We start from the raw sequence: 115,343 nt of genomic DNA, 5'->3' as shown, positions 1-115,343 counted from the left end.
ATGTCGCGCTCCTCGCCCGGCCGCTACGCGATCCACGAATTCGCCAAGAACGTCTATTCGCTCGCCGCCAAGGATGGCCGCGGTCGCGCGCTCGCGATGACGCGGACCGACCCCTATGGCTGGACGATTCCCGGGCACGACGGGACGGTAAGCGTCACCTACACGCTGTTCGGTGATCACTGAGACGGCACATATGCGCAGATCGACGCAACCCACGCGCATCTCAATATGCCCGCGACCTTTTTGTGGGCGGTCGGGCAGGACGCGCGCCCGATCAGCGTCCGGTTCGTCCCCTTCGACGCCAAGTGGAAGGTCGCGACCCAGCTCCAGCCGACGGGCGACCCCTACACCTTCGCCGCGCCCAACTTCCAATATTTCATGGACAGCCCCACCGAGCTGTCCAATTTCGATCTGCGCGAATGGCAGGTCGGAGAGGGACCGACGCGCGCCACGATCCGGCTCGCGGTCCATCACGACGGCTCGCCCGCCGACCTCGATCGCTTCGCCGCCAGCGCCAAAAAGGTCGTCGCGCAGCACATCGCGATGTGGGGCGGACACCCCGCCTACGACTTCGGCACCTACACCTTCATCGCCGACTATGTGCCGCAGATCAGCGGCGACGGCATGGAGCATCGCAACTCGACGATCATATCGCAGCCGCGTTCGTTCACCGCGGCGAATTTTGCGCAGATCGACACACTCAGCCATGAATTCTTCCACAGCTGGAACGTCGAGCGCATCCGCGCTGCCGAGCTCGAACCGTTCGACTTCACCCGCGCCAACCCGACCCCGTCGCTCTGGCTTGCGGAAGGGTTCACCCAATATTACGGGCCGCTGATGATCCGCCGAGCGGGCGAATCCGCGATCGACGCGTATCTGCGCGGGGTCGGCTCTACCGTCAACGCGCTAACCACTGGCACCGCACGCCGTTACGGCGGTCCGCAGGAAATGAGCCTGCGGGCGCCGTTCGTTGATGCGGCAAAGTCGATCGACGCGACGAACCCCAACATCTTCGTGTCTTATTACACCTATGGCGCCGGCCTCGCGCTCGCCCTCGACCTGACATTGCGCCAGCGTTACCCGGGCATCACGCTCGACACGTTTATGCGCCACCTATGGCAGACCTTCGGCAAGCCTGAGCGCCCCTATACCCGCGCCGACCTGTCGCGCGCGTTAGGCGAGGTGACCAAGGATCCCGCCTTCGCGGACGCCTTCTTCAGGACCTCGGTCGATGCCGAGGCGCTTCCCGACTATGCTCCCCTTCTCGACCAGGCGGGTCTGAAGCTCCGTCCCGCCAACCCGACCGCCGCGTGGCTCGGCAACGTCCGCCTCAAGACTACCGGCACCGACGTTCGCATCGACGGCGCGCCCGCCCCCGATACTCCGCTCTACCGCGCCGGCCTCGACAACGGCGACCAGATCGTCAGCCTAGGCGGGACGGTGATCACCAGCGATGCTGACGCGGCTGCGGCGCTTGGCCGTTACAAACCCGGCCAGACCGCCGACATCACCTACCGCCAACGCGGCCTCGACCGCCGCGCCACGCTGACCTTCCTCGCCGACCCCACCGTCGAGGTGGTCCGCTACGAAACCGCAGGGGTTAAACCAACCGCCCAACAACTCGCGTTTCGCGCCGCGTGGCTCGGGCCGGATGCAGTGGCCAACTAGGCAGGTTTGACCTTCAGGGTTTCAAATACTCTTAAGGCTGGCCCATGGATGTCCATGGGGATCGGCAGCGCATGCCGACGGAGGAGAAAACTGTTGGGCTACTTAGAGGCCGCGACGACCCGTTGCGGACGCTCGCGGGCTCGTTTCGGCTTCTCAACTTCGGCCGCTCGTTCATGTCGCAAAAGCGCCGATCCGAGCGGCTTGGTTTGGGACGAAGCCGCCATTCGCGGTGATAACCCGAACGACAGCTCTAGGCAGAAGCCGACGTTCAGGCGCAGTCTTTGTTGGAAACGATGCCACTGATCAAATCATCAAGGCGGTTCAGCCGCTCGTTCCATTCCTGACGGTGATAGTCGATCCAATCCTGCAACGGCGCGAGCCCGGCAGGATCGAATTGACAGGTGCGCACCCGTCCGAGCTTGGTCGAGCGGGCGAGCTTGGCTTCCTCAAGCACGGCGAGGTGCTGGCCTATTGCCGTCTTGCTGATCGCCAGTACCGCAGCGAGTTCCGAAACGCTCGCGGGCCGCTCCGCAAGATGACTCACCATCCGACGGCGATTGGCGTCACTGAGCGCATGAAACAGAAGGTCGACCCTCGGCGAGCGGACAGACTCTTCGGCAGGCTGCATCATGCGGGCTGCAGTTCCGAAGCCATCGTGTCGAGCAGGAAGTCCCACCCCATCCGGCGCATTGCCGGGCCGTCGGCGCCTTCGAAATAGACCGCCTGGTGCGTCAGCAAGACCTCGCTCTTGTCGCCGAGCGGCGCAATTTCCACGGTGACCACGGCAGCAGATACGCGGGCCTGATCGACGTCGAGCGTTTGGAAGAACACGATCCGAGCGTTATCGACGATCTCAGCATAGGTTGAGGTCCAGCACAGCTGCTTTCCCGCGATAGGAGTGCCTGGCAGCATCCTGGCGGTGAGCTTCTCCTCACCGCCCGGACGAAAGTCGAAGCTGTAGGAGAGCGGCTCGTGTCCGGGACTGGCGGCGTACCACCTGCTCTTGCGGTCCTGAAAAGCGAAGGCGCCAAAAATCGCGGGCGGAGCGGCATCGCAGATTTTGCGGATTTTGAAGGTATCGTGTGTGATGGTCATCGACTCGCCCCTCAGTGAATCTTTGACTTCACTAATTTTCAGAAGCCTTTTGGTCAAGTCTGTACTTCACTATTGCGCCCGCGTTTGTTGGATCGGCGATGGCCACGGGAGGACCGAGGCGTCACCGGCACGGATGGTTGTCGCGCACCGTTCAGGCGGGCAGGCCTTTTTCGCGATCACGGTAGCTGTCGATGCGCGGTTATAGCGGTCGAGCCACCCAGCGGCGCGCGATCAACTCAGGTCGTGAAGGTCCTTGCCCAACGGGGCTGTGATGCTCAGGTCCGAGAAATGCACGTCCAGTCCGGCACGTTCCGGCGTGCAGGCCATCGGTCCAACCTGATAGGCGGGGGCGATCGGAAAGGGTGCCAGTCTGACCAAAGGCCACGTCTTGCCGTCCGCTGAGACCTGCAACCGCAGAACGCCCTTGGCGACCGTCGCGCGCATCCAGAAATCCTGCGCGTCATGCTCATAGGGGCCGGTTGCCCAGTCGGACTTTCCGTCGGTCAGCACGCTGCTCAGCATGGCGCGCCCGTCGGACAACTCGATCCCCGCCTTGACCCAGCGTCCTTCGTCGACCCGCACCATGATGCCGGCCTGATCGTAGAGTTTCTGATACTGGCCGCGAATGCGCAGTTGGGCGGTGAACGCGGCAGGCGCGGTGAAGCCGAGGAAATGACCGCTGCCCCGGATAAAGCCGTAATGCGTCTCGCGCCAGAAATCGCTGCCCTTGTCGGTGACGAGCGTAAGGTCTCCGCCGGGTGCGGCCTTCCAGGCCTTGGGCGCATTCAGCCAGCGACCGTCACGGCGCCCAAGCGCCGAGATTGCCGAGCCCTGCGCGGTCGCGACGCCGGCATTTCCCGCGATCGCAAGCGCTGCGGCACCACCGATTACCGTCCGCCTGCTCACCTGGTCCTCCATCATAGCCGCTACCTTCCAATAACCCTCGATATTATGTACATATGTACACATGCCGAGATCGAGGTAAAGAGGCGATGACCCAACAGTCCCGGCGCAACGATCCGACACGGCGGCAGCGCATCGTCGATGCGACGCTAGGAGTCATTGCCGAGCTTGGAACCGCGGCAACGACTCATCGCCGCATCGCCGAGGCGGCGCAGGTGCCGCTGGGATCGGTCACCTATTATTTTGCGACCCTGGAGGACCTGCTCACGGCTGCCTTCCTGCAACTGGCGGCGGAATCCTCTGCGGCGTTCCGCGAGCGCCTGGAGTCCGCGACGGACCGCGCAGAGGCGTGTACGGCAGTCATCGACATCATAGCCAACCAGGTCTGGGCGGAACCGCGCACGTTGTTGTTGAGCTACGAACTCTACGCCTTCGCGGCCCGGCACCCACCGGTCAGCGCGGTCATGCAACATTGGATGGACAGCAGTCGAGGCGCCCTGGGCCGCTTCTTCGACCCGCTCACGGCGCGCGCGCTTGACGCGCTGATCGAAGGTATCGGCATCCACAATTCGATCGACCGCGCCCCCCTAGAGCGCGATGCGATCAAGACCATCGTCCAGCGGATTGCCGGGTGTTAGCCGGTCCGATCCATCCGGGTACCCCAGCGCAAATGGCGCGACGGTCAGGGTCAAGCCGATGCATGAGGTATCACTGCCGCATGACCGCATTCGGTGCCCCTTTTATGCGCGCGCCACTCCGGGCTAATGCGCGGTCCGTAGGAGAATATCCATGAAAACAGCGCCGGTCGCCCTTCTCTACCAAGCGCTTCCACCACCGCTGATCGACGGGCTGCGAAAGGACGCGAAGCCGGGCGGATATTCTGATGGCGGCGCCGACATTGCTTTCGCCTTGCGGAGTGCAGGCGTGAACGTTGTCACACCCGCCTCCGCGCCAGACCCTTCCAAGGCACTCGACTGGGTATTCCCGGACACGGCCGAGGGCATCCGAAGCGCAGGCGCTGCCGGCGCATCGGTCCTGTGGGCGAACACGGTCCTGTTCGAAGGACATCCGCTCGAGACGGCGATGGTCGACTTCGACATCGTCGGGCAGCTTCCCGCGGCGATGCAGGCGTTCGACGACAAGTTCGAGACCAACCACCTTCTTGCCAAGGCTGGCCTGCCGGTAGCACGATCGTTTCTGCTGTCCGGCACGGCGAAGGAGAATGTCTGCGCGCTCGCCGACGTCGAGGACGCGTGCACTACCCGCGGCATGTCCTTTCCGATGATCGTCAAACCGGTGCGTGGCCGTGGTAGCCAGGGCGTGACCCTGGTGGAGAGCCTCGGTGCCCTGCGCGATGCCGCGACTGCGTTGATCGCAGCCGCCACCTTTGGCGACATGCTGATGGTGGAAGAATTTCTCGATGGTGACGAGATGACCGTCACCCTCATGCCGCCCGCGTCCCCGTGCCCGGATGGTTCGCGGGCACCGACGCACTGGGCCTTGCCGCCCGTGTACCGCTTCGATCAGCGCGGCGGAGTAGCACCTTATAATGGCGACGTTCCGGTGACCGCCAACAGCATCGCAATCGCCCCGGAGCGACTACTCGATCCGGCCATCGTGGCGATGATCGAAAGCTGCGTCTCGGCAGCCGCGCTGGTCGACGCGCGCACCGCGATCCGGATCGATTGCCGGGCCGATCGTCATGGTCTGTTCAAATTGTTCGACCTCAACATGAAGCCCAACATGACCGGGCCGGGCCGCCCGGGGCGCGAAGATCAAGATTGCCTCTCGGCCATCGCCGCCCGCGCCATCGACTGGAGCTACGTCGATCTCTTGCAAGCGATGCTTGCTGCCAAATGGAGGCTCGAGCCGCCAGGGGAGCTTAGCTGAGAACATCAGCTACGGGGCGGAAGTACCGGCCCATGCTTCCGGCCAGACCCACAAGCGGTCGTCCAAAGCGCTCGTTCTACCTCCCGACTTCCGACATTCGTTCATCTCAATCCGGCATGATAGGATCGCTCAATCGTCGAACCAGCCCGTATCGCCACCGATCGGCATGCCCGGCGGAATCGTCGGCACGGCGCGGCGCTTGTCGAGTTCGCGCGTCAGCCGGTCCTCGTCGGTCAGGAGCAGCGCGACGTGGCGGCTCCACGCGCCATCCTCGTCGCTGCCGGCCTTGGCCAGTCGCGTCGCGATCCCGCGCAGCCGATCGCCGAGCAGCGCCGCGACGTCGGGCGACGTCGCATCGTCGCGCGCCGTGGCGGCCAGCGTCATGATCGTCCGATAGGCCACCCGGCGACCAACCGCGTCACGCCGTGCCGCGACGGTGGCGGCGATCAGCCTGTCGAGCAGCGTGTCGACGCCGGGCATTCCCGGGTCGCGGCGATGCTGTTCGTACACCCGCGCCAGCCGCGCCGGTGCCAGCAGCGAATCCAGCGTCACCTGCGCGGCGACATCGGCCGCGACCAGCGGGTCGAACGCGGCGGCCCCCGCATTGCGGAACACTTCCTGATCGAACTGCACGTCGCTGCGGCCGTTCATCGGCGACGACAGCGGCATCACCAGCGTCGCAGGCACGGTCAGCGCATCGGTCGAAAGCGTCGCCAGCAAGGCGGCGAGCGCCGCGTCTTGCGTGGCGGCGGCAACCGGCGCGGCGGCCGGATGATTATCGCCCGCGACCGCATAGGCATAGTCGATGCCGCCGACCAGCTTACCCACCGCGTCGATATCGTAGCGATGCAGCAGCCACACAGGCACGAACTTGCGCCGCAGATCGGACAACGCCTCGCCACTGCGCAACACGCCGGGACCGAACTGCGCGATCGCGATGCGGCGGACCGCCATCATGTGGTTGAGCGAGGCGACCGGATCGGGGCCGTCATCCCACATGCTGCCCCAGGGGCTGGGCGTATCCGACGCGCGGCCGTCGATGTCGGTGATGAAGCGGACGCCCTTCGCCTGGATCGCGAGCGCCTTGGCCCGCGCGGCCACGTCCGGATTGGTACCGGGCGCGGCATCGGCATACAGCCAGTCGACGGTGAAGTCGTCCCACACACCCCCGCCCTTCGCATAGGCGTCCGACAGGTCGATGCGGCCATCGGTCAGCTTGATGCGCGGTCCGGGATAATCCATCACCGTCGTCCGGTCCTGCGTGCTGCCCGCGAAATTGTGCATGAAGCCGATCGCATGGCCGACCTCATGCGCGCCGAGTTGGCGGATCCTGTCGAGCGACGCCCTGACCGGATCATTGCCGCTGCCGCTGTTGGTCTGCGCGGCGCCGACCAGCCCCTCGAAGATCGCCATGTCCTGCCGCACGCGCAGCGCGCCGATCACGACATTGCCCTTGATGATCTCGCCGGTCCGCGGATCGACGATGCCGCCGCCATAGGACCAGCCGCGCGTCAGCCGGTTCGACCAGTTGACCATGCTATACCGCACGTCGAGCGGATCGGCACCGGCAGGCAGGATCTCCGCCCGGAACGCGTCGATCAGCCCGGCCTTGTCGAACGCGGTCGCCCAGTAATTGACCCCTTCCAGCAATGCGGTGCGGATCGGCTCGGGCGCGGCGCGGTCGATGTAGAAGATGATCGGCTTCTTGACGCGGGAGCGGGCGGCGGCCGGATCGACCTTTTCCAGCCGGAACCGGTTGGCGAACTGCTGGACGACATCCTCGCCCAGCGGCGTCCCATAGTCGTAATATTGGTTACCCCCCGCTGCCGACCGGATGTCGAACTTGCGCGAGACGAAGCCGGGCGCAGGCAGCCGGACGAAGCTGTGGTGGACGGTGAAACCGATCTGCCGCGGCTCGGCGGCGATGCGTTCCACCTCGCGGCCCGGCGTATCGGTCTGATAGGTCTGCAGCGCGTCGACCTCGATATTGTCGGGGAAGACCTTGACCGAGCCGGCATCCGCGACGCTGAGCGCATCGACGAGGCGGAACCCCTTGCCCGCCGCCGATCCGCCGCCCGCGCCGGCCATCGCCCAGCTCGCGTTCAGCGACTCGGTGATGCCCAGCGTGTCGCGCGTCAGGAACGGGGCGATGTCGACCGTCACGCCGCCATCGGCTTCGGTCGCGACGATGTCGAGCATCGCCATGATGCTCGTCGGAAAGCTGGTACGCCCGCCCGCCGCGACGCCGGCATCACCGGTCGCGCGAAACTGGTGGTTTTCGAACGTCACCGCGACCTTCTTGCCGATCCGCCGGAACGCGACGATGTGTTCGGGCCCCAGCATCCCGCGGTCGAGCCGCAGATTGGCCGAGCCGATACCCGTCCGGAGCGAGGTCGCGTAGAGGAACTGTCCCGACGCTCCGTCCGCATCGGCGGCGGGCAGCGTGACGAGGATACGTCCCTCGGCCGGCAACGCCCTGACCGGCAGCAGCGCCGCCTGCGTCGCCGCCCGCGCGACCTGCTGCGCTGCAACGGGTCCGCCCCCGCTCGCTGCGGCCACCAGCCCGACCGTCGTACCCCAGATGATCCCGCGCATCGCCTCGTCCCCCAATTGCTGCCATGCAGCAAACTAGCATGATCCAGGTTGCGGTATCCGGTGATATTGCGCATTTTCGAAGCTTGGGTGACGTAATTCGGCAATAATCGGGGTAAATGATGCACGAAACCGAAAACAATCTTGTCGATCCTACCGATTACCGGCTTCTGCGCGAACTGATCCGCGATGGCCGCGCATCCGACGTGATGCTGGGCGAGCGCATCCATCTCTCGAGCACCGCGACCGCTCGGCGTCGCAAGATTCTGGAGGAAAACGGCGTCGTCGCGGGCTACACCGCGAAGCTCGACATGGCGAAGCTGGGGTTCAGCATTACCGCGATGGTCTCGATCGAGCTCAGTTCGCAGGCCGAACACGTGCTGAACGAATTCGAATCCGCGGTGATCCTGTGTCCGTCGATGTCGTTCTGCAGCTTCGTGTCGGGCGAGGTCGACTTCATCATGATCGTCCATGTCCGGTCGTTCGAGGATTACGACCGTGTCTATCGCCGCGAACTGTCGATGCTGCCGCATGTCGCCCGGATCCGCAGCAGCTTTCTGATGCGCGAGGTCGCGCAGCGCTCGGTCGCGCCGGCGGCGGTCAACGATCAAAGGTGACGTTCAACGCGCCGAAATCACAACTTAATAATATCCGGCACGCCGCAAAACATCAATGATTGCTCAAAACGTCGCCGATTCCGCAAAAGTAACATAGATTTCATCTCCAGATTGCGAGGAAGCGGCAGGCGGCATCTGCTAGTCTCCGGGTCGGAACAGGACCGGGATACCCGGCCATCGAGTCCAACAGGCAGGAACCAGCGAAAACGATAAACGAGGGGATATCTGGACGGCACCCGATCACCTGAAGGGGGCTCTCCATGACTGTTCTGTATGGCGCCGACGCCGGCGCCTTCTCGATGCGCGCCCGGCCGACCAAGCGTTTGAAATCCGCCAGCCTCGTCAGCGTGGGCGTGCTGGCGCTGTGCCTCGCCACGCAGACGGCGTCCGCCCGGGCGGTCGCAGGCCCGCCCGATACTGGTCTCCAGACCGAACGTGGCCCGGCTAAATCCGCCCCGACGGATCAGGAGACGACGAACGTCCCCGGCGGCAAGCCCGAACTCGCGACTGATCCCGTCACCGGCGACGTCGTGCCCGGGGACGACACCATCGTCGTCACGGGATCGCGGATCGAACGCGACGGCTATAGCGCCCCCACCCCCGTTAGCGTCATCACGGCCAAGGAACTCAAGGCGGAAGCGCCCGCCAACATCTCCGATTTCGTCAACACGCTGCCCGCGGTGCGCGGCAGCGGCACCTCGGCCAGCAGCAACGGCTCGCTCAGCAACGGGGCCGCCGGCATCAACTCGGTCAATCTGCGCAACCTCGGCGCGAACCGCACGCTCGTGCTCTTCGACGGCCAGCGCTCGGTCGCCTCGACCACCACCGGCCAGGTCGACGTCAACACCTTCCCCCAGGCGCTGATCGAGCGGGTCGAGGTCGTGACCGGCGGCGCCTCGTCCGCCTATGGCTCGGACGCGGTGTCGGGTGTCATCAACTTCATCCTCGACCGCGACTATACCGGTTTCAAGATGGAGTATGAGCACGGCGTCACCACCTATGGCGACGCGCCGAACCACAAGGTGACGGCGACCGGCGGCAAGGCGTTCGCGGACGGGCGCGGCCATCTGATCGTGTCGGGCGAACATTTCTCGCAAAAGGGCATCCAGACGATCGACCGCGATTGGAATGACAGCGGCTATTTTCTGGCGAACAACCCTGCCTATTCCGCGGCACGGTGCACCGACGCCGCGTCGCTGAACACGCCCTGCGTCAATGAATTCCTGATCGCATCGGGCATCGGCACGGGCCAGTTCACGCCGGGCGGGCTCGTCAGCACCGGCCCGTTGCGCGGCACCTATTTCGGCTCGGTCGATCCCGCGACCGGCAAGGCGAGCGTCAACCAGCTGAACTTCGGCGCCACCAGCGGCCAGTGGATGGTCGGCGGCGACACCGACATCACCACCGCCGGCCATCGCAGCAGCGCGACGTTGCAGCCCGAGGAAAAGCGCAGCAGCGTCTTCGGCCGGCTGAGCTACGAGGTGTCGCCACTGGTCGAACTCTACGGCCAGTTCTCGTACAGCAACTATCGCGGCCAGAGCTATTATCAGCAGACGCCGACCACCGGCGTGACGATCCAGCGCGACAACGCCTATCTGCCCGATGCGACGCGCGCGGCGATGGCCGCGAACAACCTCAGCTCGATCCAGATCGGCACCAGCAACGTCTTCCTGCCGCCGCAGGGCAGCGACAATGAGCGGCAGGTGTTCCGCTACGTCGCCGGCGCCGACGGGGCCTTCTCGACCGGCACGATCGACTGGAAATGGGGCGGCTATTACCAGCTCGGCAAGACGAAGACGAACGAGCGGCTGACCAACGCCTGGAACGTCTCGCGGATGGCGGCGGCGACCGACGCGGTCGTTGCGGTAGCGGGCAACAGCGGCGGCTACGCTCCCGGCACAATCGTGTGCCGGATCAATGTCGATGCGAATGCGGGCAACAACGACCCGTCCTGCGCGCCGCTCAACCGGCTCGGCACCAACGGCGCCTCGCCCGAGGCGATCGCCTATGTCCTCTACAATGGCCGCCAGCCGCTGCGGAAACAGGCGTTGAAGCAGGAGGTCGCAGCGATCAACTTTTCGACCAACAGCCTAGTCGATCTGTGGGCAGGGCCGATCTCGGTGGCGTTCGGCGCGGAGTCCCGCAAGGAATCGGTCACCGGATCGGTCGACCAGCTCTACCAGCCGATCGTCGCCAACGGCGTCACCACCGGCACCTGGATCTACGGCAACTACCTGCCGACCAAGGGCCGGTACACCGTCAAGGAAGCCTATCTCGAATCGGTCGTCCCGATCTTCAAGGGCATGGATTTCAACGGCGCGTTCCGCTTCACCGACTATTCGACCTCGGGCACCGTCGAGACGTGGAAAACCGGCCTGACCTGGCAGGTCATCCCGGACATCAAGCTGCGCGGCACGATCTCGCGCGATATCCGTGCGCCCAATCTCAGCGAACTGTTCGCGCCCGGCACGGGTCGCACCAACACCGTCAACGTGCCGCAGGTCAACGGCAGCATTGCGGCCAACCAGTTCAACGAATCCACCGTCGGCAATCCCGACCTGCGCCCCGAAATCGCCAAGACCTATGGCGCAGGCGTGGTGCTGACGCCGACCTTCCTGCCGGGCTTCGCCGCCTCGGTGGACTATTACGACATCAAGCTCGACGGGGCGATCGACTCGCTGCTCGCGCAGACGATCGTCGACCAATGCTATCAGCAGGGCATTGCCGATGCATGCTCGTTCATCTCGACGACCGGGGGTCGCGGCGCGACCGCTCTGGGGCTGCCGGTAACGAGCATCGAGGTGAAGCCGACCAACTTCGTCAGCGTGAAAACGCGCGGCTTCGATATCGAGTCGAGCTATCGCCGGCAGGTCGGTCCCGGCACGATGACGCTGCGCGCGCTGGCCAGCTACGCATTCGAGATGACCAGCAACAACGGCGTGACCGCGACCACCGATCTGGCGGGTCAGAACACCGGTGGCCTGCCCGACTGGACCTATCGCTTCACCGCTGGCTACGATCTCGATTCCGGGTTCAGCGTCCAAGGCATCGCCCGCGGCGTCAGCGGCGGGGTGTACAACAACAACTACGTCGTCTGCTCCACCGACTGCCCGCTCTCGACCGCCGATTACCGCACGGTCAACATGAACCGGATCGACGGGCAGTTCTTCTACGACGTGAACGCAAGCTACGCGTTCGAGACCGGCGGGGCGAAGGCACAGGTCTTCCTGTCGATCCGCAACGTACTGAACAGCGATCCGGTGCTCGTCGCCAACGGGCCGACCGGCAACAACACCCCCGCTTATCCACAGACCAATCGCGCGCTCTACGACGTGCTCGGCCGCGTGTTCCGGATGGGCGTGCGGATTGGCCTCTGAGGGCACGCGCCCTCTCCCACCCCTACGACATCACCGTTCAGGAGATAACGACATGGCCGATACCCGCCCGATGATTACCGCGCTGATCGCCGCCGCCCTGTGCAGCACCGCCGCGACCGCCGAACCCGCCCCGATCCAGGCCTCCACCGCCGCAACAGGCATCGATCGCGACGCCTTGAAGAAACAGGCGGTCGCCGATGTCGAGGCGCATGCCAGGCTGATCCAGCAGATGGTCGATTCCCTCTTCAGTTTCGCCGAACCGGGCTTCCAGGAATTCCAGACGATGGAATATCTGACCGGCATCCTGAAGAAGGAGGGCTTCACCATCACCCGGGGCGTCGCGGGCATCCCGACCGCCTGGACCGCGACCTGGGGCACCGGCGGACCGCTGGTCGCGCTCGGCAGCGACGTCGACGGACTGCTCGGCCTGTCGCAATATCCCGGCTCGCCGACGCTGAAACCGATGATCGCGGGCGCACCGGGCCATGGCGAAGGGCATAATTCGGGCATGCCGATGATGATCGCCGCCGCGATCGCGGCAAAGGACGTGATGGTGAAGAACCGGATCCCGGGCCGGCTGATGCTGTGGCCCGGGGTCGCCGAGGAACTGCTCGCGACCAAGGCCTGGTATGTCCGCGAAGGCCTGTTCAAGGGCGTGGACATGTCGATCTTCGCGCATGTCAGCAGCGATTTCAGCACCGGCTGGGGCAATAGCGGCAACAACGCGCTGGTGTCCGCCGAATACACTTTCCACGGCAAGACCGCACATGCGGCGGGGATGCCGTGGGAGGGGCGCAGCGCGCTCGACGGGGTCGAGGTGATGGACGTCGCCTGGAACATGCGCCGCGAGCACCTGCCCGTCACGCAGCGCTCGCACTACGTCATCACCAATGGCGGCGGGCAGCCCAACATCGTCCCCGACCTCGCCAGCGTCTGGTATTATTTCCGCGACCTGGATTTCGGCAGCGTCCGCGATCTCTACACGACCGGCAACGAGATCGCCGATGCGGCCGCCAAGGCGACCGGCACCACCGTCGAACACAAGCTGCTCGGCTATGCCGCGCCCAATTACGGCAACAAGCCGCTGGCGGAGGCCGCCTATGCCAATATCAGCGCGGTCGGCATGCCAAGCTGGAGCGCCGACGACCAGGCCTTCGCCAGGACGGTGCAGCAGACCAACAAGCGAACCGTCAAACCGCTGCCCAGCACGGTCGCCGAACTGTCGACGCCGGCCAACCGCGAACGCTCGCTCGGCGGCGGATCGGACGATATCGGCGACATCATGTGGACCGTGCCGACGATCACGGTGCGCTATCCCTCCAACATCCCCAGCATGATCGGCCACAACGTGCTGTCGGCGATCGCGATGGCCACGCCGATCGCGCACAAGGGCGCGGTGGCGGGCGCGAAGGCGGTGTCGATGACCGTGCTCGACATCATGACGACGCCGCAGCTCGTTACCGACGCCAAGGCGTTCCAGCAGACCGTGCAGTTCAAGGACCAGAAATACGACCCCGTCGTCACCGCCAACGACCCGCCCGCCATTCACTTGAACACGGAGATCATGGAGCGGATGCGCCCGGCGATGAAGAAATTCTACTACGACCCGGCCAAATACCCGACCTATCTCGATCAGCTCGGCATCAAATATCCGGCGCTCGCGGCTGCGGCGCCGACGTCCGACTGACGACCGTCACCAGGCTCGGGGCGATGGTGACGGCGCAAGCTGCTCTGTCACCATCGTCTTCCCAATGAGCAGACACTGCCGGGCGATGTTGGCCGCCACGTATTCTACCAGATCCTCGCCGCGACAAATGCATGCCTTGCCACGTCGATCGCACGCGTGGCCAAGTTGCCGACTACACACCCTGAAAGGACCGAGAGCTGTCGACGGGAATCCTGCCGGACGGACGGGTCCAGACGCCTGCCGAGGGGCGATTTCGTCGTCTTACCTTAGGGGGGCGTTCTCGGCGGCGTGCGCCTCCTCGCGAGATCTTCCAGATGACCCATAACCGGTCATTCAAAGCGCCCTTCCCCATTCCCAATTTTGGCCATTCGTTCATCGCCGCGCCAGAGCTCTGCGGCCCTATTTCATCGTGCCCGCGCCGTCGTCAAGGCGGGTTGACGAACCGCCAGCCGAGCGTCGTGTCCTTCATATTTCAACTGTCAGAATCGAGCTCGGCAATGATCTTGCCCGCTTCGGCGAAGGCGGTATTTGCCGCGGGCACGCCAGCATAGATGGCCGATTGCATCAGCACTTCCTTGAGTTCCTCACGGGTGAAGCCGTCACGCATCAATCCGGTGCGAACGTGAAGCGCGAACTCCTCCCAACGACCGAGTGCCACAGTGATGGCAAGCACGATGAACCTACGGCTGCGGTCATCGAGGCCCGGCCGGCCCCAAATTTCATTCCAGGCGATCCGGGTGATCATCGCCTGGAAATCGGCTGTGAAGTCAGTCCGCCCGGCCAGCGACGCGTCGACCCACGCATCGCCGAGTACCCGGCGCCGATTGAGCAGCCCCGCCTCGAACAATGTGTTTGCGGCATCGTGGGTATCGGCCGGTTTCAGGAAATCGCGAAGCGTTACTGCGAGCACAGCGGGTGTCTCAATTGGTGCGAGATGTGCGGCGTCGAGATGCACCACCCGTGCGCCGGGAACCGCTGCCACGATGCGTTCGCCGTGCCCCGCAAACGGCGTCGAGATGTCGCGATCGCCTGCGACGACGAGCGTCGGCATATCGATCGCCGGCAACCGCTCGATCAGCGCCATATCACGGATCGCTGCACCGCAACCCGCATAGCCGGCATCGGCCATCGCGATCAGCCCCTGCCGCACGCTTTCGGCCGCGCCACCGTGCGTCGCCACGAAACGCGGCGACAGGAACCGGCCCATGGCCATATCGGCGATTGCTGCCGTACCCTCTGCGCGTACGAGCTCGATCCGGTCACGCCATGCGCCAGCGTTCATCGTCGCCGACGTGCAGACGAGCGCGAGCGCGGTAATTCGCGTCGGGTACGCCAGTGCCACTTCCATTGCGATCATTCCGCCGAGCGACACGCCGGCAACGGCTGCGGTCTGTACCCCCGCAGCGTCCATCACTGCGACGACATCGTCGGCCAGCATCGCGAGGCTATAGTCACCATCAGGTGCGTCTGATGCGCCGTGCCCGCGCGTGTCGATCCGCAGGAGCCGGAAGGCGGGCAGCAGATGCGGGACGCTGGTCTCCCACAACGCCATGTCCGTGCCGATCGAATTAAGCAGGACGAGCACGGGCAGGTCGGAGGCTCCGTCGAGCTTCCAGTAAAGGCGCACGTCGTCACGGATTGCGAATGGCATGAAGTTATCCTTCGTCTCTGGCGACAAGCGCGCGGACAATGGCCCCGCTTTCGCCGATATCGATACCGATATCGGCATCACACAGGTTGCGCGCGATCGCGTCTTCGTCGATCTCCAAACCTTCGGCGACGCTAGCCATTGCATCGGCCGCGCCGGCCGCGAGCAGGAACAGGTCCGCGAGTACCGGTCCCTCCGCCTGCCAGCCGCCAAGCCCGCGCTCTTCCTCCTGCGGCAGTCCGACAAGCAGGGTCGCGGCCAAACCCGGTACACGGAGCGCTGCCGACAGCGCGATCTGGCAACCGGTCGGGTTGCGCTTGTGCGCCATGGCCGATGATCCACCGCGACCCGCAACGGCCGGTTCACGCGCCTCCCCAACAGTGTTTTGCGACAACAGCGCTATGTCGCGCGCCATCTTGCCGATTGCGCCAGTCGCTATGGCCAGGCTCGTGCCGATGGCGGCAATGCCGATGCGGCGCGCATGCCATGGCTCGCTGACAGCCAGGCCGAGATCGCTGGCCATGATCGATGCAATGGCCAGACCCGCGCCATCGAGCCCCGCCCGCGCACCCGCGGCGCCTCCAAGCTGAATTCGCGCATGGTCCTCGACGTCGCGCCGCAGCCGCTGAGCAGCATCGGCGACGCTGGCCGCCCAGTGCGCGATCCGCAGACCGAACGCGACGGGTAACGCATCCTGCAACAACGTGCGGCCGACCGCCGGTGTCTCAGCGTGACGCAGGGCCAAACGACCAAGCGCATCGACGATGCGGTCGAGGTCAAGGAGTACCAGGTCGGTCGCTCTCCGCGTCTGCATCATCAATACGGTATCGGCGACATCCTGGCTGGTCGCACCCTTATGGACCGCTTTCCCGGCATCACCATCCAATGCGGCACGTAAGCGCGTGACGAGGGGTATCGCCAACGTGCCAGCCAGCGCCGCTTCCTCGGCCAATTTCGCAGAATTGATCACCACCGTCATGCAGGCGTCGACAATTGCCACCGCTAGCTCGTCCGAGATCACTCCTTCCGCCGCCTGTGCTTTCGCCAAAGCGCCTTCGAATGCGAGTGCGTGAGCGATGGTGGCGTCGTCGTCGAAGACGGCCAGCATCGCAGGGGTCGTTGCAGGCCGCATGCGGAGGCGATCAGTCATCCGCCATCATACCGCAAAGAAAACGGTTTCGGCATCGCCTTGCAACCGGATGTCGAACCACCAACGCCCGCCGTCTCGCCGGTTAGCCATCAGCGTATTGCGACGGTCTGCCGGAACCGCGGTGAGCACCGGATCCTCGTCATTGCCATCGCCATCAGCGAAATACAGCCGCGTCGCGAGCCGTTTGATGATACCCCGCCCGAAGACAGACACAGCGAGATGGGGCGCCTGCAGCGTGTTGCCGGGTCCCGGCACGCGCCCCGGTCGAATGGTGCGAAACCGGTAGACCCCGTCCTGATCAACAGACGCGCGGCCGAAGCCAATGAAATGGGGGTCGATCGGCACCGTCTCCCGTCGATCCTCAACGCTCGCATAGCGGCCCGCGGCATTGGCCTGCCAGATCTCGATCATCGCATCGAGGATCGGCACGCCCTTCGCGTCAAACACCTGCCCCGCGATCTCGATCACCTCCCCCTCGGGCGTGCCGGTCGGCGACGACAGGTTGAGGACATAATGCTCCTCACCGAACAGATCGGTGCGGGCGCCCATGTCCGATTTGCCGACGAGATCGGCACCGCCTTTCCATGGCAGGCCGTAATGGAAGAAGGGCCCGACCGTCTGCCACGGGGTGTGCCCGAAAATCGCCGGATCCTGGTTATCCATCCGCGGTGCGGCCTCCCGGTCCTCGACGGCGATTCCCGGGGCGATCCCCGGGGCGATCTCAATGGTCATGGTCGACATCCTCGAACGGCGTCTCGTCGCGCCCCTTCAGAACGATGTCGAACAGATAGCCGAGCGCCCAGGCGGGCTTCGTGCTCTTGATATCGAAGCGGCCGACCATCCGCTGCCGGGCGGGCATCGGTATGGCGTTGGCGATCGGATCGATCTCGACCAGCGGATCGTCCGGGAAATACATCTGCGTCACGAGCCGCGTCGCAAACGCAGGGCCCAGCAGCGACAGGTGAATGTGCGCCGGCCGCCACGCATTCTTGTGATTGCCCCACGGATAGGCACCGGGCCGTATCGTGACATAGCTGTATCGCCCGTCGGCATCGGTGACGACCCGCCCGGCCCCGGTGAAGTTCGGGTCGAGCGGTGCGTCCCAAGTGTCTGCGGAATGAATATAGCGGCCCGCCGCATTGGCCTGCCAGATCTCGATGACGGTGTTGGCCACCGGGCGTGCGCGATCGTCCAGCACGCGCCCGGAGACGATGATTCGCTGACCTTGCGGTACGCCCGGATGTTGCGCTGTAAGATCAATTCCCGAGGGCCCTACCATCAGGCGGTCCCATGCGCTGGGACCGGTCGTCTCGGTCAGTGTCGGTGGAATCGCGATCAGAGGCTGGCGCGGGCTGCGATCGACGCTCGAGCGATAGTCGGGATGCAGCGAGGGCGACAGCCCCGCCTCGTCAGGCGAATAGGCGATCACGCCGCGCTCTCCTGCGCGAAGGCGCGCGCGTCGAATGCCGCACCCGTCTTCGTCCGCACCTCCGCCAGCGTCACGCCCGGCGCCAGTTCCACCAGCGTCAGGCCGCCCGCCTGCTTGTCGCAGGCGAGCACGCACAGGTCGGTAATGATCAGATCGACCACGCCCTTGCCGGTGAGCGGCAGCGTACACGCCTCCAGGATCTTGGGTTCGCCCGCCTTGTTGGCGTGATCCATCACCACCACGACCTTACGGACACCGGCGACCAGGTCCATCGCGCCCCCCATCCCCTTCACCATCTTCCCGGGGATCGTCCAGTTTGCGATGTCGCCGTTGGCGGCGACCTCCATCGCACCAAGCACCGCCATGTCGATATGCCCGCCGCGGATCATCGCAAAGCTGTCCGCGCTGGAGAAGAAGCTCGACGTCGGCAGCGCCGTGATCGTTTGCTTGCCCGCGTTGATCAGGTCGGGATCGGCCTCACCCTCGAAGGGGAATGGTCCCATGCCCAGCATGCCGTTTTCCGACTGCAGCGTGACGTTCACGCCGTCCGGAATATAGTTCGCGACCAGCGTCGGAATGCCGATGCCAAGATTGACGTAGAAGCCGTCCTGCAATTCATGCGCCGCGCGCGCGGCCATCTGCTCCCTGGTCCAGCCTTTGGTTTGGTCGGCCATCATGTCGTCTCCCGGTGGCGCTCGGTAAGCTTCTCGATGCGCTTCTCGTTGATCGTGGACGGCACGATGCGGTCGACATAGATGCCGGGAACGTGGATGCAGTCGGGATCGAACGCGCCTGCCTCGACGATCTCCTCGACCTCTACCACCGTCACCTTGCCCGCGGTCGCCATGTTCGGGTTGAAGTTGCGCGCGGTCTTGCGGAACATTAGATTGCCGGCCGGGTCGGCACGCCACGCCTTGATGATCGACAGGTCTGCCTTTAGCCACGTCTCCCGCACATAGTCCTCGCCGTCGAAGGTCTCGACCGGCTTACCTTTCGCGACGACCGTGCCGACACCGGTCTTGGTATAGAACGCCGGAATGCCCGCACCGCCCGCGCGGATACGCTCGGCAAGCGTCCCCTGCGGCGTCAGTTCGAGTTCCAGCTCACCGCTGAGATATTGCTGCTCGAACAGCTTGTTCTCACCGACATAGGACGAGATCATCTTTGCAATCTGGCGACTTTCCAGCAGCATCCACAGGCCGAACCCGTCCGCCCCCGCATTGTTGGAAATGACGGTCAGTCCCGTAACGCCTGCTGCGCGAATTTCGGGGATCAGGCTTTCGGGGTTGCCAGACAGCCCGAAGCCGCCCGACATGACGGTCATGCCGTCGAACAGCACGCCTTCGAGCGCGTTCGCAGGGCTGTCGTAGATCTTGCTCTTCATGCTGCCCCCAGGGGAAGTCCGACATAATTCTCCGCGAGCGACCGCTGCGCCGCCTCGGAGCCGCGAATGTAATCGAGTTCGGCGATCTGGATCCGGCGATCGAATCCGTCCATCGCCGGAAACCGGTGCGTGACGGACGTAAACCACCACGAGAACCGCTCGGCCTTCCAGACCCGGGCTAGCGCGCGCGCCGAGTAGCCGTCGATGCCGGCGTCCGATCGATCCTTGTATTTCTCGACCAGTGCCTCGGCGAGCATCGTCACGTCCGATACCGCCAGGTTCATGCCCTTCGCCCCGGTTGGCGGGACGATATGCGCTGCATCGCCTGCAAGGAACAATCTTCCCCACCGCATCGGCTCGCTGACGAACGATCGCAGAGGCGCGATAGCCTTCTCGAACGACGGCCCCCGCGTCACCTTCGCACCGACTTCAGGGCCGAGGCGCAAGCATAGTTCATCCCAGAACCGGTCGTCAGACCAGTTGGCGATGTCATCGTTGAGCGCGCACTGCACATAATAGCGGCTGCGCGTGGTCGAACGCATCGATGCGAGTGCGAAACCGCGTTCATGGTTCGCATAGATAAGTTCGTGATCGACCGGCGGCACGTCGGCGAGAATGCCAAGCCATCCAAAGGGATAGGCCCGCTCGAACGTCTTGATCACGTCCACCGGGATCGCGCCGCGACTTACGCCATGATAGCCGTCGCAGCCGACGATGTAATCGCAGTCGAGCCGCTGCTCACAGCCATGCAGCGACCAGGTTACCGCAGGACGCGCGCCATCCAGATCATGCAGTGCGACATCGCTCGCGTTCCAGACGATCGACAGGCCGCGTGATTCCGCCGCGTCAAACAGGTCGCGCATCACCTCTTGCTGGCCATAGACGGTGACTGTCGAACCACCGGTCAGCGCTGCCATGTCGATATGGAACATCCGGCCATCAAGCGACAAATTCGTGCCACCGTGAACAAGGCCTTCCCGGCCCAGCCTGTCGGCCAGTCCGAGCTGACGCATCAGATCCGTCGTGACCTGTTCGAGCACGCCTGCGCGGACACGCCCTTCCACATACGCGCGGTCCCGCCGTTCGACGACGACGGCGTCGATGCCCTGCAAGCGGAGAAGATGCGCGAGAAACATGCCGGCGGGGCCGGCGCCGATGATGGCAATCTGGGTACGCATGCCTGTCGATCCTGTCGTCGGGCCCCGTCAGGCGGCCAGCGAGATGGTCTTCACGCACCGCGTCGTCGGTACGAACGGCAGGTACGAGATCCGCATCCGTTCCGCGAGTTCCAGCCGATGCTCGCCTGCCGACAGTCCACCGTCCTTCAGCACTGTCACCGTGGCGACCTCGCCGAAATTCCAGCGGTCGCCATGCTCGTTCTCCATCTCGTCGAGCGTCCAGGTGCGGCCGCGGAGCGTCAACCGCACCGCTTCCCGCGGTATCGCTTCGCCGTCCAGCGTCACTGCGACGTCTTCGATCATCGAGAGGCCCAGGCCCCGGTAATAGGGCAGTCTTGCGCCGAACGAGAAGCCGATAGCCGCGCCGTTTTCCGCGACGTTTGCGACTGTGTCTTCGCAGATCATGTGTTGATCGAACATCGTATCTACCTTCAGGCTGCGCGTGCGGAGGAATTGGTCGTCGCGACGGGCTCGTCGATCAGCCGGACAAGCATCGCCTGCTGGCGGCGGACCTGCTCGACGGACTCGACCGAATGAGCGTCTTCGATCCAGCGATTGCCTTCGTATTCGGAGCAGATGTAGCCGGAGTATCCGCCTTGCTTGAGAACCTGGACGATCTCGTCATAGGGGATCGACGGTTCCACAAGGTCCTCGGTCATCTCGTAGAACTTGCCGTGGACGTTGTGGATGCGTCCCATGAAATCGAGCATGCGCTTGGGTTCGTAGGCTGCGTTGTGACGCAGCGTCTCGGCCATCGCCATCGCGGCCCCCTCGCCACCCATCTCGCGCACGTTCATCACGATGTATTCGCTGAGCGTACGGTCCTCATATGCCTTTTCGATGTAATCGGCGATGTGACGCGGCGCGCCGTTACGGATGAAGCGCTCCTTCCAGACGGGCGGGAAGCGATGCAGGAACATGCCCATGTCGGGCAGGAAACCCAGCGCGCCGCTGCCCGATTTCTCGTACGCCTCGGCATGCCGGACGATCCAGGGATGATCGAAGTGCAGAGGCGCGTGCACCTCGAGGAGGATCTTAATGCCCTTCTCCTCGGCATGAGGCGCACTGGCAACAAGCACCTCAGGAGACACCGAGACCAGCGACCTGACGAAGGTCATACCGAGCGCCGCGGCGAAATCGATATCACGATTCATGCTGGCGACCTGCTCGTCAAGCGCCATGACGCGGCCGTTGTAGCGCTTATAGTCGAGCATCGCATCATGCGCGACGGGCACTGTCCCGTACTTCGTCATCAGGGCATGCCAGTCGGTGATCTTGTTCTCCGGAACGGGCTGTTCGGGCCACCCCCAGAATGTCTGTTCGCCGATGACCTCGATTCCGGTCGCGCCCATTTCCGCGCAGGTCCGGATACAGTCCTCTAAGGTCATCTTGCCGAGGAACGTCTCGTTCTGGAAGCTGTAGAGGCTGACGCCTCGCTTTATAGTTCCGGTCATGCTGCATCTCGTTTCAGTCTAAAGGGTCAGGCCGTGGCGGCGGTAAGGGCTGATGGCGTGCGACGGCTGGCGACGAAGGCGATCAGCGCAACGACGATGCCGAGAACCCCCATCGCGAGGAAAGCCGATTGCATCGTGCCGAAGGCGTCGTTGAGCTTGTGAACGAACCAGGGACTGGAGAACTGGCCGAAGAAGAAGCAGGCGGTCCAGATACCCATCCCGCGGCCGCGATGTTCGAAGGTGAGCTTCGAGCTGGCCCAGGCGATCAGAACCGGGACCGCCATGCCGACGCCGGTCTGCTGGATCACCAACCCGGCAATCATCCAGCGATAGTCGACCGCCAAGCCGATACCCGCCAGTCCTACGCCGACCAGCAGGAACAGCGTACCGATCTGCACCGCATTGGAGCGGCCGCTCATCACTCTAAAGATGACCGAGCCGAGCACGACGAAGAGGCTGGGGATCGCGGTCAACTGACCAAGCCGGGCGCCGTCCTGTACGCCCACTTCGCGGAATGCGAGGCCGCCGTTGATGATGAAGACGTAGTAGAGTGCCGAGGCCAGCAGGGTCACGCCGCCGATCAGTGCAATCACAGCCCACGGAAACGGCGTAGAGATATCGGGCGCAGCGACGATCTCCTTGACGGTCGCGCCATCCTTCTTTGGCTCGAACAGAAAGGCGAGCATCGCGAGGAAAATCGGAAAGGCGACCAGGTAGACGAGGAAGATCCCGTTCCACCGCACGCCGCTGGCTGCACCCGACAATAGGATGACGCCCGATGCCATCAGCGGCCCGGCGAGGCCTTGCAACAACAGCCAGTCGCGGCGCCCGCGGTCATCCCAGTAATCGCCGAGCAGCGTGTTGACGATCGTCAGAATCGCCGCCTCCGCAACCCCGAGCAGCAGGCGCGAGGCGAACACGGCGTTCAGGCTGTCGAGAAAGAAAGGCGCGGTGCCGAAGATGCCGTAGAAGAACGTCGCCCAGATCAGCAAAGGCCGCCGCCCGAACTTGTCGATGAAGAACCCTGCAAACGGCGCGATCAGTGCGATGGTCAGGCCAGGCGCCGACACCATCAGCGGCACCTTCCACCGTGCGTCGGGGTCGGCCGAGAAATGGTCGATGATCGACGGAACCGCCGGAAACATCGATACGATGGCGAAGATCGGCAGGAAAGCCGCCGTGACGATGGTGATGCCCTGAGGCACCATCGTTAACCGTCGTATCGAATCCAGTATCGAACGCATTTCGCCTCTCCCGCCATGTTTCGCCACGGCTTTAATAGAACTAGCATTCTAGTTATTGATCGGGCTGTCAAGCCTGTACGACCCGCTGGTCGATCGCACCGAACAGCGGCGCTCCGTCTCTGGCACGTGCCTCCATGCGGACCCGGTCACCGAACGTCATGAAGCCGGTGGTCGCGGTGCCGGTATCGACGATCTCGATACCGCGGCGCTCCGCAATACAGGACGAACCGACGTCCCGGAAATTCACGTTGGAGACGGTGCCCGATCCTATGATCGTCCCCGCCGGCAACTTTCGGGTAGCAGCGGCATGCGCAATCAGCTGAGCGAAACTCCACGCCATCGCCCCGCCTTGCGCGCGTCCGAACGAGCGACCGTTCCAATCGACTTCGAGTATCAGATCCACGCCGCCTTCGGTCCATGCCGTTCCAAGCGCGTCGGGCGTCAGCGCGACCGGCGCCATGCTGCACGCCGGCTTGGCTTGTATCCAGCCGAACCCGGTCTTCATTTCGGGGCCTGCCAGCGCGCGCAACGACCAGTCGTTGATCTGGACGACGAGCCGGATCGCTCTTGCACACTCCTCGACTGGTGTGCCGACCGCGACATTGCCGAGAACGACCCCGAACTCGCCCTCGAAATCGATGCCGTGCGAAAGGTCGGGAAATGCGACATCCTCGTGACCAGACAGGAAATGGTCGGACAGTCCCTGATACATCAGAGGCCGCCCGGTTTTCTCCGGAACGATACCTAGGACCTGATCCATCAGTTCGCCGTGCGACGGGTAGGCGGACCCGTCCAGCCATTGCCAGGCGCGTGGCAGTGGTGCCATCGCGGCAGACGGATCGAAAGCTTCCCCCTGCCCTGCTTCCACTCGCTGCTGAGCCGCACGGCACACGGGGATTAGATAATCCCAATCGTCGAGCAGCACCTGAAGCGTAGCGACGCCTTCCACCAGCAGCGCTCTGGCGTGGTCGATCGAGACGACGGCCAGCCTGCCGTCGCGGCTGCCGTCATTCAGAGTCGCAAACCGCATCTTGATCCTCTCAATCGGTGTCGAATAGGCGCTGGGGAAACCGTCGGCTGAGCACGGCGACGCAGAACAGCAGGAGACATATGCTGATCGCTGTTGGGATGAGCGCGGCACGTGTCTCGGGCGCGGACGTCGCCCCGCCGGCCATGACGAGGAACAGCGTTCCGACCGTTGCGGCACCGCCGGCGTTTCCCAGTTGCTGGACCGTCTTCAGCGCACCGCCTGCAGCGCCGGCATGACGCGTGTCCACCCGCGCGAGCGCGATCGGCGACAGCGGCCCCGCACAGGTTCCCATGCCGAGACCGGCGATCAGGAGTGCAACACCGATCAGCGGCACGCTGCCGCTGGTTGCCACGGTCACCGTCACCCCGGCCACCCCCAGCGCCATTGCCCCGGAACCGACCGCCAGCACCGAACGGCCCAGACGTGGCAGGATACGGCGACCGAGCAGGCTGATCCCCAGCCCCACGCCGACCGCGAATGGAATGTGCAGCAATCCGGCCGACAGCGGGTCAAGGCCGAGCCCGACCTGCAGTACCAGCGTCAACACCAGCAGGAACCCTCCCCCCGCCACAGCGAAGACGAGCGACGTCAGCAGGCCGTTGGAGAAGCTGCGATCCTGGAACATCGCCGGATCCAACAAGGCCGAGCCAGTGCGCACAGTCTGCCGGCGCAGATGCCACCACAGCACCACCCCGAGCGGCACGGTCGTCGCGAACAGTCCGAAGCACCACCATGGCCAGTCGAGCGCGCGCGCCTCGATAAGCGGAAAGACGAGCGCAAACAGCAGGGCGACTACGAGCGCGTTCCCCGCCCAGTCGATGCGCAGAGGGTCAGGCGAGCGTCCGCCGGGCAGGAGATACCAAGCCGCGACAATGCCGCCCGCACCGATCGGAAGGTTGATTAGGAAGATCGCCCGCCAACCGAGGCCCGCGATGTTTGCCTCGATCAATGCGCCGCCGATCACCGGTCCCAATACCGCGGTCAGCCCGCCAAGTACGCCGAAGAACGACAGCGCCGCAACTCTCTCATGCGGAGGATAGAGGAGCTGGACCAAAGCAAGAACTTGCGGCCCCATGCACGCCGCGGTCGCCCCCTGTACCAGACGCGCCACGATCAGCGCGGTCGGCGTGGGTGCAACGCCGCACAACAAGGATGCGAGCGTGAAGCCCAACATGCCGCCGATGAACATCCGGCGATAGCCAAAGACATCTCCCATGCGGCCGCCGCTGATGAGCAGCATTGCGAAGGCCATCGAATATCCGGCCACCATCCATTGCACCGCAACCGGTCCGGCGCCGAGGTCGGCACGGATCGCGGGAATCGCGATATTGACGATCGTGCTGTCGAGCACGTCCATCACGAATGCCACCGTCAGCGTCGCGAAGGCCAGCGTGCGGGCGCGCGGCGCGAGCGATGACGCCTGATCGCGTGCGCTCGCCACGGTCGTCATGGCTAGATCGTGCCTTCTCGAAGCATCGATACCGCGTTGGCACAGGCGCGCGCCGTCAAGGCCATGTAGGTCAACGACGGGTTCTGGCAGGCGGACGAACTCATTGCTGCGCCGTCCGTCACGAACAGGTTTGGTACGTCATGCGCACGGTTCCACTTGTCGAGGACGGACCGGGCCGGGTCGTTCCCCATCCGCGCTCCACCCATCTCGTGGATCGCCGACCCGCCCGCGCCTGGCTGATCGAAGCCGAGGAAGACATGACCGCCTGCAGCCTCGAGCATGACCTTGGCCTGGCCCTTGGCATCGGCAAGCGCGGCATGTTCGTTCGCGCCGTGTTCGAACGCGATGTTCAACACCGGGGCACCGTGCGGATCGGTCTTCACGCGGTCGAGGGTGAGGCGGTTGCTGGCGCGTGGCAGGCTCTCGGCGAAGGTGACGAAGATCATCCGCCAGGGTCCCGGATGCCGCAACGACTCCTTGTAGTCCACGCCGAGCCCTGCCGCCCGTTTACCGGCCGTCCATGTGCTCTGCAGCGCGCCGCCCTGGAAGCTGTAGCCCCGCGTGAAGCCGGCACCGTCCTGTTGGTCCAGATTGCGGAACCGGGGCACCACGATCCCGGTCGGGCGGTTACCGTAGCTGGTATGCGTTTCGAAACCCGGCATGGCCGCGATGCCCGACAGTGTGGTCGCGTGATCCATGATGTGCGTGCCGAGCACGCCCGAGCTGTTGGCGAGCCCATTGGGGAAGCGTTCGGAGGTCGACCGCAGCAGGATATGGTTCGAATTGAATGCACCGGCATTGAGGAACACGAGGCGGGCCGTCGCCGTACCGCGTTTGCCGGTCTTGACGTCAAGATACCGCACGCCCGTTGCGCGTCCCGTTACCGGGTCGTGATCAACGCCCTCGACGACGCTGTCGGTGATGACCGTCAGATTGCCGGTGGCCTTGGCGGCTGGCAACGTCGAACTCTGCGTGGAGAAATAGGCGCCGTAGGAACAGCCACGCGCGCAGATCGAGCGATACTGGCACTTCGACCGCCCTTCCTTCGCTTCGGTCAGATTGGCGGTTCGGCCGACTGTCAGCCGACGATCGGGAAACGTGTTCATGAACACGTCGCGGCAATGCTGCTCGACCGCGTTGAGCGCCATCGGCGGCTGGAAACGTCCGTCCGGCAGAACCGCCAGCCCTTCGGCCGCACCGGATACGCCGATGAAGTCCTCGACCCGGTCATACCAGGGCGCGAGATCGGCATAGCGGATCGGCCAGTCGAGGCCGTGCCCGTCGGCCTTGTTCGCGCCAAAATCATAGTCCGACCAGCGATAGCATTGTCGGCCCCACGTCAGCGACCGTCCGCCCATCTGGTACGACCGCCACCAGTTGAAGTCCTTGCCGGCGGGAACGGCGTAGGGATTCTCGCGGTCGTTGACGAAATGATGTTCGGTGAACTCGGTGAAATGCCGGTTCATCGACTGAACCGGATACTCCGCCCAATAGCGTTCGGCATCGCCCATCCCGCGGAACGGGAGTTCCCAGGGTGCCAGTGTCTCGGTTTTGTACCCGGTGCTGTGCTCGATATCGCGGCCACGCTCGATCATCAGGACCTTCAGCCCCGCCTGCGTCAGTTCCTTGGCCGACCAGCCACCGGTTATTCCTGACCCGACCACGATGGCGTCGAATTCCTGCATCATCCGAACTCCACCGCTGTCCAGTCGCTTGAAAAGGCCCGATCCGACGGCTTCAACGGCACGTCGGGATCCCAGCGTCCAGGAACCAGTTCATACTGGAGCTCCTTCGAACCGCCCGCTTCCGACGTGTAGTATCCCGTCAAGATCAGGTCCTTGATCTTGTGCCAGGGATCCTTGTCGTTGCCCGGCGCGAACGCGCGTGTGTCTATCGCCGTCAGCGCAGCGCGTTGGGCAGCGGGTGTCGCCTGGTTGAAATCGCCCCCCGCCTTGATCCGCAGCATGATCGCGAGATCGTCGAGCAGATATAATCCGCCCCGTGGCGTGGGTGCGGGACCACCACCCTGGATCGCGGCACCGGATGCGGGTTCGCGCGTCCCGTCGAGTCCGTGATTAAGCGCCAAAACGACGAAGTCCCCAACGCCGACGTCGGACGCACCTGGCGTGTCCGTGCGCGGAATGACGAGATCGGAGACGGTGTCGATCATCCGGCGCTGGTCCTCGGTCGCCTCCCCCTTCTCGCCCTGACGGGCTTTGCCCCAGATCCACAGTGGTGTCCCGACGAGGGCGGCGAGCACGAGCCCGCCGCCGATCGCGGACCGCCTATCGAACTCGCCGAGCCCGTTATCCGCCACGTACCTGTGTCCTAGAACTTGATGGTCGCTTGCGCACCGTAGGTCCGCGGGGCACCGAAACTAAAATTGTAGACGTTGATGCCACCCCCGGTGAAGAAGCCGTAGCCGATCGGCCGTTCGTTCTCGAGATTGCGAACGAAGCCCTGGATCGAGAAGCGATCGCCTGGTGCCGAATATTCGAGGCTGAGATCGGTCTGCGTGTATGCCTGCTGGCGCTCGGCTTCCCAGTTGAACGGCGTCAGGAAATACTGCGACTTGAAGCGCGAAAATCCACTTGCGACGAGCTTGCCGTCGCCGATCGGGAAGGTGTGATCGTAGCCGACCGCGATCGTGACCTTTGGTGCCTGAGGTGGCGTGTTGCCGGACAGGTCGATCGGGAACGTCCCATTCAAACCGGACACCGCACCCGGGAAGTCGGTGAACTTCGCATCCAGGTAATTGAAGGTCAGATGCGCGCGATCGCGATCGGACAGGACGAACGTGCTATCGGTCTCGATACCCCAGATCCGCGACTTGCCCGCGTTGAGCGTCCGGGCACCGACCGACGTATCGAGTAGCACCTGAACCTGCTGGTTGGTGTATTTGTAGTAGAAGGCCGAGACGTTGAACTCGACCGTCCGGTCCGCAAAGCGGTTCTTCGATCCGATCTCATACGCCGTCAGCGTCTCCGGTGCATAGTCTCCAACATTGTCGAAGCCACCGCCCTTGTATCCGGTCGAGACCTTTGCATAGAGCAGGTTATCACGGGCTGCCTTGAAGTCGACGCCGGCGTTCCACGTGACCTTGTTCGATTCCTGGCGCGGGAAGGTGGTGACGGCACCGGGCGATCCGTCAGCGGGTGGCGTCGGCCCGGAATTGAACTGGAAACCGTAATTGTCGTAGCGGCCACGCTTCTTGTCGTCCGTGTAGCGAATGCCGCCCGTCAAGCTGAGCGTGTCGGGCAGAACCCAGTAGGTGGCCTGACCGAATGCGGCTTTCGACGTCGAGTCGACATAGGGTCTATAGAAAAAGTTCAGCAAACTACCGTTTGGTCCCGCTTGCGGCAGGAAGAGGCCCCGGGCGATATCCTGCGACTCCTTGTAGTAGAAGCCGCCGGCCTGCCAGATGAATGCGCCTTCCTTGCCGCCCGCGAGACGGATTTCATGGCTCTGCGTGACGGAGTCTATCCGGTTGTTATAGTAGGTGAAGACGGCTGGCACGTACCCGTTCAGGGGCTGGCGCGAGCTGACGTTCACGTCGCGGTAGCCGCCGATATAGCTGAGCGTCGCAAAATCCAGATCCAGGTCCGCGCGACCACGGACCGCATATTGTTTGGTCCGAAAGAAACCGACATCGGCCAGGGGATAGCTGTCGCGGTCGAACGTCGGCTTGAACTGCGACGGCACGATCGCACCGGACGGCAGCGTGACCAGGCCGGGCGAGGTCGCCGAGACCTGAACGCCAAATTGCGACGGCGCGCTCTGGTTCACGTCGACATATTCGCCGGCGAAGTAGAGTTTAAGGCGGTCGAACGGCTCGGCATAGATCGAGGCTCGAAGTGCGTCGGAGTTGCCCGTATCGCCCTTTCCGCCGGGGGCGTTGTTCGTATAGCCGTCATGATCGGAATGGAGGCCCGCAATGCGGACGGCCACCTTGTCACCAAGTGGCAGATTGACGGCAGCTTGCGCCGTCTTTGAATCATAGTTGCCGTAGCCGACCGTCGCGAAGCCGGAAACGTCACCCAGCAACGGCTTGGCGGCAATCACGTTCAGAGCGCCCGCCGTCGAGTTGCGACCGTACAGTGTTCCTTGCGGGCCACGCAGGATTTCAACCCGCTCGAGATCGAACAAGGCGGCATTCAAGGCGACCGGGCGGTTGATGTACTCCCCGTCGATGTTGATCGTCAGTGCGCCGTCTGCGGTTTCCGAGACATCCTGGCTTCCGACACCGCGGATGCTGATGCGCGTGAACAGGGTTTCGGTCGTCAGGTTGAGGTCGGGTGCGAGGCGCGTAAGTCCGTTCAAATCGCCGACGCCGCTCTTGATGAGCTGATCCCCGTCGAACGCACGCATCGCGATCGGCGTATCCTGGATCCCAGTAGCGCGCTTCTGCGCAGTCACGATGATATCGCCTAACTGACCCGCATCGTCCTGCGCTGTGCCTGCCGTTGTCGCTGCGCCTTCCGTCGGTGTCGCTTCGATGGGAGCCGGGGGAGCTTCGGATGGTGGCGTTTGCTGAGCCTGCGCGGTCGCGGTCATCGCCAGCGTTGCGGCTCCGGCCAAAAGAACACGGATTACGGGTGCATTGCGCATTATGATCCTCTCCCTTCTCGATCGGCGGGTTTTTCCCCGCGCTGGTACGAATAAGAACTATGGTTCTAATAGATGCTTTGTTAGGGCTGTCAAGCAGTGGCATCAGGGCCGCAAGAGCCGGCGACATCAGATATTTACGTGGTCGACCAGCGCCATACCCGTAGTCGTGACGGCGAACTGGTTTTGGACGATGCCCGTCGTACGAATGACAAGTTTTTGCACGAGCGCCGGCAGCATCGGCGAACTGCTGCACGCCTTGGGGTCGACATTTTGGTCCGGGCAGTCGCGCCGGCGCTCCGGCGCGATTCTTAGCGTTCCCTGCGATCAGTCGGCTGAGCGAAGATATGCAGACGCCATATGGCCGAGATCCTCTTTCAGGACCTTCCATTCCCCTTCCACCCCATTTCCAGGGGTAGCGCCGAAACCAAGCGCACGTGCAATCGCAGAATAGGCGATGCGATAAGCAGACGCGACGGCGCGTTCGGGATCGGGCCGCTTAATCTCGTCACGATGCGCCAGAAGCGCCGTGCAGACCAGGTTCTCCACCTCCATGTAGCTGCGTTTGCCGGCAGCCAGCACGATGGGATCCGATCCGGCACGCAGCATCATCGGGCGCATCAGATCGGCATGTTCGTGAAGACATTCGGCGATCCCATCGATGATCAAGGGAACGAGTGTCCTGAGATCATCGGCTTGCGACTCGGCACGGTCGACGACTTCGCGTTGCGCCTTGTCGACGGCGAGGAGCACACGGCCCTGCACCGCTCGGATCAAATCGTCCTTGCTGTCGAACCGGTTGTAGATCGAACCGATCGAAACTTTGCCAGCCTTGCTGACCTCGAGAAGCGTGAAATCATCGCTGCCGCGTTCGCGCAGCAGGTCTTCAGCCGCGGCGATCATCCGGTCGTACGACGCTCGGCTACGCCCCTGCTGCGGGACGCGCGAGGGCGTGGCGGCAAGCTCCATTTCTATCGTCATCGCTTTTGCAGGCATCGCGAACGTCCCCGTTGACACGCGGCGCAACAGGCCGCTATCACTCAATTCAGAATGACGGTTCTAGTTCTGAACCGCTACTAGTCAGTTACACTTTGTGACGGACGAAAGGCAAATCGGCAGGGGACAAACCCGCCACTTCGGGAGAGATTTGATGCGATTTTCGGTTTTCTTGAATGCCCGCACCACGGCTGCGGACCAGGACCGTCAATTGATCCTCGATCTCGTCGATCACGCAAAGAAAGCCGAGGACCTTGGCTTCGACGCGGTCTTTCTTCCCGACCATCACTTCACCGGCTACATGCCCGTCGCGAGCGACCCGATGATGTTCGCCGCTTATCTGGCCGGCCAGCTGAAGAAAGTGCATTTCGGCTTCTCAGTCACCTCGGTTCCGCTTCACAGTCCAGTCCGCTTTGCCGAACGCGTCAACATCCTGGATCAGTTGACGGAGGGCAGGCTTCTAGTCGGCGTAGGGTCTGGTACCACGCCCGAGGAGATGATCGGCTTCGGCGTGAACTACAAGGAAGCCTCGGCGATTGCGGAGGCCAACCTTGCCATCGCCGAGAAGCTCTGGGCCAAGCAGATTGACGACGCGCCGATCGAATTCGAGAACGGACCCTATAAGGGCAAGGTGCTGCAGCGCATCGCGCCTGCGATGTACGGCAAACGTCACGCGCGGCTGATGCCCGTTGCCATGAAGGAGGCCAGCGCACGCCGTGCCGCGGAGCATGGCTGGCCGGCGTTCATTCCCGCGTTCACGCCGCCGAACATCGGCGGTACCGAGCCGCTCAAGCACGTCACCAAATACTTCACCGCTTATCGCGCCATGCTCGAGGCGGCCGGTCATGACGAGGCGATCGTCGCGGATGCCCTGTCCTGGACAACCCACACCTATCAATGCGTCCACATCGCCGAAAGCGACGACCAGGCACGCGAGGAACTGGAGATCATCCTGCGCGCCTACCAGGCTGCGGTCGATCGCGAGAAATATTATAACGACGCAGCCGAGCGCGATGCCGCGAACCAGAAGACCGACGACACGCCAATGGCGCTTACCGAGGACTGGATCGCGACCTGGTGCCTGCACGGCAGTCCAAAGACGGTCGCCGACCATCTCGCCCCTTATGCAGAGCTCGGCATCGGCAACGTGCTATGCGGCACGACGACCGGGCCGCTCGATCCGCAGCGGCTCGAATGGGCGAACCGCACGCTCGACCTGCTGGCACGCGACGTCATGCCACAGTTCAAGTCCGCGCAATGATCGCGCCGTACATCGTTGGCATCGGGGGGACCACGCGGCCAGGATCATCCGGCGAACGGATGGTCAGAGCGGTTCTTGCCGCGACTGAGCGGAACGGGGCGACGACGCGCATGTTCGGTGGTGCAGAACTGTCTGCGCTCCCCCATTTCGCCCCTGAAAACGCCGAGCGCAGCGATGCCCAGCGCGAATTCGTCGAAGCCGTCCGCGCCGCCGACGGGATCGTGATCGGCTCGCCGGGCTATCATGGCGGCGTGTCGGGTCTGGTGAAGAACGCCATAGATCTCCTCGAGGATCTACGGGACGACTGCCGGGTCTATTTCGATGGCCGTGCCGTCGGGCTGGTCGTCACCGCAGCAGGCTGGCAGGCCTGCGGCGTCACGCTTCAGGCATTGCGCGGGATCGTGCATGCAATGCGCGGCTGGCCGACCCCGATCGGCATTGCGGTGAATACCGTCGAGCAGCAACCGTTCGCGCAGGACGGATCGCTCGCCGACGACGGCCTGCGACGTCAGGTCGCGATGCAGGCCGACCAGATCCTGTTGCTTGCCGGAGCTACGCGATGATCAACGACACGCTGCTATCGTTCACGGCGGGCCGCGACATGTGGTCGACCGTTGCCGCGAACGACGTCCCATCCGCCAAGATGGCCGACGGTCCCATGGGCATCGCGAGCGGCCGGGTCGACGAGCGCGACGTATCGATCCTGACTCCGAGCGGCATCGCACTGGCGGCAAGCTGGGACCGGGCACTCGCCGGCGTTGTCGGCGCGCTGGTCGGCGGCGAAGCGAAGCGCAAGGGCGTTGACATGGTGCTGGCGCCCAATCTCAATCTCGCTCGCTCGCCGAACGCCGGCCGGGTGTTCGAGATGTTCGGCGAAGATCCCCTGCTTGCCGGAACGCTCGGCGTCGCGTGGAGCAGGGGTTTGCAGAGCCGCCGTGTCGGCAGCATTGCCAAGCATCTGGTCTGCAACGACTCCGAAACGCAGCGCGATCGGTACGACGCGATCGTCGACGAGACGACGTTGCGCGAAATTTATCTGCTTCCGTTTGAAATGGTGGCCCGGGCTGGCTGTGCCGGCATCCTGACGGCCTATAACCGCGTCAACGGCGACTATTGCGCGCAGAACGCGCCCGTCCTGACCGACATCCTGCGCCACGAATGGCGCTACGGTGGTTTCACGGTAAGCGACTGGTTCGGTACGCATGCCGGCGCGGAGTCCCTGAACGCGGGGCTTGATCTCGAAATGCCTGGCCCCGCCCGGTTCATGGGCACGAAGCTGCGCGACGCAGCGGCTGATGGTACAGTTGGTGTCAACCGGATCGAGGAAGCGGTCGACAGGATCCAGATCGCTGCCCGAACCTGGGCCGGCGGCGATGCAGGCGCTGAGCCGGGGGATCGAGATACCATCCTGGCCCAGGCAGCCGCCGCTGGTTTCACGCTGCTGCGCAATGATAGCGACCTGTTGCCGGTTGCGCCGGGCAGCGTTCGCCAGTTGGCGGTCATCGGACCAAATGCGCTCGCCCCCTGCTTTCAGGGTGGCACGTTCGCCAAGATCGCGCTCCGCCCCGATGCGATCCCGCCGGTCGAGGCGCTGCGCGCGCGGTTCGGCGCGGAGACGATCGTCTTCGCTCCCGGCTGCCCCCCCTCGCCGCGGCTGCCGGCAATGCCTGCACTCCCCGCGCGCGATCTCGGCGATGGCTGCGACGTCGGCATGACCGTCGATTACTTCGGTGGCCATGATTTCGCTGCAAGCCTGCTCGGCAGTGAGACGCGGAACACCAATTCGCTGACGTGGTTTCACGGTATGCATGACCTCGGCGCGTTCGACCGCAACGGCGGTATCCGGGCCAGTGGGCGGATAATGCCGACGGTCACGGGCATGCACCGCCTGCACATCGGTGGCACCGGATCGGTACGACTGGTCGTTGATGGCCGGCAGGTGTTCGCTGCGGAACGCGAGATCCCGGCAAGCGACGTCATGGGCGCGCTGAAAAGCGGCGACAGCGACCATGTCGAAGTCCTGCTCGAAGCGGGGATACCTGTACTTATCGAAGCAGAGCTTCGGTACACGCCAGCACGTGCCCATGGGTTATGGTTCGGGCTTGGGGTACCGAACGACGCGGCAACCTTGCTGGCCGAGGCGGAGGCAATCGCTCGGGGCGCCGACGCGGTGCTGCTGCTCGTCGGCGAGACCGCGGACGCCGGCGTTGAAAGCAAGGATCGCGATACCACCGCGATCCCCCTCGACCAGCAGGAACTCGCCGCGCGCGTGATCGCCGCCAACCCGCGAACGATCGTAGCGGTCAATGTCGGCCACGCCTTCGATACAAGGTTCGCCACCGACGCCGCGGCGTTGCTGGCGGTCTGGTATCCAGGCGAGGCGTTTGGGCCTGCGCTCGCCGCTGTCGTTGCAGGCGATCTCGAACCATCGGGGCGCTTGCCCGTCGCACTGGCGGCATCGGAGGACCAGTATCCCGCGTTACATGCGACACCCGACGCCGACGGCCGGCTGCCTTATGCCGAGGGCATCGGCATTGGCTACCGCGGGATGATCACGGCGGGCGTCCGTCCAGCGTTCGCGTTTGGCGAAGGGCTTGGCTACGGCCGCTTCACCTACGTCGCCGCAACCGCGACCACCCGGTCCGATCACGGCGTCGATTTGGTCGTGACCGTGCGCAACGACGGTTCGCGCGACAGCGCCGCCGTCGTCCAGGCATATCGTACCGACGGTCCTCTGGCCGGTTTCGCCAAACAGGTCGTCGCTGCGGGCAGCACGGTGGACATTCATCTCTTCGTCAATCCGATCGCGCTGCGGCGATGGAGCGGCAATCGATGGGTGTTCGCATCGGGCCAGACCACGCTGCGCATTGGCGGATCGTCGCTGGACCTTCCGCTATCGGTAACCGTCGCGTTCGACTGACGATGAATTTACAATGCCGGCGCTGATCGGCAGGCAAGGAGAGTGGATATGGCACGCGTTTCAGAAGTCCGTTACGTCGGCTATGCAGTTCCAGACCTGGAAGCCGAACGGCGGTTCTACGCCGACGTTTGGGGGCTGACGGAGGTCGAAGCCGATGACGGCATGGTGTATTTCGCCGCCGCAGGTACGCCCGAGAAATATGTCGTACGTCTCCGTCAGGACGCCGTACAACGGATCGACGTGATGGCATGGGCAGCCGAGACGCGCGCCGACGTCGATGCCCTTTTCGCGCAGGTCAAAGATGCGGGGGGCAAGATCATCACCGAGCCTCACGAGCAGACGACCCTGGGTGGCGGCTACGGCTTCCGGTTCTTCGATCCTGATGGCCACACGCTGGAGGTCTCGGCGGAGGTCGAGCGCGGGGAGTCACGCGATCTGAAGCGCGGCGAGGCGATCCCGGTCAAGATCAGTCACATCGTCATGCATTCGCCCGACCACCGGGCGACCGTGGCGTGGTACGAGAAGGCACTCGGTTTCCGTGTCTCAGATTGGCTCGGCGACTTTATGTGCTTCATGCGCTGCAATGCGTGGCATCACCGTCTCGCCTTCCTACCAGGACCGCCGTGCCTCAACCACGTCGCCTATGACGTGCTGACGATCGACGACATGATGAAGGGCATCGCCCGCCTCAAAAAGAACGACGTCGACATCAAATGGGGACCGGGCCGCCATACCGCGGGCAACAACACGTTCAGCTATTTCACGACGCCGGCGATGAACGTCGTCGAATATACGTCGGAACTGGAAGAGGTCGACGACGATCATCACCAGCATACGGTCCACGTCCCCTCGCCGGACACGATGGACCAATGGGGTACTGGCGTCGGCGGTCCACAGACCATGCCCAAGCCCGCACCCGATGCGGGCCTCTGGACTCCGGCCGCGGCATGATCCGGGCCGGTATAGCCATGGCCGGCATCGCCCTGATGGCGATGCCGGCCATGGCCCGTCGAGCCGACGAGACCGAACGAAATCGCGCGATCATGACGCGGTTCGCCGATATCCTGTACCGCGCGAAAGACGTGCGGCGAGCGTTCGACGACTTCGTGGTTCCGGACTACGTCCAGCACAATCCCGGCATCGCCGACGGTCGCGCCATGGCCATAACGTCGCTGGAGCCCTTGTTTTCGACGCCCGGCGCGACATTCGTTGTGAAACGGATCGTCGTCGATGGCGATCTGGCGATCATCCATTTGTTCGGTCGCGGCGATCCGAAGACGGCTGGCGGCGCCGTAGCGGATATCTATCGCCTCAAGGATGGTAAGATCGTCGAGCATTGGGATGTCATCCAGCCGATGCCGCAATCGTCCAAAAACCCCCACCCCATGTTCTGAGTATCTGCACCATGGCCATGTTCCAATATTTCCCCAATAATTACGTCTGGAACCTCTCGGTCGACATCGCGATCGAAAGCGGTGCGCGGATCGGCGAAATCGAGGAGATGTGCCGCCCTCTGCTGGAAGCGGCACAGTCGGGCGAGGACGCGGGTACCCCGCAGTTCATGCGCGAATGGGTCAAGATGGCCGACAAGCTGGTCGTTCTTGCCGCCGAGGACGAGGCATTGGGGCGGCACTTATCCGCCGGCACAAAACTCCAGCGCGCAAGCCTGTACTACATCACCGCCGAACGGATGCAGGGACAAGGCACGCCGGAGCGCAACGCCACGTTCGCAAAGGGTCAGGACAGTTTCCGGCGCGCCATGGCGCTGGGCAAGGACAACGCAGAACGCGTGGAGATTGCGATTCCGGGAGGCATGGTGCCGGGGGTGTTCACGCAAGCACCGGGCAAGGCGCCCGTCGTCGTGTTCGTCAACGGGCTCGATAGCTGCAAGGAGCTTCTCTACTGGACCGGCCTACCTCAGGCCCTGCTGCGCCGTGGAATATCCACCTTGTGCATCGATCAGCCAGGGTCGGGTGAGGCGCTGCGCTCAGGCGGGCTGCACGCCACCCACGAAAGCGAGCGCTGGGCGACCCCTGTCGTCGACTGGCTGGAAAAGCTAGCCGGCGTCGATGCTACGCGGATCGGGCTCTCGGGCATTTCGCTCGGCGGGTATTTCGTACCAAGGGCGGTCGCCTTCGAACCACGGTTCGCTGCAGCGGCGGTTTGGGGCGCCAACCACGACTGGGCGGAAGTGCAGCAGAAGCGCCTGCGCCGCGAGGGCGAGAATCCCGTGCCGCACTACTGGAATCACGTCATGTGGGTGTTCGGTGCCAAGGACATGGACGAGTTCCTCGACAAGGCTGCCGGTATGACGCTCGAGGGCATACTGGACCGGATCACGGTGCCGTTCCTAGTGACGCACGGCGACAATGACAGACAAATCGGCCGCGACTATGCGCACCGGACCTACGACCAGCTCGTCAACAGCCCCAAACGCGAACTCAAGTTCTTCACCGAACGCGAAGGCGGTGTCGAGCATGTCGGCGTCGATAATATGAGCTTCGGCCGCGACTTCATCGCCGACTGGCTCGCAGAAGCATTGGGAGGACATGTCGCATGACGCGGACGTTTATCGACCTGTCGATCACGCTCGATCCCGACGTGATAACGGATCCACCGTTCATGCGACCCTCGATCGCATATCAGACGCACGACCAAACCGTCGCTGAGCTTCAAACCTTCTTCCCAGGTGTCACTGCCGAACAAGTTCCCGGCGGGCTAGGGTTCGCTGCATCGGAGACGTTGACGCTGTCGACGCATAACGGAACGCATCTCGATGCACCGTGGCACTACCATCCGACGATGAACGGCGGCGAACGTGCGATCACGATTGATGAAGTGCCTCTGGAGTGGTGCTTCCAGCCGGGGGTCAAGCTCGACATGCGGCACTTCCCTGACGGTCATGTCGTGACGGCGGACGAGATGGCGGCAGCGCTCGACGCGGCCGGTCACACGCTTCGGCCATTGGATATCGTGCTGATCAATACGGCCGCTGGCGCGGCGCTCGGCCAAGCCGACTTTCTCGCGAAAGGATGTGGCATCGGCTACGAAGCTACGCTGTACCTGACCTCGCGCGGCGTTCGCGTGACGGGTACCGACGCATGGTCTTGGGACGCGCCGTTCGGCCACACCGCCAAGCGGGTTGAGGAGACGGGCGACACCTCGCTGATCTGGGAGGGGCATAAGGCAGGCCGAGACATCGGCTATTGCCACATGGAAAAGCTCACTAACCTTGATCGCCTACCCTGCAACGGCTTCATGGTTTCCTGTTTTCCAGCAAAGATAAAGCATGGCTCCGCTGGCTGGACACGGGCGGTCGCTATCCTAAACGATTAAGACAGTCGCTTCAGGATTTTGACGCGCAATCCCAGCTAAACGTTTAGGTCCCACTCAAAGATTAAGGCGATGTGCCGTAATTATGACCTAAGATATGGCCAATTAATCTAGATTTATAGCTAGCCCAAGAATGACCCATAAGTCGCCGTTTGGGTGCCCTTCCCCGCCTCCCAACTTCCGCCCTTCATTCATGGAGTTCCACGGTAACGCTTGCCTTCCGTTTAAGCGGTCGGTCGAAATGACTGCCTGGAAATCGATGGCTTCCGAAAGTCGTCCCGAACGATGCAAGATTAGCCGCCTTGCCTGGTCGCGCTCCTGAGTACGGGCGTAGCTCAGTACTGAACAGCTTTGATACGCGGCCGAACAATGCGCCTTAATAATGCCGACCGTCATAAAAGGTCATCATAACTGACGCGATTATGTCGCGTTGATATCATAGGCGAGGCGCTCGAGACCGCAGATTGGTCTTACATTGGGTGGGCCAGCCGTTCCGTTCTGGGGAAGCCTCTGCCCGCCCCTTTCGGAGATGCTGGTTCAATGTTGTTCCTTTCGCCCGCCAGACGCGTCCGGTTGGCCGCGTCCGCGGCCTGTGCGCTTCCGCTGTTGTTCGTAGCTAGTGCCGCAAACGCCGAAGACCCGACCGCTGACCCCGATCAGATAAAGTCCGACATCATCGTCATGGGCGATCGCGCGATCCGCTCGGACAAGGAACAATCGACGTCGGTACGTGACTCAATCGTGTTCGACGATCTCGAAACGCTGTCAGCCGACGGCAGCGTCGCAGGCCAGTTGATCCTGCTGCCCGGTATCAGCGCGATCGAGGACGGCGATGCGCCGCGGTTCGTCAGTATCCGCGGCATCTCGCCCGATCTCAACCAGACCACGATCGACGGGATCACCCTCGCGACGATCGGCAACGACGGCGAAGGATCGCGCAAGGTCAACCTCCAGCAGATCCCGTCGGAACTCGCCTTTCACAACGACGTCTACAAGACCTTTACCGCCGAACAGGATGGTGCGGCGATCGGGGGGATCGTCGACATCGTCACGCGCAGCGCGTTTGCCCTCAAGCGCCGCTATGTCATGGTCGACGGCTATGGTATCTATTCGTCGTTCAGGGGCGATGGCGGCAGCAACGCCGGCGACGGCAGCACGCCGCATTTCGGCGCTGGTGGCAAGATGGTGTTCGCGGACAAGTTCGGCGCGGGCGATCAGTTCGGCGTGGTTCTGTCGGCGCGCTACGAGAACCGCATCCGCAACTCGCGCAAATGGTGGCAGGACACCAAATATTACTTCAGCGACGCCGGCAAGAAGCTGGCTGGCCCCGACGATCCCGCGTGGAACGGCATCGCCGTACCGTACAACCATAGTTACGGCAGCTATACCAACCGCCTCCAGACTGCGGGCAGTTCGGCGAAGTTCGAATGGCGTCCGCTTGGCACCGACATCTATGCGTCGCTGCTCGGGTTCAATTATCGTCAGTGGGAATCCTCGACGATGAACAAGAATGATTACTACACCAAGAACAGTGTCAGCGACCTGACCGCGGAGGGTGGCGGATCGGACATCAACAGCCTCTATTCACGCTATCGCTACGATACCTGGAACAAGGCGACGGTCGGCGCGATCGGCAATGTCGAATGGCACGACGACCGCTCGTCGTTGCGCGTTCGCGGCGGTTACACCCGCGCCCGGTACGACAATACGCAGCCCTATATCGGTGTCCGCGCCTATCCGACTGGGCTTTCGCTCGACTGGGCGGCGGGCAATGACGGCACCGGCGGGCTGCCTTACGTCACCGGGATCAACAAGCCGGGCCTCGTGCTCGGATCGCCGTACAAGCTCAGCACAGCGCAGACGACATACCGCATGGCCAACGAGGGGCTGGCGAATGCGCGCGTCGATTATGGATGGAACGCCGAGCCCGAAGATCGTGGCTTCGGGTTCGTCACAGGGATCGAATTCCGCAACCTGGAACTGTCGCGCAACGTCGATATGACCGAATACAAGCTTGGCCAGGCGATGAACACCTATCTCTACGATCCAGGCTATGTGCCCGTGGGCGCACCGCAATCGTTCCCGTGGGTCGACTGGGCGCGCGTGAAGAAGGAGTTGTGGCCCAAGTTCGTCAAGGACGTACCCAACTCGACCTACGACAGCATCACCGGGGATTATCGATACACCGAGCGGCTGGTAACGCCGTTTTTGTCGCTCCATTACGCCACCGACGATACCACGCTGGTCGCGGGCGTCCGCTACGACCATACGCGCTTTTCCGCGTTCCAGCCGACGATCACCGGCGGCACAGCGTCGGCGGTGATGACGCGGAACAAAGGCGGGTACCAATACCTCTTGCCGTCGTTCACCGGCATCCAGGACTTCGCCGGCGGCAAAAAGCTGCGCTTTTCGTACAGCCGCACGCTCGGCCGCCCTACGCCGGGCAATATCGCGCAACCGGAATCGCTCAATTGTGGCGACGAGGACAGCGGCGGGGCAGATTGCTCGATCAGCCGCGGCAACCCCGAGCTGCGCCCACGTCGGTCGGACAATCTCGATGTCCAGTTCGAGCAGTATTTCCACAAGGACGGCATCATCTCGCTCGGCGCGTTCGCCAAGTGGATCAAGGACGACATCTTCACGCTGACCACGACGCAGCTGATCGACGACGTGAACTACCGGGTCCGCCAGCCGCTCAACGCCGACAATTCGCGGCTGTACGGCGTCGAGTTCCAGGCCGCCGATCACGACGTCAACCTGTTCGGCCAGCGGATCGATCCGTTTTTCAACGCAACCTGGCTGAAGGGACGGATGTCGATCACCAGTGATGCGGGGACGCGAACCCTGGACCGGCTGATCTACCAGCCAAAATGGATCATCAACGGCGGCGCGACGCTTCGCCTGCCCGCGATCGACGGCGCGTTCCGCACGACCGTCACGCACCGCGGCAGCTACATGGAGGGCATCGGCGAGACCGCGCAGGACGACAACGGCCGCGCGGAGCTGACTACCGTCAACCTCGGCCTGTGGCACCGCGTGACGAAACACGTGACGTTCAAATACGAGATCACCAACCTGCTCAATGACCAGCCGAAATTCCTGGTCGGCAACGGCCTTCGCTACGTCAGCGAAGTCGACGACTATGGCCAAGGTGCCTTTTTCCACATCATGCTGCGCTGATAAGCCGAACAGAGGTACGACCATGTACGAAGTCGATCGCCGCTATCTTCTGTCCGCCCTGGGAAGCCTGACCGCCGCAGGTGTCCTGCCTTGGCGGGCCTCCGCCGCCGAGGTGCGGCCCCGCAACCTGATCGAGGCCCCGCGCTTCCCCACCCCGCCGTTCACGTTGGGCGTCGCGGCCGGCGATCCCGATGCCACGGGCTTCGTCATCTGGACGCGGCTCGCGCCCCTACCGCTCCAGCCCGATGGCGGCATGATGATGGCCCCCGTGCTCGTTGCCTGGGAGGTCGCCGCCGATCCCGACTTCCGTCAGGTGCTTCAGCGCGGCGAGGCGATCGCACACCCTGAACTGGCGCATTCGGTCCATGTCGAGGTCGCCGGACTCGCTCCCGCACGCCCCTATTGGTACCGCTTCACCTGCGGCGGCGAGCGTAGCGGCACCGGGCGCGGGGCGACCCTGCCCCCGCCAGGCGCACCGCTCGACCGCGTGCGCTTCGCCGTCGCCGGCTGCCAGCATTACGAGGAGGGCTATTACACCGCATGGCGTCACATCGCCGCCGAACCGATCGACTTCGTGTTCCATTACGGCGACTATATCTACGAGGGGCCGGACCGCGGCGAACAGGCGCGCGGCGCGAAGAAGCCGCTGGTGCGTCGCCACCTCGGCCACGAAATCTATTCGATCGGCGATTACCGCCAGCGCTACGCCCAGTACAAGAGCGATCCCGATCTCCAGGCCGCGCACGCCGCCGCGCCCTGGTTCGTCAGCTTCGACGATCACGAAATCGACAATAATTGGGCCGGCGACATCGATCAGGACAACACCACGCCGGAGGTGTTCCGCACGCGGCGTGCGATGGCGATGCAGGCCTATTACGAGCATATGCCGCTACGCCGCTCATCGATGCCCGACGGATCGCACATGCAAATGTACCGCGGCGCACGCTTCGGCGATCTGATGGACGCGTTCTTCCTCGATACACGGCAATATCGTTCCGATCAGGTCTATGGCGATCGCGATGCGCCGCAAGGACCGGACGCCTTCGCGGCCGACCGGTCGATCACGGGCGCACCGCAGGAGGCATGGCTGTTCAAAGGCCTCGATCGCTCGAAGGCACGCTGGAACCTGATCGCGCAGCAGGTGTGCCTGATGAACCTCGGCTACCACAAGGCAGGGCAGCCCGAGCAGCTTGTCTCGATGGACCAATGGTCAGGGTACATGAACAGCCGCCGCCGCCTGCTCGCACATATCGACGCGCGGTGCCCTGGTAACGTCATGACCGTCAGCGGCGACGCGCACCGCCATTACGCCGGCGACCTGATCCAGGATCACGGCAACGGCAAGATCATCAGCAGCGAATATCTTGCTACCTCGATCAGCTCGGGGGCGGACGGCGTCGGCGAGGACGACGACTATACCCGCTCATCCCGGACGGAAAATCCGCATCTCAAGGCGCTCACCGACAGGCGTGGCTATGTCTTGTGCGACGTCGGCCGGGATCTGTGGCGCGGTGACCTGAAGGTTCTGGACACGATCGCGACGCGGAACGGCACGCTCTCGACGCACACCACCTTCGTTACCGAACGTGGCAAGCCGGGGTTGCAAAGCGCCTAACCCGTGCTCAGAAGTCAGAAGCGTAGGCCACTCGTATGCCGAGAGACGACCCATAATTGGCCATTCGAGTGCCCTTCCCGGCTACCAACTTCCGCCATTCGTTCAGCTTGAGACGGTGATGGTTTAAGCTCCCAACCGGTCTACTTCCGGCAATTAAGATGCCTCGTCTTAGAACGCGAAATGCGGAGGTCGACATTGAGTAGCCCCAGGGTCCGGGCAACCTCGCGCCAACTAGCAAAGACAAGTTGCCGCTCAACGCTAATTAACGAGAAACGGTAATGCTCGACATATCGACGGCGCCGTGGTTTCGGCCGCTGATGTTACGCACTACCCAGTATCGTCGACAGTGATCCTAGAAGTCGACCTTCTGCTCCGTGGCGGCGCGATCGGCTTGCTGATGCTGGCGGCGGTGGTGTTCGCGCGGTCGCCGGCGTCCTTGCCGAGCCGGTTCGGATTGGCGCTGACGCTGTGTACGGTGGTGGGTACACTGGCGGGGTTGCCGCATGCGCCGACCGCGTTCGATCCGCTGCTCGATCTGAGCTCGAGCGCCGCGATTCCCCTGTTCTGGCTGTTCGCGCGCGCCTGGTTCGACGATGCGTTCAGACCTAAGCCGATCGATGTGGCGCTGGCCGCGGCGTTCCTGGGCTGCACGCTGTACGTCAGCCTGCAGGGGCGCGGACTGGCCGCGCCGATCCGTGGGCTCGATATCGCGGTCTATCTAGGGGGAATGGCGTTTGCGATCCATGCGCAGTGGCTGGCATGGCGCAATCGGCAAAGCGATTTGGTCGAGGCGCGGCGGCAGGCGCGGACGATCTTCGTGGTCTCGATCGGGCTCATGATCCTGTGGCTGCTTGGCAGCGAGATCGTCGGCCGTGCAACCGGCGAACTGGCCGTATCCGAGATGACCGCCGCCGCCGGGCTGTTCATGGGCACGTTCGTGATCACCGCGCTGCTGTTTGGATTGCATCACCCCGAGGTTTTCCTGAGCACTGACGCCGCCCCAGTGGTCGGCGAAGTTCAAGCGGCTGCAGCGCCAGAACCGCTCGACGTTGGTCTCGGCGAGAGCCTGGCGGCAATAATGACGCGAGACCGCGCCTACCGCGATCCCGACCTGACGATCGGAATGATCGCCGCGCAGGTCGAGATGCCCGAATATCGCGTGCGGCGGCACATCAATGGCGGGCTCGGCTATCGCAACGTCAGCGACTACCTCAACGAACACCGGATCGCCGAAGTCCGCAGCGCGCTGGCCGACCCGGCCCAGGCGGACGTACCGATCCTGACGATCGCGATGGACGCCGGGTTCGGCAGCCTCGTAATGTTCAACCGCGTGTTCAAGGACCGCCTCGGCGAAACCCCCAGCGCGTTTCGACGGCGGCACCTCAAAGGCTAGCGAAGCCGGTTCACAAGCGTCGGGACCGGTCGTTTTCGAAATTGACTGGTCGGTTTCGAGGATCTGCAGGCCAGGATCGGCCCGGATAGGCAGGGCAACCGCGTTCACAACGGGACGCGACGATGCCGATGATTTTCACTGCCCCGACCGGGCTGCCGACCACACTGATCACCGCCGGTCTGGCCCTCCTCGCCTGCGCCGGCTGTTCCTCCGAACCGGTCGTATCGCCCAGATCGGACGCCACGCTGGTCGACGTGGTCACGATCCATCACGCCGGCGGACAGACCGTGACGCTCGGCGGCGTCCTGCGCCCACGCCGCGATATCGCGCTCGGGTTCAAGACCGGCGGCCGGGTGCTCGCGCTGAACGTACAGGTCGGCGACCACGTCCGCGCCGGGCAGGTCCTTGCCCGCCTCTCGCATGCCGAGGCGATCGCCGATACCGGACAGGCACGCGCCGAGCTTGCCGCCGCGACCGCTGAGGCGATCCGCGCGGGCGAAGCGGCGCGGCGTGCCACCGGCCTCGACGGGATCGGCGCGTTGTCAGCCGCCGAGGTCCGCGACCGCGCGCTGACGGCAAGCGCCTCTGCGGCGAAGCGCGATGCGGCGCGCGCGGCGTTCGACCACAGCCGAGCGACGCTCGCCGACGCGGTGCTGATCGCCCCAGAGGACGGCGTCGTGACCGAACGCACGGTCGAATCGGGTACCGTCGTCGAGGCCGGCAGCACCGTCGTCCGGCTGGCCGCGGGCGGTCCCGAAATCGAGGTTCTCCTGCCCGAGCGCGTGCAGGTTGCCACCGGGACGATGGCGGACGCGAGCTTCTGGTCCGCGCCTGACACGATCGCCGAGGTGCGGCTGAGACTGATCGGACCGGCGGCTGGCGGTGCGCTGCGGTTGCGGACCACGCGGTTCAGCGTGCTCGGCGACGTCTCGGAGATCCCGTTCAACAGTTCAGCGACGCTCGCGCTGCGGATGCCCGATCCGAAGGCGACGATCCGCGTGCCGCTGACCGCACTCGGCGCACGGGACAACCAGCCGCACGTCTGGTCGCTGTCGAGTGGCGGCGATAAGGCCGGCAACGGGGCCAGCAGCGGCGGCGGCGATCGCGTCCACCGCCAGCCGGTGCATCTGGTCGAACTGCGCGGCGACGATGCGATCGTCTCGGGCCTGTCCGATGGCCAGCAGATCGTCGCAAGTGGTGGCGATACGCTGTCGGAAGGGCAGCGCGTTGTCATGGCCGGCCTAGTCGCGGGCGGCAACTGAGCGATGGACCGCCTCAACCTGTCGCGCTGGGCGATCCGTCATCCCGCGCTCGTCGGCTTTCTGATGGCGCTGCTGTTCGCGGCCGGCGCTGCGCAATTCTTCGCGCTGGGGCGCGACGAGGATCCGACCTTTACGCTGAAGGAGATGATCGTCGCGGCGGCGTGGCCGGGTGCGTCGCCGGCGCAGATGCGCGCCCAGGTCGCGGACCTCATCGAACGCCGGCTGCGGGCGACCGAAGACCTCGATTTCCTCCAGACCTACTGCGTCGACGGTCGTTGCGCGATCCGCATTTCACTGAAGGACAGCGCGCCGAAGGACCGCGTGCCGGTGATCTGGCAACAGGTTCGCAAACAGCTGAAGGATCTCGAGCCGGGGCTTCCCGCGGGGGCGACGGTTGCCGCCGATGACGACTATGCCGAGGTCTACGGCTATGTCTTCACGCTGATCGGAGCGGACAATGCGCGGTTGGTGGCGTTGGCCGAGCAGGCGCGCGACGCGATGCTGCGCATCCCCGGCGCGGGCAAGGTGCAGATCACCGGCGAGGTACCGCGCCGGCTGTTCGTCGATGTCGACTCGCGCCGGCTTGCCGCGCTGGGGCTGTCGCCGGACGCCGTCGTGCAGGCGCTGGCAAAGCGCAGCAGCGTCGCACCCGCTGGCGTGGTCGAACGGTCGGTGCGAGTCCCCGTCCGGATCGGCGGTACGGTCGACGGCGTCGATACGGTCGAAAACACCGTCATCCCTGCCGCGAACGGGACGATCAGCATCGGCGACGTCGGCACAGTCAGCAACGGCTATGCCGATCCGCCCGACGGGCTGGTCCGCCATGCTGCCAAACCTGCGGTGGTGCTGGCGGTCGCGATGGCGCCTGGTGCCGACGGGCTGGGCTTCGGCAAGCAATTGTCACAGGTCGCTGCCACGTTCGGCCGCACGCTGCCCGCCGGGATCGCGATGACCCAGGTCGAGGACCAGAGCCAGAACATTCGCGAGGCGGTGAACGCGTTCCTCATCAAGTTCTTCTGCGCGCTGACGGTGGTCCTGCTGGTCGCGTTCGTGACGCTGGGCTGGCGGACCGGCGTGGTCGTCGCGCTGTCGGTGCCATTAACGCTGGCGATCGTCGCGCTGTTCATGGGGGCGAGCGGGATCGGGCTCGAGCGGATTTCGCTCGGCGCGCTGATCTTGTCGCTCGGGCTGCTGGTGGACGACGCGATCATCAGCGTCGAGGCGATGGTCGTCCAGCTCGAAAAGGGCACGAGCCGGGCCGATGCTGCCGCGCATGCTTGGACGCACACCGCGTTCCCAATGCTGACCGGCACGCTGCTGACGATCGTCGGATTCCTGCCGGTCGGGTTCGCGAGATCGACCACCAGCGAATATGCCGGCGGGATCTTCTGGGTGACCGGCTCGGCGTTGCTGGTCAGCTGGGTCGTCGCAGTCGTGTTCACGCCGTTTCTGGGTGTGCGGCTGCTCCCCGAGGCGCACGCGCATCACGACGCTGAAGCGATATACGACACGCCGGTCTACCGACTACTGCGCCGCGTCGTCGATGCGTGCATGACGCGCCGCAAGACGGTGGTCGCGGTGACCGCGGCGCTGTTGATAGCGAGTCTCGCGGGCGCGATGCTGGTTCGCCAGCAATTCTTTCCCGTATCGGACCGCCCCGAGATCATCGTCGACGTCAGCCTGCGACCGGGGTCCTCGTTGTCCGCGACATCGGCGGCGGTGAAGCAGATCGAGGCCAGCATCGCCAAGGACCGCGATATCGCGCAGGCCGACAGCTATATCGGCCAAGGGTCGCCACGTTTCTATCTGCCCTACGGCCCCTCGCTGCCCGACCCGGCGACCACGACGATGGTGCTGGTCGCGACCGACCTTCACGCGCGCGAACGCGTCATCGCGCGGCTGCTGGCGAACCACGCGTCCCCCGAGGCCAAGCTCCACATCCGCCGCCTGTCGCTCGGGCCAAGTGCGGGCTTCCCCGTGCAATACCGCGTGATTGGCCCCGATCCGGAAATGTTGCGGACCATCGTCGCACGGCTGGAGGCGGTGCTGCGCGGCACGCCGGGAACGACTGCGGTCCAGGCTGACTGGGGGACGCCGTCGGTCGCGATGCGGCTCGATCTCGACGCCGAGCGGGTCGCGCAGCTGGGGCTCGATCGCGCGCGGCTGGCGGGTGACGTCGCGACCATGATGTCGGGCCAGCCGGCGGGTGACGTGCTCCGTGGGACCAAGCGGATCGGCATCGTCGTGCGCGGCACGGCGGCAGATCGCGCCGATCCGGGGCGGCTCGCCGATATGGCGGTCAGCACGCCGGGCGGGCCGGTCCCGCTCGGCCAGGTCGCGCAGATCGGCGCGACCACCGAGCAGCCGATCCTATGGACGCGCAACGGCGAGCTCTGCATGACCGTGCAGGCCGACATGACCGGCGACGTGCAGGCGTCCGAAGTCGTTGACGCCGCCGCCGCGCGCGTCGCCGCGATCGTGACATCGCTGCCCGCCGGATACCGGATCGAGGATGGCGGCGACAGCGAGTTGTCGGCCAAGGCGAACGACGCGATCTATGCGCTGCTGCCTGTCACCTTCGCGCTGATGCTCGTGCTGCTGATGATCCAGTTGCAGAGCATCAGCCGGACCTTGCTGGTGCTCGCGACAGCACCGCTCGGGCTGATCGGCGCGGTGGTCGCGCTAGTGCTGACGGGCGCGCCGTTTGGGTTCGTCGCGCTGCTCGGACTGATCGCACTGGCGGGGATGATCATGCGCAACTCGATCATCCTGGTCGATCAGGTGACGCACAACCAAGCAGACGGCATGGACCTGCACGCAGCGATCCGAGCCGCGACGATCGGCCGCTCGCGTCCGGTCGTACTGACCGCACTGGCGGCGGTACTCGCGTTCATCCCGCTCTGCTTCAACATCTTCTGGGGGCCGATGGCGATCGTGATGATCGGCGGGCTGATCGGCGCGACGATCCTCACGCTGGTCGCCCTCCCCGCGCTCTACGCGCTCGCGTTCGATCGCACATCCGGCCTTCCCGAGGAGGACCACGAAAATGCATGATCCGAAACTCTCGCGGGCGCCGCTGCTGCTTGCCGTCGCGCTGGCGGGTTGTACGGTCGGCCCGAACTTTGCACCGCCCGCAGCAATCCTGCCGCCGGTCTGGCAGGGCACGACCCCGGTGCAAGCTACCACCGATGCGCGCTGGTGGCGCAGCTTCGACGATCCGGTGCTCGACGCGCTGGAGGCACGCGCAGGTTCGACAAACCTCGATATCGCCGCGGCGATCGAGCGGATCACCGCCGCGCGGATCGAGCGCGGCCAAGCTCGCGCCGCCGGTGCGCCGCAGCTCGAACCGCAGGCGGGGTACAACCGCGAGCGCATCGGCACCGCGGGGATCGCCTCGGTCACGCAGACGCTGCTCGGCCTCACCCCGACGACGACCCCGCCCAAGGGCGTCGACTTCGATCTCTACAGCGTCGGCGTCGGCGCTAGCTGGGAAATCGATCTCTGGGGTGGCCATCGTCGCCAGGCCGAGGCCGCGCAGGCCTCGGTTGAGGCCACCGAAGCCGCCGCGCGCGGCGTGCGCCTGTCGGTCGAGGCCGAGGTCGCGCGCACCTATTTTCAACTGCGCGGCCTCTGGGACGAGCGCCGCATCGCGCAGGACGGGGTCGCACTCGCCGAGAACAACGCATCGATCGCGCGTGTGCTGCTGGCCCGCGGTCTCGCCACACCGATCGATCTCGCCGCGATCGACGAGAAGCTACGCGCTCTGCACGGCGATATCGTCGAGCTCGACCACCAGGCGGCCACGACCCAGCGCGCGCTGGCGATACTGGTCGGTGGCACGCCCGATACCGCCCGGTTCGATCGCACGACGCTGCGGCCTCAAAGCCCGCTCCCGGCGGCGGCGGTGCGCGTGCCCTCCGAGGTTGCCCGCACACGTCCCGACATCGTCGAAGCCGAAGCAAGGCTCCACGCAGCGACCGCGCAGATCGGCGTCGCGCAGGCCGATTTCTATCCCAAGATCAGCCTGACGGGCCTGTTCGATATCGACGTGCTGAACCTCGCCGATTTCGGCTGGAACGCGCGCAGCACGAGCATCGGCCCCAGCCTGTCGCTGCCGATCTTCTCCGGCGGCCGGTTGCAGCGGCAGCTCGACCTGCGCCGCTCGGAGGAGCGCACCGCCGCGCTCGCGTACCGCCAGACCGTCCTCAATGCCTGGCGCGAAGTCGACGACGCGCTGTCGGCGAGCCGCGCCGACGCCGACCGCACCAGCCTGTTCGACCGCGACCTCGCATCGCGTAACCGGACGGTGGCGATGGTCGAGGCCCGCTACGCCCGCGGCGACATCGCGGCCGCGCCGCTGCTCGACGCCCGCGAAGCGGCCTTGTCCGCGGAGTTGGCCGTCGTTCGCCAGCGCGTCGCCGCCGCGCTCGCGCACGTCCAGCTCCACCGCGCGCTCGGCGGCTGACCGCTCGCCGCGCCGATCACATTTTAATCACGGACCTTCTCATGCCCTATATCCGAACTTCGTCGCTCATCCTCGGCAGCACATTGGCGGCGTTCACCACGCTACCTGCCCATGCGCAGGACGCACCCGCCGATCCGTACCGCGATACCGTCACCGTCGGTGTCGGGGTCGCCGCACTCCCGGATTACGAAGGCTCGATCGACTATCGGATCACCCCGGCACCCGCCGCGATCGGGACGATCAAGGGCTATGGCTTCGCCTTGGCGGGCAACCAGCTGAGCGTCGATCTGGTTAAGAACGCGCCAGGCGCGGTCTGGGACGTCCAGGCCGGACCGATCGCACAGCTCAATCTCAACCGTAGCGCCCTCGGCAGCATCGACGACCGCCGCATCCGCGCGCTCGGCAAGCTTGGCGTCGCGGTCGAACTCGGCGGCTATGTCGGCCTCGGCAAGACCGGCGTGCTGACCAGCCCCTACGACACGCTGTCGGTGACGCTCGGCTATCGCCACGACGTCAGCGGGGTTCACGACAGCGGCATCTGGAGCCCCGGCATCACTTATGTCACGCCGCTGTCGCGCAAGGCCGCGATCGGCGTGTTCGCCTCCGCCGACATCGTCGAACGCGGCTATGCGCAGACCTATTACAGCGTGTCCGCGGCACAGAGCGCGGCGAGTGGACTCCCCGTCTACACAGCCCGCGGTGGCCTCAAGAACTGGACGTTCGGCGCGATCGGCAGCTATTCGCTCACCGGCGACCTATTGCACGGTATCAAGGTCGTCGCGGGCGGCACCTATGGACGCATGGAAGGCGACATCGCCCGCAGTCCGCTCGTTGCGATCGCCGGATCGCGCGATCAGTGGCTGGGGACGATCGGACTTGCTTATACGTTCTAGTCCGTGGGGAAGTCGGGCGAGACCCATAAGTCGCCGTTAAATGCCCTCCCCGGCTTTCCCAACTTCAGACGCCCGTTAATCTTAGCCAGACGGTCGCTCGACCGGCCACTAAAGCTGGCCTGGGACGCCTTTCTCAGCGGGGACGCCCTTCGCATTGGTTTGGTGGCGGTGAAAGAACACGCCCAGGCCGTGATCGCCGATCTCGAACAGATTGACCGCCTCGCGATAGTGCGGCGGGGTCTGCGCGGTCAGGCGGCGCATCGTCGCGTCGATCGGCTGCTGGAACGACAAGCGCGTGGCGAGATGGCCGGCCGACCATGCGCCGATTTCGTGCGCGAAGACCGCCACGGCGCCCGTCAGCACCACGGCATAGAGCAGTAGGCCAAGCAGGATGCCAGACCAGCCGCGCACCGCGACCATCGCCTTGGTCTCTTCCTTCTTCAGATGGATCATTGGGCCTCCCCCAAGGCGGGCGCAGCGGCGGGTGCGGCGGCATGCCGGCAAGCGACATCAGTGTCACCACGAACGCGCCTGGCCCGGCCAGCAGAATTCGCGCCCATCGACGACGAGACTGGATTGGGTACGTGCGCGTCAAGGAAGGCAATCTTAATGCTATTGATAATCTTTCGCAAATATATAAGAGCGCCCACAATCGGACTGCAGTGAGACGAAGGGGCGGAATATGGGGAAGTTGATCGTTGCGGCCGGGGTGGCGAGCATGCTGGCCAGTTCTGCGGCCTGGGCTCAGGATGCGGAGCCGCCCGCACCGGAAAACGACATTGTGGTGACCGGCACCATCGCCGGCACAAAGACCGAAACCCCGCTGATCGAGCTACCGCAGCCGCTCACCATCATCCCGGCCGACCAGTATCTGTCGCAGGGCGCGATCAACATCAGCGACACCGTGAAGTACGCCGCCGGCGTCCTCGCCAATCCCTATGGCCGCGATACGCGAGTCGATGGCTTCAACGTCCGCGGCATCAGCGCGCTGCAGTTCCGCGACGGCATGCGAGACATTTTCTCCTATTATGCCAGCATCCCCTCGGACCCGTATAATTTCTCGCGGGTCGAGATCGTACGTGGCCCGGCATCGGTGCTGTTCGGCCAGGGCTCGATCGGCGGTCTCATCAACCTCGTCTCCAAGACGCCCGAGTTCCGCACCAGCGGCGAGCTGAACCTCGTTTATGGCAGCTATGACCGCAAGGAGGCGCTAGGGGATATCAACCTGGCGCTCAGCGACACGCTGGCGATCCGTGCGGTCGGACGCGTGCGCGATTCCGACACCTTCATCGATCATGTTCCCGACGACCGCGTGATGTTCGCACCGTCGATCCGCTGGCAGCCGACGGCGGATACCGATCTGATCCTGGCCGGCCTGTACCAGAAGGACGACACCGGCTCGACCTCGCAGTTCCTGCCGATCGTCGGCACTTTCGCGCCCAATCCCGGCAATCCGGGCGGGCAGCTCGATCCCTACACATTCGTCGGCAAGGCCGGCTGGGACCGCTATGCCGGCCGCTCGCTCCAGGGTGGCGGGTCGCTGGTCCATCGCTTCTCGGACAATCTTCGTATCAGCCTGAAGGCACGATACATCGACAGCGACCTCGAATATTTCACCCATTACGCCGACAGCTATACCAACCCGACCAATCCGTTCGCGGTTTATGGCACCGATGGCCGCACCATCGGGCTGTATGCAGACGCCAGCGATGCGCGGATGAACGTCTTCTCGACCGACAACAACGTCCAGCTCAAGTTCAATACCGGCGCAGAGATCGAGCACACGCTGCTGGCCGGCCTCGACTATAGCTGGAACAAGGTCGGCAAGAGGTTCGCGACCACGGCGTTGGAGACGGTTGATCTCTACGACATCGATTATGCGTCGCTGCAGACCTACGACCCCAGCGGCCCGTTTGCCTATGATTCGCAGAAGCAGCTCGGCGTCTATGTCCAGGACCAGATCCGCTTCTTCGATCGCATGTCGGTGATTGTTGGCGCCCGCCGCGACCATGTGACCAACTCCTCGGGCCAGGAGGACAATGCCACGACCTTCCGCGCCGGCATCATTGGCGAGCTCGGCGCAGGCGTCTCGCCCTTCTTCAGCTACACCGAAAGCTTCCTGCCGATCGCCGGCCGGCTGACGGGGCCTGGCGGCGTCCCGACCGACCCCTTCAAACCGCAGATGGGCATGCAATACGAGGCGGGTGTAAAATGGCAGCCCGATCCCCGGACGCTGGTCACCGTGACCGGTTTCAAGATCAAGGAGCGCAACCGCGTCCTCTATCTGGCCAACAACGTGACGACCCAATCCGGCGAATTATCCACCAAGGGCATCGAGTTCGAGGCGAGCCGCGTGCTGCCGGGCAATTTCGAGCTGCTGCTGAACTATGGCTACAGCCAGCTCGATTCCGACGTTAACACCAGTCTCGACTATATGCCGCGCCACACCGCGTCGGTCTGGTCGACCAAGACCTTCGGTGACACCAGCGGGCCGCAGCTAAGGTTCGGTGCGGGCGTGGTGTATAGCGGCAAGAGCAAGTCGACCGGGTTGCTCGACCCCTATGGTCTCAACCCCGGGATCGCGCCCGGCACGCTGTACACGATCGTCACCCCGTCGCGGACGACGGTCGATGCGCTGGCGGAGATCAGCTGGGACAAATGGCGCCTGGCCATCAACGCGACCAACCTGCTGGACAACCGTGGTTTCGCCTCCTGCCTCGCGCGTGGGGACTGCTTCATGGCCGCACCGCGCAACGTTATGGCAACGCTGGGCTTTCGATTCTAGCAGGCGACGGCTTCGCATTACAATTCGGCGGCATGGATGCCCGCCGGGCCAACGCCAGCCCAGGAGGATTTTCCTGCGGTAGAGCCAACTGGACTACCACTGCATCACGGTCGACCGGGCGCTGTTCGCTCCAGCTTACCCATCGGTGGCGCCAACCGATTTGCACGGACGACCGCATGCAGGAACGATCGAGAGCGTCGCGAGCGGCCAATTCGGGCCCGTTGCTGCCTGTCCGGTTTGTGCCACGCGTACGGAAGGATCTGTCGGGAGCAGCCGTTCGCCGGCTAACGCAGCGATGGCTTGAACTGGTCGATGGCTGTCTCGGCGGTCACGACCCAAAAGGCGACGTTCCGAACGCCCCTTCCGCTCGCCGAAACCTGTCATCCATTCATGTGCCGCAACTGGCGGGGACGGCGAGGCATCGTAGCTGCTACCAGTACAGGCTTCCTGACCCTATATAGATCTTGAAATCAGGCGTATGCGGTATCGCCCGACCTGGGAGGTCGAAGTGGGCCGGTCAGTAACGGTAACGCAGATTGGCGCGACCGCCCGGCGGCAGGGTCGGCGACCAGGTGAGGATCCCGTCGGTTCGGTTGAGCGCCTTGTCATCGGCCTCGATCGCCTGGCCCGCCGCCCCGATCGGGACGTCGAGCGTCGCCGGGAACGGGTTGGCGTTAGTCGCCGTCAGCACGACCTCTCGCGACAATGCTTCCCCCGGAGCCGCCACCGGCACGCGCGACGCAACGATAGCCTGGGTCAACATAACCTGGCTGCTGATACCTGCCGCTAGGCGCACCGTCTCGCCAACCGTGCGGTCGGTGACCGCGCCCAATCCCAGCAGCAGGCGTCCGCCAGCCCGCTCGGCGTAGAGTGCGGTGCTGCCGGCTGGCAGCGGCACGCCCAGGCCGCCAGGTGTATCGTTCTTCATCACGAGCACGATCGACGTCGGCACGCCGTCGAGCTGCTGGCCGGGATACACCGCGCGTCGGTAGCGACGGTCAACCGGCACGCCCTTTTGAAAGAGCAAAGCAACTTGCTTTTGCGCGCGTGCGGCGACGGTCGTGGGCGTCGGTATGCGATAAAGCTTGAGATCGCCAAGATCTTCGGGAGGGGGCGGCGGCGGGGGTGGTGCCGGGGGCGCCATCATCGGCGGCGGGGGGGGCGCCATCGCGCGCGACGCCGTCACCACTATCTCGTCGGCAGGCTCAAACTCCGTTTCGGGCAGATCCGACGTCGTCGTGCCGAGCGGATAGCAGACCAGCCGCAGCCCGCCTGCCGCCGCCGGAACCGCGGGCAACGCCACCCGGTTGAGCCGGCCCGCGACGGCCTGCACCTCGGCCTTCGGGAACACTTCCGGGTTGCTGTTGGCGAGGGTCAGCCAGGCAAACAGGTCGACCGTTCGCCCGTTCGCGGCGAGCGCAGCGACGTAGCTCGCCCGCCAGTCGAACCCGGACGCGAGATAGGACAGACGCACCGTGACCGTGCGCGCCGCCGGGCTGATGGTCGTTACACTCAGCACCGGCTTGCTCGACAGGCCGCCTGGGACGCCGGCGAACGCCAGCCGCTCCGCGAGACCCGAACAGCGTAAAGCCTCGATCCCCGTCGCCGTGCGGAGGATGACGCCCGGTGCCGGGCCGGCGACAATGGTCGCGGGCTCGCTGGTCGGTCGTCCGGTCGCCCTGTCCGTTCGGGTCAGCGTCACGTCACGACCCAGCGTACCGTCGACAAGCGAGGCCGGCGACAACAGGCGGGCGTCGCGGTTCTTCTCGATCGTGCCGCCGGGCAGGCCGTCGATGACTGCGCTGACCGGCACGATCCCATGCGCCACGCCCTCGAACCGCAGAACCGCCGGTCCGCGCGGCAGCCGGACGCGACGCGTCTCCGTCACCAGTGCAAAGCCACCGAGATACTGGAGGGTCATCGCCCCGCGGCCATAAGGTGCCCGGTACACCGTGAGCGAGACGCGGTCCGGCGCGGACGAGGTGACGGTCGTCTGCGCCTCCGCCTTGCCCGCCAGCAGCGCGACCGCCAGGAGCAGCAGATGGCGCATCAGTAGCGCGTGTCGAAGGTCGCCGTCACCGTGGTGCTGCCATTGGCCGGCACCGATACCTGCCACGCCAGCGTGCCGGCGGTGCGACGTTCACCCTTCGCGCTGTCCTCGACGACCCGGACGTCGCCCCAGTCGAGCCCGCCCTGGATGAGCTCGACCGTGACCGGACGGGCGCGGGCGTTAGTCAGCTTGTACTGCATCGCCGTGCGCCAGCGGCGGTCGCCCTGCCGCGTGCGCGACACGGTGACGGGCTGCACCTTCACATCGAACGCGTCGCCGGTGGGAAGCGCGATGGTCGACCCTTGCGGGGTATGCTCGATCCGGTTTTCGCCGGTGAACTGCGGCTGCCCGCGTGCATCGCGGACATAGACCCGGACCACCCCCGCCGGCAGCGCGTCGCCCAAGCCTGCTGCACCCGAGTTACTGAACCGCAGCACCGACTGCGCGCTGCGTGGTTCATCCGAACTGCCGAGCCAGCCATTCTCGAACCGATAGCCCGCGCCCGCCGCCACGCCCTTGGCATCGAGGAAGCTGACCTGCTTGGTCTGCTTGTCGGCGATCGTGGTGCGTTCGGCCAGCGGATAGAGGTAGAAGTCGCCGAGCTGCTCGCGCGCGGCGCTCTCGGTGCCGGGGCGTGTCGTCGTTCGGCGGCGCGGACGCGGCGCATAGCCGCCGCTGCCGTCATCGTCGGCGCTGCCGACCTCGCCGGCGACCAGCAGCGTTTTGGCGTTAGCGAACGTCGTCCCGCTGCTATTCTTCAGCGTTACCCAGCCCTGGATATCGACCGTGCCGCTCTTGTCGTCGAACAGCGCGACATAATCGGCGCTCCAGCCGAGCCCGCGGCTCAGGTAGGACAGCGTCGCCGGACGGGTTCCTCCGCGCGTGCTGGTCAGTGTCACCGATAGCGTCGGGCGCGCCCGCAGCGCGTCGGGCACCCGGTCGAACACCGCGCGCACCGGCAGCCCATCGTCGCGCAGTACCTCGACATGACCGTTCAATTCGATGACCACGCCGCCGTTCACCGCCAGCACTTTCGCGCGATCGCGGGTTTCCGCGCCGGTGGCCGGATTGGTCCGCACCAGCGTGATCGTCTCGCCGACCGCTTTCTCCATCAGGCTCGACGGGCTGAGCAGATCATAGTCGAAATTCTGCTCGACGATCGCGGCATCGGGCACGGTCAGCGACACCGTTTCCGGTCGGATCGCTGCGCTCACGTCGGGGAAATTCTGGCGAACCCGCCCGCTCGCCAGGTTCAGCGGACGGATGTCCTGCACCAGGGCGACGTCGTTGGTGTAGATGGTGACCGACACGTCGCCTTGCGCCGTTCCGGCGGTCGGGGAATCAGCCGGGGGCGGCAATTGCTGAGCGGCTGCCGAAATCGACCCGAGCAGCATCACCAAACCACACGCTCTCGAGATGCTTTTGCGCACGTCACTCTCCCCAGTCCTTGCTATAATGGCGAGACCGCATCAGAAGGGCAACGCGACATTGTGCGTCTGATTTTCTGACCCAAACAACGGCGCTTGTTCGCTCTGATCGGTGCGCTGCGCCATTAAGGTTATGAGACGTTGATCATAGCCAAAATGACGGTGTCCGCGAGAGCGACGGCGGAGAGCAAGTCCGTCGGTTACTGGTCGTAGCGGGTGCCGATACGCCGCCAATCCTTGGAACGCCCGAACAAGATATCGATCCGATAGACGCCGAGCTCGGCGACGCCTTCCCACCGAATCCGCAAAGACCCATAAGGCGACGCTCAGACCGTCCTACCTTCGCCCGAAGAGGCGACGTTCGTTTAGCTTCGTATTCTAGCCGACGCGCCCGCCGCGACAGGCTAGCCGAGCAGGCGTTCCAATGGGGCCCTCGTCGACCATGCCGGCTGCATCCGATCGGCTAGAACCTCGTCCCGAAAGTGATGCTCGGCCCAAAGTATAGGCGAGAATGCTCCTTGTCGGCCCGGTCCGACCAGTTCCGCTGGAACCGGCCGAGTACTTCCGCCGAGATGTCCTTCTTGACGGCGAACAACCGCCGGACTGGCGCCGAGACGTCTAACCCAGCCTGCACCCGCAGGCGGAGATCTTGGCCAAGCTCGCTCCGGGGTCCCATCCGCTCTTTGCGATAGAAGCTCCACACACCCATCGCTGCAGCTGCCGCGCGGAGGTCGTTCCAGAACGGACCCGAGATCACATCGGCGCGCGCAGTCGGTAATATCCGGTTCTTCGTCGAATCCGTCGACCAGAGGTATTTCCGCTTGCCGCGAGTTTCTCACGACCATCCTGCCACGTTCTGCACGGATAAGCTGCCCGAGGAAGGCACCGAATGCCAATAGCACCTTGACCAGCCGGAGCGCGCGGTCGACGCAGTCTGAATGACGGATCCGAAGGCAGCCACACTTTCCCTGCTCGAGCGCCGCGCACCGGGGGCGACGATATGCCCAAGCGAAGTGGCCCGTTCAATTGCACAGGATTGGCGTAGCGCAATGCCTGCAGTCCATGAAGCGATAGACGAGCTAGTCAGCGACGGGCTGGTACAGCTTAGCTGGAAGGGACAGCCGCTTGCAAAGCGCTCAGGGCCGTACAGGATCCGCAATCTTGGCGGCGATTGAAGCTAGGGCTTAATTCGCATGTTTTGCCCATTCCAGTATCAGACGTCCGCACAACAACGTCATATTCAGCAGCTGCGGCTGCGGCGACCCACAGGCAGACTTTCATGCCGCTCCTTCTGCTGCCCGCAATCAGACATCGGTTTAGGTTGGCACGCTGTGCTCCTTGGTCGCTTGCGGCACGAACACCGAGAGCGCGAGCGTGACGCATACTATTATCAGGACGCCCCAGAACGTCAGGTGCAGGCCGCGCGCGAGCCCTGCCCACTTCGCCACTGTGCTTGCCGCCGACCCCTGCCCCACGAGCATCTACTGAACCTGTTGCAGCGGCCCAGCGGGTCCGCGTTCTAGGCTGGTAAGCACAGTGCCCAGCACCGCCGCCCCAAGCGTGCTGCCAGATTGCAGGCAACAAGGTGGAGGCCGTCGTGGCGCCACGCTCTGCCAAACCCACGCTGCCCTGGATCAGTGTAAGGATAAGGCACCACAACCCATCGTTCGCAGGTCGCACAAAATTTAGCTTTGCCGTCTCATTATGCGATAGCGCTGCGAGAATTCCGGAGCGCAATATGAAAACGATCTTACTCAGCTTGTCTCTGGCAGCAGTGGCCGCACCGACAATCGCGAATACGGATGATGTGAAGGCCAGCGCCGCGCGCCAAGCGGAGGAGCGGTTGCATACCGATTGGGCATGGCTCGGCCGCTACACGGAGGCCAATACGGCGTTGCCTGCCGGCATGGCGGGCCCACGCGTCGTCTTCATCGGCGATTCAATCACGCAGGGCTGGTTCGACATGGCCCCTACCTTCTTTACCGACAACAATCGCATCGGACGCGGGATCGGCGGGCAGACAACGCCGCAGATGGTGTTGCGCTTTCGCCAGGACGTGATCGATCTGAAACCCGCAGTCGTACAGATCATGGCCGGCACCAACGACATTGCCGGTAATACCGGGCCGATGACGCCCGACCAGTCGAAGGCTAATATCATGACGATGGCGGAACTCGCGCGCGCGCACGGGATCCGTGTGATCCTCGCCTCGATCCCGCCCGCCGCAAATTTTCCGTGGCGGCCCGGCCTGGAAACCGCCGACAAGATCGTGGCGATGAATAGCTGGTTGAAGGGATATGCTGCGCAGACCGGCGCTACCTATGCCGATTACTGGACGGCGCTACACGACGGCAAGGGGTTCCGTGCGAGCCTGACCTATGACGGCGTCCATCCGAACAAGGCGGGATATGCCGTCATGGGACCGGTTGCCGAAGCGGCGATCCGCGCCTCGCTCGCCAAGCCTGCCCCGAAGGCGCTCGCCCGGTGATCGTTCTCGCGCTGGCGCTCGCAGCCGTCATCGCCGGCCCAGTGGTGCGCGCCGACGATGGTCCGGTCCGCGGCGAGGCGCTCGCGAACGGCGGTGCGGTGTTCCGCGGCATCCGCTTCGCCAAACCGCCGACCGGACCGCTGCGGTGGCGCGCGCCCGAACGGCCGACGCGTTGGACTGAACCTGTCGAGGCAATCGCGCCCCATGCGGCCTGTCCGCAACCCGTCTATGGCGACTGGAACCGGGACGCGGCGATCCATAACTCGGAGGATTGCCTGTTCCTCGACGTACGCACGCCGACGTCGAGCGCGACCGCGGCGCTGCCGGTGCTGGTATGGATCCACGGCGGTGGCAATCGCGCAGGCGCCGGCGGCGGCACCGTCGAATCGCGGATCACCGAAGCAGGCATCGTGCTGGTCAGCATCCAGTACCGCCTCGGCGCGCTCGGCTTCCTGTCGCATCCCGCCCTCAGCCGTGAACAGGGCGGGCATTCGGGCAATTACGCGCTGATGGACCAGCAGGCGGCGCTCGCATGGGTCCAGCGCAACATCGCGCGCTTCGGGGGCGATCCAAAGCGCGTCACGATTGCGGGGGAATCTGCCGGCGCGCAGGACGTCGCGCTACACCACCTGGCCCCGGCTTCGCGCGGGTTGTTCGCGCAGGCGATCCAGGAAAGCGGAACGCCCGGTTTCGGTGTCGCGCCGCGGACGCTAGTGCAGAACGAACGCCTGGGTGAACGTCTCATAAGGGCCGCCGGACTGCCGGATACGGCCCCGACCGCCCAGCTCCGCAACCTGTCCGTCGCCAAAATCCTGGAGGCGCAAGACGCAGTCGATGTTCCCGATCTGGACGATGACAGCTTCATCTGGTTGCAGGCGATAATCGACGGTCGCGTCCTGACCGATACGCCCGCCAAGCTGCTGGCGAGCGGCCGGTTCGCAGGCACGCCGCTCGTCATCGGCGTTAATGCAAAGGAACTGCCCCTGCATGGCGGTCGCGCTGCGGCGGAGGCGACGGTTCGACGCGAATTCGGTGCGGGCGCCGACCGGGCGCTCGATCTCTACGGTCTCCAGCGAGGCGGTACGCCGGTCGATGATCTGCGCCTGGGTGACGTCACCGCGCAGATCGCCGATGACGTGACCTTTCGCTGTCCGACGATCGCCGTCTCCAAGGCATTCGCACGCATCGGTGTACCGGTGTGGCAGTATCAGTTCGACTACGCGCCGGCTGGCGGCACGGTCAGCCATGCAAGCGAGATCGGCTATGTGTTCAACCCGCCGCAACCCGGCCAGCCGCCGCTACAACGCTATTGGGTCAACTTCGTCAGAACCGGCAATCCCAACAGCGCCGGGTTGCCCCTATGGGCGCGCTATTCGGTCGACACGCGCGCCTACATGGCGTTCGAACAGACTGGCCCGGCTGCGCGGCGAGACCTGCGCGGGCCAATCTGCACGCTGCGCGACACTCCCTAACGCGCCGGCATCATCAGGCGATCAGGAGCGCCGCCCGGCTCGGCAGGCTGCGCGAGCCCTGGACTGCGCGCAGCCAAGCCGAGGAACGCGTCGTGCGGCTGCGCGAGCGCAACAGCCTGTTCAATCGACTCCTTCATCCGGGCAAATGCCGATTCAAGGTCCGGAATCGAGAAATGGTCGGCACCGGGATCATGCGCGGCCGCGTCGATCCCGAAGCCTGCATACATCGACAGCCAACTCGGATCCTGGAACGATTCCCACTCATACCGGACCAGATGGCCGCGCGCCTTGAACAACCGGAGCTTGTGCGCCAGCGCGTTGGGGAGCGCCGTGTCGCGGCAGCGATCCCACATCGGCTCTCCACGCCTGACATTGGCAAAATAATGGAGCAGCAGGAAATCGCGGATCCGCTCATATTCCAATCCGGTCGTGCGATTATATTCCTCCGCCAGCGCGGGATCAAACCCGCGATCGGGCAGCAAGGCGAGAAGCTTCTCGATACCCGTCTGTATCAGCGTGATGCTGGTCGATTCGAGCGGTTCCATGAAGCCCGCGGCGAGCCCAAGTGCGACACAGTTCCTCTGCCAAAAGGCCGTACGCCGCCCAGTGCGAAAGCGGATCATGTTTGGCTCGCCGAGCACTTCGCCCTCGAGCCTCCTCTTCAGCGTAGCGACCGCCTCGTCGTCAGAGATGTGACGGCTCGAATAGACATAGCCGTTGCCGACGCGGTGCTGGAGCGGGATGCGCCACTGCCAACCGGCTTCGAGCGCGGTGCTGCGTGTATACGGGGTCAGCGGCCCCGATCGCGTGCACGGCATCGCCACTGCCCGGTCGCACGGCAGCAGGTTCGTCCAGTCTTCATACGGCACGCCCAGCGCGCCGCCGAGCAGCAGCGACCGGAACCCCGAGCAGTCGACGAACAGATCGCCATCGATCGCCTTGCCGCAACTGGTGTCCACCCCGCTGATGAACCCCGTACGACCGTCGACGCGCACATCGGTGATAGTGGCATCGATGTGTTCGACGCCCCATGCGATCGCCTTCTGCGCCAGGAACCGTGCGAATAGCCCGGCATCGAAGTGCACCGCCCAGTCGAAAAACAGCAGATCATGCACCGGCCGGTCGGTCGGCGGCATGAACAGGTTGCGCTCCGCCAGCGCGGTGGCGAGACAGAAATCGGCCAGCGGCGAAGCGTGACCGGCAACGTTCATCTTGCGCCAGTAATGATGGAACGCCACGCCGCGCGATCGCATGCCGTACAGGCCGAACGGGTGGAAGAAGCGCTCGCCTTCGCGCTTCCAGTCGACGAACTCGATGCCGAGTTTGACCGTGCCTTGCGTCGCCGCCATCACCTCCTGCTCGGTGACGCCGATTTCGCGGAAGAAATCGCGGATGCCCGGCACGGTCGCCTCGCCGACGCCGACCGTGCCGATCGCGCTGGAGTCGATGACCGTGATCTTGACCGGCTGGCGCTCGAGCCGGCGCGCGAGCAACGTTGCCGCCATCCATCCCGCCGTGCCGCCCCCGACGATGACGATCGAGCGCAGCGGCCCGCGGGCGGATGCCGGACCCGGTGTTCTGCCCGTCATGACCAACTCCCCGTCAACGCAGTCCGGCGTACAGGTCCCCGCCACCCCGATGAAAGCCGGCGGGCATCTGCGTCACACATTACGCCTCAGAACTTGAAGCGTGCACCCGCCATGAACCGGCGCTCGTAAATGTTGTTGTAGGCCTTCTCGTCCGGGAAGGTCAGATAGTATTTCTCGTATTCTCCGGTCAGGTTCGACCCTTGCGCATACAGCGTCAGGTTCGGCGTGAAGTCGTAGCTGATCGACGCGTCAACATAGTTGGTTGGCTGCTGATAGAGTTCGAGACCCTGGATACCGCCGAAATTCTGCTGCACCGCGCGCTTGGAGCGATAATTCCACGCGACACGCGCTTGGAAATGATCGTCCTGGTAGAAGCCCGCCAGATTGGTCTGGATCTTCGAATTATCCTGGAACGGGATCGCATCGCCCTTCAGATCGACCGCGCCGGAGTCGGACGGCGAATAGGTGATGTTCGCGTCGATACCGAAGTTGGTCAGGATCGACGGCATGAAGCCGAGGTCGCTGAACGACTGTTTCCAGCCTGCCTCGACGCCCTTCAGCGTCCCGCCATCGCCTTGCACCGGCGTGCTGATCGAGACCGTTCGGTTGCGAACGACGCCGTCATTGTCGGGCAGGTCGGTGCGGACGATGTTGCCCGACTGGATGAAGCTCGCAACGTCGATGTAGAAGGCACCGACGCTGATCAGGCTGCTCGCGCCAATATAATATTCGAGCGATCCCTCGACGTTGGTGGCGCGCCACGGATCGAGCTGCGGGTTGCCGTTGGAACTGCCGCCGGTGACGCGGAACACGGGCGAACCGGGGTTGCTCGTGTCGATCGCATAGGTCGGGTTAAGGCCGCCGCCCCATTGATTGAGGTCGAGCAACGTCATCGTCTTCGAATAGGCAAGCCGCAGCTTCACGTTCTCGGCGAGGTTGAACGCGAGATTGAAGGCGGGCAGGAAGTCGGTGAAGCTGCGCTTGGTCTCGACGGTGCCGTTGCTCAGATTGGCCAGGCCATAGGGCTGTGGCGAACCGGTGACGAACTGCGTGATGTCGAGCTTGGTGTTGATGATTTTGAGGCCCGCATTGCCCGACACCGGGATACCGAACACGTCGCCCTTGACGTTGAGCTGCGCGTAGCCCGAAATCTGCTTCACGCCGACGTTGAACGACGCGCCGGGGTTCTGCACTTCCACGTTGCCGGGATAAAAGCTGTTCTGGAACGCCAGCGCGTTGTCCATCACCTTGGGATCCAGCACGTAGATCGGCGGCAGGCCAGCGCCCGGCAGGTTGTACTGCTTGACCTGCCCGTTGAAGATCGGATCGCTCGCCTTGCGGACCTGCCCTGCGGTGTAGGGAGCGAAGCTGGCGGTCCCGAATGTGCCCGTACCGGCACGGCACGAAGCATCGTTCAGGGGGACGTCGAATGCCTTCCATTTGACCAGGCAGCCACCCGCTTGCGACGCCTGCCCGGCATAGAGCGGTGCCGCGCGATCGAATTCGAAATCGTCGACCGTGCGCTCGCTATACCGGCCACCCAGGGCCAGGCTGACATTGTCGTTCGCCTCGTAGGAGACGTCACCGCGGATCAGCTTGAGGTCGCCCTTGCGCCGGTAATTGCCCTCCGACGAGGTCGTCTTCATCGTGTAGCTGTCGATATTGCCGAGCGCGTTCGTCAGCTGCGATGGCAGCGTGAACACGGGCTGGTTGCCGGTGAAATCGACCGTCGCTGGTAGCGACGCCGCGCCCGCCAAGGTGTTGACGACATAGCCGCCGGGATTGAACGCGACGTCTCCCGTCGAATAATGACCGATCCCGCCCGGCTGCCACTGCGCGCCGTTGGACGGGCTGAACTGCAGATAGCTCTGGTCGTAGTTCGAATAGGCCTTGCCGTAGATACCGCGCAGGCTTGCCTTGAAGCGACCGCCATTGTCGTACTTGAGTTCGACATTGTAGTTCTGCGACTGCGACTTGAAGCGATCATTCTGCGCGTACGAGTCGAAGTTGCCGAGATCGTAATTATAGACTTGTGTGGTGTTCAGGTCATAGTCGCGAGTCACGCCGCCGTTGCTGAGCGAAACAACCGAACCCGTGTTACGCGACTGCCCCGGGACGAATTCGGCCGCCTGCCAGTTGACGTTCTGCATCTGGATGCCGGCAGTCCGGTCGTTCTCGTTCTGGCGGGTGAAGAACGCGTCGGCGTTCAAGGTCAGCGCATCGCTGATCTCCCACTGCGCCGAGGCATTGATACCGATCCGCTCGCGCTGGTTCACCTTGTCCCAGGCGGTGAAACCCTGTGGGACGATGAACGCGTCGTTCGAGTCACCGTCGCCGTTCACGTCGCGGCCGGTACCGACGATCGTGCCCTTGGGACGATTGGCGGGCGAAAAGCCGCTGCTCAGGTTGACGTCGCCAGTCGGGTTGGCGGCGGTGTTGAACTGCTCGTTGTGGAGCGCTGCGCCATAGCCTTCCTGGATGCCGTTGTGCGAGTTCGACAGATGCAGGTTCGAATAGGCCCCGGACACGAGGAAGCCGACCTTCTCGCCACGGAAGCCGAACAAGCCGTTCAGGTTTGGATCGAATTCCTTGGTCTTGTCGCCGTACGCGCCCTCGGCGGCAGCCGCGAAGGTGAAGCCCTTCTTCAGGTCGAACGGACGGCGCGTGCGCAGGTTGACGGTGCCGGTGATGCCCGCGTTGAGCAGGTCCGCCGTGCTCGACTTGATGACGTCGGCGCCGGCGAACAGCTGCGACGGGATGTCGTTGAAGTTCGGCTGGATCGTCGTGATCGATTGCGCGCCGAGATAGGCCTCGCCGTTGAGCAGCGTCGTCACCTGTGGCAGGCCGCGAATGTTGATTGCCGCCCCCTCACCCGCGTCGCGGCGGATCTGCACGCCAGGGATACGCTGGAGCGAATCCGAAATGGTCACGTCGGGCAGCTTGCCGATGTCTTCGGCGGAGATCGAATCGGTGACCGACGCGGCATCGCGCTTCAGGTTGACCGCACGCCGCTGCGCGCCGCGAATGCCGGTAACGACGATGTCCTCGCTTTCTGCGGCGGCATCACTCGTCGGGGTGGTCGGGGTTTGCGTTTCGCTCGCCTGATCGGCCGCAGCCGCGGACGGCGATGCAGCCTGATCGGTGGGCGCGCTTTGCAACACCCCCTGCGTCGTCGATGTTTGCTGCGCGAGCGCAGTACTGCTGCTGACCAACGCCGTCACCGACGCGGCGACCATCAACATGTTCTTGGATTTTGCGCGCAACATTCCGACCCTCTCCCTCACAATCAACACCGCCAGCGATTGGCGAACGCTTTAGCCTGCGAGAATGAAGTTGATCGGCGCCGCGGCGCCCTACCCCTCTCCCACGTGCCAGCCGCAACTTACCGTTGTCTTGGCACCCGTGTTCTACCGCGCCGCAAAGCGCCGTCAATTGGATAATCAATTTGCGTTTATTTTTCGAACTGGCATTGTCGTTCGGGATGGCCGTGCAGCGGTCACGACCATGGGGGGAGGATATCTTGGGGGAGAGTGGTACCATTGCCAACATCGGCGGGCTGGTATGCGAAGATGCCGCGCCGGCGCTCGGTATCGATTTCGGCGGGACGAAGATCGAAGCCGTGTTGCTCTCGAAAGACGGCGCGGCTGCGTGGCGGCAACGCATTCCCAATCCCGGCAGCTACGACAGCGCGCTGACCGCGATATCGAACCTGGTCGCCGCGGCGGACGACGCCGGAAGCGCGCGCTGCACGGTCGGGATCGGTGCACCGGGCTCGCCGTCACCGCGAACCGGGATCATGCGCAACAGCAACTCTACCTATCTCAATGGCCGCCCCTTTCGCGAGGACCTCGCCCGGGCGCTCGGTCGCCCCGTACGGCTGGTCAACGATGCCAATTGCCTGGCCCTGTCGGAGGCGATCGATGGTGCCGCTGCGGGTGCGCAGAGCGTCTTTGCGCTGGTGATCGGTACCGGAGTCGGTGGTGGCGTCGTGCTGTCCGGCGCCGCGATTGATGGTGCGCACGGGATCGCTGGTGAGATCGGCCATCTGCCCCTGCCCTGGCCCGGCGGACGCGAGGCCGATCCTCCGGCATGCTGGTGCGGGCTGTCGGGCTGCATCGAGAGCTGGGTTTCGGGTACCGGCTTTGCGCGGGCCGCGGCCACCGAACACGGCCTCGCGCTAAGTACGCCCGACATCGTTGCCGCGGCGCGCTCCGGCGACCCCGCGGCCCGCGCCGCGCTAAGTGCCTATGTCGATCGCCTCGGGCGTGTGCTCGCGCTCGTCGTCAACCTGCTCGACCCCGAGGTGATCGTCCTTGGCGGCGGCATGTCGAACGTCACCGAAATCTACGCCGGCCTGCCCGATGTCGTGCGACGCCACACATTTTCCGATCTGTGGGACGGCCGTATCGTGCCCGCACGCTGGGGCGACGCCTCCGGCGTTCGCGGTGCCGCAAGATTATGGACAAAGGATCCGCAGGTCGGTCACTGACCCGGCATACCGCGGCACAAAACTGACCGGCGGCACTGCCAAGCCGGCACCTCAGGAGGGACTATTCATGCGACTGGCGACACTCACCACCCTGTTACTGCTAGGAACGGCCCTGTCGGGCGCGGTCGCAGCGCAAACCGCGCCAGCCGACGCGCCAGCAGCGATCGGCAACGCCGGCCCCTATAACGTCGACATCCTCGCCGGCGGGATCGGCGTCGAGCGCGACCTGACCGGCGCGCAGGCAGGGGTCGCCGCCGATGCGCCCTGGACTCTGTCGACCTGGGTCCGGCCCGGTGCGACGCGCATGACCGGCACCCTGCTGGCCGTCGGCGATCCGCTAGGGGCCTGCCGCTGTCTCTCGCTCGTCGATGGCCGCGTCACCGGCGCCGACGGCAGCGTCCGCGTCACCGGCGGAAGCATGCTCGCCGCCGGTCGCTGGACGCATGTCGCCGCCGTGTCGGACGGTCGCACGCTGACGCTCTATGTCGACGGCCGGCCGGTCGCGTCGCGCGCCGGCCGCTCGGTCGCCGTCACGCCCCGTCTGGCACTGGCACCCGTCACCGGCACCGGCCGCGCGAAGCAGCATTTCGGCGGATCGCTGGCCGACGCGACGTTCGACGCGCGCGCGCGGAACGCCGCGGCACTGGCCGACGCGGCCCGCGCGCAGCCAGACTTCGCGCTCGTCCAGTTCTGGCAGGTCGGCGTCGGCTGGCCGCTCCAGAAACAAGCCAATATCGGTTTGACGCAGCAACAGGATCCGTGGACGCTGCCAAAGGCACGCGGCGACGCCACCACGTCGCCGGTCTTAAACATGCCCTTACCGCCGACGGGGTTGGCGCCGGCACGCGACGGCCGCTGGCTGGTGAACGGCTGGCAGCTTGCCGCCGCGCCGGACGTGCGCGACGATGGTGCGACGCTGTCACGTCCGGGCGTGCCCAGCGGCACATGGCGTGCCGCAACCGTACCGGGCACCGTGCTGACCACGCTGGTCGATCGCGGAGTCTATCCCGACCCCTATTACGGGTTGAATAACCTCAAGATTCCCGAAAGCCTCGCCCGGCAGGATTACTGGTACCGCACCAGCTTCACCGTCCCGCCCGAAGCCGCCGGAAAGCGGCTTACGCTCGTCTTCGGCGGCATTAACTATGCCGCAGACGTTTGGGCAAACGGCCGCAAGCTCGGCAGTACACGCGGCGCGTTCATCCGCGGCCAGTTCGATTTCGTCCCCGTCGCCGGTGACAATGTCGTCGCGGTGCGCGTGTCGCCGCCGCCCCATCCCGGCATTCCGCACGAACAGTCGATCAGCGCCGGCGTCGGCGAGAATGGCGGGCAGCTCGCCATCGACGGTCCGACCTTCGTCGCCACCGAAGGGTGGGACTGGATTCCCGGCATCCGCGACCGCAACACCGGGCTGTGGCGTCCGGTCGAACTGCTGGCGCATGGCGACGTCCGCCTGCTCGACCCACAGGTCGTCACCGACCTGCCGCTGCCACGGACCGACCGTGCCGATGTTTACATCACCGTCCCCGTTCGCAACGACGGCACCACGCCGCGCAGCGTCACCGTTCGCGCGGCGTTTGGCGATGTGCATGTCGAGAAGACGGTGACCGTATCGCCCGGCGAGACGAAGGTCGCCTTCTCGCCCAAGGACTTCGCCCAGCTGCGCGTCGCAAATCCGAAACTCTGGTGGCCGAACGGCTATGGCGAGCAGGCGCTGTACCAATTGTCGCTCGAGGCGCTGGCTGATGGCCGGCTGTCGGACACGCGTACCGACCGGTTCGGGATCCGTGAGGTGAGCTACGACCTGTCGCTGTTCGATACCGCGGGCGCGCTCCGGCGGGTCAATCTGCAGTTCACCGATGGCAGCCTGCGCGGCGAACGTCTTATCGACGTCCGTCACGAAGCGATCAAGCAGTCGCCGAACGGGTGGACCGAGTCGCTGACCGTCGCCGGCCAAACCTCACCGGCGGTGACGCCTGTCGAGGAGACGATGCCCGAGCCGCATTTGACCATCCGCGTGAACGGCGTGCAGATCGCGGCGCGCGGCGGCAACTGGGGCATGGACGATGCGATGAAACGCGTCGGCCGGGACCGGCTGGCACCCTATTTCCGTCTCCAGAAGGAGGCGCACATGAACGTCATCCGCAACTGGATGGGTAATAACACCGAAGCCGAGTTTTTCGACCTCGCCGACGAGACCGGCATGATGGTGCTCAACGATTTCTGGCAATCAACGCAGAATTTCCAGGTCGAGCCGCAGGACCCGGAGCTCTTCCTCAAGAATGCGGACGACGTCGTGCGGCGCTATCGCAATCACCCGTCGATCATCCTGTGGTTCGGCCGCAACGAAGGCGTGCCCTATCCCACGCTGAACGAAGGGCTCGACGATCTCATCGCGCGCGAGGATGGCACGCGCTGGTTCACGGGCAGCTCGAACGTCGTCAATCTGCAGGGATCGGGGCCGTACAACTACCGGCCACCGGTGGGCTATTTCACCGATCTGGCCAGCGGCTTCTCAGTCGAAACGGGAACGCCGTCGCTCTCGACGCTTGAATCCGTCCGCGCCACCATGCCCGATAGCGAGACCTGGCCGCTCAGCGACACGCTGGCCTATCACGACTGGCACTTTGCCGGGAACGGCGACATCAAGACGTTCATGACGACGCTGGCGACGATGTTCGGGCCTGCGACGAGCTTCGCCGATTTCGAGCGGAAAGCACAGATGATGAATCTCGAGACGCACAAGGCGATGTATGAAGGGTTTCTGGGCCATCTCTGGACCAAGAACTCCGGTCGGCTCCTGTGGATGACCCACCCGGCCTGGCCGTCGAACGCATGGCAGATCTACAGCTGGGACTATGATACTCATGCGGCATATTACGGGGCGAAAAAGGCCGCGGAGCCGCTCCACGTTCAGCTGAACTTGCCGGGCAACGAACTGGTCGTACTCAATACCACCCGCGAGCCACGCCCCGGCCTTCTCGTACGCACGCGGGTCGTCGGGCTCGACAATGCCGAACTGTTCAGCCGCGAGGACCGTCTCGATGCAAAGGCGAATGCGGCAACCCCGCTTGCCGCCGTACCACTCGACCGCCTGTTCGCATCGCATCCGATGGTTCTGGTCAAGCTCGACATGACCGATCGGTCCGGCACGACGGTTGCGGAGAATTTCTACTGGCGCGGCAAGGACGAGGCAGCCTATCAGATGCTCAACAGCCTGCAGAGCGTTACCCTGAGCAGCTCGGTCGCCGCCCCGATATCGGTCGGTGACGACATGATGGTGGCCGTGACGCTCACCAATGCCACCAAGGTGCCCGCGCTCAATGCGAAGCTGACGCTGGTCGATACGGCGGGAAAGCGCATCCTGCCGGCATTCTACAACGACAATTATGTCGCGCTCCTGCCCGGTGAGACCCGGCGCATCGAAATCCGCTATCCAAAGACGGTCGGCGCGGCGCCGGCGGCGGTGACGTTACGAGGCTGGAACCTCCCAGAAATGACGCGTCCAATCGGACGATAGCCCGTTTGATCGTACGCAGGTCATTATGGGGCGCGACTGCGTCGCCGCCCCTGATGATCGGAACTACGTCCGGAACGGGACGCCTTGAAGGGCGACGGGGCACACCTGAACATACGGCGCTTTACGCTAAAAGTACCACCTATTGCGAACTGCCGGCTTTCCACCAAGAAGCGACACTCGCCCCCCCCCGCCCCTTCTTCTGAACGAACGTCCGTTTATGCCGATCGCCGGCCGAAAGCAGACAGGCTGCTTTCCACCAGCTTTGCGTGCAGAAGGTCTGGTGTTGCCGAAAACCGCGGGATGGCTCAAAAAAACTACGCGGCGGTAGAACGTACGACCGCACGACATCGGGCACCGCGCTACTCCTCCTCATCCTTGCGCGACTGACCAGCAGCGAGATTGGCAAGGACCGTATTGCTGAAAGCGACGCGGCGATCTTCGCGCGGACGATCGAGATCATCGTCGTGCCATGTGAAGACCGCCGATCAACCAGCTTCCGCATGCTCGATCCTGGAGGTTCGAGGCCGACACCGCGGATTGCCGCGACGGCGCGGAACCGCCCCCTCGCACCGCCACGTCGGGCCAATCAATATCTAACTCGTGGATAATCCGGTCGAGCGTTTGCGCCTTTGGCCAAGTGCGGACATTTTCGATCCGAGACAGGGCAACGCAGGTCATTCCTACACCGAAGGCAAGTGCTTCCTTACTGATCGCCCTAGAGTGCCTTTCACGTATGTACGATGATCCCTGAGTATCTCTCCGAGCTCCGGCCGCAGATGGCTGAAACCTTGTGGCAGTCGCATCCGGGCGGGGGGACTATCCGATTTCATGAAACCGGCATGTAACATGACGTGTATTTCGTACGTACCCGCTGACAGCCGTAACACAACGCTGGTATGGCCGCTGCACGGATAATGTTGGCACAGGGACCAGAAGCGCAACAAGCGCTGGCCGAGCTTGTGCGCTTGCTGGCAAGGGAAGCGACCATCGAACATGCATGCGGGATTCCCGTGCCGCCGAGGCGGTGAAGCAAAGGCAGGCCGAGACATCGGCTATTACCACATGGAAAAGCTCACTAGCCTTGACCGCCTACCCTACAACGGCTTCATGGTTTCCTGTTTTCTAGCAAAGATAGAGAATGGTCCCGCTTGCTGGCCACGAGCGGTCGCTATACTTAACGATTGACATATCCACCTCAGGATTGTGGACACGCAAGCCCAGCCAGGAGTTTAAAGCCTGCGACGGCGGCAGTTCAGCTTGATGTGGTGAAGCTGGTGCGAGAGGGTCGCGCCGCGGTGTCGCAGGCTAGCCAAGATCTGGACTTGCCCGATAACCTGCTTTGCAAGTGAGGGCATGATATAACGTTCGAGTCCTTGGCGACACCTGGGGGACTAGCCGATGTCCTGGTTCTGAAAAGCGCTCGGTGTTCTGCGCAGCAAGCTCGGGCACTCGACCCTGGGCTATCACAGTTCTACAGATTTTGAACGGCAGGCACAGGTAGCTTAACCTCGCGTCTATTGGCCCAGCAGCGGCTTATGGCGTTGGGGTCACAGATGACAAAGTTCATGCCACACCCACGCCAATGAGGGGCAAAACCGGTCAGAGATATGAATACGCTGCACAACCGACAACGCCGCCCGTGAGGGCGGCGATTGTAGTTCTATATCGGTGGTTGCGGGGAGGTGCAGCCACCTTGATTTGCTTATCGAATGTCGATGCTGACTTGCCCAATTACATAGTGATGAAGCGAATTGCGTTGTCTACTTCACCCCTCTGGTTCCCTTGTGTCAGGGGTCCGCGATCTCGGCCGTGTCTGAGCCAATGCTATTCTCGAGAACCGTCATAGCCTCTTGCTTTTGAAGGCATATTTGGTGGAACGCGGAACGGCAGCTTCCAGGAAGGCGCGTGGCAATAGCCGACATTACGGGAGCTGCCGCTTTTCCCAAAATAGATCGATTTTTTTGGAATGGCGGGGTTTGAGAAAGATAGCCAACGTAAGCCAGCCGACATCTCCTTACCCGCTGCAACGTCCAAACAGATCGTTCAGATACGCCGCCAGATGCAGTCCCGATTTGGTCATCTGCGCATGGAGCAGTGGCCGGGCGGTGTAGAGATAGTCACCGTCGATCGTCTTCGACTTGGGATAGACCTGCGGATGAAGCGCCCGCGCCTCGTCGACCCATGACACGGGATCGGGGCTCGACCACGCGATGGCCTGCTCGCTGGTGATCCGGGCGAGCAGATAGTCGGTCCATTCGGTGTAGGACATCTGCTCGCTGTCGATCAGCGTCGAATCCCAGATCGTGTGCAGGTTGGTCTGTTGGCCGCGCAGCGTCACGATCTCGTCATTGCCCCCGCGGTCGCGGGCATTGCCCGAATGCAGCGGCTGGCCGAGATCGCCGGCGATATGAACGATCATGCGCAATGCGTCGCGTCGCGCGGCGATCGGCGCCTTGCGGTCGCGCACGACGGCCCGGAACTTGGCCAGCGCCGACACCGCATCGCCCTGCGGGGGTACGCCCGCCTGCGTATAGGTCTTGCCGTCGGGTATCGTGACGAAATGCCAGTTGAAGGTCGTCTTGCTCCAATAGGGATCGGACTGCATCCGCATATAGTCCGCCCAGTTGGCGGCATCGGCGAGCGTTTCGACGCCGAGGAGATCGCGGATCTCCAGCCGGGTCGTGCCGCAGATGAAGCGGTCCGCGATCGCGCCGCTGACGCGGTGCCCGGTCGGCCCCCACGCCATCGCCGGTGTCGATGCCAGCGCCAGCGCGCCGGCGAGAAAGGCCCTGATGAATCGCATGCTGTAATCCTTGTGCGCGACGGGGAGGCGCCGTGACCTCCCCGTCCGTCGGTCAGAAGTCGAAGCGGAGGCCGACCCGCATCTGCCAGAGCGAGGCGCTCTGATAGGTCGTGGCGGTCTGCCTGCTCGCATTGGAGTAGAGATAGCGGGCGCACGGATTCCCCGCCGCCGCGACGCACGAAACGTTGGCGATGCTGACCGAGTCCGAGAAGACCTTGTAGGTGTTCCAGTTGCGGTTGAGCAGGTTCAGCACATTCTCGACATCGGTGAAGACCTTCGCCTTGCCGAAGAAGAACGGGATCTCCTGCGACACATGGAGATCCAGTTTCGAGAAGCCCGGCGACGTGCCCAGGTTGCGCGGCGCGATCGCGCCGTAATATTTGCGCAATTTGCTGCCGTCGACGGTGGCACGCAGCGCGTCGAGCGTCGCCTGGTCGGCGAACTCCACCACGCCGACCTGCGGACGGCCCGCCGCATTGATGATCGCCGCCTGATCGAAATCGGGAACGTAGAACAGATGCCGCCCATTGCCGCCGACCGTGCCGAACACCTGCGACCGACCGTTGCTGGCGTCGGTAAAGGTGTAGCTGTACGGGCGCCCGCTGCGGAATTCCTCGAACAGGTCGATCCGGAACTCGTTGTCGCCGAACAGGTCCGCCCTATAGCCGATCTGCACCTTGCCGTTGTGCCGTGTCTCGAAGCTCGAGCGGCCCAGCGTGCCGCGGTTCGGGTCGGCGGTGGTGACGCCCAGCAACTCGGTCGGCGTATAGCCGGTGAACGAACCGACATCCTTCACGTCCGAATAGATGTAGTTCGCGCCGAGCGAGAGCCCACCGATGCGCTTGCCCAGCCCTACGCCGAGAACGCGCGAACGGCCCTGGCCCGTGTTGCGCAGCACGATGTCCCAATTGGCGCCGACCGCGGGATTGTAGCGCGGGCGGCCATCGGGAAGCTCGCCGATCTGGGCGGTCCGCACGTCGGTCGCGACGAAGCCGTTATTCACTTCGCTGGCGAGCGCGCTGAGGTTGAATTCCCAATTGTCCGCGATCCAGCCGGGGCCGAACGGCAGGCTTCCCGACCAGTTGAGCGCGACATTGGCCTTCCAGGTGGACGCCAGCTTCAGATCAGGGTCGAGCGCTCCGACCGAGGCCGCCGCGGGGGCCCCGGCACCCGCCAGATACTGGTCCAAGACGCTTGGAATGCCCTGGCCGGTGACGTTGTCGAGCGCCGCCGATCCCAGCGATGGGGCGATGTTGGCCGCGGCCCCGGTCTGGGTGGCATCGACGAAGCTGGTGCCGTTGCGCTGGAACAACAGGCTGTTCTGGCGCACGCCGTCGTTCGAGAAGGAGTTCGAGAACCAGACATCCGGCGTCCCGCCGCCGAACAGGCCGGCGCCGGCCGACAGGCGCAGGTTTGGCTTCGCATCCCAGGTCACGCCCAGCCGCGGCTGCAGCACGCCGCCCGTCGGCATCGCCGCATTGGAGAAGCCGTACGCCGAGAGGAACCGGACGTTGAGCTGCGGTCGGTCGGCATCGACCCAGTCGTAGCGCAGCCCGCCGGTCACCGTGATATCGGGTGATACCGACCAGCTGTCCTGCACGCCGAACGTATAGGACATGTAATTGAAGCGCGCGGCCGCGTCCGCCGGATCGCCCGACAGCGCGTTGGCATAGGTCAGCTGGTTCGCACGCCCCGCCTCGAGATCGGCGATCGAATCGAAATAATATTTCCCCTTGGTCGCGGGGACGAACAGGTTGTTGATCTTGACCTGCTGCCCCTCGGCGAGGAGCTTGATGACGTGGCCGCCGCCCGAATATTGGCCCGACCACGACACGCCGCTGTTCCGGATGCTGAGATAGTTGGACTGGCGGAACTGATCGGGGCCGAGCAGGACGCGGCCATTGGGGTTGGCGCCGGTCGGGGCGAGGCAGTTCAGCCCGCTGCCGCGCGACACGGGGTCGAGGCAGATCTCGAACTCGGGGAAATCGCTGCCGCCATAGGGGTTCTGCGTCCGCTCGTAATCGCGGCGCGTGACGCGCAGTTCGGTCGAGAAATTGTCGCTCCAGTTGGAATTCAGCTGGGCGGCATAGGCGTTGGTCGTCTCGCCGAGCAGATAGAAGTTGGATTGCAGCCCGACCGACGGGTTCGACCCGGTCTCGCTGAAGCCGACATCGCGCGGCACCTCGTTCTTGTGGTAGATATATGTCAGCGCGAGCCGGTGCCGGTCGCTGATGTTCCAGTCGAGCTTCGCCGACGCCTTCTTGTCCTTTTCCGGCAACGTTTTGGCGATGTCGAGCGGGTCGAAGCCGTAGCGGCTGTTCAGGATGCTGCGGACGCGGTCGACGTTGGCGCGGGTGACGAACGGGATCTCGGTGCTCGCGCCCTCTCCTGCCAGGCCGCGCGCGCTGACCTGGCTTTCCTTGAGCTGCTCATAGGATATGGCGAAGAACAGCTTGTCCTTGATGATCGGGCCGGACAGGTTGCCGCCGTAATCGCGGAAGCTCGGCACCGGGGTCAGTCGTCCCGCCGCCGCCGGGACGACCGTCCCGTCCGAGCGGACATTATCGTAGGTCTTCGTGCCCTGAAGCGAATCGTCGCCGAAGATTCCGAAGGTGCTGCCATGGAACCGGTTGCTGCCCGATTTCAGGATGATGTTGACCGATCCACCCTGGAGATCGCCCTCGGAAATGTCGATCGGGACCGCCTTCACGTTGAGCTGGTCGATCGCATCGAGAGAGACGATGCCGCGCGCCGACGGCAGGCCGCCTGCGTTGAGCCCGAAATCGTCGCCGATCGCGACGCCGTCGATGGTAAAGCGATTGCCGCGCGGGCTGGCGCCGCCGATCGAGATCGCCCGACCGCGCGGGTTCGGATCGAGGCTGGTGAGCGGGTCGCGCCGCAGCAGGTCGCGCAGGTCACGATTGACCGACGCGATGCCTTGGATCGCATCGGCGTTCAGGCTCGTCTGCCCGGCGACGGCGAGACCGTCACGCTTGGCGCCGGCGGTAACGACGATGTCGTTGCCGGTCTGCGCATCGACCGTGACGTTCAGCGTGACGGTGCTGCCAGCGGCGGTCTGCACGCCTTCTGTGGTCTTGCTGTCGTACGACGGTGCGTTGACGGTCACGCGGAACGGTCCGCCTGCGCGCAGACCGGAGGCATTGAAATTGCCCGTCGTGTCGGTCGCCTGGGTGACCTGCGTGCCGGACGGCATGTGAACGATCGTGACCGACGCATTGGCGACGGGCTGTCCGCCCGCATCGGTGACGCGACCACGGACGGCAGAGGTGGTTTCCTGCGCGAACGCGGGCTGAACGCAAGCGACGGTAAGCGCCAGAACACTGGCGCCAATGGCGGTTAGTCTCATGAAATCTCCCTGGGCCGCTTGCCATTTCGGCCTAGCGGAGGCCCCTATGGGCAGTGTTCATGTCAGTGTTGTTACGGATCGGATCGTTTGCGGTTTGTGGATGATTTCTGCCAGCCTGACTTTGCTGGAAAAGAATTCATGGCGGGACAGTCGCCGGGGCAATCGCAAGGATAGCCGTCCGGGGCACCTGCTCTTGTAACTCAGTTCTCGATTGCTTTTTCCCGAAATGACCTGTCGGACATGGAGAAACGGGAAAAATCGTGCCTATGGAGTGGCCGTTATCGGGAGCCCGGATCGCCAGCCTTAACGTCCGGGTGTGGGCGTTTTGGGTCCGTCCGCTTTACCGCCCGAAAGCTGCCAGTCGGCTTCAGGAACGGTTGGCAAGCTGGGAGCGCCTGAACGTCCCGACCTGGTGTTTAGCGGACAGGCAGCTTTCAGGAGGCAGCTGGCGATTGCTGCCGTTCCCAAAAGGATCAATTATGGAAGTCGTTTCAGGTTAAGGTTTGGCGTCGGCTTCCTCTGTGAAGGGCACATCGAACGGTCCGGAAACAATGCGCCCGCTAACCTTTGAACCGGTGCTATCCACATGCAGCACCATGTCAGTCGACAGTATGAAGTAGGTGTCCGGCGACGACGCATAGAGCGGCTCGCTGACTCCTTCCTTCAGCGACAAGGCCAAGCCCGATCCTTCGCCGGTGATCGAGAAAGAGCCAAGGTTTGGAATTGCGTAGTTGCCAACCAGGCGCGCGCGCATGAGCGCCGGGATCGGCACACTCGCGCGCTCGATGCTACGGTAGCTTGGCCAGCCATAGGCTGCGGCCACGCTGCGGGTAATCTCAAGCCCCAACTCATTGCCCTGAGCGCCGTTGGTCATGACGGCTACGCCATCGCCAGTGTCGGTATAGGCTACCAGGAAGTTCTCATATCCCTCGTTGCTGCCCCCATGCGAGAAGTCGCGAGCGGCAGATGCACCGTGGACCTCAAGGCCGAGGCCGTAACCGCCCTTGCCGGGTGTCAGCATCTCCGTCGCGAGCGCCCGGCTGAGAAGTGCGCCCGTCTTGCCGCGAGCGCTGTTACGCACGGCTATGGCGTAGCGCAGCAGGTCGCCCGGCGTGCTCCAAAGACCCGCTGCGGCCAGTTCCGGGTAAGTGTGGGGTCCGCCCAAAACGGGCACTCCCGTCCCATCGTGCGGCCAAGCTGCGTTCGCCAGCAAGGCAGCGTCGAGCGGCTGCGCGAAGTAGCTATGCGTCATGCCGGCGGGACGGAGCACCTCGTCGCATAGCACGTCGGCGAATGTTTGGGCTGTCACATCGCCGATTAGCTTCTGAACGACGGTATAGCCCCCGCCGGAGTAGCGCCAAGCCGTGCCCGGCGTGGTCTCCACGACAACCGGCTTGGTGTTCGCAGGCGCGCGGCCGGCGAGCACGTCATCGACGCTCGGCACCGGTAGGCCGGCAGCATAGCCGGGAAAGCCGTGTACCTTGGTCCCCGCAGTGTGCGAGAGCAGCTCACGCAACGTAACGTGCGCGCCGGGCGGCGTCGGCAGTTTCCAGCCTCGAAGCTGCCCGTTCACGTCGCCATCAAGCTTCAGGCGGCGCTGCTGGACGAGACGCAGCGCGGCCAGCGCCGCTACCGGCTTGCTAATCGAACCCGCCTGAAAAAGAGTGTCGGGTGTCACCGGTATCCCCCCGCGCGCGTGATCCCGTATCCCTTGGACCATTCGATCGTTCCGCCACGCAGGACGGCGACGCTGGCACCGGGCACGTGCAGCCGACTCATCTCTGCGGCAATCGTTCGAGGTGACGCTGGCGTGCCGGCCAGCACCACAGCGGAGGTCAGGCCGTGCTCGACCTCAGCAATCTTTGATGGTCCAGAAGCAAGTGGCTGTTGCTGGGCGGCGACAGGAGCGGACACGAAGGCCAAAACGAACGCTACTCGAATTTGCCCGATCATCATCCCCGCCTTCTGGTGTCCTACTGGGCTAATACGCTACGCATTACTGCCGGGCGTAGCAAGGACCCTGCTGCGGCCCCGTACCGACCGCCATTGCCCTTGGTCCATTCTCGATCGAATTTCGGGAATGGCCGAGCTTGGTGGAGAGCGGAACGGCCGCTTTTGGGTGCCGATCGGCGAAAGCGGGCGTGTATTTATATGGCAGGGCAAGGCACGCATGAGGACCAAGCGCGACTCATCGCTGCGTCTGCGCAGTTCGCCACAGCTGACGCAATAATGCCCGATATTGGCAAAAAGCGGTCAGATATCTGGGCGCATTCATATTTTTTACGCATTGGCTACGTATCGGCGATCGCTGGATATCGTTGGGATGCGGCATCGACGTCGCAAGCTTGTAAAGGCGCTGGGCATGGGAATTGATCGCCGGACCTTCATGCTCGGTGCATCCGGTGCCGCCGCTGCACAGGGGGGGGCCGCGTCCGCGCTGCGCCGATCTGGAGGCGGTGGCTCAATCATGGACGTCGAGCATGTCGTGGTCCTGATGCAGGAGAACCGCTCGTTCGATCATTATTTCGGCACGTTGCGCGGTGTGCGCGGGTTCGCGGATCCACGGCCAGTCGCGCTGCCCGGCGGCCGGTCGGTATGGGCGCAGCGCGGCGCGGATCGCGACGGGGGACGGACGATCTGGCCGTTCCGGCTGGACTATAACGCAAGCAACGCACGCTGTTTCACCGGGCTCGATCACAGCTGGAAGGACAGCCAGGCGCGCTGGCGCAACTGGGACGTATGGGCGGACCAGAAGGGCCCCCTCACGATGGCGCATCTCACCCGCGCGGACATTCCGTATTATCATGCGCTGGCTGACCAGTTCACGATCTGCGACGGCTATCACTGCTCGTTGCAGGGCCCGACCGGCCCGAATCGGCTCTATCATTTCAGCGGTACCAGCGGGCTCAGCGTCGGGCAGGAGGGGGTCTACTGCGTCACCAATGGCGGCACCGACCCGAACCCCGGTGCCGATATGGCCGAGGACGACGCCACCGAGGGACTGCGCTGGCGCAGCTATGCCGGACGGCTGGAAGACGCCGGGATTGCGTGGCGCATATATCAGGAGGCCGCGAACTATTCGGACAACCCGCTCGGCTATTTCAGCGAGTTCCGGAAACTGAACCGCGCGTCGTCGCGCTATCGGCGCGGGCGCGCCTGTGTCGACTGGATCGACGGTGTCGCGCCCAGCGATCCCGAGAAGACGCAGGCGAAGCACCTGATCGCCGCCTTCGCCGCCGATGCCGCCGCGGATCGGTTGCCGGCGGTGTCGTGGATCGTGCCGATGATGCAGATGAGCGAGCACCCCGATGCGCCGGTGCCGTTCGGCGAAGTGCTGATCAGCAGCGTGGTCGCAGCACTCGCCGCCAACCCGGACGTCTGGGCTAAGACGGTGCTGATCGTCAACTATGACGAGAATGACGGCTTCTTCGATCACGTGCCGGCCCCTGTCCCGGGAATCGCGCCGCGGTACGGCGCGAGCAATGTCGACGTCCGCAGCGAAACCTATCAAGGCGAGCCCGTCGGGCTTGGGCCCCGTGTGCCGATGACGGTTATCTCGCCCTGGACGCGGGGCGGATGGGTCAATTCGCAGCTGTTCGACCATACCTCGGTCCTCCGCTTCCTCGAGAAGCGCTTCGGCGTGATGGAGCCGAACATCTCGCCGTGGCGGCGCGCGGTCTGCGGCGACCTCACTTCAATCTTCGACTTCGACGTGCCGCTACGCGCGCGGCGCGATACGCGCTGGGCGGCGGCTTTGCCGTCGGTCTCTGGCTATGTCGCGGAGACCGAGCGGTTGTGCGCCACCGCGCCGCCGCCGGTCATCGCCAACGGACAGGGCGTGCCCGCGCAGGAGACGGGGACACGCCCGGCGCGTGCGCTGCCGTACCGGTTTGCCGTCGAGCCCTTGTGGTCAAGTTCGGGCCTGACGCTGCGCTTCGTAAACGAAGGCCCGGTGGGTGTCGTTTTTGGCGTGCAGGACGAGCTGGCCTTTCCGGGATGGCGCTATTTCACCGTGGCTGGCCAGTCGCGCCTCGAGGAGAGGTGGGACGTCGGGCCGGGCCAACCGCACGCGCTGGTGATCCGCGGGCCGAATGGCTTCCAGCGCGACGATCGCGGTGGGGGCGACGGCGCGCGCATCGAAGCCGCCTGGCACGATGCCGGCACGGGCGGCGTAGTCCGGCTGCGCAACCGGGGCGTTGCGCCGGTGGCGATGGCGATGCACTGCGCGCATTCGGGTGCGCGCCGCGAGATCGTGGTCGCGGCCGAAGGCACGGCGCAGCTTACTATCCCGTCCGCCGACCATCGCTGGTATGATCTGCTGTTGACCGCGCCCGGCGGGGTGCGCCTGCGTCTGGCGGGTCATATCGAGACCGGGGGGACCAGCATCAGCGAACCGGCCGCGCGCTTCCCGCACCCCGTCTGAGCCCGACTGTCACGGCGCTGTCGCCAAGCCGGCCTAGCCGGGCTCCGTGGGCAGGGTGGACGGAATGCATGGCGGCGTGACCGTAGACGACAGGATATTCACGCCGCGCTTCCTCTCGCTCGCGGCGATGGAGTTTCTCGAACGGTTCGCGGTGTCGGGGATGAAGGCTCTCCTCGTCCTGCTGTTGGTCGATCGGTTGCTGATCGGCGACCTGTCGCGCATCGTCGGCGCAACGGTGTTGCGCGAGGCGAGCTTGGCGATGTTCGGTCCCGTCTCCACGACAGGGCTCGCCTCGCAATTCTACGGCTATGTCAATGCGCTCATCTACCTTGCGGTCCCGGTCGGCGGTCTGATCGGCGATCTGATCGCAAGCCGGCGCGCGATGGTGGCAATCGGCGGCGTCGCGATGCTGCTTGGCCTGACGCTGATGCTCAGCGAACCGACCTTCCTTCTTGGGCTCATGCCCTTCGCCGTGGGTGCCGGGCTGCTGAAGGGCAACCTGTCCGCGCAGGTCGGGTTGCTGTTCCGCGACGACGCGCAGCGGCGGCGCGGCTATACCGCCTATCTGGGCTGTCTGAATGCCGGGATCATTTGCGGCCCGCTGGTATGCGGCGCGCTCGCCGCGTTCGCGGGCCCGAGCTACGCGATCGGCGCAGCCGCGGCGGCGGTCGCAGGGGGGCTGGCGCTGTGCGCGATGACCGGCCGTGACCTGGTCGAGCATCAGGTGCCGAGCGCATCGCCGCCAGGATCGCCGGCCGGAAATGCGCCGGCAACCGCGCTGCTCGTGGTGGCGCTGGCCTCGGTCTATCTCTGCTATTCGGCCTATGATCAACTCGGCAACATCTTCCTGCTCTGGGCGCGCGAGCGGACCGATCGGCAAATCTTCGGCTGGACCATGCCGGTCGCCTGGTTTCTCGCGCTCGACGGCGTGTTCACGCTCGCGTTGATCGCAGGGGCGGGGCTGCTCTCTCGAGCGTTTGCGCGGCGCGGTATCCAGGTCGGGTCGCTGGTCCAGATATTCCTCGGCGGCGTGCTGTGCGCGGCCGGGTACCTCGTCCTGGCGCTCGGCGACACGATCAGCCGCGGGGCGCTGCTCGGGCTGCCCTGGACGCTGGTCTATCTCCTGCTCATCGACGGCGCGATCGTGCTGATCTGGCCCTCCGCGCTAAGCCTAATCGCGGGGGCTGCGCCGCGCCGCCTGATCGGCTTCTGGATGGGGCTATTCTATCTCCATGGCTTCGTCTCGAGCCTGTGGGCGGGGTTCAGCGGCGTGTATTACGAGCGGGTCACCAGCCCGCATTTCTGGCTGCTGCACGCCGCCGTCGCGGGCGGGGGCGCCATGCTGATCCTCGTCGCCGGGCCCCCGCTCGCCCGGCGCCTTCGTTAGGCGATCATGACGTCGGCGTGAGCGAAGGCGCGTGCGTATTCGTCCGCGAGCGGCTTGTCGGTCACCAATAGGTCGACGTCTGTCAGCGCCGCGGTCTGGATCAGCGCATACCGCCCGAACTTCGACGCGTCCGCGGCGAGCAGCACGCGCTTCGACGTGGCATAGGCTATCCGGCTCATCGTTGCCTCGCCGGGATGGAAGTCCATAAGCCCGCGCTCCAGGCTGATGCCGCCGACCGACAGGATCGCCAGATGTGGCGTGAAACCGCGGACATAGTCCTGCGCGACGTGATCGGAAAAGGCGCGATAGTCATAGTCCATCTGACCGCCGGCGAGGAACAGACGGTTGTTGTTGATCCCGCCCAGGTCGGTCGCGACGCGCAGCGAGTTGGTGATGACGGTCAGCGATCGCCGCGAGGCCAGATGCCGGGCGATGAAGCAGCTGGTCGTGCCTGAATCGATGAACAGGATCGCACCGTCCTCAATCAGTTCGGCGGCGGCGCGTGCGATGCGCAGCTTTGCGTCGGCATTCTCCTCCATGCGCTGGTGGAGCGGTCCTTCATGCACGGGCGTCGTCATCCGCGCGCCGCCATGTTCGCGGATGATGACGCCGTGATCCTCGAGCGCGCGCAGCTCGCGCCGGATCGTCTCGTCCGAGACCGCCAGCTCGGCGGCGAGCGCGCTGACCGACAGCGTCCGGCCGCCGCGCAGGCGCGCCATGATCTCGTGCTGGCGTCGTGATCGCTTCTCTATTTCGGCCTCCATCGTCGGGTTAGGACATGCTCCATGCCTCGGCCGACTGGCAAGCGCGAGCCGACCGAGGAGGCGTCAGAATCCGACGACCGCGGTCAGACGCACCGAGCGCGGCGTCTGGTAGTTGACCGGCGCGCGATAGTCCGAGTTTGCCGACCCGTCGCTCAACTCGCCGAAGTTATTGTACGACGTCGTCGCCGAACTATCGAAGACGTTGAACACGTCCACGCGCAGTGACGCCTGCAGATGCGGGATCGGCAGGTGGACGACCGCGCTGACGTCGAACTGCGCCAGCCAGTCGCCGGTGAACGCCGTCCCGCGCGGGATCAGCGTGCCCTGACAATAATAGCCATAGCCGTGATACGTGTTCGCATAGGCATCGACTGCAAGCGGCACCGCGCCGATGCAGCTGTAATGCGGCGCCGACTGCACCAGCATGTTGGCGCCGAGATCGAGCGCCTCGAACACCCGGTAGCTGCCATAGGCCTTGAAACTGTGGCGGCGATCGTTGGGCAGGTAGCCATAGGCGCCGTTGACGAAGCCGGGTGAATCGAAGTCCGCGGTGCGGTTGATCGCGAGCTGGCCGTTTTCCGAACGCACGCCGCCCTCGTAATTGCCCTTGTCGAACGCCAGCGTGTACGACGCCGACAGGCTCCATTTCTCGTCGAAGCTGCGATCGAAGGTGAGCGTCAGCGCGTTGTAGTTGCGGCTGGGCTTGGGGTAGCCGAGTTCGGACGCCTTGAGCGTTACCGTCGGGGTGGTGCCGTCGGGCAGCTTGTTGATTTGCGTCGTCACGTCGCGGCCGGGATTGGCGATCACGAACTGGCTGCCCCCCGGATAGGCCGATTGGCACGCCGCCGCGGTGAACCCGGCGCCGACGCAATAGGCGCGCGCACCGCCGTCGATCGAGATGTCCTCGATCACGTCGGTCAGCGCGCGGTGCGTGAAGTATGCGCCGATCCGGATCCGGTCGCTGAACTGGTGCTCGACGCCGATGATGAACTCGTTGTCCGACTGCGGCTTGATGTTGGTGGCGATCGCGCCGGCCGGGTTGAACGCCGAGCCGTCGGCAGAGACCTCGCAGTTGCGAATGCCGGTGTCGGGGCAGGCCGTGGTGTTGACGACCGACAGGATCGGTGCGCCGGCGTTCGGTACGCTGCCCGTGCCGCTTACCCCGGTGAACACATTGTAGCGCGTGTAGGTCACCAGGCTGCCGGCGACGTTCAGGTTGATGTCACCGGCCATCGGCAGGTAATATTTCGAATAGGAGCCGAAGACCTTTGTGCGTCCGTCGCCGACCGGATCGAACGCGGCGCCCAGGCGCGGCGCCCATTGGTTGCCCGATTCGAAGAACGACTTTCCGTTGACCCCCTGGTTGCTGAAGCGATCGTTGCGGACGCCGATGTCGAGCCGCAGCCGATTGTCAAACAGCGACCATTGGTCCTGCAGGTAGAAGGCTTCGTTACGGACGTGCGCGACGCCGCTCTGTTCGTAGACGCGCGTGGTATAATATTGCGTACCGACCGGTGCCCCGATCCGCGCCGCCGACTCCGCGGTGACGTTGAAGATCTTGTACGCGCCGCCGCCGATCGTCTCGAATGTCTGGGTCTGGGTGTTTTTCTCGTGGTCGTAGCCGCCGCGGACGTGATGCGCGCCCAGCAACTGGAATTGCAGGTCGGCGTCGACGCGGTAGAATTCGCGTTTGTTGTCCGTGCTGCTGAACGCGTCAGTGACCTTGTTGGCGCCGATCTGGATGCCGGCGGGGTCGCTGCGATAGTCGATGACCTGCGGGTTGGTGACATCGAGCGGCACGCTGCCCGAGCGCAGCTTGTTGACGCCATATGCGCCCGACAGCGTCAGCCACGGCGTGAAGGTGCCGGTATAACGACCGACATAGTTGATTCCGCCGGCGCGCGCATTGGTGCCGCCCGTCTCGGCGCCTAGCCTGTCGGCGGTGCGATCCCAGTTATAGCTGCGGTTGCGCGTCTCGTTGGTGGTGTCGAAATAGGTGAATTCGAGATGATGGTCGCCGGTGATGTAGCCGTCGATCTTGCCGCCCCAGAACGGGCTGGTGTTGGCAACCCCGGTGGCGTTGTCCTGATTGGCCTGCGGCGTCTGCGAGCGGATCTCGCGCAGGTTGTAGAGGCCGTAGATGAACAGGTGATCCTTGATGATCGGCCCGCTCGCCTGGAAGATCGCTTCCTTACGGCTGGCGGTTGCGTGGGCATAGTCGACCGTGCGGGTCGACGGCGCGCTGCCGCGCAGGCCTTCGGGATCCCAGATGCCCGTCACGCTCGCATGGTATGCGTTGGTGCCGGACTTGGTCGTGGCGACCACATATCCACCGGTCGCACGGCCGAATTCGGCGGGCGCACCGCCGGTCTTGACCTCGACGGTCTGGTAGAAGTCGAACGGCACTTCGGCTGGCTGTCCACCCGACACGAAGTCGGTGACGTTCAGGCCGTTGATGTAGAAGGCGTTTTCGGTGAAAGCAGCGCCGCCGATCGATACCTGGTTTGCAAAGCCGCCATTGGAGGGCGACGAGCCTTGGACCGCGCCCGGGGTCAGCAGCATGACGTCGCGCAACGTTCGGCCGATCGGCACGCGCGTCGTCAGCGACCCGAGATTGATCGTGCTGCCGACCGTCGTGTCTTGGAAGTCGGCGACGCGCTGGCGGGTGCCCGTGACGACGATGTCGCCGCTCTGGTCGGCGGGCACGAGCCGGAAACTGTTGGCGCCACCGGATTCGCGCGTCAGCGCGATGCTGCGCTCGTTATAGGTCGCGAAGCCCTTCGCGGTGATGGTGACGTCGTAGTTGCCGGGGGGCAGCTGGGGAATCGTGTAGCTGCCGGTCACGTCGGTGGCCGCGCTGCGGCTGACACCGCGATCGGAGGACGTGATCTTGACCTCGGCACCGACGATCGCGATTCCATCCTCCTGCGTTACCCGGCCGGATGCGGCGATGTTGGTATAGTCCTGCGCGTCGACCGACACAGTCCCCAACACGACGGCCCCGGCGGTGGCGCCGAGCATCAGCAATGCGCGCAGAGCTGCGCGCGACGAAAGTCGCGTGGACCGAAACATCAGAACCCCTTTTGTAGCCGCCAGTGCGGGTGACCCGCGCTGCTGAAGGCCATCTAGTCGAGGGTTGTGGAGTTTCTGTGACAATCAATCATAAAACGAACAGTATTAGGCGGTAGGGGGAGGCAGGGCGCTGGCAGACAAGATTTCGCGGTCTCAGCGCTTAGCGGCAGGTCGGCCCGCAGGTCTTGAGGTTCAGAACCGGAGCAACTGCAAAATGATGGCGGATACGGGGTCGGGCCACCGCCTATGATCGTTAGGTGTGTGGCATCACGCCTGAGATGGAGCCTGGAGACGCGTGCATATGGATAAACGACCGTTGATCGTATTCGACGTCAATGAGACGCTGCTCGATATCGAGTTCCTTGAGCCCTTCTTCGCCGAAATTTTCGCGGCTCCCGGTCGGACGCGGGAATGGTTCGCGCAGGTCATCCTGTACGCCGAAGCGGTCTCGCTGGCCGGGCCTTACATCCCGTTCGGCAAGCTGGGCGGTGGCGTATTGCGGATGCTAGGCGAAATCTACGACATTGCGGTCACGGACGACCATGTTCGCCAGCTTGGCGCGCTGACGGCCGATATGCCGGTACATGCCGATGTCGCTGCCGGTTTGGCTGCGCTGAAAGACGCCGGATGCTCGATCGTCACGCTTACCAACTCGCCGAAGAGTCCCGGGCCTGATGCGCTCGACAGGGCAGGACTGGGCCCGATGTTCGACCGCCGGTTCACCGTTGATACCGTACATCGGTTCAAGCCGACGCCTACGACCTATCAATTGGTGCAGGATGCCATGGGATCGTCGCCAGACACTATCTGGCTGATCGCAGCCCATACATGGGACACGATCGGCGCGCAGGCCTTCGGATGGAAGGCCGCCCTGGTCACGCGCGGCGTGAACGCACCTTTAGTCCTGGACGGCATTCCGCAACCGACGCTTGTTGCTCGTGACGTCGACGAGGCCGCGCGCGCGATCGTAGCTAGACACTAGCGCAATGCCTTTACAGCCAACGGTCTTGGTGTGGTCCAACTCGCTACACGCGTGGTCCCATTCGATGTGAACGAATGGCCGAAGTCGGGACGCCGCCAAGGGCTCTCGAACGTCCGGCTCTGGGTCTCAGTATCAGGGAAGGTGAAAACTGCCGTACTCTGTTCAGCGCCTACGGACTGACAGTCGACGAACCTAGCGCAGTCCCATCCGATCTAGCTTTTTTAGCAGGCCGACCCGCGAAAGACCGAGGTTGCGGGCGGTGTGAGTGTGGTTATGGCCGGTCAGTACCAGCGCCTCGGTGATACGGCGGTACTCAAGCGCTGCTATCTCCTCCTCGAGCGTCTGTGGCGTGCCGACGGTTGGCAGGTCTGCGACGGCGTCGCCGACGGCGAAGGCGAGATCGGCTGCGCCGACATCGACGCCGATTGCCGATCGAGGGGCCAACGCAGCCGCACATTCGACGGCCGAGCGCAGTTCACGGACGTTACCGGGCCAGCGCCGCTTCGCCAGCCAGTCCAGCGCGTCCGGTGCGAACTGGCCAGTGCCGTCGCTGGCGCGGCGTAGAAAAACCGTGGCGAGCAGGGACACGTCGGTCGGGCGTTCGTCGAGTGACGGCGTGCGCAGAACGACGCCCTTCAGTCGGTAATACAGGTCTTCGCGGAAGCTGCCGTCGGCAACGCAGGCAGCGAGGTCGCGGTGGGTCGCGGCGACGATACGGACGTCCGCGATACGCGGCTCGCGCGCGCCCACTGGCTGGAAGCTGCCGTCGGCCAGGAAGCGGAGCAGCTTGACCTGCATGGCCGCGGGCATCTCGCCGATTTCGTCGAGGAACAGCGTGCCGCCAGCTGCGGTCTCGACGAGCCCAGGACGGTCGCTCGTCGCGCCGGTGAAACTGCCCTTGAGATGGCCGAACAGCTCGTTTTCGAGCAGCTCGGGCGGGATCGCACCGCAATGGACAGGCACGAGCTTCCGGTCGGCGCGCGGGGAGGCAAAGTGGAGCGCACGCGCGACCAGCTCCTTGCCGGTACCGCTTGGACCGAGCACCAGAACGGGCAGACGGGTCGGTGCGACCCGCCGGATCAGGTCGCGCAATGCGGCCATTACCGGTGTAGTGCCGATGAGTCCCATGTCCTCGGCACCGGTCTCGCGAGCCTTGAGCGCAGCGAGTTCGCGCGCGAGGCCCGCGCGTTCCATCGCGCGGGCGACGACGATGCGCAGGATGTCGGGGTCGACGGGTTTGGCAAGGAAATCCCATGCGCCGGCATCAATGGCCTTCAGCGCAAGCGCGTGGTCGGCATGGCCGGTCATGACGATGACGGGCGCAGGCGCGAAGCTGGCGATCAGCGCCAGCCCGGCTTCTGGATCATGGTGCGGTGGCATCGCGAGATCGAGCAGGACGAGGTCGGCGGGTGCCTCGGCAAAGGCGGCACGGGCGGCGTCGCCATCGCCGACCACGCGGACGTCATGGCCGAGACCGCGCAGCCACGCGCCGGTGAGCCGCTGGAAGGCGGGTTCGTCGTCGGCCAGCAGGATGCCGCTCATTACATATCTCCGAAGGTAAGACGGAAGCAGGTCGACCAGCCAGGCCGCCAAGCGAGCGTGACGGTTCCGCCATGCGCCTCCATGATGCGGCGGACGATGGCGAGGCCCAGGCCGGTGCCTCCGGGGCGGCGCGAAACGAACGGGCGGAAAAGGTTGTCGACGATCTCGGGAGCGATGCCGGGCCCGTCGTCGCAGACGTCGATGAACACAGGGGGGCCCTCTGCGGCGACGATGGTGACGTTCGTGCCGAGCGCGCGCGCGTTGTTGACGAGGTTGGTGAGCACTCGGACGAGCGCCCGGCGGTCAGCCATGACGCTCAGGTCCTCAGGCACTTCGAGTCCGACGCCCATCTGCCCGACGAGCTCGATCAGGCGAATGGGCTGCGGCACCACCGTCCAAGCACGCGAATAATCGAGGATGTCGCTGACGAGGTGATTCATCCGCGCAACCTGTTCGCTGATTTCCGCGCGCACCTCGGACGGGGCACCCGTTGCTGCCATCGTCACGATCCCGAGAGGGTTGCGCAGATCGTGCGCGACGGTCGCGGCCAGTTCGCCCAGTTCGATCATCCTGGCTTGGCGTTCGACATCAACCAGCCGGTGCGCGGCTGCAAGGCGGCGCGCAGTTTCCTCAACGAGCCCGGCGAACCGGTCGACGACGTGGCGTGTCGCTGGCGGCGCATCGTTCCAGCCACGCAGGGTCACCGTTTCGCCGGTGACCGCCAATGACGGACCGTCGTCGACCACTGGCAAGTTCAGCCGCAGCACGAGCAACACATTGGCGATCGTCGCGAGTTCCGTCGTGTCGGTCGCTCCGGCTAGCTGGTCGCGCCAGTCTGCGACGTCGGCGTCTCTGACCCGGCCGCCGGGAAACACGACCGCATCAGCCAGCCGCTTGAGCGGGGCGAGCACGAGAATGCCGAGCGCAAGCGTCGCGGCGAGCGCTGCCCAGGTCGCTAACAGGCCCGCTGGCCGGCCGGCCAGCACGAGCGGCACCGTGGCGATGCCTACGCTGTCCGCTCCCGCCAGCGCCACGAGCAGAATCCAGACGAGCCCACGCCGAGCCCAAAGGTCCGTCGCCATGAAGCGATACCGCAGGATGCCGTAGACCAAGGCGACCGAGTAACGCGGCAGCAGCAGGACCGGCCAAGGATAGGCGTCGATCCCGAGCGCGGGGAAGGTGAAGCCGGTGAGTGCGACGAGACCGATCAGGCTGGAGACGAATACCGCGCCGGCCTGGCGGCGATGCTGCCCTTGCTGCTGCACCCAGGTCTGCGTGAGACGAAGATGGCCAATCACCGACAACAGGCCGGCGAAACCCAGCACGCCCCAGCCGACGATTGACGGCACGAACATGCCAGGGAAGCCGTGCCACGGCACAACCTTACCCACTCCGAATATGAGGCCTACGATCGTGGCAAACCCAGAACGATATGAACAGCGTTACAAATTGAAAAATCAGCGGCTGAACGATCAAGGGCCGTTTCAGTGATCGCGATTGCCGTGCCGTCATGACAGCGCGCGTAAAAGGTAGCCGACGCCCCTGATCGCGTGAATTTCGACCTCCGCCCCGGCTTCGAAAAGTTTTCGTCGAAGCCGCGAAACATGGGAATCGAGTGTATTGGATTGGATATCATCGTCGAACCCATAGACCGCCTGTTCGAGCGCTTCGCGCTGGACGGTCCTGCCGCGTCGCTTCACGAGCGATCCGAGCACCAGCAATTCCCGGCGGGCCAGGTCGACCCGGACACCCCGAACGGTCGCTTCCTCGTTGGTCAGATCGAAGAGCAGTGCGCCGACCCGAACCTCGTCGGCGCCCAGTTCGGCCGGACGACGCCGTATCGCACGGATGCGCGCGAACATCTCTTCGAGCGCGAACGGCTTGATGAGATAGTCGTCAGCCCCTTCGTCGAGTCCGGCGACACGGTCCAGGACTTCTCCTTTCGCGCTTAGCACGATGATCGGCAGCCCGGGATTGTCGGCGCGGAGTGCCGGGATGATCGAGAGGCCGTCCCCGTCGGGCAAGGTCCGGTCGAGTAGGACGAGGTTATAGCTAAAGCTGCGCGTCACCTCGTGCGCCATCGCCAGCCGGTCGGCATGATCGACGATGAACTGCTCGCGCTCAAGCGCACCGCGCAGCGTGTCGGCAAATTCAAACTCATCTTCGATCAGGAGAATCCGCACCGGGGCACCTCGTTGTCGACGTCAATGGAATCGCCATCCTCCAGCCGATCTGGGTGGGATGGTTGTCGAACAGCCGGCACGACGCCACCCCGGATGCCGGCCTACTCTTCGTAACCAGCGCGGTCCTTTTCGCGGGCTCTGCGCGCCCGCTTCTCCGCGAGCTTCTCCCGGGCAGGTCGGCCCAGTTCCTGCGCCATCAGTTGCTGCTCCATGAGAGTCGAGTTCTGCCGGTCGCGTCGGCGCTGTTGCTGCATCATGCAGCCGGTATAGGCTGGCGAGCCGCGACTAGCGCCCATCTTGGCGCAGGCCGCCTGATCCTTTCGCTTCTGGGCCGTGGCCCCGCTGCCGAGCATAACGGCACCCATCATGGTTGCCCCGATTGCAAGGCGGCGCAACCCTCGGGCATTAACTTTCAGTTTAATCATAAGATCTCTCATGGTTGTGAGTGGTCGACCAACGTGATGGTATCCGTGGTCGAGTCTTCGATGGCACGTGGCCAATCGGTTATTGCCGGATGGACGGGTGATCTCGCTCAGACCGTCGATGCGTTCTAGCGATACCGCCAGCCGCCATGATGCCGGTACCGCTGATTATAATAGCGGCCTTCATTATAGTATCGACCGCGATACCGTCGGTCGTCGTGCCGACGCGCGTGGTCGCCGTATCGACCGGGGCGATGCCGGATCTGGTCACGGCCGGGTCGACCACGACGGATCTCGCCGCGGTCACCCGCCTGCTCATATCGGGAGCCGCGGTCGCCGGGTTGAGCATTGGCAGCAATGTTCGTGCCAAGCATAATGAACGCAACCGCGGCCGGCATAAGTCTTGTGATCATGTCACTCTCCTGCGACCTTGCACTGGTGGTCACCAAGAGGATGTGACAGGCGTAGATTGCCCGAACATGGCGGTTCAGCGCGGTACGTGGTTGCGCCAATCCCGCGCCTGACGCTCGATCCCGAAATACATCGAGACAACGTGCGCCTTCGATCACCCGGGCGAGCGCGCACCGGGTTTGAAACCATGGCGACCCGCGCTGACAGCAATGCAGAGCGCGGTCAGCGAAAGCGCGAGCACGACCCACGAGAAGGTGCCTGCACCCGACGTATCGAGCAAGATGCCGCCGACGATGCCGCCTGCGGCGATTGCGCTATTCCAGACGGTCGTGATCATCGCATTGGCGAGGTCGACGCCGTCACCTGCAGCATCGGCAGACGCCGTCTGCAGTTGGGTTGCTGCACCGCCGAAGGATACCCCCCAGACAACGATACCGGCGATCACCACCGCAGGGATCGTACCAAACAGAATGGCGGCAAGCGCGACGCAGACGAACGTGACCAGGCTGACCAGCACCAGACGGCGCAACATCCGGTCCGCCAGCAGCCCCGTCACCCAGATACCCACAAGCGCTGCCACGCCAAAGGTGAGCAGCAGCACATCAATCCGATCTTGCAGGCCCGACAGCGCGGCGAACGGCGCGACATAGGTATAGAGGATGTTGTGCGCGGTCATCCAGGCGAAAATCGTCGCGAGAATAGGGCGGATTCCGGGCGTCTTGAAGACGGCTCCAATCGACAACCGCCGGTGCGCTGACTGGCCGGCGAAGTCGGGCACTGCCCATAACACCCAGCCGATCAGCAAGACCGTCGTTCCCGACATCGCGAAGAACGCCGCCCGCCAGCCCACGGTCGCGCCGAGAAAGGCACCCGCTGGTACACCGAGCGAGAGCGCGATGGGGGTACCGACCATCGCGATCGCGAGCGCCTTGCCCTTGAGCGGGCCGATCACCATCCGCCGCGCATAGCCTGCCAAAATACCCCAGGCGAGGCCGGCCGCCACACCGGCCAGGAAGCGCACGACCAAGGTCAGCCAGTAATTACCTGATATGGCGGTGATCGTGTTGAAGATCAGGAAGCCAATGATTGCCGCCAGCAGCGTCGGCTTGCGGCGCAATCCTTGCGTCCAGGCCGTCAATGGGATCGCGGCGACCAGCGAACCCACGGCATAGGCAGTGACGGTTTGCCCCGCGAGCGCTTGGGAAACGCCAAGTCCCTCCGACATGCTGGGCAGCAAGCCGGCCGGCAGCGTTTCCGTCAGGATAGCCGTAAAGCCGGTCATGGCGAGCGCCAGAAGCGCAGCGATCGGCAGCGTATCGCGCCCACCTTCCACGCGTACGGGTATTGGATGTGCCATAGAATACCTCACTTGTGGACTGAATGATCCACAAGTGTATGATGCGCTACTGGTTGTCAACGACTTCCGGACCGACTACTCCAGAAGTCAGCGAAGGAAGATGACATGGCCCGTACCGGACGCCCGCGAGGATTCGATCGTGACAAAGCAGTCGGGCAGGCAATGCACCTGTTCTGGGAGCATGGTTTCGAAGGCGTGTCGCTGGAGCAATTGCGCCAATCGATGGGCGGCATCTCGTCAGCGAGCTTCTACGCGGCCTTTGGGTCCAAGGAGGCCCTGTATCGGACCGCTCTAGAAGACTATCGCGCAACGCATGGCAAGGTGGTGCTGGCCTTGCATGATGAGGGGCTTTCGCCGCGGCAGCGCATAGAGCAAGCATTGCGCCGGTCAGCTGAGATGCAGACCGACCCTGCCCATCCGACTGGTTGCATGGTCACGCTCTCGAGCACTATCTGCTCTGTCGATGGCAGATCCGTTCAAGCGCTGACCCTAGCGGAGCGGGTAGCGAACCGTGCGGCGATCCGGGCCTGTGTCGACGCGGCGATCGAGGATGGCACACTGCGGCACGACACCAATCCGGCCGGACTGACCACGCTGTTCGACGGGTTTTTGGTCGGCCTTTCTCTTCAGGCTCGCGATGGCGTCTCTCACGAAGATCTCGATGCGGGGGTCACGCAGGCATTGGCTGCTTGGGATGCAAACTCTGGCCGGCCTTAGGGCCGCGTTTGTACGTGGCGGTCCGAAGTACGCTGAATTACCCGCGGACTATCTATACGGAGACCCAGAAGCGGACGTCCGGACTGCCCCTGTTGCTTCCCGACTTCGGACAATCGTTCATAACTGATCCAACGGTCGGTTAGCGCCCTAATCTCAGCCGTTCAGCTTGGTTCTGAGCGATCCCGAAACCGGCCACTCGTCATCCAGCTCGGGCCGAGAGCGCTCCGGACCGGGAGAGGCGGACCAAGCGCCGCCTTTGCAGACAATCTGGTGGCACCGCTCGAAGCGTCGATCCGGCATGTCTTCTCGCAGCGGTCCCGCGCAAGCGCTAGTCGCGATCACCTCGCGGCGGTCACCCGCCGCTGAGACGACGCTCGCGCTTGCCCGGCGATGTAGCCGACGCTGTAAGGGTCACCGCCCTCATCGTCGGAATCGCTCTCGGCTTCGGCGAGCTTGCTATATTCGGCCTCCCACTCAGCGAGTGAGACCTTTTCCATCAGGTAGAGGTCACGGTGGAGCGACAGATCGTCGAGATAAAAGACGCGAAAGCAGGATAGGTGAAGGCAATGCTAGCAGCTTAGGCGAACTCCCGATGTTGCGCGCCCTTGGCCCCCGCTCCGGCTCTCTCCTCGGGTTGGGTCCGGTGACGCCACCGCGAGCGTGGACCGGGGCCGACCCGTCCACGTCGACGACGCGGGTGGCGACCGCCTCGTGGACCGAGCCCACGTGCCGGCCGGAGATGCCGCGGCGGAATGGTCACGCACGAGGCGCGGCGAGGGCCCCTTCACGGCGACGAGACCCGGTCCCCACCCGCTTACCCCTGCGCGTCCCGCCTGGACCTCAGATCGGAATGCAGACATATCGTCCGTTCGCGTCGAAGTAGCAGTATTGCGCACCGGCCAAGAGGACACTCGTCGCGGCGTTCCTCCGCAAAGCCTCAGTGGCGCCCTCCACCGCGCCCGCGCGGTCGGTCGCGACCTCCGACAGCGCGTGCCGCTTCTCGCTCCGGAGGAAGATGCGCACCAGCCTCGGCCCGCCTTCCGGTCCGCTAGACCGGAGCGGGGAGAACCCCGCAACGTCATTCTCGTGCACGTCGTGCCAGTCCTCCGTCGATTCCAGTCTGGCCATCTGGAAGACGTCGTCAAGATCCGGGTGAGGGCGGACGAGCCCGATAACCTGCCCTTCGTCGTCCGGCATATCTTCGAGCGGGTCGAATAAGTCGCCAACTTGGAAAATACCAGTTCCCTTGACCATGATCGCTTCTTCCCCCGATGAATAGCCGTCGACTCGGTTGGACTAAGCTGCGCTTTATATTGCCCGATGCATCGGCTGAGGGGGGGATCGATGACAAGCCTGTTTCTCAAGCGGCGCAGTTCGACCGCATTCCGGCACGCCTGGCGGACGAGGACGATGGCTGGTTTCCTGCTGCTGCCGGGCTGCAGCACGGTCGACCACTTCGGAGCACGTTCCGCCCGTTTCAACGCCGCAACGGTCGAGGGGCGGTCGCAGGCTATATTCTCGAACATCATGCGCGCGGCATATGCCCGGCCTCCCGCCACCGGACACACGGCTGAATCAGACTTCAACCCGCTTGGGCATCCCTCAACGATTCACGTCGCACGAAAACTGCTCTAGCGACGACGCTTGCAGTCAAGGCGCATCGCCGGGTTGCCAACGCCCCGCGGTGCGGTCGCCGGCAGCGCTCACTTCGGGCGTCATCGCTCACCCCCCGCGATCATCCTTCCGGTGCCGCTTCGACTTACCACCGCCACCGTCGGAGAGCCTCGCTTGCCGACGCGCGCGGTCGCCTGCCTCCCCGAGCACCTCCGAGGCCTCGCGCCGAGACGGCTCCGGTGTCGCGAGCGAGTAGAAGACGTCGGGGCCGTCCTCGCAGTGCAGCCACAGCTCGCTCATGCCCAGACGACCGAAATCGAGCACGCGCGCCTCGAACAGTCGATCAGGGGCATCCTCCTCCGCCAGGGCGCCCGCCTTGCCGAAGCGGTCCACGAGCGATCCCTTGATGACCATCGCCGCCGGCTTCCCACCGTCTTGGTCCAGCATGTCCACGATCTTCGGGCCGCGCGCGTCGCTGATGAGGTATCTCCAGCCCAGCTGACGCGCCTCGCCCAGCGCGGCATCGGACCCGTCGCTCAGCGCCGCCTCGGTCAGAGCGGCGAGCGGCATGCCGTAAAGCGGCAGACCCGCCCCCGTCGGCACGGAGGCACCTCCTCCCGCGTCCGCGGCTGCCGTGTTGAAGTCGCCGCGCCCGCGCGAACGGCTGACCGCCTGCAGTTCGTCCGCGACGAAGGCGTCGGCGGACTCCGGTGTTGCTCTGGACATGATCGTCATGGCTCTCATCCTACCAGATATGCGTGGCTCTGCTCGCCCAGCACCTTCTCGCCCGTGCGGTCGGCGTAGCCGTCCCGGAACGTGTCGAAGCGCATGGTCAAGCGGTCGGCCCTCCCCTGGGCCAGTCCCGGGAACAGCGGGTCGTAGACGTGGACGAACCGTTTGCCGGCTCCTCCGTCCGACACCCCCGCGACGCAGACGAAGTGCGCACCGCCGGTCTGCCAGGCGATGCGGCACGGCACCGGCCGACCCGCCATGATCTCGGCCTTCAGGGCGGAGAAGCTAATGCGGCCCAGCCCGCCGTTCTCCCGCAGACGGCCACGCTCGTTAAGGATGGCGGTGAGCGAATGGGGCGAGTTGCAGTGGGCATCGCAGCTGGCCTCCGCACAGGCGCGCTCCTCGACATCGGCCGGATCGAACACGTCGCAACCCTCGTCGGGTCGACTTCGGGCGATGTGGTCGGTGGCGATGTCGGCCTGCTCGACCGGGTTGTGATCCAGCCGTTCGACCGCCTGCGTCACCGCAGCCCAGCACCAATTCGTCTGCTCCTGGCAGACCAGCTCGAAGCCCGGAACGACGTGCTCGGTCCCCGACGGCGCTCCACCACGATCCGATGATCGCAGCGCCAGCGGCGCTCCCATGAAAGCCGGAATTTGCATCTTTCCCTCCTACAGGATGTCGATCAGCTGGTTGCGGACGAGCGCCAGGCGGACGAGCGCCGCGTTCGCATCGGTTACGCCGGCGCCGCCGCGGTCGTCTCCGGCGCCGGCCGCCTTAGCGGCCGCACGCGCACCGGCCTTGGTCGCGGCCGCACCCGACTTGGCCTCGGCTTCGCCCTGCCTGGCAGACGCGGCCTCTCGCCGCGCGGCCGCGACGTTCACCTGCTGAACTTGCGTCCCCAGGAGCACGCCGATCGCGGTGAAGCCGACGGCGGACAGCCCATTGTAGAGCACGAGCGCCCGGTCCCACGCTTCGGGCTGACCGGGCGGCACGAACCGCTCATACATGAGCCACGAGGCGATCAGCCAGGCGACGGCGAGCAGGGCCGCTGCGACTAGCGTGTAGACCGGGAGCCGGGCGGCACCCTTGTCCAGGTCTCCCTTATTCTCGCCGACATGAGGAACAACCTTCGACGCTTCGGTCATCTCACCTTTCCCATCCTGCGTGATCCGGCATGGTCAGTCATCTCTCCCTCCCGCTGCGAGCAGATCGTTGTGGGCCTTCTGCCTGGCGAACTTAGCGTCCAGCAGGGCCGTCCTGGCTTTCAGGTCCGCGATCTCCCGGTCCGCCGCCAGCTGATCGGCGGTCTTCGGCGTCCGGAGCTCGATCAGCCTGGCCTCCTTCTCGTGGGCATCGATCTCCGCCTGCAGATCGGCGACCCCCTGCGTCCGGGCCTTGGCGGCCTCGTCCCGCCGCTTCGTGCGATCGTCATCCGCCTGCTTCGCGATCGCGGCGGCGGTGGCGGCCATACCGGCCGCGATCGCCGCCTTGTCCCTATACTCGAACTTGGCGATGGTGCCGTCGGCGGCCAGCTCCAGCGCCAGCTCGTTGGACTGGAACGCCACGTTCCTGAAAGGCAGGAAGCGGAGCTGGCCGAGTTGCGGCGCGAACGTCGGCGCGGCCTTGGGATCGACCACGAGCAGGTTCTCCGACGTGTTCGCGTCGCAGGTCGCGCCGCGGCACACGAGCAGCCGCGCCCGCACGGGCTGGCGGATGAACACGCCCCCTTTCGGAACCGCCTCGCCGTTCCGGAACTCCCAAGCGTCCACTACCTCCGAACCGAGAGTTGCCGACCGCCCGCTACCGCCCGTCACGCGCCCGCCCGACACGCCAGACGTCGGCAGTTCTAGCATTTTCCGACAATCGAGAGTTGGAAACTCCGGGTCCAAACCTGCGCATCCACCTTCGAGGAACCTTCCGCCGTTCATCTCGACGGTGTCGAGCCTCATCGCCAGCTGTAGCGAAGCAGTGAGACAGGCGGAGACGTCGAGGCTGGGATCGCCCGGTTTGCACGCGCTCGGGCCCTCGCTCGGTTTGGGCGGAGAGGCGCCGTTCGGGAGGAGGTAGGATCTGAGATATGCGTAGCGGGCGGCGAGGCGCTCGAAGCGTTCGGGCTGCCGAACGCGGAAGGCGGCTAGGAGCACCGCGAAGCCGTGCACGTCAAGAACGCGGCTCGCCTGCGCGGGTCTCTCCCCCATCTGGGAGGTGAATGCGTCCCGCACCTTCTCGGGGGCGTTGAGCGGGCCAGCCCGATCCGACAGCCGTTCCGGCCAGACACGCGGGCTCGTCTCGAGCAGCATCGCGTCGGCCTTGCCCTTGGCCAGCGTCTTCGCCTCAAGGAAGGTCTGGGCCTGATCCAGCGCGCTCAGGTCCTTGGCGAGCGTGGCGGCATATCCGGCCTTCACCGTCGGGGACAGACCCCTGACGCCGGCAACTAGCGTCCCGTTGCGCACCCGCGCGGTGATCGCCGTCAGGGCCGCCGTCGCCGCCTTGACCTCCTTCGCACTGCTCTCGCGGGCTGCGAGGGCCTCGCGGGCCGACTGCGCGCAGTCGATGAAGGTCGACCGCTTGATCGCACGGCCGGCGAGCTCGTAGAGTGCCGCGTCGTCCTCCGCGTTGATCTGCTTGACCGGCTTGGCGGCGAGGCCCTTCACGCCTCCGCCCCCCGTGTCGCTCGCCCCGACCCTGAGCACCGCCGGCGCCATCGCGGCGCCCGCGAGAGGACCGCCTCCAGCCAGCGCTGCGACGGTCAACCCGACGGACGCCACGTCCTTCAGCACGTCTCCCGTCCTGTCGTCCGCCGACACGTTGATCGACTTGAGGTTGCCGGTCTCCGGGTAGTTGGCGAAGCCGAATCCCGTCTGCTTGAAGAGATTGGACAGGGAGCGGTAATCGACCACGTAGGACTCGCCGCGCACGTATTGCGAAGTGGCGACGACCTTGACGTCGAAGGTCAGCGTCGGATCGACGAACAGCTCCCGCTGCGAGGACGAGCCGTCCGCAGCCGGGATCAGCCTGGTTGTTGGACAATTCGAGAGCGTGCGGGTGACCTCGATCCGATACTGCAGCATCGGGAGGTTGTAGGTCGTCCCGGGCAACGCCGCCTGCGGAGGGGTCATGGTGACGTCCGGAAGCGTCGAGATCTGCGTCGTGCAGGCTCCCGCGAGCATCGCCAGGGTGGAGATGCCGCATCTGGTGCAGGCTTTAATCATGTCGGTCTCCTTCGCTGCGCCGTGGCGCGTTAATCGGGGCGGAGCGCCAGCCCGCCGACGAAGCTCAGCGACGGCGCGAAGAAATACTCGCCGCCGAGCAGGGTCACGTGGCTGCTGAAGTCGGAAGCGAGCGTTCCCGCCTCCGGGTGGTCCCAGGACTTGGGCCAGAGATGGCCGGCGGCACCGCTGCCGATCACCGGATCCCGCCCCGTTCCCGAGCGCGGGAAGGCGTCGTCGTTCGCCCACGCCGCCTGCGTAAATTCGAACTGCCGTTCGATGTCGCGATTGTAGGCCATGAAAAGCAGGCCCACCCCCTTCGCAGGCCGGTCGCCGAGGTCCGGCGCCCTCGCGCCGTAGGTTATGCCGCGCCGCGGCATGAGACGGCTCCGCTCGTCGGCGAGCGTCGCACCCAGCGGCACCGTTCCTCCCCGCGGATTGGTCTTGCGGATGTGGGACTGGAAGGGACAGCGCGCGCCACCCGGGTCGCCGTCGTAGACGAAGTTGTTCGCAACGTGCGCGGCGCCGAGCGCCCGCTTCGAGGCAACCACCGGCGTGCCGTCCTCGAATCGACCGACCACGAGCGCGCCGGCGAGTTCGCGCGCATCCGGCGCCATAAGGTCCAGCGCGTCCGCAAGCCCGTCCTCCGCGGACTTAAAGCCCGCCACGTCCTGCTCGAGCTTGCGGAAGACGAGGAACGAGCCGTAGCTATTCGGCCCCGCTCCGCCGGGATCGGACACCAGAGCCACGTCGAGGGGACCGAAGCGGGGATCCCAGACGAACGGTTCGCCCTGTTGGTTCAGCTCGCGGACCACCTCGTCGTCCAGCATCAGCGGCTGGCTGCGTCCGTCCACGTAGCCGAAGTGCTCGATGCCCGCTCCATCGCGGAACAGGGCGGCGCCAGTCTCGCGTGCGGCGATCCGGGCTCCGGCGGTCGTCAGCGCCTCGATCGCGCTGGCGGCGGCGGCCGCGGTCCCCTTCAGGCTGCCGTCCGCCACGAGGAGCATGGCGTCCGCTCCTTCCCGATATCCGTCCTCCCAATCTTGAGAAGAAGGGTCCCCGAGCGCCTCCCGGGCAGCCATGCCGGCGGTGAAGGCGGCGCCCCCTGGCACTCGCGCTGACGCCACCCCGAGCGCGTCGTAGCCGCGCGCCGTCAAGAAAAGCAGGACCACCGGTCCTCCGTCGAACTTTGCGTCCGTGCGTCGCCGCTCTGCATCTTCGAGCTGGTGGGTGGCCGACGTCAGTTCGAGAGCGGCCAGCGCGGCACGGATGGACGTGCGCCGCGCGGGATCGAACCGCAGCAGCATCAGCTCGGCGTGCGGTCGACCGTGGCCCTTGAGGATGTTGGCCTGCAGGTCGGCGAGCAATGGGGCGAGCACCGGCTGGCGCCACACCAGGGGTTGCCGCAGCAGGTTCTCGGGAACGCTCATCTGATCTCCTTCAGACCGCACGGTCACGACCGCAGTCGTGCGGCGCCGGCTCGGAATGCCGCACTCGGAACGGCTGCAGGTCACAAGCATCGCAGGACCGTGCGTCAGCAAGTCGCTGACGCGTCTTTGACGCATTATTGACGGCGGACGTGTCCGCAGCGGCTCGACAGAAGACTGATCAACCTGGAAGGTGGCGGCGCGACGGGCCAGTTGTCCGCCGCATCGGGTAGGAGGATGACGATGGAAGCCGATGTCTTCGTAAAGCCGCTGGACGGCGAGTTGCCGATGGGCGCGACGCCGGCGCTCTCCGAGCCGCGCCTGATCATCAAGATCGACGACACTTACTGGACGCCGCTCGCGATGGTCGCCTTCCGGAGGACGGACGCGACGGGATCGCAGATCGCAGCCTGCGACGCGGTGGCCGCGAGCTTCGAGGCGGGGGTCGCAGCCGGGGGCACGTTCACGGCCGTGATAGACGCCTCCCTCGGACTCGTCCGCAGCGACCAGTCCACCGATCCGGATCAAAGCTAGGCGCAGCGTCACGTCCGAGGAGGAACGTCTCGCCCGGGTGATGATCGAGGCCGGGGTGACGCGTCTGGCCCAGCTGACGGGCCTCGACTGCGTCGGCGTGCCCGTCTGGCAGGCGGTGCGGCCGTGGTCGCGTGCGCTCACGGTCCACCAGGGCAAGGGTCTGGACGACGCGGAGGCGCGACGCGGCGCTATCATGGAGGCCATCGAATCCCACCATGCCGAGCAGTGGCTGCCCGGATCATCCGCGATCTGCTGCAGCTGGGATTCGCTGCCGGCTGCCCTACGCGCACCGACCCTGGACGATTTCGCCTATCGCCGCGGCTCCCCGGACCCTTCCGCCGCGGTCGAATGGGTGCCGGTCGAACCGCTCGGCTGCCATCCCGCCTTCCATGTGCCCGGCGACTGCGTCTCGCTGGACTGCGCGGCGGCGACCCACCCCGGATTGGCGCGGAACAGCAACGGCCAGGCGGCCCACTTCGCACGCGAGCCGGCGGTCCTTTCGGCGCTCCTCGAGGTGATCGAGCGAGACGCCGTCGCCGAATGGATCGCAGGTTCGGTCGTCTCGCGCTGCGGATCGGAAATCGACACCCGCACCCTGCATTCCGATGTACTGCGGTCCATCGACGCCCGCATGGCGGCGCTCGGGATCGGGTGGCGCCTCTATCGTGTCCAGGCATTGATCGCGGTGCCCGTGCACGTGGCGGAGATCGCCACCCACGGCCCCCGCGTCAGCCCGCACGAGCACGTCTGGGGGTCGGCGGCCGCCTTCGACCCGGAGGAGTCCGCTCTTAAGGCGCTCCTCGAGGCGCTCCAGACGCGCTGCAGCCAGATCGCCGGATCGCGCGACACCATTCCGCTGAGCGGGGCGCAGGCTGGAACCTTGAGGCAGCCGATCTCCCTGCCGCAGCGATCCGACTGGCAAGGACATCCCTTCGATCTTCGAACCTCTCGCCTCGCCGACCTCGAAGGCGTAGTCGGCGCGCTCGGCGGCGCGGGATATCCTCAGGTCGGCTTCGTGGAACTCTCTCCGGCCCAGGCCTCGGCGATTTCGGTCAAGGTCTTCGTGCCCGGTCTCGGCTTCGAAGCCCGCCGCAGGCGCCCGGCATGAGCCTTCCGCCAATCGTGTTCGCAGGGCCGAGCGTGGCGGGGCTGCCGCTGGAAAGCGTCGTCCGCCTGCCGCCAGCGAGCGCAGGCGACATGCTGGCCCTCGCGGACGGGCAGCCGCGCGTCGTCGCCCTGATAGACGGCGTCTTCGATGCGCAGGCCGCGGTCCAGCACAAGGAGATCCTCGAATTGATGGCCCGGGGGTTCCGCGTGCTCGGCTCCTCCAGCATGGGAGCGCTGCGGGCGGCCGAGTTGCACCATTTCGGCATGGAGGGGGTCGGAGCGGTCTTCACCGCCTACCGGAGCGGTCGCATCACCGCAGACGACGAAGTCGCCCTGCTACATGCCCCCGGCGAACTGGAATACCGCGCACTGACCGAACCGCTGGTTGACATGCGCGCGACCCTCGCCGCCTCCGTTCGAGCGGCGATCCTTTCAGCGCCTGCAGCACGCATCATCCGCGAGCATGCCCGCGGATGCTTCTGGCGGGAGCGCACGTGGACCGCCATCCTCCGTGATTGCCGCAGGTCCGTCGATGGGGCGGATTTCGAACGCTTCGCGGGGTGGCTTCCTTCCGGCCGCGTCCCGATCAAGGCGCTGGACGCCCAATCATGCCTGAAGGCATGCCTGGATCCGTGGCGATCTACCTCGCGCACGCCGCCTCCGAGAACATTCTTCTTCCAAGCCCTCGCGCGACAGCGCGGGGTCAAGCTTCATCCGCCGATCCGCTCGAGCCCATCGACGTAGCGCTCGAGATGCTGCGGCAGCCTGAAGGGATGTCGCGTCACCACCCAATCACTCAGCGCCGATCGGTTCGGCAGCAGCCCCCCCATCCAGACCGCGGAGACCGCCGAGCGCGCTCGCGCGATCGCCGCCTCGGCTCGCACTCCCCCCTGAACGGCGGCCAGAGCCGTCGCAATCGCTCCCCAGCAGTCGGGATCGACGATCATCGACAAATGCTCGGTAGCGAGCAGAGGATCGCCGCGGATCAGGGCCAGCATGCCCATATCGAAGTGGAAGCCGTCGGTCGAGACCGGGTTGATTGCCAGACAGCGTCGAAGCAAGGTCTCGCCCGCGTCGAGGTCGCCTAGATGGATAAGGCCGTAGGCCACCTCCATAAGCCGCTCAGCATGAAAGGGGTTGAGGCGAATCGCCTCGTCGAAGCAGCGGCGTGCCGCTCCCCATTCGTGCTGCCTCAGATGGCACCACCCGAGGAGGCTGTGCCCATGCGCGTGCCCCCGATCGCCCGCGACCGCCGACCGCGCCAGCAGCAGGGCGCGCGCCCGCTCCTCGTCGCCGCTGCTCATTGCCCGCGTCCAGGCAAAGTCCGTGTTGTAGAGACGCGCGAGCGCAAGCTTCGCCGACGAAAAATCGGGCGCTTCCGCGACGATCCGTTCGAGCTCGTCCGCCGCCGCCCGCGCGGCGGCATGGTCCGGTGGGCGCATGGAACGCACGCGGCCGGACAGGTAGCGCGAATACAGCGTGCCGGTCGGCCGATTGCCGACATATGCCGCGATGTGGTTCTCGACGGTAGGAGCCACCGCCGCCGCCATCCTCTCGACGATCTCGTCGATCGCGGCATCGATCCGGTCGGCGACCAGGGGAAAGCGCGATGCCCACAGCACCTGACCCCCGGACATCGCGGCCAGGCGGGCGGTGACGACCGTTCCGTCCGAGACCGGTCGCAGCGTGACGCTCAGAAGGTAGGCGGTGTCGGACCCGCCATGCGCGTCCGCTCGTGCGTCGTCGGCGAGCACGACCACCCGGACCTCCCGGAACCGCGACAGCGCCGACACGACCTCCTCCCGGATGGCCTGAGCCAGGGCGGCGTCCTCCGCGGCGCCCCCGTGGCCGAATCGCTCGACGTAGAGTGCGGGCGGCGCATCCGCGGGAAGCGCGAGCGGCGGCAGGGGCGTGCGCGCTTCCGGTGCATCGGACATCGCTATGCGTCCGCGGAGGACGGCTGCGGCCAGCGGACAGGTGGGATCATGGGCGAGCCAGGCGCGCGCCAGTTCCGCGGACGATGCCCAATCCCCCTCGTCCGCCGCGTCCTCGCCGCGGGCCAGAAGCGCGGTCGTCGCGCGCCGCAGCTCCGTCCCGACGCGGATTCGCACCGTGGCGACCCACTCCACGAAGGGGACGGAAGGCTCGAGTTCCGCGACCAGCGCCCGCGGCGTGGCGTTGCTGAGCGCCCGTGCGAGCGCCGCCCGGTCGCCTGTGGCGGCCGCTGCCTCGATGTCGGCGAGATCGCTCGTCACTCGGTCCGGCCGCAACGCGAGGCGACCTGCCTCCGCAGCGATCGGGAACTCCGTTCCGCGCCGCTCCACTGCGTGGCGCAGTTCCAGCAGGCATTGACGGAGGCTCGCCCTCGCCTGCTCAGGATGCCGATCGGGCCACAGCAGGTGCGCAAGGCCAGCTCGACCCATGCTGGTGGGCTCCAGCGCGAGCACGGTCAGGAGAGCGGTAGCCCGCACGCCCAGAAGTATGCGACTGCCGGTCGGGTCGTGCAGTGCCGGCATGCCGAACACCGTCAGCCTGAGTGGAGCGCGACCGTTCATCGTCGCCTGGCGCTCGTCTGTTCCGACCCGTTCATCGCTCCGTCCTTCCAGTTACAAACGGGTATGGACGCTGGGGTCCTCTCGCCCGGCGGAGGGACTCGTGGACACCTTGTTCTGCAATTCGTCACCGACTGCAAGTCACGACCGACCGCGTAAAAGCAGCAGCGTGAACTTACCACGTCGCGGAGCCGATGCTGCCCCGCTGCCGCCCGGTTCGAAGCGGGTCGAGTAGTTCCAGCCGCTCCGCACGCCAGTTCGAGCAGCCCCCATAACGGATCCTCCACCGGGATCCGACGAAACCCAGCCACTCGGACGATTGCCCCGCTGGAGATCTGGTCGAAGCCGACGCGGTCAGCCTTAGATGGAGGGCCAGCCACCTGGGCGTGCCTCTTCCGAAGACGCTGCCGGTGACGCTTCGTTTCACAAACGCGGCAGAAGACGAGCACGCGGCCCTCGCCTGCTAGAGGCATCCATCGCGAAGACCCACTCTCGGCCGTCCAGGGCGACATCGCTGCATCCCAGAACCGGACACTTATTCACTCAGCACTCGTGGCTACTCTGCGCCCTTCCCGGACGTTCGAGGCAACCAACGCAACGTCCGCTTGGCGCCCAGAGAAGCCGTTCGACGCCAGGTTGTTCAGTATCCGGAGCAGGTGAGGAACCGAAAGCTGCAGCGCTCCGGTCTAATCCATCAGCTTGTGCCGCAGATAGCTTGAGATCGGTGCCCGAGCCGTGCCCGCCGGGGCAGGCGCCATCCCCCACAAGCATCATGTCCGGCAAACCTTAGCCGCCTCGCCCCTCGTCAGGCTCGAGCGACTGCTTCACCGCAATCCATTCGATCTGCTGATCGGTCACGTCGGCAGCGTCGACGATATTGAGCTGCCGCTTGAGGATCGGCATGTTGGTAAGGAAGTTCGGCTCCGCCATGCCCTCGTGCCAGATCGCCGGGATCAGATAATAAGCGTGATAGTGGCGGTAGCTGCCGAAAAAGTTCTCCAAATTCTCATCGCTCGTGGCTTGCACGATCAACGACCGGACCGTGAAGCCGATCATCTGCCCGCTCTCGAGCTCGCCCGGTAGTGCGTTGGCGCTGAGTTGAATCGAATAATGGCTTGGATCACGGTCGGGCAGGCGACAGATCAGCGACAGGCGGATCCGGTCCTGCTCGTCGTAGATCCCGACATCATCGCGCCACCGTTCGAAAATCTTGGTTGCGGCCGCCTCATTCTCGAAGATCAACGCGAAGAGCGGCGGATAGCCAGGTCCGTTCTGATCGAAACCGGCGCCGCGCCACGCCGCCTGGTCCCACAAATGCACTTCGGTGATCGACCGGACGCCAAGCTTGCGGTGGCTTTCCGCTGCCGGTTCGCCGACACAGTGTTCATCGGCCGACCGCCCCGATCGGGCAGCCGCCATGGTGACGAGATCGATCTTTTCGATGACCGGCCGCGGGGCGCGCGGTGGATAGGATGCGGGCGCCGCGTCGCTGAGGTCGCTCGGCCGGGTGATGTAGCGGCCGTTCATCCGGTGGTAGCTGTTGGCAGCGGTTGTCACGAGCGCCATGCGGCCGATGACGCGTTCGTCGCTGACCAGCGCGGTCAAGACGCGCTCGGAATCGGGGACGAAACAGGTTGCGGCGAGCAGCTCGGCGGCGATATCGACCCACAAGTCGCGAATGATCGCTTGCTCCCCGTATCGGGTGGGCGGCAGGTCTGCCGGCCAAGCGAGCCTCGCGCGCATCGTATCGCGATCGACCGAGAAGCTTGGCCGTTCGATCGCGGCATTTTCGACGACGTCGATCGCAAATCGCTCGGTATGCGGCATCACGTGATGCTCGATGGTAGTGGCGAAGAAGGCCTCCAGACTTCCGGCGACGGCCTCGGCGGCAAGGATCGCATGGTCGCTGCCGGAGGATCGGATCTCGACCTGCATCCCAATCAGGGTGGTCGAGATGGTCTGGGGAACATTCGGCGCATAGAGGATCGGTCCGGTTGCCGCCCCTTGGGTGCCGGCCGGCTGGCTGGCGAGCGACGAGAACATCTCCTTGACGCCCTTTTCGGTTTCGGTCGGCGGGATGCTCTGATCGGCGCGCAGCACATTCGCGTAGCCGAGCGCGTAAAGTAGGGCGGTGCGCGGCATGATCAGCTGGGCCTGGTCGAAGATGTCGGGCCAGTCGGAGAGCCGGGCGAGCTCGGCGTCGGGCAGGTTGACGATCTGGCTTGCCGCGATGATCTCGAAATCTTGCGCATCGCGCCTGAACTTCGCGCGGTCCTTGTCGCTAAACGGCAGCGCCTCGGTCGCGCCTCGGACGAGCCCCATAGCGACTACGAAGTCGGCAAAATGGTCGAGGTTGAGCGACAATGTCGCCCAGATTTTCGCGACCACCGCAAAGCGTAGCCGCAGCCGGCCGCCTTCCTCCGCATCGATGATGAAGGCCGAGAGCGCGAATATGCAGGTCGCTCTCGCCGCCCACAGCAAGCCGGCGCTGCGATAGGCGACGGTGAGGAGGCAGAGCGCGTCGGTCAGGTCGGCGGAATGCTCCTTCTTCGTGAGCCGCATCGCCGCCTTGGATAGCAACCGGATCATCTCGAAATGACGGCCGAGACCCAGCTTCTCCGCGCGACGCAGTAGGATCAGCGCGCCTTGCGCTTCGCCGGTACGGACCGCGACGAAATCGGCCAGCTTGTCGACCAGCAAAGCATAAGCGGGGTCATCTCCGGCGACCCGCTCAGCGACGGTGATGAGCTTGATGACGCGTGTCGCATCGAACTCGCCGAGGCCTTCGGCCCGGTCGAGGATCGCGGCGAAGCGCTGCCAGACCTCGGACAACGCCTCGCCATCGCCGGCGAGCGCGGCCTCGTTCATCCCGATGTGGCAGAGGGCAGCCTCGGCTTCGAGCTGGTTGTTGGGCCGCTCGCCGCCGGCTGCCATCGGCTGCAGCAGCGCGACGATGGCGGCGATGCGCCGATCGAGCTGGCACGCGGAGCGATCGAGATGATCGTGCATCACCGCGTTGAAGAGGAGCTGGCCGAGATTTACGAGGAAGCCGAGCGTGCGCGCGTGGCCGGCATCGTCGGCCAATTGCTCGATCGCTCCATATTCGGAATCGAGTAAGGCGAAATCGTCGAACCACCAATAGGCGGTCCAGAGCTGCTCATAGCGCGCCTCGATACGCTGGTGGAGGGTGCCGTGCCGGTCGGCGAGCCGGATCGCGCGGGCGAAGCGGCCATCGATGTCGACACGCGGCTTTTCGATGCCGCGGGCGAGCTTGGCGGCGAGCAGCGCATCGAGGACACGGTGCTGCTCGAGGCCGCGATAGCCGTCCGGATCGCTTAGCTCGGCTTCGACCGCTTCGAGCTGCTGGACGCGCGAATAGTCGGTTGGGCCGAGGCGGCTGGCATCGCTGACCTCGGTGCCGATGCCGAGATGATTGTAGGCGATGTCCTTTCGGCCATGTTCGATCACCTCCGCGACGATCCAGGACCGGTCGTGGATGGTGACCGGGAGGCCGGCCTTCGCGCTCAGCTCGGTTTCAAGCTTGGCGCGGTCCATGGCTTTGGCGAACCGGCTGGTCACGCAGATGATGCGATCATAGCGCCGACCGGTGTCGATCAGCCCCTGGACATCGTCGATGATCTTCTGCTTCCAGCGCTGCTTGGCGCTGAAGGCGAACGCCCAGCACTCTCGGCCCGAATTGGCCTCGCCCTCATAGTAGAGGTCGCTGATCTCGTCGGCGACGGGCGTAGTTTCGGTGTCGGCCTTGCTGTCGCCGCCGCCATCAGGCCCGGTCTGGGGCCGCAGATTGGGGCAAATGGTGCGTTCGCACAGCTTGCGGCAGAAGATCTCGAAGGCGTGAGTCTCGTTGCGGCTGGTCAGCGTCTCGAGATGATACCCGAGCAGCGACGCGTCGAGCTGGTAATCGGTGCGATCTCGCGTGTCCGAATAATATTCGGGCCGCAGCCGGCGCATGAATTGCGACGGGAGAATGCCGTGCTTCGTCGCTTCATCTTGCTCGGGTGCGCCGTCTGCCATCACAGAAGAGATAGGTAGCCGGGGCGGCCGCGTCCAATCGTCCGCGCCCCTTGTCGGCGTGATTATCAGCTCCGAGCATTCAACGTCCGGCGCCTGGATATTCCTCTACGTTGCGCGGCTGCACGACCATGCTGCCCTCGACGAAATAGCCGAGATCGCCGCGGATCGCATTGGCACGCGCCATATCGTCCTCGGTCCAGCCCGCCGTGTCGAGATAGACGAGGTCTTCGGAGCTGCCACGCTGTGCGGCCGCATCGACGCCGATTCCGACAATGTAGCGCGCGGCCGGGCGAGCGGACTTGGCGGCATGGCACCTGAGCACCAGTTCGCGGGAACGGTGGGCGCGATACTCCGCATAGTCGTCGCGCGATGCGCCAGGACCGATCAGCAAGACGTATTGGATGTCGGGATGCTCGGACGGCAGCAGCGAGCCGATCCATTCTCCAGCGTCGCGCGCAGCGCGCTCCTCGATCGACTGCGATAGGATCTGCCGGTAGAACCGGCTCTCACCGGCCATGATCCGGACGACCCTTTCATAATCGTCCATCGTCAGCTCGTTGCCGAATTCGAGCTGTCCGGCGAGAAACTGGCGGGTGATATATTCGATCAGCCGGTCCCAGGTTCGGTGCTCACGGTTAAGGCGGCGGCCCTCGATGAAGGCCGGCTGGGCCGCGACCTGACGCCATAGATTGTGCTGGAGCACGAAGTCTCCCGTCGCCGCCGGGAATGTTCGACCATGATGGAGGTAATACGCGAGGAGATCGGCTTCGGTAGGGGCGCCCTTGAACTGGCCACCCGCGGCGAGCGCGGCCTTGGCATCCAGATAGGCGACGAAATCGCTGATCGTATCGAGCTCGGTGAGCACGAGTTCGAGCACCTCGGCGTCGAACACTTGCAGGAACCCGCCGGCCTCGCTGACGGTGCCGACGCGCAGCGGCGCTTCGGCATCGGTGACGGTGAGGTCGATCCCAAGCATCGGCTGGCCGGTCTCCCGGCGGCACCGGTCCGCAGCGCCGGTCGCAACGCAGATGCGGTGAACCTTCACCGAAGCCGGCGGCGGGAGCCCGATTGGTAGCGGCGCCGATGCTGCCGGGTCGAGGAAGATCATGCCCGGTTGAGATCGCAGCCAGCGCTCGGCCTGACGGACCTGATGGGCGGACTTGCCGATCGCGCGCGCAAACCAGCGCCGCCAATCGAGCAAGGGATCGCCGGTGTCGGGATAGGCGCAGCTCTTGTCGGAGAAGAGCAGGATATCAGAGCGGAATACGACCATGAGGTCGACCAGCTCCTTGCCCGGCTGCTTGAACAGATTGGGATAGGTGTACAGCGCCAGGAACGAACGCTCGCACAGGCCCGCGAGGATCGCTTCGGATTCGGTCAGGCCTTCGGATTTGCGGAACCGCACAAAGCTTCCCTAGTCAAAATGACGCCTCCGGCCGCTGGCCGGCGCCGATCATGCCACGGAACCGTCCGTCCACCCACCCGGCAACGGGATTGAAAGTGAGTAGCCAGCGCAACACCGCCGGCACGCCGCGTCAGCGAAATGGGATTCTTGCGATCCGATGCCGGGGGGCGAGAGCACGGTATGGTGCTATAGTCCGAAATCCTCATCGTAGAGGCCGTCCTCGCACGCTTCAGGCCTGAACTTGGGCAGCACCGGACGGCCGGCGAACTTGTGACCGATGTGATAATCGATCTTGCCGGGCCGACGTACGACACGTGCGTCGAGCACTGGCGATGTGTCGGCGTGGCGCTGGATGAGATCATCGTTCGAACGGTCGCGGGCAAAGGCCAGACGATAGGCGAAACGGGACGTGATCCGGTTGATCGCGAGAACCTTCTTAGGGTCCGCGATACCGCCAAAGCGCGGAATCGGCCCATGGCGCAGCAGCCGGTTCCCGCCGTGCAGCACATATTGCGGCGACAGCAGGAAGTAGAACTCGACCTTCGTATTCTCTATGTAGGGTCGGCGAATGCCGGCATCGGCGGGATCGAAATAGGCAACCGGATTGTCGGAGGTGAGGAAGCCGATCCCCGTATCGTCGCGCAGTATCTCGAAGCCGAGCCGCCGCGTCATGTCGCCGAACCGGCGCATGTCCTCGCCCATCGTGCCCAGCGTTCGCTGGCGATTGACGGTGACCTCAACCGTGTCGAGCTCATCCTCGTATCGCTTCAGCTTCGCCGGCAGCTTGCCCATGTCGGCCAAGGCCTTGAGGCTGGTCCGGGTCTCCAACGCCATCAGCGCTTCATGATAATCGCGCGCTGCGGGCACCCGCGTGCGCATCATCGTGACCATCGAATAGAGCGCGAGGAGGACGGCCGGGCCGAGCGATCCGGCGTTCACCGCGTCCAGCACGCGCGGCCACCGCGTCTCAACGTTGCCGAACAGATTCTCGAAGCTATCGTTGTCGCGCGAGCCGTCTTCGCGGGTCTGGCTGTAATAGTAATTCTCGAAGCCGATTTCCTCTGGCCGGACGTGGAGCGGGGAGGTTGGACGGTCGCAGCGATAAGCGTGGAGCTTGCCGCCGGCATCAGCCCAGCTTCTGAGATAGGTCACCGATACGAAATGGTGGCGCTTGCGTTCGGCGGTCGGGCGTGGGGCGGCAGCGGGAGACATGATTTACATAGTGCCGGATCGGCGCGGGGTTCGCCAATGCCACGCTTTAGATGAAGCGCTCCAAGCGTCGCCGACTCCGATGCCCGGATCTCGAAATAGCGCGTCATTGCTCTTAAAGCGATACGAGCAGAACCTCGTGACCTGAAGCCGCGCAGCTATCCGTTGCTGCTCTGGCGCTGGCTGTCACCAAAACCCAGGGGCGGGGCGGGACTCTAGAAGCGCTATTTCGGCCCACGCCATGCACAGCCACACGATGAATGATCAGCCGGCCGGGATCGGCTCGCTGGTTGCGGCATCGCGCGCATTCGAGCTCGGTAGCTTCGAGGCTAAGTCGGCGGCGAACAGGTGGCACGCCATCGCGATTTCGAAGAAGTCGATAGCGCCGATGACGACCGGTTCGTCTAACGCATAATCTCGTGTGCGCGTAATCCGTGCGCAGATAGACAGTGACTTCTTCCTTCCCAAACGGATTGTCGGGCGCGTGGGTGTCGATGGTCTCGCCCGGCAGCAGTTCGACCTCCTCGTCGCCGCGCTTGTAGAAGGTCTGCAGGCGGGGGAAGCTGAGGGTGTGGATGCCGGTCACCGGATCGACATCCTTCGTGCCGACACGCCCACCGTGATGCTCGAGGCAATTGCAGACGTTCTGCAGCGATCGAAATTCCGCGTCGAACGCCATTGGCTCGGTCAAGCCGCGGTTCACCTGCTCCATCAGCGCCGGAAAGGTCAGCTTCGACGCCGCGGAACGGATTTCAGCCACCCTCTCGCAAGCAACGGCAGGAAAGCTTCCAATTCCGGCTGTTGGGCGCTCGGACCGCATCAGTCCGGGAAGGGCGCATACCTGCCATTACGAAGCAGCTGAACGAACGTCGGCTTCTGACCATCAGCGCCCGAAAGCGGACAGGCCGCTTGCCACCAGTTTTCACTAATCTCCGCGACGGGTTAGCGGCAGATTCTTCTCTAGGGGGGTAGGACGGGAAGGCCAATCTTGCTGGCGGCTATGTAGGTGAAGTGCGACCGACGCCCCCACTTCGCTGCTCCAGCAGCTTGGCCATCGAGCTGTCAACGCTGCTGGCGCGCGATCTTGCACGAACCGAGTTCCGAAGACGAGCTGCTCTGAACAGGACAGCAGAAGGCTATAATGTAGACGGGAACGTTCAGCGAAACGAGGTTGAGGAAAGCTGATGCGCGTACTGCTGTATGCACGCTATTCAACGGATCTCCAAGATCCGCTATCGATCGACACGCAGTTGACGATGTGCCGTCGCGAACTCGCACAGCGAAAATGGACCGAGGTCGGCTGCTACACCGATGGTTCGCAGTCCGGCGCAACAATCCACCGGGCCGGGCTACAGGCGTTACTTGCCGCGGTAGGAACCGGGGGCGTTGACGTAGTGTTCGCAGATGCGATGGACCGGGTGTCGCGAAGCCAGGCGGACATGCTTCGCTGTACGAAAGACTGATGTTCCGCGGCATCCTCCTTGTCACATGTAAGGAAGGTGAGGTCGGGGCGCTGCAAATCGGCATGATGGGAACGATCAACGCCGAACAGATTGCCGCGACCAGCGAGAAAACTCGCGATGCTCTAATCAAGCGGCACGCAATGGGAAAGAATCCCGGCGGCACGGCATATGGCTATGAGAAACGCATCGCCTACGACCTGAACGGCGAACGTACCAGGGGTCTGCAGCAGATCGTGCCGGCGCAAGCCGCTATCGTCGTACGGATCTTCGAGAACTATGCTGCTGGCATATCGCCCGGCAGCATAGTCCGCCGCCTTGACGAGGAAGGCGTACCGCCCCCGCGCAGCGGTCGACGTGATCGGGCAACTTCGAGCAGTCCACCTGCATGGACGCCCAACACGCTGACCGGCAACGCCGAGCGTGGTACTGGCATTCTCAACAACCAACTTTATGTCGGTAGACGCGCTTACGCCCGCCAGACGTACCGCAAGAATCCCGATACCGGTAAACGACATGCATTCCTGAATGCAGAAGAGCAGCAGGCTACCACAGTCGCAGCACCAGGCCTACGCATCGTCAGCGACACGTTATGGCAGAGCGTCAAGGACCGCCAACAGTCGCTGCGGCGTGGCCCGATGAAGGCCCGGGACGCCGTCCCTGCCCTGCCCTTCTTCGCACAGCAGCGCCCGAAATATCTGACATCCGGCAAGATGACCTGCGGCGAATGCGGTTCGAGCTATGCCAAATCTGGTCGCACGCGGTTCGGCTGTCAGGGGGCATCAAAGAAAGGCCCAGCCTTTTGTGGGAACCGCCTGACCATCCGCCAGGACGATCTCGACGCCCGCATCCTATCCGGTCTCGCGAACGAGATGGTGCGTGACGAGGTGCTCGCGGTATTCATCGAGGAGTATGCGAAGGAGACGGCGCGACTGGAGGCAAGCGCGACCGACATTCAGCCGTAGCGCGATCGAGCGCATCCGTTCGCTGATCGACACAGTGGTGTCAAAACCGGAAAACGGCGTGCTTGCGATCGATCTGCGCGGCGAGTTAGCGTCAATACTCGAGCTATGCGCCGTGCCAGAAA

At 64.7% G+C, this 115,343-nt stretch carries 85 protein-coding genes and 1 pseudogene (1 of these 86 running past the window's edge); 37 read left to right on the top strand and 49 right to left on the bottom strand.

From position 1 onward, the window contains the following. Nucleotides 1-393, top strand: a pseudogene (locus tag IFT54_RS20520) (M61 family metallopeptidase); its annotated part reaches 180 nt to the left of the window's first position; the annotation flags it as partial. Then, the gene (locus IFT54_RS20515) at nucleotides 379-1,668 is read left to right on the top strand and encodes a M61 family metallopeptidase (RefSeq protein ID WP_342354834.1); all 1,290 of its coding nucleotides are present in this window, start codon (nucleotides 379-381) and stop codon (nucleotides 1,666-1,668) included. The pseudogene IFT54_RS20520 and the gene IFT54_RS20515, both read left to right, overlap by 15 nt. Nucleotides 1,669-1,936: 268 nt before the next feature. Here IFT54_RS20515 and IFT54_RS12610 read toward each other — a convergent pair whose 3' ends face one another. The 3 genes from IFT54_RS12610 to IFT54_RS12600 all read right to left on the bottom strand — a co-directional run bounded on the left by IFT54_RS12610 (nucleotide 1,937) and on the right by IFT54_RS12600 (nucleotide 3,669). Further along, nucleotides 1,937-2,299: an ArsR/SmtB family transcription factor gene (locus IFT54_RS12610; RefSeq protein WP_197984667.1), complete on the bottom strand. Its 363-nt coding sequence runs from the start codon at nucleotides 2,297-2,299 to the stop codon at nucleotides 1,937-1,939. Continuing rightward, nucleotides 2,296-2,763, bottom strand: a complete 468-nt coding sequence (locus IFT54_RS12605) for an SRPBCC domain-containing protein (protein WP_192070901.1) — start codon at nucleotides 2,761-2,763, stop codon at nucleotides 2,296-2,298. Before IFT54_RS12605 ends, IFT54_RS12610 begins: the two co-directional genes overlap by 4 nt. 231 nt (nucleotides 2,764-2,994) lie before the next feature. After that, the gene (locus IFT54_RS12600) at nucleotides 2,995-3,669 is read right to left on the bottom strand and encodes a DUF1349 domain-containing protein (RefSeq protein WP_197984666.1); all 675 of its coding nucleotides are present in this window, start codon (nucleotides 3,667-3,669) and stop codon (nucleotides 2,995-2,997) included. Nucleotides 3,670-3,755: 86 nt separating this feature from the next. On the opposite strand from IFT54_RS12600, the gene IFT54_RS12595 reads away from it, so the two are divergent. Together IFT54_RS12595 and IFT54_RS12590 are read left to right on the top strand one after the other, a co-directional pair. Next, nucleotides 3,756-4,304, top strand: coding sequence for a TetR/AcrR family transcriptional regulator (locus tag IFT54_RS12595; protein ID WP_192070899.1), 549 nt, complete (start codon nucleotides 3,756-3,758; stop codon nucleotides 4,302-4,304). Nucleotides 4,305-4,455: 151 nt separating this feature from the next. Then, nucleotides 4,456-5,556 (top strand): ATP-binding protein, encoded by a 1,101-nt coding sequence (locus tag IFT54_RS12590; protein WP_192070898.1) that lies wholly within the window; start codon nucleotides 4,456-4,458, stop codon nucleotides 5,554-5,556. Nucleotides 5,557-5,685: 129 nt separating this feature from the next. Here IFT54_RS12590 and IFT54_RS12585 read toward each other — a convergent pair whose 3' ends face one another. Further along, nucleotides 5,686-8,151 (bottom strand): zinc-dependent metalloprotease, encoded by a 2,466-nt coding sequence (locus IFT54_RS12585; RefSeq protein ID WP_192070897.1) that lies wholly within the window; start codon nucleotides 8,149-8,151, stop codon nucleotides 5,686-5,688. 116 nt (nucleotides 8,152-8,267) lie between these two features. On the opposite strand from IFT54_RS12585, the gene IFT54_RS12580 reads away from it, so the two are divergent. The 3 genes from IFT54_RS12580 (at nucleotide 8,268) to IFT54_RS12570 (ending at nucleotide 13,829) form a co-directional block, all read left to right on the top strand. Next, nucleotides 8,268-8,765 (top strand): Lrp/AsnC family transcriptional regulator, encoded by a 498-nt coding sequence (locus IFT54_RS12580; RefSeq protein ID WP_342211172.1) that lies wholly within the window; start codon nucleotides 8,268-8,270, stop codon nucleotides 8,763-8,765. A gap of 260 nt (nucleotides 8,766-9,025) precedes the next feature. Next, complete coding sequence (locus IFT54_RS12575) at nucleotides 9,026-12,142, top strand: TonB-dependent receptor plug domain-containing protein (protein ID WP_244648933.1); 3,117 nt, start codon at nucleotides 9,026-9,028, stop codon at nucleotides 12,140-12,142. Nucleotides 12,143-12,194: 52 nt separating this feature from the next. Beyond that, nucleotides 12,195-13,829 (top strand): amidohydrolase, encoded by a 1,635-nt coding sequence (locus IFT54_RS12570; RefSeq protein WP_244648930.1) that lies wholly within the window; start codon nucleotides 12,195-12,197, stop codon nucleotides 13,827-13,829. Nucleotides 13,830-14,301: 472 nt separating this feature from the next. Here IFT54_RS12570 and pcaDC read toward each other — a convergent pair whose 3' ends face one another. The 16 genes from pcaDC to IFT54_RS12490 form a co-directional block, all read right to left on the bottom strand. Beyond that, a complete protein-coding gene (pcaDC, locus tag IFT54_RS12565; RefSeq protein WP_192070896.1) occupies nucleotides 14,302-15,480 on the bottom strand; it encodes a bifunctional 3-oxoadipate enol-lactonase/4-carboxymuconolactone decarboxylase PcaDC in 1,179 nt (392 codons plus the stop codon). 4 nt (nucleotides 15,481-15,484) lie between these two features. Beyond that, entirely contained in the window at nucleotides 15,485-16,585 is a 1,101-nt protein-coding gene (locus IFT54_RS12560) for a lyase family protein (RefSeq protein WP_244648928.1), read from the bottom strand. Between the two features lie 48 nt (nucleotides 16,586-16,633). Beyond that, entirely contained in the window at nucleotides 16,634-17,359 is a 726-nt protein-coding gene (gene pcaG, locus IFT54_RS12555; protein ID WP_192070894.1) for a protocatechuate 3,4-dioxygenase subunit alpha, read from the bottom strand. After that, a complete protein-coding gene (pcaH, locus tag IFT54_RS12550; RefSeq protein ID WP_192070893.1) occupies nucleotides 17,349-18,056 on the bottom strand; it encodes a protocatechuate 3,4-dioxygenase subunit beta in 708 nt (235 codons plus the stop codon). Before pcaH ends, pcaG begins: the two co-directional genes overlap by 11 nt. Next, on the bottom strand, nucleotides 18,053-18,733 hold the full coding sequence (locus IFT54_RS12545; RefSeq protein WP_197984665.1) for a 3-oxoacid CoA-transferase subunit B: 681 nt from the start codon (nucleotides 18,731-18,733) through the stop codon (nucleotides 18,053-18,055). Before IFT54_RS12545 ends, pcaH begins: the two co-directional genes overlap by 4 nt. Further along, a complete protein-coding gene (locus tag IFT54_RS12540) occupies nucleotides 18,730-19,440 on the bottom strand; it encodes a CoA transferase subunit A (RefSeq protein ID WP_192070892.1) in 711 nt (236 codons plus the stop codon). The genes IFT54_RS12545 and IFT54_RS12540 overlap by 4 nt, the downstream gene beginning before the upstream one ends. Continuing rightward, nucleotides 19,437-20,618 carry a 4-hydroxybenzoate 3-monooxygenase gene (pobA, locus tag IFT54_RS12535; protein ID WP_192070891.1) on the bottom strand — a complete coding sequence of 394 codons (1,182 nt, stop codon included), beginning with the start codon at nucleotides 20,616-20,618 and terminating at the stop codon, nucleotides 19,437-19,439. The genes IFT54_RS12540 and pobA overlap by 4 nt, the downstream gene beginning before the upstream one ends. Nucleotides 20,619-20,645: 27 nt before the next feature. Next, nucleotides 20,646-21,038: a C-glycoside deglycosidase beta subunit domain-containing protein gene (locus IFT54_RS12530; RefSeq protein WP_192070890.1), complete on the bottom strand. Its 393-nt coding sequence runs from the start codon at nucleotides 21,036-21,038 to the stop codon at nucleotides 20,646-20,648. A gap of 11 nt (nucleotides 21,039-21,049) precedes the next feature. Beyond that, a complete protein-coding gene (locus tag IFT54_RS12525) occupies nucleotides 21,050-22,072 on the bottom strand; it encodes a sugar phosphate isomerase/epimerase family protein (RefSeq protein WP_192070889.1) in 1,023 nt (340 codons plus the stop codon). Nucleotides 22,073-22,098: 26 nt separating this feature from the next. Then, nucleotides 22,099-23,280: an MFS transporter gene (locus tag IFT54_RS12520; RefSeq protein ID WP_244648926.1), complete on the bottom strand. Its 1,182-nt coding sequence runs from the start codon at nucleotides 23,278-23,280 to the stop codon at nucleotides 22,099-22,101. Nucleotides 23,281-23,383: 103 nt separating this feature from the next. Next, a complete protein-coding gene (locus tag IFT54_RS12515) occupies nucleotides 23,384-24,346 on the bottom strand; it encodes a fumarylacetoacetate hydrolase family protein (protein ID WP_192070887.1) in 963 nt (320 codons plus the stop codon). Between the two features lie 10 nt (nucleotides 24,347-24,356). Continuing rightward, nucleotides 24,357-25,796: an MFS transporter gene (locus tag IFT54_RS12510; RefSeq protein WP_192070886.1), complete on the bottom strand. Its 1,440-nt coding sequence runs from the start codon at nucleotides 25,794-25,796 to the stop codon at nucleotides 24,357-24,359. 2 nt (nucleotides 25,797-25,798) lie between these two features. Continuing rightward, a complete protein-coding gene (locus IFT54_RS12505) occupies nucleotides 25,799-27,484 on the bottom strand; it encodes an FAD-dependent oxidoreductase (RefSeq protein WP_192070885.1) in 1,686 nt (561 codons plus the stop codon). Continuing rightward, nucleotides 27,481-28,113 (bottom strand): gluconate 2-dehydrogenase subunit 3 family protein, encoded by a 633-nt coding sequence (locus tag IFT54_RS12500; RefSeq protein WP_031441472.1) that lies wholly within the window; start codon nucleotides 28,111-28,113, stop codon nucleotides 27,481-27,483. Before IFT54_RS12500 ends, IFT54_RS12505 begins: the two co-directional genes overlap by 4 nt. 11 nt (nucleotides 28,114-28,124) lie before the next feature. Next, on the bottom strand, nucleotides 28,125-30,212 hold the full coding sequence (locus tag IFT54_RS12495) for a TonB-dependent receptor (RefSeq protein ID WP_342354823.1): 2,088 nt from the start codon (nucleotides 30,210-30,212) through the stop codon (nucleotides 28,125-28,127). 516 nt (nucleotides 30,213-30,728) lie between these two features. Beyond that, nucleotides 30,729-31,397 (bottom strand): TetR/AcrR family transcriptional regulator, encoded by a 669-nt coding sequence (locus IFT54_RS12490; protein WP_042467529.1) that lies wholly within the window; start codon nucleotides 31,395-31,397, stop codon nucleotides 30,729-30,731. A 154-nt stretch (nucleotides 31,398-31,551) separates the two neighbouring features. Here IFT54_RS12490 and IFT54_RS12485 point away from each other — a divergent pair, with 154 nt between their 5' ends. The 14 genes from IFT54_RS12485 to IFT54_RS12420 all read left to right on the top strand — a co-directional run bounded on the left by IFT54_RS12485 (nucleotide 31,552) and on the right by IFT54_RS12420 (nucleotide 51,719). Then, nucleotides 31,552-32,658, top strand: coding sequence for an LLM class flavin-dependent oxidoreductase (locus tag IFT54_RS12485; protein WP_192070883.1), 1,107 nt, complete (start codon nucleotides 31,552-31,554; stop codon nucleotides 32,656-32,658). After that, nucleotides 32,655-33,221, top strand: coding sequence for an NADPH-dependent FMN reductase (locus IFT54_RS12480; RefSeq protein ID WP_192070882.1), 567 nt, complete (start codon nucleotides 32,655-32,657; stop codon nucleotides 33,219-33,221). Before IFT54_RS12485 ends, IFT54_RS12480 begins: the two co-directional genes overlap by 4 nt. After that, on the top strand, nucleotides 33,218-35,578 hold the full coding sequence (locus IFT54_RS12475) for a beta-glucosidase (RefSeq protein WP_192070881.1): 2,361 nt from the start codon (nucleotides 33,218-33,220) through the stop codon (nucleotides 35,576-35,578). The genes IFT54_RS12480 and IFT54_RS12475 overlap by 4 nt, the downstream gene beginning before the upstream one ends. A gap of 48 nt (nucleotides 35,579-35,626) precedes the next feature. Beyond that, nucleotides 35,627-36,529: a VOC family protein gene (locus IFT54_RS12470; protein ID WP_192070880.1), complete on the top strand. Its 903-nt coding sequence runs from the start codon at nucleotides 35,627-35,629 to the stop codon at nucleotides 36,527-36,529. A gap of 17 nt (nucleotides 36,530-36,546) precedes the next feature. Next, nucleotides 36,547-36,972 carry a nuclear transport factor 2 family protein gene (locus IFT54_RS12465; RefSeq protein WP_192070879.1) on the top strand — a complete coding sequence of 142 codons (426 nt, stop codon included), beginning with the start codon at nucleotides 36,547-36,549 and terminating at the stop codon, nucleotides 36,970-36,972. An 11-nt stretch (nucleotides 36,973-36,983) separates the two neighbouring features. Continuing rightward, nucleotides 36,984-38,138 carry an alpha/beta hydrolase family protein gene (locus IFT54_RS12460; RefSeq protein WP_192070878.1) on the top strand — a complete coding sequence of 385 codons (1,155 nt, stop codon included), beginning with the start codon at nucleotides 36,984-36,986 and terminating at the stop codon, nucleotides 38,136-38,138. Next, nucleotides 38,135-38,914 (top strand): cyclase family protein, encoded by a 780-nt coding sequence (locus IFT54_RS12455; protein WP_192070877.1) that lies wholly within the window; start codon nucleotides 38,135-38,137, stop codon nucleotides 38,912-38,914. The genes IFT54_RS12460 and IFT54_RS12455 overlap by 4 nt, the downstream gene beginning before the upstream one ends. A 537-nt stretch (nucleotides 38,915-39,451) precedes the next feature. Beyond that, nucleotides 39,452-42,091 (top strand): TonB-dependent receptor, encoded by a 2,640-nt coding sequence (locus IFT54_RS12450; RefSeq protein ID WP_192070876.1) that lies wholly within the window; start codon nucleotides 39,452-39,454, stop codon nucleotides 42,089-42,091. Between the two features lie 22 nt (nucleotides 42,092-42,113). After that, the gene (locus IFT54_RS12445; protein ID WP_192070875.1) at nucleotides 42,114-43,706 is read left to right on the top strand and encodes an alkaline phosphatase D family protein; all 1,593 of its coding nucleotides are present in this window, start codon (nucleotides 42,114-42,116) and stop codon (nucleotides 43,704-43,706) included. A gap of 346 nt (nucleotides 43,707-44,052) precedes the next feature. Next, on the top strand, nucleotides 44,053-45,099 hold the full coding sequence (locus tag IFT54_RS12440) for an AraC family transcriptional regulator (RefSeq protein ID WP_342354822.1): 1,047 nt from the start codon (nucleotides 44,053-44,055) through the stop codon (nucleotides 45,097-45,099). Between the two features lie 122 nt (nucleotides 45,100-45,221). Then, nucleotides 45,222-46,361, top strand: coding sequence for an efflux RND transporter periplasmic adaptor subunit (locus IFT54_RS12435; protein WP_192070874.1), 1,140 nt, complete (start codon nucleotides 45,222-45,224; stop codon nucleotides 46,359-46,361). Nucleotides 46,362-46,364: 3 nt separating this feature from the next. Next, nucleotides 46,365-49,415, top strand: coding sequence for an efflux RND transporter permease subunit (locus IFT54_RS12430; protein WP_192070873.1), 3,051 nt, complete (start codon nucleotides 46,365-46,367; stop codon nucleotides 49,413-49,415). Next, entirely contained in the window at nucleotides 49,408-50,826 is a 1,419-nt protein-coding gene (locus IFT54_RS12425; RefSeq protein ID WP_192070872.1) for an efflux transporter outer membrane subunit, read from the top strand. The genes IFT54_RS12430 and IFT54_RS12425 overlap by 8 nt, the downstream gene beginning before the upstream one ends. A gap of 41 nt (nucleotides 50,827-50,867) precedes the next feature. Further along, nucleotides 50,868-51,719, top strand: a complete 852-nt coding sequence (locus IFT54_RS12420) for a MipA/OmpV family protein (RefSeq protein ID WP_192070871.1) — start codon at nucleotides 50,868-50,870, stop codon at nucleotides 51,717-51,719. A gap of 108 nt (nucleotides 51,720-51,827) precedes the next feature. On the opposite strand, the gene IFT54_RS12415 is transcribed toward IFT54_RS12420, so the two are convergent. After that, complete coding sequence (locus tag IFT54_RS12415; protein ID WP_192070870.1) at nucleotides 51,828-52,172, bottom strand: PepSY-associated TM helix domain-containing protein; 345 nt, start codon at nucleotides 52,170-52,172, stop codon at nucleotides 51,828-51,830. 229 nt (nucleotides 52,173-52,401) lie between these two features. Between IFT54_RS12415 and IFT54_RS12410 the strand changes: the two genes are divergently transcribed. Beyond that, nucleotides 52,402-54,504 carry a TonB-dependent siderophore receptor gene (locus IFT54_RS12410; RefSeq protein ID WP_192070869.1) on the top strand — a complete coding sequence of 701 codons (2,103 nt, stop codon included), beginning with the start codon at nucleotides 52,402-52,404 and terminating at the stop codon, nucleotides 54,502-54,504. Nucleotides 54,505-55,021: 517 nt separating this feature from the next. On the opposite strand, the gene IFT54_RS12405 is transcribed toward IFT54_RS12410, so the two are convergent. Beyond that, nucleotides 55,022-56,554: a DUF4139 domain-containing protein gene (locus tag IFT54_RS12405; RefSeq protein WP_192070868.1), complete on the bottom strand. Its 1,533-nt coding sequence runs from the start codon at nucleotides 56,552-56,554 to the stop codon at nucleotides 55,022-55,024. After that, nucleotides 56,554-57,948, bottom strand: coding sequence for a DUF4139 domain-containing protein (locus IFT54_RS12400; protein ID WP_244648991.1), 1,395 nt, complete (start codon nucleotides 57,946-57,948; stop codon nucleotides 56,554-56,556). Before IFT54_RS12400 ends, IFT54_RS12405 begins: the two co-directional genes overlap by 1 nt. A gap of 971 nt (nucleotides 57,949-58,919) precedes the next feature. Here IFT54_RS12400 and IFT54_RS12395 point away from each other — a divergent pair. Next, nucleotides 58,920-59,156, top strand: coding sequence for a DUF3253 domain-containing protein (locus IFT54_RS12395; protein ID WP_159513194.1), 237 nt, complete (start codon nucleotides 58,920-58,922; stop codon nucleotides 59,154-59,156). Between the two features lie 141 nt (nucleotides 59,157-59,297). Here IFT54_RS12395 and IFT54_RS20735 read toward each other — a convergent pair whose 3' ends face one another. Continuing rightward, nucleotides 59,298-59,429, bottom strand: a complete 132-nt coding sequence (locus IFT54_RS20735; RefSeq protein WP_274604149.1) for a hypothetical protein — start codon at nucleotides 59,427-59,429, stop codon at nucleotides 59,298-59,300. A 290-nt stretch (nucleotides 59,430-59,719) separates the two neighbouring features. Between IFT54_RS20735 and IFT54_RS12390 the strand changes: the two genes are divergently transcribed. Both IFT54_RS12390 and IFT54_RS12385 read left to right on the top strand, forming a co-directional pair. After that, the gene (locus tag IFT54_RS12390; protein WP_192070867.1) at nucleotides 59,720-60,469 is read left to right on the top strand and encodes an SGNH/GDSL hydrolase family protein; all 750 of its coding nucleotides are present in this window, start codon (nucleotides 59,720-59,722) and stop codon (nucleotides 60,467-60,469) included. Further along, nucleotides 60,466-61,941 carry a carboxylesterase family protein gene (locus IFT54_RS12385; RefSeq protein WP_192070866.1) on the top strand — a complete coding sequence of 492 codons (1,476 nt, stop codon included), beginning with the start codon at nucleotides 60,466-60,468 and terminating at the stop codon, nucleotides 61,939-61,941. Before IFT54_RS12390 ends, IFT54_RS12385 begins: the two co-directional genes overlap by 4 nt. Here IFT54_RS12385 and IFT54_RS12380 read toward each other — a convergent pair. Both IFT54_RS12380 and IFT54_RS12375 read right to left on the bottom strand, forming a co-directional pair. Further along, nucleotides 61,938-63,530 (bottom strand): tryptophan halogenase family protein, encoded by a 1,593-nt coding sequence (locus IFT54_RS12380; protein ID WP_192070865.1) that lies wholly within the window; start codon nucleotides 63,528-63,530, stop codon nucleotides 61,938-61,940. The genes IFT54_RS12385 and IFT54_RS12380 overlap by 4 nt on opposite strands. Nucleotides 63,531-63,616: 86 nt before the next feature. Beyond that, nucleotides 63,617-66,796 (bottom strand): TonB-dependent receptor, encoded by a 3,180-nt coding sequence (locus tag IFT54_RS12375; RefSeq protein WP_244648922.1) that lies wholly within the window; start codon nucleotides 66,794-66,796, stop codon nucleotides 63,617-63,619. Nucleotides 66,797-67,050: 254 nt separating this feature from the next. Between IFT54_RS12375 and IFT54_RS12370 the strand changes: the two genes are divergently transcribed. Both IFT54_RS12370 and IFT54_RS12365 read left to right on the top strand, forming a co-directional pair. Continuing rightward, nucleotides 67,051-68,019 (top strand): ROK family protein, encoded by a 969-nt coding sequence (locus IFT54_RS12370; protein ID WP_244648920.1) that lies wholly within the window; start codon nucleotides 67,051-67,053, stop codon nucleotides 68,017-68,019. 67 nt (nucleotides 68,020-68,086) lie between these two features. Next, nucleotides 68,087-71,539 (top strand): glycosyl hydrolase 2 galactose-binding domain-containing protein, encoded by a 3,453-nt coding sequence (locus IFT54_RS12365; protein ID WP_192070864.1) that lies wholly within the window; start codon nucleotides 68,087-68,089, stop codon nucleotides 71,537-71,539. A 2,014-nt stretch (nucleotides 71,540-73,553) separates the two neighbouring features. Here the strand turns inward: IFT54_RS12365 and IFT54_RS12360 are convergent. The 3 genes from IFT54_RS12360 to IFT54_RS12350 all read right to left on the bottom strand — a co-directional run bounded on the left by IFT54_RS12360 (nucleotide 73,554) and on the right by IFT54_RS12350 (nucleotide 79,387). Further along, a complete protein-coding gene (locus tag IFT54_RS12360) occupies nucleotides 73,554-74,342 on the bottom strand; it encodes a S1/P1 nuclease (protein ID WP_192070863.1) in 789 nt (262 codons plus the stop codon). A 52-nt stretch (nucleotides 74,343-74,394) separates the two neighbouring features. Continuing rightward, nucleotides 74,395-77,709, bottom strand: a complete 3,315-nt coding sequence (locus tag IFT54_RS12355; protein WP_192070862.1) for a TonB-dependent receptor — start codon at nucleotides 77,707-77,709, stop codon at nucleotides 74,395-74,397. A gap of 496 nt (nucleotides 77,710-78,205) precedes the next feature. After that, complete coding sequence (locus tag IFT54_RS12350) at nucleotides 78,206-79,387, bottom strand: serine hydrolase (RefSeq protein WP_192070861.1); 1,182 nt, start codon at nucleotides 79,385-79,387, stop codon at nucleotides 78,206-78,208. Between the two features lie 684 nt (nucleotides 79,388-80,071). Between IFT54_RS12350 and IFT54_RS12345 the strand changes: the two genes are divergently transcribed. Next, the gene (locus IFT54_RS12345; protein WP_192070860.1) at nucleotides 80,072-82,132 is read left to right on the top strand and encodes a phosphocholine-specific phospholipase C; all 2,061 of its coding nucleotides are present in this window, start codon (nucleotides 80,072-80,074) and stop codon (nucleotides 82,130-82,132) included. Nucleotides 82,133-82,196: 64 nt separating this feature from the next. Further along, on the top strand, nucleotides 82,197-83,519 hold the full coding sequence (locus IFT54_RS12340; protein WP_192071088.1) for a POT-type proton-dependent oligopeptide transporter: 1,323 nt from the start codon (nucleotides 82,197-82,199) through the stop codon (nucleotides 83,517-83,519). Here IFT54_RS12340 and IFT54_RS12335 read toward each other — a convergent pair. Beyond that, the gene (locus IFT54_RS12335) at nucleotides 83,516-84,283 is read right to left on the bottom strand and encodes a DeoR/GlpR family DNA-binding transcription regulator (protein WP_274602288.1); all 768 of its coding nucleotides are present in this window, start codon (nucleotides 84,281-84,283) and stop codon (nucleotides 83,516-83,518) included. The genes IFT54_RS12340 and IFT54_RS12335 overlap by 4 nt on opposite strands. A 63-nt stretch (nucleotides 84,284-84,346) precedes the next feature. Beyond that, nucleotides 84,347-87,355, bottom strand: coding sequence for a TonB-dependent receptor (locus tag IFT54_RS12330; protein ID WP_192070858.1), 3,009 nt, complete (start codon nucleotides 87,353-87,355; stop codon nucleotides 84,347-84,349). A 316-nt stretch (nucleotides 87,356-87,671) separates the two neighbouring features. Between IFT54_RS12330 and IFT54_RS12325 the strand changes: the two genes are divergently transcribed. Further along, nucleotides 87,672-88,337, top strand: coding sequence for a haloacid dehalogenase type II (locus IFT54_RS12325; RefSeq protein ID WP_244648915.1), 666 nt, complete (start codon nucleotides 87,672-87,674; stop codon nucleotides 88,335-88,337). 192 nt (nucleotides 88,338-88,529) lie between these two features. Here IFT54_RS12325 and IFT54_RS12320 read toward each other — a convergent pair whose 3' ends face one another. The 6 genes from IFT54_RS12320 to IFT54_RS12295 form a co-directional block, all read right to left on the bottom strand. After that, nucleotides 88,530-89,879 (bottom strand): sigma-54-dependent transcriptional regulator, encoded by a 1,350-nt coding sequence (locus IFT54_RS12320; protein WP_192070856.1) that lies wholly within the window; start codon nucleotides 89,877-89,879, stop codon nucleotides 88,530-88,532. Next, nucleotides 89,879-91,234: a sensor histidine kinase gene (locus tag IFT54_RS12315; RefSeq protein ID WP_192070855.1), complete on the bottom strand. Its 1,356-nt coding sequence runs from the start codon at nucleotides 91,232-91,234 to the stop codon at nucleotides 89,879-89,881. Before IFT54_RS12315 ends, IFT54_RS12320 begins: the two co-directional genes overlap by 1 nt. A 153-nt stretch (nucleotides 91,235-91,387) precedes the next feature. Then, nucleotides 91,388-92,062: a response regulator gene (locus tag IFT54_RS12310; RefSeq protein ID WP_192070854.1), complete on the bottom strand. Its 675-nt coding sequence runs from the start codon at nucleotides 92,060-92,062 to the stop codon at nucleotides 91,388-91,390. Between the two features lie 101 nt (nucleotides 92,063-92,163). Continuing rightward, nucleotides 92,164-92,487 (bottom strand): hypothetical protein, encoded by a 324-nt coding sequence (locus IFT54_RS12305; RefSeq protein WP_192070853.1) that lies wholly within the window; start codon nucleotides 92,485-92,487, stop codon nucleotides 92,164-92,166. A 79-nt stretch (nucleotides 92,488-92,566) separates the two neighbouring features. After that, entirely contained in the window at nucleotides 92,567-92,833 is a 267-nt protein-coding gene (locus IFT54_RS12300; protein WP_192070852.1) for a hypothetical protein, read from the bottom strand. Nucleotides 92,834-93,049: 216 nt separating this feature from the next. Continuing rightward, nucleotides 93,050-94,228: an MFS transporter gene (locus IFT54_RS12295; RefSeq protein WP_342354821.1), complete on the bottom strand. Its 1,179-nt coding sequence runs from the start codon at nucleotides 94,226-94,228 to the stop codon at nucleotides 93,050-93,052. 129 nt (nucleotides 94,229-94,357) lie between these two features. Between IFT54_RS12295 and IFT54_RS12290 the strand changes: the two genes are divergently transcribed. Then, a complete protein-coding gene (locus IFT54_RS12290; RefSeq protein ID WP_192070851.1) occupies nucleotides 94,358-94,969 on the top strand; it encodes a TetR/AcrR family transcriptional regulator in 612 nt (203 codons plus the stop codon). Between the two features lie 338 nt (nucleotides 94,970-95,307). Here IFT54_RS12290 and IFT54_RS12285 read toward each other — a convergent pair whose 3' ends face one another. After that, a complete protein-coding gene (locus IFT54_RS12285; RefSeq protein ID WP_192070850.1) occupies nucleotides 95,308-95,466 on the bottom strand; it encodes a hypothetical protein in 159 nt (52 codons plus the stop codon). Nucleotides 95,467-95,809: 343 nt separating this feature from the next. After that, nucleotides 95,810-96,223, bottom strand: a complete 414-nt coding sequence (locus tag IFT54_RS12280) for a hypothetical protein (RefSeq protein WP_192070849.1) — start codon at nucleotides 96,221-96,223, stop codon at nucleotides 95,810-95,812. A 90-nt stretch (nucleotides 96,224-96,313) separates the two neighbouring features. Between IFT54_RS12280 and IFT54_RS12275 the strand changes: the two genes are divergently transcribed. Continuing rightward, a complete protein-coding gene (locus IFT54_RS12275; protein ID WP_192070848.1) occupies nucleotides 96,314-96,604 on the top strand; it encodes a hypothetical protein in 291 nt (96 codons plus the stop codon). 87 nt (nucleotides 96,605-96,691) lie between these two features. On the opposite strand, the gene IFT54_RS12270 is transcribed toward IFT54_RS12275, so the two are convergent. The 5 genes from IFT54_RS12270 to IFT54_RS12250 are packed head-to-tail and all read right to left on the bottom strand — an operon-like array spanning nucleotide 96,692 to nucleotide 101,957. Next, a complete protein-coding gene (locus tag IFT54_RS12270) occupies nucleotides 96,692-97,318 on the bottom strand; it encodes a hypothetical protein (RefSeq protein ID WP_192070847.1) in 627 nt (208 codons plus the stop codon). 5 nt (nucleotides 97,319-97,323) lie between these two features. Next, nucleotides 97,324-97,977: a papain-like cysteine protease family protein gene (locus tag IFT54_RS12265; RefSeq protein WP_192070846.1), complete on the bottom strand. Its 654-nt coding sequence runs from the start codon at nucleotides 97,975-97,977 to the stop codon at nucleotides 97,324-97,326. A 9-nt stretch (nucleotides 97,978-97,986) separates the two neighbouring features. Beyond that, a complete protein-coding gene (locus IFT54_RS12260) occupies nucleotides 97,987-98,463 on the bottom strand; it encodes a hypothetical protein (RefSeq protein ID WP_192070845.1) in 477 nt (158 codons plus the stop codon). A gap of 33 nt (nucleotides 98,464-98,496) precedes the next feature. Further along, nucleotides 98,497-100,530, bottom strand: coding sequence for a hypothetical protein (locus tag IFT54_RS12255; RefSeq protein WP_192070844.1), 2,034 nt, complete (start codon nucleotides 100,528-100,530; stop codon nucleotides 98,497-98,499). Nucleotides 100,531-100,559: 29 nt separating this feature from the next. Next, complete coding sequence (locus IFT54_RS12250) at nucleotides 100,560-101,957, bottom strand: Dyp-type peroxidase (RefSeq protein WP_192070843.1); 1,398 nt, start codon at nucleotides 101,955-101,957, stop codon at nucleotides 100,560-100,562. Nucleotides 101,958-102,197: 240 nt separating this feature from the next. Here IFT54_RS12250 and IFT54_RS12245 point away from each other — a divergent pair, with 240 nt between their 5' ends. The 3 genes from IFT54_RS12245 to IFT54_RS12235 are packed head-to-tail and all read left to right on the top strand — an operon-like array spanning nucleotide 102,198 to nucleotide 104,339. Continuing rightward, on the top strand, nucleotides 102,198-102,488 hold the full coding sequence (locus IFT54_RS12245) for a hypothetical protein (RefSeq protein WP_192070842.1): 291 nt from the start codon (nucleotides 102,198-102,200) through the stop codon (nucleotides 102,486-102,488). Nucleotides 102,489-102,525: 37 nt separating this feature from the next. Then, nucleotides 102,526-103,596 (top strand): YcaO-like family protein, encoded by a 1,071-nt coding sequence (locus tag IFT54_RS12240; protein WP_192070841.1) that lies wholly within the window; start codon nucleotides 102,526-102,528, stop codon nucleotides 103,594-103,596. After that, nucleotides 103,593-104,339 carry a TfuA-like protein gene (locus IFT54_RS12235; RefSeq protein ID WP_192070840.1) on the top strand — a complete coding sequence of 249 codons (747 nt, stop codon included), beginning with the start codon at nucleotides 103,593-103,595 and terminating at the stop codon, nucleotides 104,337-104,339. The genes IFT54_RS12240 and IFT54_RS12235 overlap by 4 nt, the downstream gene beginning before the upstream one ends. On the opposite strand, the gene IFT54_RS12230 is transcribed toward IFT54_RS12235, so the two are convergent. From IFT54_RS12230 to IFT54_RS12210, 5 genes are all read right to left on the bottom strand, one after another. Beyond that, nucleotides 104,306-106,150 carry a tetratricopeptide repeat protein gene (locus IFT54_RS12230; RefSeq protein ID WP_192070839.1) on the bottom strand — a complete coding sequence of 615 codons (1,845 nt, stop codon included), beginning with the start codon at nucleotides 106,148-106,150 and terminating at the stop codon, nucleotides 104,306-104,308. The genes IFT54_RS12235 and IFT54_RS12230 overlap by 34 nt on opposite strands. A gap of 783 nt (nucleotides 106,151-106,933) precedes the next feature. Further along, nucleotides 106,934-110,119, bottom strand: coding sequence for a tetratricopeptide repeat protein (locus tag IFT54_RS12225; protein WP_192070838.1), 3,186 nt, complete (start codon nucleotides 110,117-110,119; stop codon nucleotides 106,934-106,936). A gap of 142 nt (nucleotides 110,120-110,261) precedes the next feature. Further along, nucleotides 110,262-111,587, bottom strand: coding sequence for a hypothetical protein (locus tag IFT54_RS12220; protein WP_192070837.1), 1,326 nt, complete (start codon nucleotides 111,585-111,587; stop codon nucleotides 110,262-110,264). A 186-nt stretch (nucleotides 111,588-111,773) separates the two neighbouring features. Then, a complete protein-coding gene (locus tag IFT54_RS12215) occupies nucleotides 111,774-112,799 on the bottom strand; it encodes a DUF4238 domain-containing protein (protein ID WP_192070836.1) in 1,026 nt (341 codons plus the stop codon). 112 nt (nucleotides 112,800-112,911) lie between these two features. Next, complete coding sequence (locus IFT54_RS12210) at nucleotides 112,912-113,556, bottom strand: hypothetical protein (RefSeq protein WP_192070835.1); 645 nt, start codon at nucleotides 113,554-113,556, stop codon at nucleotides 112,912-112,914. Nucleotides 113,557-113,980: 424 nt separating this feature from the next. On the opposite strand from IFT54_RS12210, the gene IFT54_RS12205 reads away from it, so the two are divergent. Together IFT54_RS12205 and IFT54_RS12200 are read left to right on the top strand one after the other, a co-directional pair. After that, nucleotides 113,981-114,259: a recombinase family protein gene (locus tag IFT54_RS12205; RefSeq protein ID WP_192070834.1), complete on the top strand. Its 279-nt coding sequence runs from the start codon at nucleotides 113,981-113,983 to the stop codon at nucleotides 114,257-114,259. Further along, nucleotides 114,259-115,221, top strand: coding sequence for a recombinase family protein (locus IFT54_RS12200; protein WP_192070833.1), 963 nt, complete (start codon nucleotides 114,259-114,261; stop codon nucleotides 115,219-115,221). Before IFT54_RS12205 ends, IFT54_RS12200 begins: the two co-directional genes overlap by 1 nt. Nucleotides 115,222-115,343: the final 122 nt, after the last annotated feature.

This window comes from Sphingomonas sp. CFBP 13714, from assembly GCF_014842205.1.
Taxonomy (GTDB): domain Bacteria; phylum Pseudomonadota; class Alphaproteobacteria; order Sphingomonadales; family Sphingomonadaceae; genus Sphingomonas; species Sphingomonas aerolata.
Note: the sequence above shows the minus strand (reverse complement) of the source record. Positions and strands in the feature narration are given on the sequence as shown.

Coding starts and splice junctions, on each gene's coding strand:
- IFT54_RS20515 (WP_342354834.1), top strand. CDS start 379: ATGGACAGCCCCACCGAGCTGTCCAATTTCGATCTGCGCGAATGGCAG.
- IFT54_RS12610 (WP_197984667.1), bottom strand. CDS start 2,299: ATGATGCAGCCTGCCGAAGAGTCTGTCCGCTCGCCGAGGGTCGACCTT.
- IFT54_RS12605 (WP_192070901.1), bottom strand. CDS start 2,763: ATGACCATCACACACGATACCTTCAAAATCCGCAAAATCTGCGATGCC.
- IFT54_RS12595 (WP_192070899.1), top strand. CDS start 3,756: ATGACCCAACAGTCCCGGCGCAACGATCCGACACGGCGGCAGCGCATC.
- IFT54_RS12590 (WP_192070898.1), top strand. CDS start 4,456: ATGAAAACAGCGCCGGTCGCCCTTCTCTACCAAGCGCTTCCACCACCG.
- IFT54_RS12585 (WP_192070897.1), bottom strand. CDS start 8,151: ATGCGCGGGATCATCTGGGGTACGACGGTCGGGCTGGTGGCCGCAGCG.
- IFT54_RS12580 (WP_342211172.1), top strand. CDS start 8,268: ATGATGCACGAAACCGAAAACAATCTTGTCGATCCTACCGATTACCGG.
- IFT54_RS12575 (WP_244648933.1), top strand. CDS start 9,026: ATGACTGTTCTGTATGGCGCCGACGCCGGCGCCTTCTCGATGCGCGCC.
- IFT54_RS12570 (WP_244648930.1), top strand. CDS start 12,195: ATGGCCGATACCCGCCCGATGATTACCGCGCTGATCGCCGCCGCCCTG.
- pcaDC (WP_192070896.1), bottom strand. CDS start 15,480: ATGCCATTCGCAATCCGTGACGACGTGCGCCTTTACTGGAAGCTCGAC.
- IFT54_RS12560 (WP_244648928.1), bottom strand. CDS start 16,585: ATGCTGGCCGTCTTCGACGACGACGCCACCATCGCTCACGCACTCGCA.
- pcaG (WP_192070894.1), bottom strand. CDS start 17,359: ATGACCATTGAGATCGCCCCGGGGATCGCCCCGGGAATCGCCGTCGAG.
- IFT54_RS12545 (WP_197984665.1), bottom strand. CDS start 18,733: ATGATGGCCGACCAAACCAAAGGCTGGACCAGGGAGCAGATGGCCGCG.
- IFT54_RS12540 (WP_192070892.1), bottom strand. CDS start 19,440: ATGAAGAGCAAGATCTACGACAGCCCTGCGAACGCGCTCGAAGGCGTG.
- pobA (WP_192070891.1), bottom strand. CDS start 20,618: ATGCGTACCCAGATTGCCATCATCGGCGCCGGCCCCGCCGGCATGTTT.
- IFT54_RS12530 (WP_192070890.1), bottom strand. CDS start 21,038: ATGTTCGATCAACACATGATCTGCGAAGACACAGTCGCAAACGTCGCG.
- IFT54_RS12525 (WP_192070889.1), bottom strand. CDS start 22,072: ATGACCGGAACTATAAAGCGAGGCGTCAGCCTCTACAGCTTCCAGAAC.
- IFT54_RS12520 (WP_244648926.1), bottom strand. CDS start 23,280: ATGGTGCCTCAGGGCATCACCATCGTCACGGCGGCTTTCCTGCCGATC.
- IFT54_RS12515 (WP_192070887.1), bottom strand. CDS start 24,346: ATGCGGTTTGCGACTCTGAATGACGGCAGCCGCGACGGCAGGCTGGCC.
- IFT54_RS12510 (WP_192070886.1), bottom strand. CDS start 25,796: ATGACGACCGTGGCGAGCGCACGCGATCAGGCGTCATCGCTCGCGCCG.
- IFT54_RS12505 (WP_192070885.1), bottom strand. CDS start 27,484: ATGATGCAGGAATTCGACGCCATCGTGGTCGGGTCAGGAATAACCGGT.
- IFT54_RS12490 (WP_042467529.1), bottom strand. CDS start 31,397: ATGCCTGCAAAAGCGATGACGATAGAAATGGAGCTTGCCGCCACGCCC.
- IFT54_RS12485 (WP_192070883.1), top strand. CDS start 31,552: ATGCGATTTTCGGTTTTCTTGAATGCCCGCACCACGGCTGCGGACCAG.
- IFT54_RS12480 (WP_192070882.1), top strand. CDS start 32,655: ATGATCGCGCCGTACATCGTTGGCATCGGGGGGACCACGCGGCCAGGA.
- IFT54_RS12475 (WP_192070881.1), top strand. CDS start 33,218: ATGATCAACGACACGCTGCTATCGTTCACGGCGGGCCGCGACATGTGG.
- IFT54_RS12470 (WP_192070880.1), top strand. CDS start 35,627: ATGGCACGCGTTTCAGAAGTCCGTTACGTCGGCTATGCAGTTCCAGAC.
- IFT54_RS12465 (WP_192070879.1), top strand. CDS start 36,547: ATGGCCGGCATCGCCCTGATGGCGATGCCGGCCATGGCCCGTCGAGCC.
- IFT54_RS12460 (WP_192070878.1), top strand. CDS start 36,984: ATGGCCATGTTCCAATATTTCCCCAATAATTACGTCTGGAACCTCTCG.
- IFT54_RS12455 (WP_192070877.1), top strand. CDS start 38,135: ATGACGCGGACGTTTATCGACCTGTCGATCACGCTCGATCCCGACGTG.
- IFT54_RS12450 (WP_192070876.1), top strand. CDS start 39,452: ATGTTGTTCCTTTCGCCCGCCAGACGCGTCCGGTTGGCCGCGTCCGCG.
- IFT54_RS12445 (WP_192070875.1), top strand. CDS start 42,114: ATGTACGAAGTCGATCGCCGCTATCTTCTGTCCGCCCTGGGAAGCCTG.
- IFT54_RS12435 (WP_192070874.1), top strand. CDS start 45,222: ATGCCGATGATTTTCACTGCCCCGACCGGGCTGCCGACCACACTGATC.
- IFT54_RS12430 (WP_192070873.1), top strand. CDS start 46,365: ATGGACCGCCTCAACCTGTCGCGCTGGGCGATCCGTCATCCCGCGCTC.
- IFT54_RS12425 (WP_192070872.1), top strand. CDS start 49,408: ATGCATGATCCGAAACTCTCGCGGGCGCCGCTGCTGCTTGCCGTCGCG.
- IFT54_RS12420 (WP_192070871.1), top strand. CDS start 50,868: ATGCCCTATATCCGAACTTCGTCGCTCATCCTCGGCAGCACATTGGCG.
- IFT54_RS12415 (WP_192070870.1), bottom strand. CDS start 52,172: ATGATCCATCTGAAGAAGGAAGAGACCAAGGCGATGGTCGCGGTGCGC.
- IFT54_RS12410 (WP_192070869.1), top strand. CDS start 52,402: ATGGGGAAGTTGATCGTTGCGGCCGGGGTGGCGAGCATGCTGGCCAGT.
- IFT54_RS12405 (WP_192070868.1), bottom strand. CDS start 56,554: ATGCGCCATCTGCTGCTCCTGGCGGTCGCGCTGCTGGCGGGCAAGGCG.
- IFT54_RS12400 (WP_244648991.1), bottom strand. CDS start 57,948: ATGCTGCTCGGGTCGATTTCGGCAGCCGCTCAGCAATTGCCGCCCCCG.
- IFT54_RS12395 (WP_159513194.1), top strand. CDS start 58,920: ATGACGGATCCGAAGGCAGCCACACTTTCCCTGCTCGAGCGCCGCGCA.
- IFT54_RS12390 (WP_192070867.1), top strand. CDS start 59,720: ATGAAAACGATCTTACTCAGCTTGTCTCTGGCAGCAGTGGCCGCACCG.
- IFT54_RS12380 (WP_192070865.1), bottom strand. CDS start 63,530: ATGACGGGCAGAACACCGGGTCCGGCATCCGCCCGCGGGCCGCTGCGC.
- IFT54_RS12375 (WP_244648922.1), bottom strand. CDS start 66,796: ATGTTGCGCGCAAAATCCAAGAACATGTTGATGGTCGCCGCGTCGGTG.
- IFT54_RS12365 (WP_192070864.1), top strand. CDS start 68,087: ATGCGACTGGCGACACTCACCACCCTGTTACTGCTAGGAACGGCCCTG.
- IFT54_RS12360 (WP_192070863.1), bottom strand. CDS start 74,342: ATGCGATTCATCAGGGCCTTTCTCGCCGGCGCGCTGGCGCTGGCATCG.
- IFT54_RS12355 (WP_192070862.1), bottom strand. CDS start 77,709: ATGAGACTAACCGCCATTGGCGCCAGTGTTCTGGCGCTTACCGTCGCT.
- IFT54_RS12345 (WP_192070860.1), top strand. CDS start 80,072: ATGGGAATTGATCGCCGGACCTTCATGCTCGGTGCATCCGGTGCCGCC.
- IFT54_RS12340 (WP_192071088.1), top strand. CDS start 82,197: ATGCATGGCGGCGTGACCGTAGACGACAGGATATTCACGCCGCGCTTC.
- IFT54_RS12335 (WP_274602288.1), bottom strand. CDS start 84,283: ATGGAGGCCGAAATAGAGAAGCGATCACGACGCCAGCACGAGATCATG.
- IFT54_RS12330 (WP_192070858.1), bottom strand. CDS start 87,355: ATGTTTCGGTCCACGCGACTTTCGTCGCGCGCAGCTCTGCGCGCATTG.
- IFT54_RS12320 (WP_192070856.1), bottom strand. CDS start 89,879: ATGAGCGGCATCCTGCTGGCCGACGACGAACCCGCCTTCCAGCGGCTC.
- IFT54_RS12315 (WP_192070855.1), bottom strand. CDS start 91,234: ATGTTCGTGCCGTCAATCGTCGGCTGGGGCGTGCTGGGTTTCGCCGGC.
- IFT54_RS12305 (WP_192070853.1), bottom strand. CDS start 92,487: ATGATTAAACTGAAAGTTAATGCCCGAGGGTTGCGCCGCCTTGCAATC.
- IFT54_RS12300 (WP_192070852.1), bottom strand. CDS start 92,833: ATGCTCAACCCGGCGACCGCGGCTCCCGATATGAGCAGGCGGGTGACC.
- IFT54_RS12290 (WP_192070851.1), top strand. CDS start 94,358: ATGGCCCGTACCGGACGCCCGCGAGGATTCGATCGTGACAAAGCAGTC.
- IFT54_RS12285 (WP_192070850.1), bottom strand. CDS start 95,466: ATGGAAAAGGTCTCACTCGCTGAGTGGGAGGCCGAATATAGCAAGCTC.
- IFT54_RS12280 (WP_192070849.1), bottom strand. CDS start 96,223: ATGGTCAAGGGAACTGGTATTTTCCAAGTTGGCGACTTATTCGACCCG.
- IFT54_RS12275 (WP_192070848.1), top strand. CDS start 96,314: ATGACAAGCCTGTTTCTCAAGCGGCGCAGTTCGACCGCATTCCGGCAC.
- IFT54_RS12270 (WP_192070847.1), bottom strand. CDS start 97,318: ATGACGATCATGTCCAGAGCAACACCGGAGTCCGCCGACGCCTTCGTC.
- IFT54_RS12265 (WP_192070846.1), bottom strand. CDS start 97,977: ATGCAAATTCCGGCTTTCATGGGAGCGCCGCTGGCGCTGCGATCATCG.
- IFT54_RS12260 (WP_192070845.1), bottom strand. CDS start 98,463: ATGACCGAAGCGTCGAAGGTTGTTCCTCATGTCGGCGAGAATAAGGGA.
- IFT54_RS12255 (WP_192070844.1), bottom strand. CDS start 100,530: ATGATTAAAGCCTGCACCAGATGCGGCATCTCCACCCTGGCGATGCTC.
- IFT54_RS12250 (WP_192070843.1), bottom strand. CDS start 101,957: ATGAGCGTTCCCGAGAACCTGCTGCGGCAACCCCTGGTGTGGCGCCAG.
- IFT54_RS12245 (WP_192070842.1), top strand. CDS start 102,198: ATGGAAGCCGATGTCTTCGTAAAGCCGCTGGACGGCGAGTTGCCGATG.
- IFT54_RS12235 (WP_192070840.1), top strand. CDS start 103,593: ATGAGCCTTCCGCCAATCGTGTTCGCAGGGCCGAGCGTGGCGGGGCTG.
- IFT54_RS12230 (WP_192070839.1), bottom strand. CDS start 106,150: ATGAACGGTCGCGCTCCACTCAGGCTGACGGTGTTCGGCATGCCGGCA.
- IFT54_RS12225 (WP_192070838.1), bottom strand. CDS start 110,119: ATGCGCCGGCTGCGGCCCGAATATTATTCGGACACGCGAGATCGCACC.
- IFT54_RS12215 (WP_192070836.1), bottom strand. CDS start 112,799: ATGTCTCCCGCTGCCGCCCCACGCCCGACCGCCGAACGCAAGCGCCAC.
- IFT54_RS12205 (WP_192070834.1), top strand. CDS start 113,981: ATGCGCGTACTGCTGTATGCACGCTATTCAACGGATCTCCAAGATCCG.
- IFT54_RS12200 (WP_192070833.1), top strand. CDS start 114,259: ATGTTCCGCGGCATCCTCCTTGTCACATGTAAGGAAGGTGAGGTCGGG.